Origin of the sequence: Vibrio sp. CB1-14, assembly GCF_040412085.2 — a bacterium.
GTDB classification, from domain to species: Bacteria; Pseudomonadota; Gammaproteobacteria; order Enterobacterales; family Vibrionaceae; genus Vibrio; species Vibrio chaetopteri.
The window spans coordinates 173,015-288,357 of the sequence record NZ_CP115921.1 but is presented as its reverse complement, the minus strand read 5'-3'; the positions used below and the strand labels follow the sequence as shown (position 1 = coordinate 288,357).

At 45.0% G+C, this 115,343-nt stretch carries 112 protein-coding genes and 2 pseudogenes (1 of these 114 cut by a window edge); 57 read left to right on the top strand and 57 right to left on the bottom strand.

The window, feature by feature from the left end; translation table 11 throughout:
- A protein-coding gene (locus PG915_RS17445) for a multidrug transporter (RefSeq protein WP_420884631.1) crosses the window boundary here: on the top strand, positions 1–746 show its 3' portion. It extends 157 nt beyond the left edge of the window; 746 of the gene's 903 nt are visible here — the last part of the coding sequence; its start codon lies beyond the left edge, outside the window; the stop codon is at positions 744–746.
- Between the two features lie 101 nt (positions 747–847).
- Complete coding sequence (locus PG915_RS17440; protein ID WP_353499693.1) at positions 848–1,138, top strand: hypothetical protein; 291 nt, start codon at positions 848–850, stop codon at positions 1,136–1,138.
- 73 nt (positions 1,139–1,211) lie between these two features.
- Here PG915_RS17440 and PG915_RS17435 read toward each other — a convergent pair whose 3' ends face one another.
- The 5 genes from PG915_RS17435 to PG915_RS17415 all read right to left on the bottom strand — a co-directional run bounded on the left by PG915_RS17435 (position 1,212) and on the right by PG915_RS17415 (position 4,961).
- Positions 1,212–1,661: a PTS sugar transporter subunit IIA gene (locus tag PG915_RS17435; RefSeq protein ID WP_353499692.1), complete on the bottom strand. Its 450-nt coding sequence runs from the start codon at positions 1,659–1,661 to the stop codon at positions 1,212–1,214.
- Positions 1,658–2,914, bottom strand: a complete 1,257-nt coding sequence (locus PG915_RS17430; RefSeq protein ID WP_353499691.1) for a PTS ascorbate transporter subunit IIC — start codon at positions 2,912–2,914, stop codon at positions 1,658–1,660. Before PG915_RS17430 ends, PG915_RS17435 begins: the two co-directional genes overlap by 4 nt.
- A gap of 12 nt (positions 2,915–2,926) precedes the next feature.
- On the bottom strand, positions 2,927–3,196 hold the full coding sequence (locus PG915_RS17425) for a PTS sugar transporter subunit IIB (RefSeq protein WP_353499690.1): 270 nt from the start codon (positions 3,194–3,196) through the stop codon (positions 2,927–2,929).
- A gap of 290 nt (positions 3,197–3,486) precedes the next feature.
- Positions 3,487–3,972, bottom strand: coding sequence for a hypothetical protein (locus PG915_RS17420; protein WP_353499689.1), 486 nt, complete (start codon positions 3,970–3,972; stop codon positions 3,487–3,489).
- Positions 3,973–4,049: 77 nt separating this feature from the next.
- Positions 4,050–4,961: a GlxA family transcriptional regulator gene (locus PG915_RS17415; protein WP_353499688.1), complete on the bottom strand. Its 912-nt coding sequence runs from the start codon at positions 4,959–4,961 to the stop codon at positions 4,050–4,052.
- A 115-nt stretch (positions 4,962–5,076) separates the two neighbouring features.
- Here PG915_RS17415 and PG915_RS17410 point away from each other — a divergent pair, with 115 nt between their 5' ends.
- Positions 5,077–5,631 carry a cysteine hydrolase family protein gene (locus PG915_RS17410; RefSeq protein ID WP_353499687.1) on the top strand — a complete coding sequence of 185 codons (555 nt, stop codon included), beginning with the start codon at positions 5,077–5,079 and terminating at the stop codon, positions 5,629–5,631.
- A gap of 139 nt (positions 5,632–5,770) precedes the next feature.
- On the opposite strand, the gene PG915_RS17405 is transcribed toward PG915_RS17410, so the two are convergent.
- Positions 5,771–6,718, bottom strand: coding sequence for a LysR family transcriptional regulator (locus PG915_RS17405; protein ID WP_353499686.1), 948 nt, complete (start codon positions 6,716–6,718; stop codon positions 5,771–5,773).
- Positions 6,719–6,764: 46 nt separating this feature from the next.
- Positions 6,765–7,924, bottom strand: a protein-coding gene (locus tag PG915_RS17400) for an IS3 family transposase (RefSeq protein ID WP_353499685.1) whose coding sequence is annotated in 2 segments (ribosomal slippage) — positions 6,765–7,666 and positions 7,666–7,924 — 1,161 coding nt in all. Because the reading frame shifts where the segments join, the coding sequence is not laid out codon by codon here.
- Between the two features lie 205 nt (positions 7,925–8,129).
- Here PG915_RS17400 and PG915_RS17395 point away from each other — a divergent pair.
- Entirely contained in the window at positions 8,130–8,762 is a 633-nt protein-coding gene (locus PG915_RS17395; RefSeq protein ID WP_353499684.1) for a flavin reductase family protein, read from the top strand.
- Here the strand turns inward: PG915_RS17395 and PG915_RS17390 are convergent.
- The 3 genes from PG915_RS17390 to PG915_RS17380 all read right to left on the bottom strand — a co-directional run bounded on the left by PG915_RS17390 (position 8,759) and on the right by PG915_RS17380 (position 13,114).
- Complete coding sequence (locus PG915_RS17390) at positions 8,759–9,499, bottom strand: DNA-binding transcriptional regulator YciT (RefSeq protein ID WP_353499683.1); 741 nt, start codon at positions 9,497–9,499, stop codon at positions 8,759–8,761. The genes PG915_RS17395 and PG915_RS17390 overlap by 4 nt on opposite strands.
- A gap of 280 nt (positions 9,500–9,779) precedes the next feature.
- Positions 9,780–12,203: a formate C-acetyltransferase/glycerol dehydratase family glycyl radical enzyme gene (locus tag PG915_RS17385; protein ID WP_353499682.1), complete on the bottom strand. Its 2,424-nt coding sequence runs from the start codon at positions 12,201–12,203 to the stop codon at positions 9,780–9,782.
- A 5-nt stretch (positions 12,204–12,208) separates the two neighbouring features.
- The gene (locus PG915_RS17380) at positions 12,209–13,114 is read right to left on the bottom strand and encodes a glycyl-radical enzyme activating protein (RefSeq protein ID WP_353499681.1); all 906 of its coding nucleotides are present in this window, start codon (positions 13,112–13,114) and stop codon (positions 12,209–12,211) included.
- Positions 13,115–13,285: 171 nt separating this feature from the next.
- On the opposite strand from PG915_RS17380, the gene PG915_RS17375 reads away from it, so the two are divergent.
- Positions 13,286–13,960: a fructose-6-phosphate aldolase gene (locus PG915_RS17375; protein ID WP_353500144.1), complete on the top strand. Its 675-nt coding sequence runs from the start codon at positions 13,286–13,288 to the stop codon at positions 13,958–13,960.
- A 235-nt stretch (positions 13,961–14,195) separates the two neighbouring features.
- On the opposite strand, the gene PG915_RS17370 is transcribed toward PG915_RS17375, so the two are convergent.
- Both PG915_RS17370 and PG915_RS17365 read right to left on the bottom strand, forming a co-directional pair.
- Complete coding sequence (locus PG915_RS17370) at positions 14,196–14,564, bottom strand: endonuclease domain-containing protein (protein ID WP_353499680.1); 369 nt, start codon at positions 14,562–14,564, stop codon at positions 14,196–14,198.
- 186 nt (positions 14,565–14,750) lie between these two features.
- Positions 14,751–15,281 (bottom strand): dihydrofolate reductase family protein, encoded by a 531-nt coding sequence (locus PG915_RS17365; RefSeq protein ID WP_353499679.1) that lies wholly within the window; start codon positions 15,279–15,281, stop codon positions 14,751–14,753.
- Between the two features lie 132 nt (positions 15,282–15,413).
- On the opposite strand from PG915_RS17365, the gene PG915_RS17360 reads away from it, so the two are divergent.
- The 4 genes from PG915_RS17360 (at position 15,414) to PG915_RS17345 (ending at position 19,036) form a co-directional block, all read left to right on the top strand.
- A complete protein-coding gene (locus PG915_RS17360; RefSeq protein ID WP_353499678.1) occupies positions 15,414–15,983 on the top strand; it encodes a TetR/AcrR family transcriptional regulator in 570 nt (189 codons plus the stop codon).
- A gap of 50 nt (positions 15,984–16,033) precedes the next feature.
- Positions 16,034–17,266, top strand: coding sequence for an L-2-hydroxyglutarate oxidase (gene lhgO / locus PG915_RS17355; RefSeq protein WP_353499677.1), 1,233 nt, complete (start codon positions 16,034–16,036; stop codon positions 17,264–17,266).
- A gap of 94 nt (positions 17,267–17,360) precedes the next feature.
- Entirely contained in the window at positions 17,361–17,783 is a 423-nt protein-coding gene (locus PG915_RS17350) for an N-acetyltransferase (protein ID WP_353499676.1), read from the top strand.
- 83 nt (positions 17,784–17,866) lie between these two features.
- Positions 17,867–19,036 (top strand): MalY/PatB family protein, encoded by a 1,170-nt coding sequence (locus PG915_RS17345; RefSeq protein ID WP_353499675.1) that lies wholly within the window; start codon positions 17,867–17,869, stop codon positions 19,034–19,036.
- A gap of 43 nt (positions 19,037–19,079) precedes the next feature.
- On the opposite strand, the gene PG915_RS17340 is transcribed toward PG915_RS17345, so the two are convergent.
- Positions 19,080–19,625: a TetR/AcrR family transcriptional regulator gene (locus tag PG915_RS17340; protein ID WP_353499674.1), complete on the bottom strand. Its 546-nt coding sequence runs from the start codon at positions 19,623–19,625 to the stop codon at positions 19,080–19,082.
- A gap of 141 nt (positions 19,626–19,766) precedes the next feature.
- Between PG915_RS17340 and PG915_RS17335 the strand changes: the two genes are divergently transcribed.
- The 4 genes from PG915_RS17335 to PG915_RS17320 are packed head-to-tail and all read left to right on the top strand — an operon-like array spanning position 19,767 to position 21,964.
- Entirely contained in the window at positions 19,767–20,381 is a 615-nt protein-coding gene (locus PG915_RS17335; RefSeq protein WP_353499673.1) for a hypothetical protein, read from the top strand.
- A 2-nt stretch (positions 20,382–20,383) separates the two neighbouring features.
- Positions 20,384–21,262, top strand: coding sequence for an SDR family oxidoreductase (locus PG915_RS17330; RefSeq protein ID WP_353499672.1), 879 nt, complete (start codon positions 20,384–20,386; stop codon positions 21,260–21,262).
- Between the two features lie 13 nt (positions 21,263–21,275).
- Entirely contained in the window at positions 21,276–21,449 is a 174-nt protein-coding gene (locus PG915_RS17325; RefSeq protein ID WP_353499671.1) for a DNA alkylation repair protein, read from the top strand.
- A complete protein-coding gene (locus PG915_RS17320) occupies positions 21,389–21,964 on the top strand; it encodes a DNA alkylation repair protein (protein WP_353500143.1) in 576 nt (191 codons plus the stop codon). Before PG915_RS17325 ends, PG915_RS17320 begins: the two co-directional genes overlap by 61 nt.
- A gap of 105 nt (positions 21,965–22,069) precedes the next feature.
- On the opposite strand, the gene PG915_RS17315 is transcribed toward PG915_RS17320, so the two are convergent.
- A complete protein-coding gene (locus PG915_RS17315; RefSeq protein WP_353499670.1) occupies positions 22,070–22,957 on the bottom strand; it encodes a LysR family transcriptional regulator in 888 nt (295 codons plus the stop codon).
- 426 nt (positions 22,958–23,383) lie between these two features.
- On the opposite strand from PG915_RS17315, the gene PG915_RS17310 reads away from it, so the two are divergent.
- From PG915_RS17310 to PG915_RS17300, 3 genes are all read left to right on the top strand, one after another.
- Positions 23,384–26,296 (top strand): EAL domain-containing protein, encoded by a 2,913-nt coding sequence (locus PG915_RS17310; RefSeq protein WP_353499669.1) that lies wholly within the window; start codon positions 23,384–23,386, stop codon positions 26,294–26,296.
- A gap of 113 nt (positions 26,297–26,409) precedes the next feature.
- Complete coding sequence (locus tag PG915_RS17305) at positions 26,410–27,441, top strand: metal-dependent hydrolase (protein WP_353499668.1); 1,032 nt, start codon at positions 26,410–26,412, stop codon at positions 27,439–27,441.
- Positions 27,442–27,641: 200 nt separating this feature from the next.
- A complete protein-coding gene (locus tag PG915_RS17300) occupies positions 27,642–28,613 on the top strand; it encodes a calcium/sodium antiporter (RefSeq protein WP_353499667.1) in 972 nt (323 codons plus the stop codon).
- 81 nt (positions 28,614–28,694) lie between these two features.
- Here the strand turns inward: PG915_RS17300 and PG915_RS17295 are convergent, their stop codons facing one another.
- From PG915_RS17295 to PG915_RS17280, 4 genes are all read right to left on the bottom strand, one after another.
- A complete protein-coding gene (locus PG915_RS17295; RefSeq protein ID WP_353499666.1) occupies positions 28,695–28,958 on the bottom strand; it encodes a hypothetical protein in 264 nt (87 codons plus the stop codon).
- A gap of 440 nt (positions 28,959–29,398) precedes the next feature.
- Positions 29,399–30,724, bottom strand: coding sequence for an LssY C-terminal domain-containing protein (locus PG915_RS17290; protein ID WP_353499665.1), 1,326 nt, complete (start codon positions 30,722–30,724; stop codon positions 29,399–29,401).
- A gap of 97 nt (positions 30,725–30,821) precedes the next feature.
- Positions 30,822–31,550 (bottom strand): glycosyltransferase family 2 protein, encoded by a 729-nt coding sequence (locus PG915_RS17285; protein ID WP_353500142.1) that lies wholly within the window; start codon positions 31,548–31,550, stop codon positions 30,822–30,824.
- A 208-nt stretch (positions 31,551–31,758) separates the two neighbouring features.
- The gene (locus PG915_RS17280; RefSeq protein WP_353499664.1) at positions 31,759–33,783 is read right to left on the bottom strand and encodes an acetoacetate--CoA ligase; all 2,025 of its coding nucleotides are present in this window, start codon (positions 33,781–33,783) and stop codon (positions 31,759–31,761) included.
- A 224-nt stretch (positions 33,784–34,007) separates the two neighbouring features.
- Between PG915_RS17280 and phhA the strand changes: the two genes are divergently transcribed.
- From phhA to PG915_RS17245, 7 genes are all read left to right on the top strand, one after another.
- A complete protein-coding gene (gene phhA / locus PG915_RS17275) occupies positions 34,008–34,799 on the top strand; it encodes a phenylalanine 4-monooxygenase (protein ID WP_353499663.1) in 792 nt (263 codons plus the stop codon).
- Positions 34,792–35,127 (top strand): 4a-hydroxytetrahydrobiopterin dehydratase, encoded by a 336-nt coding sequence (locus PG915_RS17270; protein ID WP_112460162.1) that lies wholly within the window; start codon positions 34,792–34,794, stop codon positions 35,125–35,127. Before phhA ends, PG915_RS17270 begins: the two co-directional genes overlap by 8 nt.
- Positions 35,128–35,380: 253 nt before the next feature.
- The gene (locus PG915_RS17265; RefSeq protein ID WP_353500141.1) at positions 35,381–36,550 is read left to right on the top strand and encodes an efflux RND transporter periplasmic adaptor subunit; all 1,170 of its coding nucleotides are present in this window, start codon (positions 35,381–35,383) and stop codon (positions 36,548–36,550) included.
- Positions 36,543–39,668 (top strand): efflux RND transporter permease subunit, encoded by a 3,126-nt coding sequence (locus PG915_RS17260; RefSeq protein ID WP_353499662.1) that lies wholly within the window; start codon positions 36,543–36,545, stop codon positions 39,666–39,668. The genes PG915_RS17265 and PG915_RS17260 overlap by 8 nt, the downstream gene beginning before the upstream one ends.
- Before the next feature lie 287 nt (positions 39,669–39,955).
- Complete coding sequence (locus PG915_RS17255; RefSeq protein WP_353499661.1) at positions 39,956–41,017, top strand: linear amide C-N hydrolase; 1,062 nt, start codon at positions 39,956–39,958, stop codon at positions 41,015–41,017.
- Positions 41,018–41,109: 92 nt separating this feature from the next.
- Positions 41,110–41,796: a hypothetical protein gene (locus PG915_RS17250; protein WP_353499660.1), complete on the top strand. Its 687-nt coding sequence runs from the start codon at positions 41,110–41,112 to the stop codon at positions 41,794–41,796.
- Positions 41,797–41,808: 12 nt separating this feature from the next.
- Positions 41,809–41,988, top strand: a complete 180-nt coding sequence (locus PG915_RS17245; RefSeq protein ID WP_353499659.1) for a hypothetical protein — start codon at positions 41,809–41,811, stop codon at positions 41,986–41,988.
- A 23-nt stretch (positions 41,989–42,011) separates the two neighbouring features.
- On the opposite strand, the gene PG915_RS17240 is transcribed toward PG915_RS17245, so the two are convergent.
- The 5 genes from PG915_RS17240 to PG915_RS17220 all read right to left on the bottom strand — a co-directional run bounded on the left by PG915_RS17240 (position 42,012) and on the right by PG915_RS17220 (position 47,311).
- Positions 42,012–42,872 (bottom strand): AraC family transcriptional regulator, encoded by an 861-nt coding sequence (locus tag PG915_RS17240; protein WP_353499657.1) that lies wholly within the window; start codon positions 42,870–42,872, stop codon positions 42,012–42,014.
- Positions 42,873–43,041: 169 nt separating this feature from the next.
- The gene (gene yiaY / locus PG915_RS17235; RefSeq protein ID WP_353499655.1) at positions 43,042–44,190 is read right to left on the bottom strand and encodes an L-threonine dehydrogenase; all 1,149 of its coding nucleotides are present in this window, start codon (positions 44,188–44,190) and stop codon (positions 43,042–43,044) included.
- Between the two features lie 240 nt (positions 44,191–44,430).
- A complete protein-coding gene (locus PG915_RS17230; protein ID WP_353499654.1) occupies positions 44,431–45,750 on the bottom strand; it encodes a BamA/TamA family outer membrane protein in 1,320 nt (439 codons plus the stop codon).
- A gap of 185 nt (positions 45,751–45,935) precedes the next feature.
- The gene (locus PG915_RS17225) at positions 45,936–46,856 is read right to left on the bottom strand and encodes a M14 family metallopeptidase (protein ID WP_353500140.1); all 921 of its coding nucleotides are present in this window, start codon (positions 46,854–46,856) and stop codon (positions 45,936–45,938) included.
- Between the two features lie 116 nt (positions 46,857–46,972).
- Positions 46,973–47,311, bottom strand: coding sequence for a cytosolic protein (locus PG915_RS17220; RefSeq protein WP_353499653.1), 339 nt, complete (start codon positions 47,309–47,311; stop codon positions 46,973–46,975).
- A gap of 473 nt (positions 47,312–47,784) precedes the next feature.
- On the opposite strand from PG915_RS17220, the gene PG915_RS17215 reads away from it, so the two are divergent.
- Positions 47,785–48,462, top strand: a complete 678-nt coding sequence (locus PG915_RS17215) for a hypothetical protein (RefSeq protein WP_353499652.1) — start codon at positions 47,785–47,787, stop codon at positions 48,460–48,462.
- A gap of 276 nt (positions 48,463–48,738) precedes the next feature.
- On the opposite strand, the gene PG915_RS17210 is transcribed toward PG915_RS17215, so the two are convergent.
- The 5 genes from PG915_RS17210 to secD form a co-directional block, all read right to left on the bottom strand.
- Entirely contained in the window at positions 48,739–49,137 is a 399-nt protein-coding gene (locus PG915_RS17210; RefSeq protein WP_353499651.1) for a magnesium transporter, read from the bottom strand.
- A 110-nt stretch (positions 49,138–49,247) separates the two neighbouring features.
- Entirely contained in the window at positions 49,248–49,862 is a 615-nt protein-coding gene (locus PG915_RS17205; protein ID WP_353499650.1) for a magnesium transporter MgtE N-terminal domain-containing protein, read from the bottom strand.
- A gap of 45 nt (positions 49,863–49,907) precedes the next feature.
- Positions 49,908–50,564: a DedA family protein gene (locus PG915_RS17200; RefSeq protein ID WP_353499649.1), complete on the bottom strand. Its 657-nt coding sequence runs from the start codon at positions 50,562–50,564 to the stop codon at positions 49,908–49,910.
- A 447-nt stretch (positions 50,565–51,011) separates the two neighbouring features.
- Complete coding sequence (secF, locus tag PG915_RS17195; protein WP_353499648.1) at positions 51,012–51,914, bottom strand: protein translocase subunit SecF; 903 nt, start codon at positions 51,912–51,914, stop codon at positions 51,012–51,014.
- Positions 51,914–53,701 (bottom strand): protein translocase subunit SecD, encoded by a 1,788-nt coding sequence (secD, locus tag PG915_RS17190; protein ID WP_353499647.1) that lies wholly within the window; start codon positions 53,699–53,701, stop codon positions 51,914–51,916. Before secD ends, secF begins: the two co-directional genes overlap by 1 nt.
- A gap of 801 nt (positions 53,702–54,502) precedes the next feature.
- Here secD and PG915_RS17185 point away from each other — a divergent pair.
- From PG915_RS17185 to PG915_RS17165, 5 genes and pseudogenes are all read left to right on the top strand, one after another.
- Entirely contained in the window at positions 54,503–55,546 is a 1,044-nt protein-coding gene (locus tag PG915_RS17185) for an alpha/beta hydrolase (protein ID WP_353499646.1), read from the top strand.
- A 79-nt stretch (positions 55,547–55,625) separates the two neighbouring features.
- Positions 55,626–57,410: a mechanosensitive ion channel family protein gene (locus PG915_RS17180; RefSeq protein WP_353499645.1), complete on the top strand. Its 1,785-nt coding sequence runs from the start codon at positions 55,626–55,628 to the stop codon at positions 57,408–57,410.
- Positions 57,411–57,573: 163 nt separating this feature from the next.
- Positions 57,574–59,277 carry an alkyl/aryl-sulfatase gene (locus PG915_RS17175; protein WP_353499644.1) on the top strand — a complete coding sequence of 568 codons (1,704 nt, stop codon included), beginning with the start codon at positions 57,574–57,576 and terminating at the stop codon, positions 59,275–59,277.
- A gap of 54 nt (positions 59,278–59,331) precedes the next feature.
- A pseudogene (locus tag PG915_RS17170) lies at positions 59,332–60,492 on the top strand (IS3 family transposase).
- Positions 60,493–60,510: 18 nt separating this feature from the next.
- On the top strand, positions 60,511–60,654 hold the full coding sequence (locus tag PG915_RS17165; protein ID WP_353499643.1) for a hypothetical protein: 144 nt from the start codon (positions 60,511–60,513) through the stop codon (positions 60,652–60,654).
- A gap of 98 nt (positions 60,655–60,752) precedes the next feature.
- On the opposite strand, the gene PG915_RS17160 is transcribed toward PG915_RS17165, so the two are convergent.
- The 12 genes and pseudogenes from PG915_RS17160 to PG915_RS17105 form a co-directional block, all read right to left on the bottom strand.
- Positions 60,753–61,679, bottom strand: a complete 927-nt coding sequence (locus PG915_RS17160; protein WP_353499642.1) for a LysR family transcriptional regulator — start codon at positions 61,677–61,679, stop codon at positions 60,753–60,755.
- 115 nt (positions 61,680–61,794) lie between these two features.
- Positions 61,795–62,736 carry a LysR family transcriptional regulator gene (locus PG915_RS17155; RefSeq protein ID WP_353499641.1) on the bottom strand — a complete coding sequence of 314 codons (942 nt, stop codon included), beginning with the start codon at positions 62,734–62,736 and terminating at the stop codon, positions 61,795–61,797.
- Between the two features lie 666 nt (positions 62,737–63,402).
- Positions 63,403–63,777 carry a hypothetical protein gene (locus PG915_RS17150; protein WP_353499640.1) on the bottom strand — a complete coding sequence of 125 codons (375 nt, stop codon included), beginning with the start codon at positions 63,775–63,777 and terminating at the stop codon, positions 63,403–63,405.
- A 59-nt stretch (positions 63,778–63,836) separates the two neighbouring features.
- Positions 63,837–64,178: a hypothetical protein gene (locus PG915_RS17145; protein WP_353499639.1), complete on the bottom strand. Its 342-nt coding sequence runs from the start codon at positions 64,176–64,178 to the stop codon at positions 63,837–63,839.
- Positions 64,179–64,257: 79 nt separating this feature from the next.
- Positions 64,258–64,917, bottom strand: a complete 660-nt coding sequence (locus PG915_RS17140) for a MarC family NAAT transporter (RefSeq protein ID WP_353499638.1) — start codon at positions 64,915–64,917, stop codon at positions 64,258–64,260.
- Positions 64,918–64,940: 23 nt separating this feature from the next.
- Positions 64,941–66,332: a magnesium transporter gene (locus tag PG915_RS17135; protein WP_353499636.1), complete on the bottom strand. Its 1,392-nt coding sequence runs from the start codon at positions 66,330–66,332 to the stop codon at positions 64,941–64,943.
- Between the two features lie 190 nt (positions 66,333–66,522).
- Positions 66,523–67,614, bottom strand: a complete 1,092-nt coding sequence (locus tag PG915_RS17130; RefSeq protein WP_353499635.1) for a calcium:proton antiporter — start codon at positions 67,612–67,614, stop codon at positions 66,523–66,525.
- 310 nt (positions 67,615–67,924) lie between these two features.
- Positions 67,925–69,511 (bottom strand): tannase/feruloyl esterase family alpha/beta hydrolase, encoded by a 1,587-nt coding sequence (locus tag PG915_RS17125; protein WP_353499633.1) that lies wholly within the window; start codon positions 69,509–69,511, stop codon positions 67,925–67,927.
- A 128-nt stretch (positions 69,512–69,639) separates the two neighbouring features.
- Positions 69,640–70,578, bottom strand: coding sequence for a hypothetical protein (locus PG915_RS17120; RefSeq protein WP_353499632.1), 939 nt, complete (start codon positions 70,576–70,578; stop codon positions 69,640–69,642).
- A 20-nt stretch (positions 70,579–70,598) separates the two neighbouring features.
- A complete protein-coding gene (locus PG915_RS17115) occupies positions 70,599–71,186 on the bottom strand; it encodes a hypothetical protein (RefSeq protein ID WP_353499631.1) in 588 nt (195 codons plus the stop codon).
- Between the two features lie 68 nt (positions 71,187–71,254).
- Entirely contained in the window at positions 71,255–71,605 is a 351-nt protein-coding gene (locus tag PG915_RS17110) for a hypothetical protein (RefSeq protein WP_353499630.1), read from the bottom strand.
- Between the two features lie 322 nt (positions 71,606–71,927).
- Positions 71,928–72,301: pseudogene (locus tag PG915_RS17105) on the bottom strand (IS1634 family transposase); the annotation flags it as partial.
- 91 nt (positions 72,302–72,392) lie between these two features.
- On the opposite strand from PG915_RS17105, the gene PG915_RS17100 reads away from it, so the two are divergent.
- Positions 72,393–72,707 carry a PTS glucose/sucrose transporter subunit IIB gene (locus PG915_RS17100; protein ID WP_353499629.1) on the top strand — a complete coding sequence of 105 codons (315 nt, stop codon included), beginning with the start codon at positions 72,393–72,395 and terminating at the stop codon, positions 72,705–72,707.
- 145 nt (positions 72,708–72,852) lie between these two features.
- On the opposite strand, the gene PG915_RS17095 is transcribed toward PG915_RS17100, so the two are convergent.
- The 3 genes from PG915_RS17095 to pyrC form a co-directional block, all read right to left on the bottom strand.
- Entirely contained in the window at positions 72,853–73,290 is a 438-nt protein-coding gene (locus PG915_RS17095) for an acyl-CoA thioesterase (RefSeq protein ID WP_353499628.1), read from the bottom strand.
- Between the two features lie 99 nt (positions 73,291–73,389).
- A complete protein-coding gene (locus PG915_RS17090) occupies positions 73,390–73,716 on the bottom strand; it encodes a DUF1289 domain-containing protein (protein ID WP_353499627.1) in 327 nt (108 codons plus the stop codon).
- 92 nt (positions 73,717–73,808) lie between these two features.
- A complete protein-coding gene (pyrC, locus tag PG915_RS17085; protein ID WP_353499626.1) occupies positions 73,809–74,837 on the bottom strand; it encodes a dihydroorotase in 1,029 nt (342 codons plus the stop codon).
- A 197-nt stretch (positions 74,838–75,034) separates the two neighbouring features.
- Here pyrC and PG915_RS17080 point away from each other — a divergent pair, with 197 nt between their 5' ends.
- Positions 75,035–76,855: a hybrid-cluster NAD(P)-dependent oxidoreductase gene (locus PG915_RS17080; RefSeq protein WP_353499625.1), complete on the top strand. Its 1,821-nt coding sequence runs from the start codon at positions 75,035–75,037 to the stop codon at positions 76,853–76,855.
- 51 nt (positions 76,856–76,906) lie between these two features.
- Here PG915_RS17080 and PG915_RS17075 read toward each other — a convergent pair whose 3' ends face one another.
- Positions 76,907–77,152: a YdcH family protein gene (locus tag PG915_RS17075; protein ID WP_112462432.1), complete on the bottom strand. Its 246-nt coding sequence runs from the start codon at positions 77,150–77,152 to the stop codon at positions 76,907–76,909.
- Positions 77,153–77,377: 225 nt separating this feature from the next.
- Positions 77,378–78,208, bottom strand: coding sequence for an ammonia-dependent NAD(+) synthetase (gene nadE / locus PG915_RS17070; protein ID WP_353499624.1), 831 nt, complete (start codon positions 78,206–78,208; stop codon positions 77,378–77,380).
- Positions 78,209–78,325: 117 nt separating this feature from the next.
- Here nadE and PG915_RS17065 point away from each other — a divergent pair, with 117 nt between their 5' ends.
- The gene (locus tag PG915_RS17065; RefSeq protein ID WP_353499623.1) at positions 78,326–78,838 is read left to right on the top strand and encodes a nicotinate-nicotinamide nucleotide adenylyltransferase; all 513 of its coding nucleotides are present in this window, start codon (positions 78,326–78,328) and stop codon (positions 78,836–78,838) included.
- A 31-nt stretch (positions 78,839–78,869) separates the two neighbouring features.
- The gene (locus PG915_RS17060) at positions 78,870–79,364 is read left to right on the top strand and encodes a hypothetical protein (RefSeq protein WP_353499622.1); all 495 of its coding nucleotides are present in this window, start codon (positions 78,870–78,872) and stop codon (positions 79,362–79,364) included.
- Positions 79,365–79,475: 111 nt separating this feature from the next.
- On the opposite strand, the gene PG915_RS17055 is transcribed toward PG915_RS17060, so the two are convergent.
- Positions 79,476–80,078, bottom strand: coding sequence for an AraC family transcriptional regulator (locus tag PG915_RS17055; protein ID WP_353499621.1), 603 nt, complete (start codon positions 80,076–80,078; stop codon positions 79,476–79,478).
- Between the two features lie 199 nt (positions 80,079–80,277).
- On the opposite strand from PG915_RS17055, the gene PG915_RS17050 reads away from it, so the two are divergent.
- On the top strand, positions 80,278–81,420 hold the full coding sequence (locus PG915_RS17050; protein WP_353499620.1) for a 1-acyl-sn-glycerol-3-phosphate acyltransferase: 1,143 nt from the start codon (positions 80,278–80,280) through the stop codon (positions 81,418–81,420).
- 86 nt (positions 81,421–81,506) lie between these two features.
- On the opposite strand, the gene PG915_RS17045 is transcribed toward PG915_RS17050, so the two are convergent.
- Both PG915_RS17045 and PG915_RS17040 read right to left on the bottom strand, forming a co-directional pair.
- A complete protein-coding gene (locus PG915_RS17045) occupies positions 81,507–82,286 on the bottom strand; it encodes a slipin family protein (protein WP_353499619.1) in 780 nt (259 codons plus the stop codon).
- A 9-nt stretch (positions 82,287–82,295) separates the two neighbouring features.
- Positions 82,296–83,663 (bottom strand): NfeD family protein, encoded by a 1,368-nt coding sequence (locus PG915_RS17040; protein ID WP_353499618.1) that lies wholly within the window; start codon positions 83,661–83,663, stop codon positions 82,296–82,298.
- A 155-nt stretch (positions 83,664–83,818) separates the two neighbouring features.
- On the opposite strand from PG915_RS17040, the gene PG915_RS17035 reads away from it, so the two are divergent.
- On the top strand, positions 83,819–84,568 hold the full coding sequence (locus PG915_RS17035) for a hypothetical protein (RefSeq protein WP_353499617.1): 750 nt from the start codon (positions 83,819–83,821) through the stop codon (positions 84,566–84,568).
- Between the two features lie 141 nt (positions 84,569–84,709).
- A complete protein-coding gene (locus PG915_RS17030) occupies positions 84,710–84,874 on the top strand; it encodes a hypothetical protein (RefSeq protein WP_353499616.1) in 165 nt (54 codons plus the stop codon).
- Between the two features lie 80 nt (positions 84,875–84,954).
- Here PG915_RS17030 and PG915_RS17025 read toward each other — a convergent pair whose 3' ends face one another.
- The 3 genes from PG915_RS17025 to PG915_RS17015 all read right to left on the bottom strand — a co-directional run bounded on the left by PG915_RS17025 (position 84,955) and on the right by PG915_RS17015 (position 87,738).
- On the bottom strand, positions 84,955–85,380 hold the full coding sequence (locus PG915_RS17025; RefSeq protein WP_353499615.1) for a DUF6515 family protein: 426 nt from the start codon (positions 85,378–85,380) through the stop codon (positions 84,955–84,957).
- 114 nt (positions 85,381–85,494) lie between these two features.
- Positions 85,495–86,184: a CatB-related O-acetyltransferase gene (locus tag PG915_RS17020; protein ID WP_353499614.1), complete on the bottom strand. Its 690-nt coding sequence runs from the start codon at positions 86,182–86,184 to the stop codon at positions 85,495–85,497.
- 177 nt (positions 86,185–86,361) lie between these two features.
- Positions 86,362–87,738, bottom strand: a complete 1,377-nt coding sequence (locus PG915_RS17015) for an MATE family efflux transporter (RefSeq protein WP_353499613.1) — start codon at positions 87,736–87,738, stop codon at positions 86,362–86,364.
- Positions 87,739–88,109: 371 nt separating this feature from the next.
- Between PG915_RS17015 and urtA the strand changes: the two genes are divergently transcribed.
- The 14 genes from urtA to PG915_RS16945 all read left to right on the top strand — a co-directional run bounded on the left by urtA (position 88,110) and on the right by PG915_RS16945 (position 100,350).
- Entirely contained in the window at positions 88,110–89,399 is a 1,290-nt protein-coding gene (gene urtA, locus PG915_RS17010) for an urea ABC transporter substrate-binding protein (RefSeq protein WP_353499612.1), read from the top strand.
- 106 nt (positions 89,400–89,505) lie between these two features.
- Positions 89,506–91,131 carry an urea ABC transporter permease subunit UrtB gene (urtB, locus tag PG915_RS17005; protein WP_353499611.1) on the top strand — a complete coding sequence of 542 codons (1,626 nt, stop codon included), beginning with the start codon at positions 89,506–89,508 and terminating at the stop codon, positions 91,129–91,131.
- A 9-nt stretch (positions 91,132–91,140) separates the two neighbouring features.
- Entirely contained in the window at positions 91,141–92,328 is a 1,188-nt protein-coding gene (gene urtC, locus PG915_RS17000) for an urea ABC transporter permease subunit UrtC (protein ID WP_353499610.1), read from the top strand.
- Positions 92,325–93,176 carry an urea ABC transporter ATP-binding protein UrtD gene (urtD, locus tag PG915_RS16995; RefSeq protein ID WP_353499609.1) on the top strand — a complete coding sequence of 284 codons (852 nt, stop codon included), beginning with the start codon at positions 92,325–92,327 and terminating at the stop codon, positions 93,174–93,176. The genes urtC and urtD overlap by 4 nt, the downstream gene beginning before the upstream one ends.
- 1 nt (position 93,177) lies before the next feature.
- On the top strand, positions 93,178–93,873 hold the full coding sequence (gene urtE / locus PG915_RS16990; protein WP_353499608.1) for an urea ABC transporter ATP-binding subunit UrtE: 696 nt from the start codon (positions 93,178–93,180) through the stop codon (positions 93,871–93,873).
- Complete coding sequence (locus tag PG915_RS16985) at positions 93,870–94,769, top strand: urease accessory protein UreD (RefSeq protein WP_353499607.1); 900 nt, start codon at positions 93,870–93,872, stop codon at positions 94,767–94,769. The genes urtE and PG915_RS16985 overlap by 4 nt, the downstream gene beginning before the upstream one ends.
- Before the next feature lie 33 nt (positions 94,770–94,802).
- Positions 94,803–95,105 (top strand): urease subunit gamma, encoded by a 303-nt coding sequence (gene ureA / locus PG915_RS16980; RefSeq protein WP_353499606.1) that lies wholly within the window; start codon positions 94,803–94,805, stop codon positions 95,103–95,105.
- 44 nt (positions 95,106–95,149) lie between these two features.
- Positions 95,150–95,485 carry an urease subunit beta gene (locus PG915_RS16975; RefSeq protein WP_353499605.1) on the top strand — a complete coding sequence of 112 codons (336 nt, stop codon included), beginning with the start codon at positions 95,150–95,152 and terminating at the stop codon, positions 95,483–95,485.
- An 87-nt stretch (positions 95,486–95,572) separates the two neighbouring features.
- Entirely contained in the window at positions 95,573–97,276 is a 1,704-nt protein-coding gene (gene ureC / locus PG915_RS16970; protein ID WP_353499604.1) for an urease subunit alpha, read from the top strand.
- A gap of 32 nt (positions 97,277–97,308) precedes the next feature.
- The gene (gene ureE, locus PG915_RS16965; protein ID WP_353499603.1) at positions 97,309–97,761 is read left to right on the top strand and encodes an urease accessory protein UreE; all 453 of its coding nucleotides are present in this window, start codon (positions 97,309–97,311) and stop codon (positions 97,759–97,761) included.
- Between the two features lie 72 nt (positions 97,762–97,833).
- Positions 97,834–98,406, top strand: a complete 573-nt coding sequence (locus tag PG915_RS16960) for a HupE/UreJ family protein (RefSeq protein ID WP_353499602.1) — start codon at positions 97,834–97,836, stop codon at positions 98,404–98,406.
- A gap of 3 nt (positions 98,407–98,409) precedes the next feature.
- A complete protein-coding gene (locus tag PG915_RS16955; protein ID WP_353499601.1) occupies positions 98,410–99,132 on the top strand; it encodes an urease accessory protein UreF in 723 nt (240 codons plus the stop codon).
- Between the two features lie 83 nt (positions 99,133–99,215).
- Positions 99,216–99,851 (top strand): urease accessory protein UreG, encoded by a 636-nt coding sequence (gene ureG, locus PG915_RS16950; RefSeq protein ID WP_338166669.1) that lies wholly within the window; start codon positions 99,216–99,218, stop codon positions 99,849–99,851.
- Positions 99,852–99,924: 73 nt separating this feature from the next.
- The gene (locus PG915_RS16945; protein WP_353499600.1) at positions 99,925–100,350 is read left to right on the top strand and encodes a DUF4345 family protein; all 426 of its coding nucleotides are present in this window, start codon (positions 99,925–99,927) and stop codon (positions 100,348–100,350) included.
- A gap of 103 nt (positions 100,351–100,453) precedes the next feature.
- Here PG915_RS16945 and PG915_RS16940 read toward each other — a convergent pair whose 3' ends face one another.
- Together PG915_RS16940 and PG915_RS16935 are read right to left on the bottom strand one after the other, a co-directional pair.
- Positions 100,454–102,070 carry a methyl-accepting chemotaxis protein gene (locus PG915_RS16940; RefSeq protein WP_353499599.1) on the bottom strand — a complete coding sequence of 539 codons (1,617 nt, stop codon included), beginning with the start codon at positions 102,068–102,070 and terminating at the stop codon, positions 100,454–100,456.
- Between the two features lie 218 nt (positions 102,071–102,288).
- Positions 102,289–102,414 (bottom strand): DUF3012 domain-containing protein, encoded by a 126-nt coding sequence (locus PG915_RS16935; RefSeq protein ID WP_081941396.1) that lies wholly within the window; start codon positions 102,412–102,414, stop codon positions 102,289–102,291.
- Positions 102,415–102,877: 463 nt separating this feature from the next.
- Here PG915_RS16935 and PG915_RS16930 point away from each other — a divergent pair, with 463 nt between their 5' ends.
- The 6 genes from PG915_RS16930 to PG915_RS16905 all read left to right on the top strand — a co-directional run bounded on the left by PG915_RS16930 (position 102,878) and on the right by PG915_RS16905 (position 111,358).
- The gene (locus PG915_RS16930) at positions 102,878–104,866 is read left to right on the top strand and encodes a methyl-accepting chemotaxis protein (RefSeq protein ID WP_353499598.1); all 1,989 of its coding nucleotides are present in this window, start codon (positions 102,878–102,880) and stop codon (positions 104,864–104,866) included.
- 117 nt (positions 104,867–104,983) lie between these two features.
- Positions 104,984–105,568, top strand: a complete 585-nt coding sequence (locus PG915_RS16925; RefSeq protein WP_353499597.1) for a TetR/AcrR family transcriptional regulator — start codon at positions 104,984–104,986, stop codon at positions 105,566–105,568.
- A 105-nt stretch (positions 105,569–105,673) separates the two neighbouring features.
- A complete protein-coding gene (locus PG915_RS16920) occupies positions 105,674–106,702 on the top strand; it encodes an NADP-dependent oxidoreductase (RefSeq protein WP_353499596.1) in 1,029 nt (342 codons plus the stop codon).
- A 339-nt stretch (positions 106,703–107,041) separates the two neighbouring features.
- Positions 107,042–108,541 (top strand): DUF1800 domain-containing protein, encoded by a 1,500-nt coding sequence (locus PG915_RS16915; protein WP_353499595.1) that lies wholly within the window; start codon positions 107,042–107,044, stop codon positions 108,539–108,541.
- A gap of 6 nt (positions 108,542–108,547) precedes the next feature.
- Positions 108,548–110,314, top strand: a complete 1,767-nt coding sequence (locus PG915_RS16910) for a DUF1501 domain-containing protein (RefSeq protein WP_353499594.1) — start codon at positions 108,548–108,550, stop codon at positions 110,312–110,314.
- Between the two features lie 231 nt (positions 110,315–110,545).
- Positions 110,546–111,358 carry a MaoC/PaaZ C-terminal domain-containing protein gene (locus tag PG915_RS16905; RefSeq protein WP_353499593.1) on the top strand — a complete coding sequence of 271 codons (813 nt, stop codon included), beginning with the start codon at positions 110,546–110,548 and terminating at the stop codon, positions 111,356–111,358.
- On the opposite strand, the gene PG915_RS16900 is transcribed toward PG915_RS16905, so the two are convergent.
- Together PG915_RS16900 and PG915_RS16895 are read right to left on the bottom strand one after the other, a co-directional pair.
- On the bottom strand, positions 111,351–111,689 hold the full coding sequence (locus tag PG915_RS16900; protein WP_353499592.1) for a DUF5329 family protein: 339 nt from the start codon (positions 111,687–111,689) through the stop codon (positions 111,351–111,353). The genes PG915_RS16905 and PG915_RS16900 overlap by 8 nt on opposite strands.
- Positions 111,686–112,702 (bottom strand): MBL fold metallo-hydrolase, encoded by a 1,017-nt coding sequence (locus PG915_RS16895; RefSeq protein WP_353499591.1) that lies wholly within the window; start codon positions 112,700–112,702, stop codon positions 111,686–111,688. The genes PG915_RS16900 and PG915_RS16895 overlap by 4 nt, the downstream gene beginning before the upstream one ends.
- A gap of 178 nt (positions 112,703–112,880) precedes the next feature.
- On the opposite strand from PG915_RS16895, the gene PG915_RS16890 reads away from it, so the two are divergent.
- Positions 112,881–113,495: a TetR/AcrR family transcriptional regulator gene (locus PG915_RS16890; protein ID WP_353499590.1), complete on the top strand. Its 615-nt coding sequence runs from the start codon at positions 112,881–112,883 to the stop codon at positions 113,493–113,495.
- 89 nt (positions 113,496–113,584) lie between these two features.
- Here PG915_RS16890 and PG915_RS16885 read toward each other — a convergent pair whose 3' ends face one another.
- Positions 113,585–114,439, bottom strand: coding sequence for an arginase family protein (locus PG915_RS16885; protein ID WP_353499589.1), 855 nt, complete (start codon positions 114,437–114,439; stop codon positions 113,585–113,587).
- A gap of 6 nt (positions 114,440–114,445) precedes the next feature.
- A complete protein-coding gene (locus PG915_RS16880) occupies positions 114,446–115,180 on the bottom strand; it encodes an IclR family transcriptional regulator (RefSeq protein ID WP_353499588.1) in 735 nt (244 codons plus the stop codon).
- Between the last annotated feature and the right edge of the window lie 163 nt (positions 115,181–115,343).

The window sequence follows — 115,343 nt, the reverse complement described above, 5'->3', positions numbered from 1 at the left end:
TTGTCCAAATAGGGTTCTCCAATGTTTCTGCTTATTTTTGGGGATTGCTTGGTTTGAGCGCTATTGGGCAGGTGATTTATTTGGTGGGGCTGCTCAACGCCTACAAGCATGGTGACATTGGTGTTATCTATCCAATTGCGCGTGCGCTGCCTGTATTGATGGTTGGCGTTGGTGCTTGGTTCATTGGTCAGTCGCTCGGGGTCAGTGCTTGGGTAGGGTTCGCGATACTCACTCTGGGGTGTTTACTGGTGCCTATTAAAACCTTTAGACAACTGACGGTAAGTGCTTATGCCAACCTTGGCGTGTTATGGGCGTTTGTGGCGGCCATTGGCACCACCATCTACTCGATTGTCGATAAAGAGGGGATTAATTGGCTGATGTTCGAGACCTCTGAACTGACTCCTCATCACATCGCTATCCTCTACCTAGGATTACAAACGGCTGGAATCTCTGTGTTACTTGTACTGTGGTTACTCGTCACCAGACAGTTTGAACAGCTATCGTTAACATGGAAATACAAGCGTCAGTCATCTATCGCTGGTGTTATGATGGGGCTGACTTATGGCATAGTCTTGTTTGCAATGACGATGGTAGAAAACGTCAGTTATGTGGTCGCGCTTCGCCAGGTCAGTATCATCTTTGGTGTGTTCATGGGGATGTGGTTTCTTAAAGAACCATGGCTCAATACGCGTATTTTGGGCGTTGTTTTAGTGAGTGCTGGTCTTGTTATTGCGCTTGCGATCTAATAACACGGCGAGAATGACATTGATCCAATCCATGTAACCAGGATGAGAACTAGTGTACACTCTGGCAGTAACTCTATGATTAAAATGGAATTGAGTAATACATGCGATTGGAACACGTTATTGAGATCATTGAACACACCGACTCAGACCTTTTTGCAGACGCGATTGAGCAGTTCAACGCACAGGGCATAGTAACCGATGGCCAGCTGCCCTTTTTGGATGTTGTGTATCAATCGGCGCCTGAAGCACTTTGTCAAAGGCTAGCGTCGGCTGGTTTCAAAGGACGACCTCAAGTGACAAGTGGCATCTTGTTCAATGGTTTTGTCATCTATAACGCGGAAATGTTCGATGAAGAACGCGCATTGCATTTCGCCGCTGAAGAAATCAAATAGCATTTCGACCTCATAAAAAAAGCCCTTGTATCTGCATACAAGGGCTTTCTATTTCAAACGTATCTTATTGAGATTAGTACTTTTTCAGAATCTCAATAATTTCAGCTTTGCTTTCCGCCGCGATGATAGCGTCAACGTCATCTTCGTTTTGGAACAGCTCAGCTAGCGCCATAATGGTTTGGATGTGGCTGTCTGAATCCATCGCCGCTAGAGTGATTGAGAAGTATACGTCACCGTTATCTTCTGACTCTAAATCCACACCGTTTTTGAACACAGTAACTTGAAGCGCTGCTTTGTTCACACCGTCTTCTGGGCGAGCGTGAGGCATTGCAATCTTAGGAGCCAGTACATAGTAAGCACCGATTTCTTTGTGCTTCTCTTTAATAGCTTCAAGGTAGCTTGCTTCAACTTTGCCTTGCTCTAGTAACTTTGAACAAGTGATGTCCAGTGCTGCGTCAACTGACAGATTTTCTTCGTTGCAGATAACGATGCCGTTATCACCAATTAGATTAAAAATACTCATTGAACAATCCAACCTAGAATTAGACCAACAACACCGAAGTCAAAGTCAGCAAACGTTGTTGCTTCTAGACCAAGACCACCTAGAACTGGTAGTAGTAGCATTGGTAGGAACGAGATACATAGACCTTGAGTGAATGCACCAAGAATCGCCCCGCGTAGACCACCCATCGCGTTACCATAAACACCTGCAGCGCCACCTACGAAGAAGTGAGGAACAACACCCGCTACGATAATCGTCCAGTCAAATGCACCTTGGATACCCATAGCGATAAGGCCGGCAGCGAACGATGATAGGAAACCAATCAATACTGCGTTAGGCGCAACAGGGAATACCATTGGACAGTCTAGTGCTGGTTTTGCACCTGGTACTAGCTTGTCAGAGATACCTTTAAATGCTGGAACGATTTCCGCAATCAACATTTTCACACCCTGAAGAACGATGTACACACCACCAGCAAACGTTAGTGATTGCATAAAGGTGAACACGACCCAGTTTTGACCGCCAGACACGCTTTCTACAAACTCGCCACCTGCAAAGATAGAAGCGAACATGAAGAAGATAGCCATAGTCGTTGCAACCGCAACAGGCGTATCACGCAAGAACATGAGGCTCTTTGGTACGTTGATATCTTCTGTTGATTTAGATGCGTCACCGAACTTGCTGCCAACGAAACCCGCAATAAGGTATGAGAACGTTGAGAAGTGACCCATCGCAAGCTGGTCTGTACCCATGACTTTTACAGTATATTTCTGTGCTAGAGCAGGCATGATAACCATTAGCGAACCAACGATAATAGAACCCATTGCCACTAACATCGCACCTTGAATTTCCGCTGTAGACAGGATTACCGCAACCAGCATAGACATAAACATGGTGTGGTGACCTGTTAGGAAAATATACTTTAGCGGAGTGAAACGTGCTAAAAGAATATTCACAAGGAATGAGAAGAACATAATAAGTGCCATTTCATAACCGAACGCTTCTTGTGCTAGAGCAACAATAGCTTCGTTATTCGGAATAACACCACTTACGCCAAAGGCTTCAGTAAATACAGTAGAGAAATTATTTAGAGCGCCAACAAGTGCACCAGCACCGAAACCTAAAATTAGGAAACCCATTACGGTTTTAATAGTGCCTTTAAGGATGGTTGAAACATCAGCTTTTTGTGCGACCAAGCCCACAAAAGCAATTAAACCAACCATGATAGCGGGCTCTTTTAACAAGCCCAGCATAAACTCGAAGAAATTTTGCATTACAACGGTTCCTTACATGATTTTTTTCAATTGTTCTTCGATAGAAGCTTTATCAAAAATATTCGCAAGGCTAACAATGTTTTCTTTACCAGCGTCAGCTAATTGGTTCGCAATATCTGTTGCTGCAACCCAAATATCAGCATTACTTGACGCTGCAGATGATAGATCTTCATGATCAACTTCTGCATCCAGACCAATTTTTCCTACTACTTCTTTAACTGCCATTTCCATCATCAGTGAAGTACCAAGACCATTTCCGCATACAACCATAATCTTTTTCATATCATCATTCTCTTTTGAGTTTATAGGAGAGGAAGGCTTTTCCTCGCTATTGGATGGTACAAATCATATCCAAATTGACCAAAACAACAATAGACCTGCGTCACAAAACCAAATTGACCTTGTGATGCAGATCTCATTAATTTGAGTTGAAGTCCGAAATAAGGAGTCCTTAACTCTTAAGTGTTATGGCTCACTGACTAGTATAGGAAAGGCTGGGGTTATTTGTGGTGTAAATGAGTGGCTATAACTTATTTAAGGCGTTATGAAAATAATGGCAGTGCAGTAAGTTATTATTTACCATAGTCGGTAAGCATTTTCTTAAGCAGTTTATTCACATCTTTAGTTTTCTTATTTCTTTTGGTGAGAGCACTCAAGGAAGTTGGAAGTTGCGGCTGTTCTTTTTCCATATCGACTTCATGACTGCGCTCACGTAGTTTTTGCACCGCAGGACGAAGCATGCGAATTTCTTCGCCTTCTTCTGTCTCTAGTAGAATAACATTCTCAGACTCAACTTGAGTGATGGTAAGTAATCCATGCTTTGGGGATAATACCGTTTCTCCAACCATCGACGATTGAATGGGAGCTGCTCGATCAGTAATTTGACCAGCACGCAGTTTGGAAGCAGTGATAGAGCGAATATTACCTGTGTTCTCAAATGCGACAATCACGGTATGCGTGTTGTAATAGTCAATGACTGTTACAAATCCGTGTGACTTTGTCTCAAATCTCGCACCTTTTTGCATATCTATCGGTGCTTCCATTTTTTTGAACTGCATGTAAAACCCAGTGCTCGTGTATCGTCAAATATTAATTAAATTATACACCTTTAAATAAACTTATAGAAGAAGTGGAATTAGGTTAGTTGACTATTTTGCCTGTTTCGAAATACGGAAGGCGAAAGTTGAGTTACTTTCTTAAAGGCACGATTGAAGTTGCTAACATCCTGATATCCTAACTCAAACGCGACTTTTTCTACGGTCATTTGTGATAGACAAAGCAGATTGCGTGCTCGCTCAATTTTAAGTTGTACGATGTAGTGTTTCGGTGATGTTCCTAGTATGGAAATGAACTTTCTATGGAGTGAACGTTCGCTAACGCCGCAGTGTTGAGCCACGGATTTAACGGATGCGTTGACGTGTGCCTCACAATACCGCTGAGCTCTGTGAACGAGCGCATCCTTATGGTTTGTGTTGGGTATGAATCTCTCATAGAAGCTTTGTAGCCTCCCAGTCATATCTAATAGCGCAAAGTCAGCGACCTGCTTCGCAAGCTCTAACCCTTCAAACCTTGCGATAAGTTGCAACACCATATCTTGATAGGCGAATAGGCCCGCAGCTGTCGTGAAAGAGCCATCTATCACCAAAATATCGCGTCGTTCCACTTGACGGATATCTGGGTAGTTTCGCTTTAGGCGTTCACATAGGTTCCAGTGTGTCGTCGCAGTTTTACCGCTCAACAAACCTGCCTCAGCAAGCCAAAACACACCTGCACAGGAGGCGGCAATCTCGACCGACTGCTGATTCATGTTTTTTAGGTAGTCGAGAGTGACTTGGCATTTGAAATCGGGTAGTGGATGAGCGCTTGATGGAGGCACGACCAAAACTTTTGGCAGTGTATGAGGTATTTCTTTATGAACAGAATACTCATGATGTATCTCGAAAAGGTCTTTCGATGCGAGTCGATTGGCTATACGGAACAGATCCTCCATTCCGTAGGCCGCTGATTTCATCACGCCTTCATAATGAAGAATGGCTATGTGCCACATGTTGATTCTCCTATTTCGTCTGAAAATGACTTAAAAAAGTCAGTTTTAGCCATTATTGCATAGCTGAGAGTGCATTAGTCTTGTTACGACTTATTTATTTGAGAGGAAACACATAGTGAGCCAATACAAATCAGCATTGATACTTATCGATATCCAAAATGATTACTTTAACGATGGAAAACTACCCTTACATCAGCCAGAAGCAGCCGCTTCAAAGGCGGCGAGTATCTTGAGTTGGTTTCGTAGCCGAGGAGAAACGGTTATCCATGTTCAGCATGAAAACACTGATACAAGTAAGCCCTTTCTGCTTGCTGGGAGCATCGGACAGAAAATTCATGATAGTGTTGCACCGAAAGATGGAGAAGTTGTTATTACTAAAGGCTACCCAAATGCTTTTTGGGAGACGGAGCTTGAAACGACCTTGAAACAATGTGGCGTTACGTCAATAGTTATTGTTGGGATGATGACTCATATGTGTGTGAGCACCACGGCGCGAGCAGCAATGGAAAGAGGCTTTACTGTTAAGGTTCTTGCTGATGCATGTGCTACGCGTTCACTTGGTTTGTTTGGGAAGGAAATATCTGCCGAATTGGTTCATACAACAGCACTTGCTGAACTCCAAATGCTTGCTGATGTTGTTAACTGCGAGTCTTACCGACTAGACGCGTAGAACAAAGCACTGACGTTAGCCAGATTCCACAGATGTGTATTTGTCACCTGCTCGGAAGTGCGTAATGGTAGGTGAACACTGTCCTTGAGTTTCTGCGGTGAATGTTGGTGTCTACGCTTCAACGCCATGAAAGTTATAGCTAAGTAGTTGAAATTTTCTCGGATAATGAATTAACGACCAGCTGCTTAAACCAGCGATGAGCAGGACTACTCTCTGTTTTTCTGTGTTCGATCAGATACAAGCTCACGTAGTACTCGTCGTGGTTAAAAGCTTTTATGATTTGTAAATCCTGATGGTTGAACAAGTCATCCGCTAATGCATGGCTTGAGATCATTAATCGATCTGTACCGATAAGTGAGTCCAAGAGCGTCGAGAGTTGCCCAGACTTTAGAGCGACGGTTCTACTTAAGCCCTGTTTTGCGAGCTTAATATCGATCGGGTTTAGGTAATTGTGGTTGGAGCGGACATCCAGTGAAAGATCGACAAACTGGTAATTGAGGCAGCTCTCGATGCTTATCTCCGTTTGTTGTGCTAGCGGATGCTCTCTAGAGCCATAGATTACCGGGTAGGTACTGCCGATTTTTTGAAACTGGTACTCATCACTTTGTGGTGGCTTTTCAACGTGGATAGAGAAGTCAACTTGCCCATCTTTTAGCAGTTGTATAGGTTCACGAGATGAAGGGTACTCTTCGAGAGTAATCCTAGGAGCGACATCTTGAAGCGCTTTAGCTAGAGGAGCGGTTAGCAAACGACTCATGAGTGGTGGAACAGATATCCGAAATGCGCGTTCGCATTCAAAAGGGGTAAAATCTAGTCCGTTTAGTAAAGTGTCTATAGAGAGCAGAATATGATCTAGCGATGTTTCGAGTTCGAGCGTTTTGGTGGTGGGTTGCAATCCATTGGACTCTCGGTAGAAAAGCGGATCATCAAATAGATCTCGCAGTCTTGCAAGGGTTCGGCTCATTGCTGGCTGAGATAAATAGAGTTTTTCCGCTGCACGAGACACGTTACGTTCTTTAATTAGCACACTTAGCGATACCAGCAGATTGAGGTCGATTCGAGACAGTTCTTGTTCGATAGTCTTCATCCGTTCACTCCATACAGACACCTATTCCCTCAAAGCATTGTAGTGGTCAACAAATTCCGGACACTAACTTAAGCCGATTTTCGGCAGTAACTGGCGATAGCCCATCATTTGCTTGATGAGGCCGTTGCCTATTGTAGTAATCCATCAAGTAATAGCTGATATCCTTCTTTGCCTGAGTTTGGGTCAGGTATCCAGTAGCTGGTATCCATTCGGTTTTTAAGCTTCTAAATAGCCTCTCCATAGGAGCATTATCCCAGCAGTTACCTCGACGACTCATGCTCTGAGTTATGCGATATCGCCAAAGCCTTTGACGGTATTTAAGGCTACTGTATTGGCTTCCTTGGTCTGAGTGGAACATCACGTTGCTAGGCCGTCCTCGTTGTTCCCAAGCCATATCCAAAGCTTTGCAAGTCAACTCTGCGTTGGGTTTGTCTGATAGCGCCCAACCCACTACTCTGCGACTAAATAAGTCGAGTACAACAGCCAGATAACTCCACTTTGAACCGGACCAGATGTAAGTAATATCGCCACACCAAACGTCATTTGGAGTGGAAACTGAGAACTCACGCTTCAATCGATTGGGGATATCTGGTCGCTCTAGCTTAGCTTGCTTATAGCGATGCGAGCCTGGTTGTTTGCTCATCAGCCCGGCTTCTTGCATAAGCTTGCGTACTTTGAAGCGTCCGACATCGAAGCCTTCAGACTGCAGCATAGAAGCAAGAGTCCGACTTCCGGCAGAGCCACGACTCATGTTAAAGAGCTGCTTAACTCGGCTGACTAACCGAATACGATTGGCATCCGGCTTTCGTTGTTTAAACTCGTAGTAGCAGGAAGAAGCTACATCGAACAGCTCACAAAGAACTTTGACCGGTTCATGCTCCCTCAACTGGTCAATTAGCGAGAACGTTCGAGTTCGTCCGACATTAAGAGAGCTGTGGCCTTTTTTAGTATGGATTTTTCTCTTTCCAAGCGATTAATCCTAGCTTCTAACTCTTGGATCTTCTGCTGTTCTGGCGTTAGAGCTTTAACCGCTGGCGTTTCTCCGCCGCGCTCAATCTTTAGTTGATCTACCCAGCGTCGTAAGGCCGTATCGCCGATATCTAAGGATCGTGCCGCCTCAGATATTGAGTAACCTTGATCAAGAACCAAGCTTGCGGCATCTACTTTGAACTCAGGAGAAAATGTACGTCGTTGTCGTTTTGTCATTGAACACCTCATTTACGGTGGAGACTTTACCACCTAATTTGGTGTCCGGGATCATTAAACCACTACACATATCACCTTATTAGTAAAGTGCGTGGTATTAATAATTTATCCCGAGTTTGCATGAGGTCAGAATTTCGGTGATCGAAACCCATCGAATATGAGTAACTTAAATCAGTCAACAGACATAACTAAGGTATCGATATCCATGCATGTTACTCATCAAGACTTACTTAACCTAGAAGACCGCTATCGTGCCAATTTCGTCAATAGCTTATCGGGCTTTAAAAGTGCCAATCTTGTAGGCACTGCCGATGATGAGGGAAATACCAATCTAGCTATCGTGAGTTCGGTCTTTCATCTGGGAGCCAATCCACCATTGATAGGGATGATTTCGAGACCGCACTCGGTTGCCCGAGATACGCTAGAGAACATTCAATCGGTGGGCGAGTACACCATTAATCATGTAAATAACGGCATCTGGAAACGGGCACATCAAACGTCGGCGCGATATCCAAGAGAGGTATCTGAATTTGATGCCGTGGGACTAACGCCACAATGGCAAGAGGGCGTCCGTGCACCTTTCGTGGCGGAGAGTCGACTTAAATACTCGCTTGCGCTCATAAGCAGTCAAACCATCGATTTGAACGGCGTGGTACTGCTGATTGGTGAGATAACGCATTTGCATGTGGAGCGAGAAGCGATAGCTGAGGGTGGTTACATTGATATTGAATCGCTAGGCAGTATCGCGGTATCAGGTTTGGATAACTATCATGTGACCGATAGCTTAGGGAGGCTCACTTATGCTAAGCCTCATACCAAACCAGAGATCTTTGGTTAGCCGACAAAGACCTCAACACCCTTCGACTTAAGGTGTTCAAGCATATCTTTTGGTGCTGCTTTGTCAGTGATAAGTACTGAGATCTCTTTTGTGCTGCCGATGGATGACGGGAAAATCTGTCCAAACTTACTTGAATCGGTCAGTACCACATTGCGACGCTTCTTGCCTAGGATGGTACTAGCGATGTCAGCTCGCATCATGTCTCGACTGGTAAAGCCGGTATCAATATCAAAGCCATCGATACCCAAGAAGGCCGTGCTGAAGTGAATGTTTTCAATACATAGTTTGGTTAATGGGCCGACCAAGCTCTCGCCTTGATGCTGATACACACCGCCCAGCAAAATGATGTTGGCAGAGGTGTGGCGAATAAGATGAGCAATATAAGCAGACGGGGTGATGATGGTAACGTCACCGCGCTCTGCTAGCGTTCGAGCTAACAAGGCATTGGCGCTGCCACCTTCAATCAGAACGGTTTCATTTGGTGCAACTAGGTCGGCGGCTTTGTTTGCCAGTTGCTGTTTGATGTCGAAGTGTACTTCTAGACGAGACTCAATGTCGTCACTTTGCAGCGAAACTGCTGCGCCATGGACGCGCTTAAGATAGCCGTTTTGTTCCAAGAAGTTGAGATCTTGACGGATAGTCACTCCGGATACTCCCGTTAGTTCCGAAAGCTCGCTGACTTGTACACGAGTTCTGTCGTTAACTAGGTTGAGGATTTCAGATTGTCTGGAGTTCATAGTCTGTCCTTGGGGTGTTTGGCTGCAACTGTTGAAACGCTTGATTTGGTGATGATGCAAGTTTATGGGTGGTGTTTACTTCACCAAGATTCCTGCCTGCGCAGGAATGACGAACGTAATGAGTCATCATGCCCAAAATGGCGTCATCCCTGCGCAGGCAGGGATCTACTCAAAGCGATCACCAAAATAAAAGAGAACCATTATAGCTCTCTTTCATTTAAGTTTCATTCGAAAGCTTAGTTCTTCACAAAAGGCCGCGAAGCGAAGTTTCTAGCCTAAATCAAAGCTCGTGCTCAGTACGCGCGATAATGTCGTCTTGTGCATCCGGTGACAGCGCAGTAAAGAACGCAGAGTAACCGGCTACACGCACGACCAAATCACGATATTGCTCAGGGTTACGTTTCGCGGCGAGCAGTGTCTCTCTCGATACGATGTTGTACTGAACGTGCCATCCTTTGTGGTGATTGAAGAAGGTACGAATCAACATAGAAAGCTTGAGCTTGTCACTTTCTGATGCAACGGCTGCTGGTGATAGTTTCTGGTTGAGTAGTACGCCACCCAAAATCTTATCGGCTTGGATTTTGCCAACAGAGTTGTACACCGCTGTTGGACCTAAACGATCCGAACCTGATGAAGGGCTCGCGCCTTCAGCAAGTGGGGTAGTCGCTTTTCGGCCATCTGGTGTCGCCATGGTAGACGCACCAAATGGTACGTTCGCAGAAATACTCGATGTACCTGCATAGTAACCACCACCAATTGGACCACGACCGTGACGGGTATTGAAGAAGTTATTCAGTTCATCGATATACACTCGGTATGCTTCAGCAAGCAATAGATCGACAGAATCATCATCGTTTCCGTATTTCGGCGCAAAGTTTAAAATGCGTTGGCGAAGCTGCTCTTGCTCAGAGCCTTCAAAGTTTTCCGCTAGTGCCTTAGCAAGCTCAGGTTGGCTGATTTTCTGCTCATCAAACACAAGATGTTTGATGGCGGTCAAACTGTTGCCAAGGTTAGCGATACCCACTTGTAGGCCAGACACCCAGTCGTATTTTGCACCGCCTTCTTTAACGGTTTTGCCGCTAGGTAAGCAATTGTCCACGAGTGATGAGCAGAAGATATCTTGAGCTTGCTGCTCCAGAACCGTATCGACGACAGTATCAATCTCAATCGACTTTCTTGCGTAGTAGCGAACTTGGTCTGCCCACGAACTCATGACTTCATCCATATTGGCAAAGTTACCCTTCGCCAACGATTTGTCATGAGGCAAGAAGCACTCGCCAGTGGTTGCGTCTTTGCCTTCGTTGAGAGCAGCCAGCAAGATACGAGCGAAGTTAATAAAGCTCATACCCGTGCAGCGATATCCCCATTTACCCGGTACAGCGGTTTCGATACAGCCGATTGACGCATAGTTGTATGCATCTTCGCGTTCGACACCTAGTTTGATGAACTCAGGAATGACAATCTCATCATTGTTGAACGCTGGCATACCAAAGCCACACTTGATGACTTCGATACAGCCCATTAAGAACTCTTGATCTAGCCCTTCATGATAGCGAACACTTAAGTTTGGTTGAGTAGAGCGAAGCTGGCCACATGACTCAAGGATTGCCCAAGATAAAGGGTTCACGGCATCCATTGGCTCACCGCTCTCATTGAGCTTCTGACCACCGATACACACGTTTTGGTACAGAGGAGAGCCTGCAGACGCTTTAGAGTGTGCCCCGGAGCGGATCTTGTTCACTTCAAGCAGTTTTAGCCAGCAGCTTTGCAGCAACTCTAGAGCGAAACCATGCTCCAATTCACCACTGTTGATATCTGCAACGTAGTAGTCGTTTAGATACTGATCCATGCGGCCAAATGACACCGAGTGTCCATTCGACTCAATTTGCAGCATGAGCTGAACAAAATAGCTTAGCTGAAGTGCTTGCCAGAAGTTTGCTGGTGCATGATAGGCAATGTGTTCACAGTTGACTGCGATAGTAACCAGTTCTTGTTTGCGAGCGGCGTCTGCTTCGGTTTTTGCCATGTTGGAAGCAAGCACAGCAAAGCGTAAAATGTGCTGCTGAATAGCACGAAGTACGATGTCTACCGATTTGTAGAACTGCTCTTTTTTCAAACCTTCATAGCTAGAGATATCATTGCTTCGGCGATATTCGTCGACTTCTGTGATCAAGCCATCTAAACCTAGAGCCAAGATCTTCTCGTTGTCGACGGCAAGGTGCGCGTCACCAGACGTCATGTTGCCTTCTGCTTTAATGATAGTGCTCGCAAGAATGGCTTCTTGTTCATCGGTGAACATGCCATAACAACGATCTTGCACCGTTTTACCGCGCCAGTATGGCGTCAGTGAGTGAATGAATTCTTTGTCTTCTTCGGTGACATGAAAACCAGCGCCGGGGCGATCGGCAAGACCGTCAATCTCAGCTTCAATCCAGCGCACTGTATACTCCGGGAAAATTGGTGCAGCGCGCAGTCTGCTCGCTTGGTTACCAATGATCAGCTCGCTGTTGTTGATCCAAATAGTGCGCGTTCTTAAATGTTCTTCTAGCGCGAGGGCACGTTGCACGATTACTGGCTTATCTTCATTCTCACGATAGACCTTAGTATACGCCTCAGCGCGTTCGGTACAGATTGGCGGAGTTACGATGTTCACCAATGCTCTCTTATGGTCTTGAATGCGCTGTGGTAAGTAGTTGATTTCCATAGTTATTAACCTCGTACGATTACGTTAATATGTGAATACTGCTTTGCGTGCTGTTGCGCGTATTCAAGCAGTTCAGGATTGTTTAGTGGTTTGTCTGTACATAAGTAAGGCATATCGAGCAGACGATATTTGTTGATGCCCAAGGTGTGGTAGGGCAGTAAGTGAATCTCTTGGCAGCTTTCAAGTGACGCTGCAAAATCAATAATGTCGGCCAGTTCGGCCTCGGTATCGTTGAAGCCCGGTACTACTGGCACTCGGATCACAATACGTTTGGCAATAGGAGCTAGCTTTTGAAAGTTCGCCTTAATGCGCTTCAAGGAGCCTTGTGCCCATTGCTGGAATTTTTCTTCGTCGGTGTGTTTGAGGTCAGCAAGCCAACAATCAATAAAAGGCACCGCTTGTTCAACGTTTTTCCATGGAACGTGCATACAGGTTTCAATAGCTGTGTTGACGTCTTGCTGTTTAAGCTCGCTGGCGATTGAAGTAACGAGAGCTGATTGCATCAGTGGCTCACCACCAGAGAAAGTGACCCCGCCACCACTTTGATCATAGAAAGGCTTATCCTTCATTAGCGTGTTGATGAGCATCTCTTCTTTCGCTTCCTCGCCACACACGCTAAGCGCTTGAGTTGGGCATACATTCCGAAGGGCGATGATCTGTGATTGATCAAGCGTTTGACGATTAATCGTAATGTCGCCACTGTTTAGTGACCTTTCAATTGAAGGACAAGCATCGCTACATGCATTGCATTCGGTCAAACAGCTACGCTCATCAAACAACAACGAGTGCTTAGGGCTACGACTTTCAGGGTTCTGACACCATGGACAAGCTAAGTTACAACCTTTTAGAAATAGGATGCTGCGGATACCGTCGCCATCGTGAGTAGAAAATCGTTGTATGTTGAAGTACATGGTTACCTCTAACTTCTCGCGTTTCATTTAAAGTAAATAATTACTTTCGTTTAGTGAAAATTAAATCTTTCATTTGAAGTTTGTTTTGATCGCAATCAAGATCTTAAACATTCGGCAGATCTATATTGTTCACAACATGAGATGGCTCAAATAAAGATCTGAGAGATGACTATGATTGAACTGTATTTAGATACCGCAGATGTAAACGAAACCGCGCGCTTTAACCAATGCTTCCCGCTAAAGGGCATCACCACCAACCCTACGATTGTTGCGAAATCGGGTGAAGGCTTAACTGACACACTAAAGTCAATGTCAGAAGTATTAGGAAAAGAGGCGCGTTTCCATGCTCAGGTGGTGAGCAAAGATGTTGCCTCAATGGTGGCAGAAGCCAAAATGCTTAACGAACTTCCTTACGATATGGTGGTGAAGGTGCCGGCGACAGAAAACGGTCTCGCTGCGATTAAGCTTATGAAAAAAGGAGGTATTCAAGTGCTGGCTACCGCTATCTACACGGCTCAGCAAGGCTTTATGGCTGCGCTTTGTGGTGCAGACTATCTCGCGCCGTACGTTAACCGCATTGATGCCATGAATGGCGATGGTGTTGCAGTGGTGCGCGATATTCAAATGCTAATTGAAAAGAATGGATTGTCGTCAAAGATCTTAGCGGCCAGCTTTAAGAATGTTCAGCAGGCGATGGATGTGATGAAGCTTGGTATCGGCGCGATTACGTTGCCGGTGGATGTGGCAGCGCAGATGTTCTCACATCCAGCGATTGAACCTGCGGTTGAGCAGTTTGATAAGGATTGGAGTGGGGCGTTTGGGGGTAAGCTTTCATTTGAAAGTTAGGGTTTGTGATTTGGTTTTCTGCACCGACTAGCTAACGTTCGTTAATTAGTAGAAAATAGGCGATGTGACGTTAGGAACGAGCAGTGTGTTCTCCCCCTTAATAAGGGGGAGCTAGAGGGGGTGTTCTTAGGCTCTTTTCATATTATTTCAATGATTTAAAAGCAAAGAGCACCCCTCCCAGCCTCCCCTTATTAAGGGGAGGAGTCACAGGCTCGCTACGCATCGCCTTATGTTTTCACCTCTTTAACTCTCTCACCATCTCACGAATCACCTCAACAACCTCATCACACACCTCCAGTACTTCCCGATTGGTAAACCGAATTACTTGAATGCCTCGTGTCTCCAAAAACTCCGCTCGCACCGAATCATGTTCCTGTCCTTCAACAGAAAAATGGCTATCACCATCAACTTCTATCGCCAGCCGCAACTCAGGCGAGTAAAAATCTAACACATAGTCCCCAACGCCATATTGACGTCGAAATTTCGCGCCAACCTTCCCACCTCTCAAAAAATACCAGAGTCGAGCTTCTGCCAAAGTAGGGTTGTTTCGCAGTTGTTTTCGAAAAGATGTTTGGTGAACGGTGTTATACAGCCGAGTTTTCATGACGTTTGCGTGTTGGAAGAATGATACGTAATAGTGAGGAAGTACCGAGCAAATGCACCAGCAGTAAAAGTGCACACTTTGCTGCAGGGCAGAATACCAAGCAATTGATATGTATGTTGAGAACGAAATTTCTCCCACTCAAGCCGTTAGCCTGAATGTGGAAACAGTGAACGTTTACTCTAGGTATTAAACCCTCACAAACCGATTCTTCACAATGCAATCCGCATATCTTTCGGCTGACTCGTGCTTAAACTTCAGCGGTTTATCTAACTCACCAAACAGAGGAATCCCTCCGCCGAGTAGAACTGGAATCGTGCTAATAATCAGTTCATCGATAAGATCTTCTTTGAGGAAACTCTGAATTGTTTTACCGCCATCGATATACAGGTCGTTGTAACCTTGAGCCGCGAGCTCGGCAATGATGGTTTTAAGCTCGCCTTTGACCAAGAAAACTTTTCCTTCAAGACCCTCCGGTACTTCTGTCATCGTATTGCTCAATACAAACACAGGTTTTGAGTATGGCCAGTCACAATCAAAGCTCAATACGATCTCTAGTGTATTGCGCCCCATAACCAGAGCGTCAACTTTGTCCATAAATTCAGCGAAGCCGAAGTCGGAACCTTCTGGGTTTGGAATATCATGTAGCCAATCAACGCCGTTGTTTTTGTCGGCGATATAACCATCAAGACTGGTGGCGATGTATACGATGTTGGCCATGTGTGGCTCCTGAAATTGTTGTCATTTAGATAGTGGAACAGTGCATGAAGCAATGTTTTTGTTCTCTGCAGTCTTGTTCTCTGCTAAAATTCTACAGTGTAGAAATTAATTGAAGTCTAGCTAGGATCACCGATGACTGTCAACTCAAAAAAACGTGGACGCCCAGAGAAAGGGGTGGATGGACTCAGCCAATCTCGTATCATCGAAGCTGCGAAAAAGATGATGCAGACTAACGGGAAAATACCCAGTATCAGAGGGTTAGCGACCGAGCTCAATATTGACGCTATGGCGATCTATCACTATTTCAAAAATAAGGATAGCTTACTCGAAGCCGTTGCTGTTTCTTTGGTGGAAGGGATTTACGAGCCCAATAATGAAACAGCTTGGCAGCAGGAGGTAATGGAACTTGGCTGGAGTTACCTTGCGCTCCTTAGCGAGTATTCCGGCTTGCTTGAAACACTATTCAAAATGCAAAGTAGTGGACCTGCTGAGGTATTCATTGCGCGCTTTAACGAGGTGGTCGAGCCTTTGAATCTAAATGATGATGACAAAACGAATGCGGTGAGTTTGCTCGCTGACTATCTGCATGGATTTGCTTTTTCGATGCAGTTTTCTGATGTTACCGCGCAAGAACAGCGCCGAATTTATGAGGGGTCGATGGCACTTTATTTGAAAGCAGTGACGCCAGTACTTCCTCAGTAGATACGTACAAGGTATGGTGAGAACATTCGAGTAGCTCACAAGGAAAAGTGATGGCAAAAGTCCATGATTTTATAGTGATTGGTGGTGGTATTGTCGGAGTGTCAACGGCTTGGCAGTTAAAACAAAAACACCCTCAAGCATCGATAGTGTTGGTCGAGAAAGAATCGAGTTTTGCCAAGCATCAAACTGGCCATAATAGCGGTGTGATTCACGCGGGTGTCTACTATCAACCCGGAAGCCTCAAAGCGGATTTTTGCAAGCGTGGCGCGGAGGCGACGAAACGTTTTTGCGCTGAGCACAACATTGCTGTGGAGAACTGCGGAAAGCTTTTAGTAGCGACAAACGCAATAGAGAAAAAGCGAATGGATGCTCTCTATCAACGCTGTATCGAAAACGGTATTGATGTTGCGCTGTTGAGCCAAGCAAAGCTCGAAGAAATCGAGCCCAACATCACTGGATTGGGGGCGATAAAGGTAGAAGCAACCAGCATTGTTGATTATCAATTGGTCACACAAACCATGGCAGAGCAATTTCAGTCGCTTGGTGGTGAAGTGTTGCTGTCGACTGAAGTCACTGCGCTAAATGAACAACAAGATTGTGTCGAAATCAATTGCAGGACCAATGGAGCGTCAACCTCTCTGCAAGCTCGTCAATTAGTCGTGTGCGGCGGGTTGATGGCGGATAGATTGGCGTCGATGATTGGTATCGATGTCGACTTTCAAATCATTCCCTACCGCGGGGAGTATTATCAGTTACCAGCCAAGCATCATGACATCATCAGTCATCTCATTTATCCCATCCCCGATCCAGAATTGCCATTTTTGGGTGTGCACTTAACCCGAATGATCGATGGCTCGCTGACCGTGGGACCTAATGCAGTGCAAGGGTTTAAACGAGAAGGCTATGGGCGCATCAACTTTAGCCTTAAAGACACGGTTGATATGCTCAAATTTTTGGGCTTTTGGCGAGTGTCACGCACTCATTGGAAGTCCGGTTTGAGAGAGTTAAAGAACTCTGTTTGGCGTCCGGGTTATCTTCAGTTGGTTCAAAAGTACTGCCCAGCCATCAAGGCGAACGAACTCCTTCCTTACCCCGCTGGTATTAGAGCCCAGGCAGTCATGTCTGATGGCAGTTTAGTGCATGACTTTTTGTTCGCTGAGACCGCTCGCAGCCTGCATGTCTGCAATGCACCATCCCCTGCGGCTACTTCGGCCATTCCTATTGGTGAATACATTTGTAGTAAAGTTGAGGCCAAACTTCAAACTTTAGAAAATATTGAATGATTTCCATTAATGATCATAATTTCCAGCTACTATTGAAGTCGTACCTCGGTACTGAGCACAATACTTTGAGCAAGCTAGGAAATGGAACACCCTCATGATCAGAGAATACAACGAAGCAGATATCGATAGCGTTTTAAAAGTTTGGCTGACTGCGTCTGTCGAGTCTCACGACTTTGTTGAGCCAAGGTTTTGGCACGACAAACTCGATGATATGCGAAACGTCTACCTTCCGAACTCAGAGGTTTATGTTTACGAGCATGCTGGGCGGGTTATTGGTTTTTATGCGTTAACAGATGATCAGCTAGCGGCGCTGTTTGTTGAGCCGCAAGCGCAAGGCGTGGGGATTGGCATGCGTTTGATTATGGATGCACGTAAGAAACGAGACTCGCTTTCTTTCTCTGTCTACAAAGACAATTGCCGAGCGATTGGTTTTTATCATCGCTGCGGTTTTACGGTTGTTGATGAATCGACAGACCCCCATACTGGGCACTTACAATTAACCATGTCTAGCCACTAGCTCTATTGAAATCAACCGTTTAAACTGGCTCTATTGTTTCAAAAATACGCTATCAAAATAGCGTGGTGAGTTAGGGATAGGGCATGTTTGACTTTGATGAGATTGTAGAGCGTAGAGGAACCCATTCAGCAAAATGGGATGAGATGGAAGCGAGCTTTGGCGTCTCTACCGATGATGGCCTTCCGATGTGGGTCGCGGATATGGACTTTAAAGCGCCACAGGCCGTAAATCAAGTGCTTATCGAAGCGGCTGAAAATGGTGTAAATGGCTACTACGGTGATGATTCGCGCTACAAAGCGTCCGTTGTGAACTGGATGAGTAAGAGGCACGACTGGCAAGTATCCCCTGACTGGGTTATCACTTGTGCAGGTCTCGTTCAAGGCACGGCACTCTGTGTTCAAGCTTACACCGAGCCTGGTGATGGCGTTATTCTGTTTACACCCGTATACCACGCGTTTTCAAAAGTCATTAAAGCAAATCAACGTGTTGTAGTCGAAAGTCCTTTGGTTCAAAACCAGGGTCGCTATGAAATGGATCTTGATGCGCTTGAGACGAGCCTAAATGGTAAAGAAAAACTTGTGGTTATGTGTTCACCGCACAACCCTGGTGGGCGCGTATGGACAAAAGAAGAAATCCAAGACCTAGCCAATTTTTGTGCGCGTCATAATCTGGTGCTTGTCGTCGATGAGATTCACCACGATCTGGTTTTCCCTCCTAACAAGCATACCGTCGCGACACTTGCTGCACCCGAACATGAGCAAAACATGGTGATTCTGGCCGCGACAACCAAAACCTTCAATATCGCTTCTGCGTTAACCGGCGCCGCTATCATCCCCAACCCTGAACTTAGAGATAAGTTTAAGTATGTTCTCAATGCAGCGGGCATAGGGCCAAACCGGATGGGAATGTTAATGGCAACTGCGGCATATGAACAAGGTGAAGCCTGGCTAGAGGCTTTGGTTGAATATCTAGATGAGAACCGTCGGATATTTGATGAAGGTATCAACTCAATCAAAAGGCTGAAATCGATGCCACTGGAAGCGACCTACTTGTCTTGGGTCGACTTTTCAGAAACAGGCTTGTCACCTAAAGAGGTCATTGAGAAGGTGCAAAGTGAAGCAAAAATCGCCGCTAACCATGGCTCAACGTTTGGCTTGGGGGGCGAAATGTTCCTTCGGTTTAATTTAGCGACACCACGCTCTAGGGTGATAGAAGCTATCGCTAGATTGCAGCATGTATTCGCTAGTGAGTGATTGATTAAGGGAGGCTTTCGCCTCCCTTTTAGTTGAGAAGACTTTAGTTAATATGCTTGTCAACTAAGTCAGATATATAGGCATCTTTGAGCTCAGAGCCTATCATCAGCTGGTGGTTTAAGAGCCCGAGCATTAAGGTATAGAGCTCGTTTGAGCTTGCAGAACACACATAGTCGCTCAATAGCGCCAAGTATTTCTGATTCGCCACATTCATACTGGGGTCACTCGACACACTTTCATGTCCTATGACGTTGATATAATCAGCGACAAGCTGCATTTCTTGAAAGAACCTTGGAGCAAGTTGCCTCAATATAGCGATGAAATTGTCTATTCGTTGCGGCCGAGAAGCGTCTTTTGCTTTGGGAAAATCGAGTAACGCATCCGAATCATAATTGACCATGGCTTCGGTTGCAGCCTTGAAGAGTTCGTCCTTGCTCTTGTAATAATGGTAAACAGCACTCTTGCTCATTCCTAATAAGTCACATAGCTGGCGCATCCCTACGTTTTTGTATCCATGCTCTAAAAACACGGTCGTCGCTTTGAGGGCTATTTCTTGACGTCTTTTGTCATGATCAACGATTTTCGGCATGTATGTCTCTAACTCTCTGAACTAATTCAATAATAGTACCACAACTTTCATTATTTAGACCAACTGGTCAAAAAAGATCTTTACTCGATCTGGTTAAAGTTATATTTTAAAAAGACCACGTGGTCTATAAAGGGTTTTGCTATGAACATCAATTGGAACTACCCAAAAGTAAGAGGCGGTTTTTGGGGCGGTATTGATAAGTTGATCGGTCCAGGTGCAACTAAAGCTGAGAAGCGAATTCAGCTTTATATTCCAGCTTTAGCTGGAGTCGCAGCCGTTATCTTTAGTAGGGAAGTAAGTTCGTCGCAGAGCTTAGGGCAAGTAATACTATTATTTTTGCTCACGATAGACATCGTGGGAGGCATTATTACCAATGCCACTTCTAGCGCCAAGCGATGGTTTCATCGTGAAGGACAGGGAGTAAGGCAGCATCTCTCGTTTGTTGCTGTTCATTTTGTGCAGTTATCACTGGTTGCTAGCATGTTTTTAGAAGGAGACTGGTTGTGGGTAGCAGTAACGGGTGGCTATATGATGATGGCGAGTTGGGTGATACTGATGACGCCGCTCTATTTGCAGCGACCTATAGCACTCATGATGTATGCAGGCGCGTTATTGTTGTCATTGTATTGGTTTGGGGCTCCAGTAGGGCTTGAGTGGTTTTTGCCACTGTTTTATCTCAAATTACTGGTGAGCCATATCTTGCGAGAAGAGCCGTATCGGCCAGAGTCCGATCAGACTACAAACGAGGAGGTATAGATATGTCACTCACTGCAAAGATATTAGTTGTGGGCGCGACCGGTTACCTTGGTCAGCACATCGTGAAAGAGTTGCGCGTGCAGGGAGCTAGCTTCAAGGCGTTAGTTCGAAATCCCAACAAGTTAGAAGCGCTGGGGTTAGATTCATCGCAGATAGTGAAAGCCCAAGTGACGGATCCCAATCAACTGATAGGTCAATTTTGCGATATTGATGTAGTGATTTCGTGTTTAGGTATCACTCGACAACGTGATGCTGTCACGTATATGGATGTTGACTATCAAGCTAATCTCAATGTGCTTGAAGCGGCAGAAAAATCAGGGGTGAAAAAGTTCATCTACATTTCTGCCTTTGGTGCTGAACGCCATCAAAACGTCAGATTACTTGCGGCAAAAGAGCGATTTGCACGCAAACTCCTAAGTTCAAATGCTTTGAAGCCTTGTGTTATTCGTCCAAATGGTTTTTTTTCTGATTTAAAAGAGATCTACAACATGACAGCCAAAGGAAAAGGGTATCTTTTTGGGCAGGATGGTGTGCGTGTGAATCCGATTCATGGCGCTGATCTGGCTCGATTTTGCATTGAGGCGATTGGTCGCACGGAATTGGAGTTAGCCGTGGGGGGACCTGAGGTACTGTCTACACGTGAGATGATTGAGTTGTCGTTTAGCGCGCAAAGAACAGAGCCAAAAATCGTTGTTCTACCGGATCTTGTTAGGAAGGTTGGGCTTGTCGTAGCGAAACGACTACCAGAAAAATGGGGAGGATCTGCTGAGTTTTTCCTTACCAAGATGGCGCAAGACGCAATCACCCCTCGTTATGGACAACAAACTCTTGGCGACTATTACGTTCGCTGTTTTAATGAGGAGCACAGCGGTAAACAATGAAGGCGGGGTTACGATGCACGATTGGAGTCTCAACGTTAAACAGGCACTGGTGCCTCTGAAAAACAATGATAACGCAATCTTTATGAAAGCGTATATGCGCGATCAATATGAGTTCTATGGGATCCAATCAGGTCCACGACGCGACGCATTGAAAGCACTGTTTTCGAAACAACATGTGCCAGCCTAGATGAGCTTGCTGATATCGTCGACGAGCTTTGGTCTTTACCCCAAAGAGAGTATCAACTCGTCGCTGTCGATCTCCTAATTAAAACAAAGAAGATGTTACCAGAGTTTTACCTCCATCATGCTGAACGTTGGATCACAACGAAATCGTGGTGGGATACGGTGGATATGTTGGCGACTCATATTGTCGCAAGCTTGTTTCAGCGGTATCCAGACGAAACGACCGCTGTGATCAACCAGTGGCGCGAAAGTGACAACATTTGGTTAAGACGTACCGCGATCCTCTATCAGTTGAAGTTTAAACAGAACACGGATCAAACTTTGCTGTTTGCCATCATTGGTGAGAACCAAGCAGACAAAGAGTTCTTTATTCAAAAAGCGATTGGGTGGAGTTTAAGGGAGTATTCGAAGACTCACGCGGCGGCTGTGTTTCAATTTATCGATGCTCAAGGCATAGAAGGCTTGGCTAAACGTGAGGGGCTGAGGTGGCTAAAGGCGCAAAACACAGTGAGTACTTAGTTCACAGCCTACAGGACACCGCCATGTTTGGGTACATAAATATTGTCGTGTCATTCAATCTAACAGATTCAATGTACACGCAATACTACTCGAAACCATAAAGAGTTACCGAGAATGATACTCAGATAGCCAATCTAAGAGTTTTGAGAAGATAGGAACGTCTTCTTTGCCAAAGCAATAAAAAGCGTTTAGCCCGAATGCCATCTGTTTATTGAGCTCCTTTAGTGATAACGCAACTAATTCGCCTCGCTCAATGTATGGTTTCATGTAGTGTTTCGGCATGACAGCCCAGCCCTGATGTTTGAGCAACTCACACAGTAGGTCATTGTTGCTTACCACATGTACTTTCGGCGTGACCTTAGTCGCAGATAGCATGGTATTAAGATCAGTAAAATTCTCAGTGAGATATTGAGTATCAAGCAGTAAGTCTTCAATTTTCAAATCATCATGGTTGGCCAAAGGTGAAGTTGGTCGAGTGAAACAACCTATTTCAATATTGCCAATTGCTTTCCAAGTGACTTCCCGTTCAGCGAAGAGTTGACCCAAATATGGCATCAAAGCGATATCTGCTTTGTCTGTGAGCAGTAAATTCATCGCTTCTTTTCGAGTTCTGTGTAACCAATGAATACTGACCTCAGGGTAATTCTTCGCTATTTCTTGCTCCAGTTGCATCATTAACTCGATAGGCGTGATTACGTCATAGCATATGGTCACTGTGTGAGTTTCAGTATCAAATAGAGTGGTGCTTTGAGCATAAAGTGAGCGGTTTTGCTTTTCTACAATCTTAGCTCGTCGATACAGTTGCGTGGCTTTTTCTGTTGGCTTCGCTTGCTTACCCACTATCTGAAAAAGCGGGTAACCCAGCATATCCTCGTACGCTTTAACATGCTCACGAACGGTGGTTCGAGATTTTGATAACTGAAGAGCCGCTTTGTTGTATGAGCCCTGTTCGAATACTGCAACAAACGCGCTAATTTGCTCAAACGTATGCATGCGGTTAGCCTCCAAAATAATGAACGTCTAACCCTAACACATATGGTTTATTAGTTATGCTTTTACGTGGGGAAATGGTGCGCAGTTCAATAAATCGTACTATCCTAGAGGCCCTATGAAAACAATCAGGTTCAGGTGCTAGAAACCATCAAAGATGGAAAGACTATCTATACATGACAGAAGTGATTTGAGGCTATAAAGGACACACACTAAAAAGTATGAATTTGTACAAGCTGATGAACGAGTGACTGGTCTTGCAGGCTAAAGGGTTAGTCAAGCGAGAAGGGCTGAGGCTACAAGGTATTGTGCTGTCAAACAAAAATAATACCAATGCGGTTCTTCTTTACTACAATTGTTCATACACTTCCCAATTTTGACTATTTTGTCAGTTAACGGAAAAGAGCATTGTATAACAGAGATGAACTGATGCAGTCAGAGTTAATTGACAAGCAGAAGCACCAGAATTCGGTATTTGGTGTTCGCTATGTTAGCGTGTTTGTAATTTACATTGTTTCGGCATTTCTTTTTTCATCATTGAGCCCTCAAAGCCAAATTGTTTCACTGTGGCCTCCGGAAGGTATTGCTCTTGCAGGCTGTATTTTGTGGCAAGCTCGTTTTGTGCCGGCTATCTTCGCAGGTTCGATCATCTTCAATGTTGGGGTGCAAGCAGTCAATGGCACTGACATTGGTGCAATGGTAATTTTGACGTCGTTTGGGATTGGGTTAGGCTCGGCAGTTCAAGCCTGGGTCAACTATCGCTGTTTAGCTTACTTTTCGGTAAATATTATCTCTTCGGCAAGCATACGCAAAGTTACTCTGTTTGTTGTATTTGCCCTTATATGTTGTCTCATCGCTAGCGTTTTAGGCTCTTTTTTCGTTGACCTGTCGCCAACTGAGGGGCTGAGGGATTACGATTGGAGCAATATGCTCATTTGGTGGTTGGGTGACTTTCTAGGCGTTATTGTGATTACACCTCTTGTTTTAGCTTTCCTGAAACCTACTGGCAGGCTGACAAACAAGTTAACTCATTATCGAGCACTGATCTTCTCACTGGTTTTAGTTTTGGTCGTATTAGTTGTTAGTCAAAAATATGGTAACAAATCTTTAGAGTTGAAGAGTCTCAACGAAATCCATATTCGTTCACAATTGATTGAGAAAAACCTTAATCACCAGGTTGAGAACTATCTTAACTCATTGTCATTACTAGCTGTGAAACTCTCTGGGAACAGTGATGTTACACAGGATGAATTTAAACGACTAACGTTGCCACTCATAGAGCAAACTCCAGGTGCACGTGGTTTCTCATGGAACCCAGTTATAGAGCAACATGAATTAGAAGAGTTTGAAAAGAGCACGAATAAGCAGAGTGATTCAAGCTTTAAGATAAGAGGTACACCGTTGAAGCTGGGTGATCCTTTAGTTGTCGTTAAGTGGATAGAACCTTTTGCTCCAAACGAACGTGCATTTGGCTTTAATGTTTTCTCGAATGGAAAACGACGAGAGGCGATGATTAGGGCGCAGAATATTAGTCGTCCAGTCGCTACTGAGACGATACAGCTTGTGCAACTTGACGCGAAGGAGCCTGGGTTTCTCATTTTTACCCCCATTAATCAAGGACCATCGCTTGGTACATCTACTCTTACTCGATCTTTTAATTTATCAGGCTTTGTCGTCGGAGTTTTTGTTGTAGGAGATATTGTTACTGAGAGTCTCAAGAATAGTGAAGTTTCTTATATGAGTGTGAAGATTCTCGATTCTAGTGCTAATGATGAAGTGATTTATCAATATGCACCTATAGGAGTCAGTTCATTTGATGAGTCGATAGAATTCTCTTTTGTTCAACAGATCGCTGAGAGGGAGTGGACTGTTGTTCTATCAGTGTCTCAGGATGTTATTTCAGCACTAAAAGCTGAAAGCTCCATTAAGTTTCTCATTTATGAATCCGCTTTTGGGGCGTTAAGTGTTTTACTCATAATTACTCTTTTCAACTCTCATACAAACTTATTGACTCAGGTGAAGATGCGAACCCGAGAATTAGAGGCATCAAGAGATACACTCAAACATTTTGCTTTCAATGACGCCCTAACAGGTTTGCCTAATCGTAGGATGTTTATAAAGCAGACGAGTCATGCATTGAACTTAGCGACTCGAAACGGCTCGATGGTAGCTATCCTCTTTTTGGATCTCGATAGGTTCAAACATGTTAATGACAGTTTAGGGCATGATTTTGGTGACAAATTGCTTGTTGAAGTCGCGACTAGGCTAACTAATAACTTGCGAAGTAGTGACGTTTTAGCTCGTTTTGGTGGTGATGAGTTTACGATTATGATCGAGAACCTTACCAATGCGGAACAAGCAGTAACGCTGTCCAGAAAGCTTATTGAGGGGTTGCGTAAGCCGATGTTGATTGAGGACGAATCCATTGCTATTTCAACCAGCATTGGCATAGCCACTTTTCCCAAAGATGGAAATAATGTAGATGATTTGATGCGAGCAGCAGACGCTGCGATGTATAAGGCGAAGGAATCATCATCCGGCTATGTCTGCTATACCAATACCTTAAGAAAACAGGCAAGGGAAAAATTGTTTATCGAGTCAGAGCTGCCCCAAGCGTTGATGGGCAACCAGCTCGAACTCTATTTTCAGCCAATTATTGACTTGCGCTCTGGTGAGCATGTCGGTTGCGAAGGGTTATTGCGTTGGAATCATCCTAAGTATGGTGTAATTCCGCCGGACGCATTCATTCCAATAGCGGAGCTTTCAAAAGAGATCCTCCCTATTGGAGCCTGGGTGCTCCGAGAAGTTTGCAAACAGATAAAGTCTTGGAAGAATATGGGGATCGACCATCAAAAAGTGTCGGTAAATGTTTCGGTTGTACAACTTATGTCAGGTCGTTTGTTGAGTGACGTGAAAGCCGCATTGGAACTGTATGAGGTGAACCCCAATATACTCGAGCTAGAGATAACAGAAAGTGTGCTTGTGCAGAATATGGCACAAGCCACGACATATATAACGGAGCTTAAAAAGTTAGGGGTAAAAATAGCTATTGATGACTATGGTACTGGTTACTCTTCACTTGGCTATTTAAAGCAGCTGCCAGTTGATAGTTTGAAAATCGATAAAATTTTCATTGCTCAACTTAAACAAGATGACAGAACCATCGTCAGTTCCACACTCCAGATGGCGAGCGAATTGGGCTTTGAAGTCATTGCAGAAGGCATCCAAACGTCCGAACAAATGAATATCTTAGTAAAACACGGTTGTCGTTGGGGGCAGGGTTTCCTATTCAGTAAAGCGCTGTCGATTGCTCACTACACAGAGTTTTGCCGAAAACAATAATTAGTATGGCGACAAAGTACATGGTTCTGCCTATATCAGGGTGTCCCTTTTTTATATACTCAACGTAAGATTAAACAGATACTTAATATACCGAGAGAGTGTAATTAGACCAAATGGATTCCGTAACTCAGGCAGCCCTCGGGGCAACCGTTGCAGGCGCAATAGCTGGCAAACAATGTAATGCAAAGGTGCTTCTCACTGGCGCTGCACTTGGTACTTTGCCGGACTTAGACGTTGTACTCGACTATGGTGATGCGGTAAGTAACACTATTAAGCACCGCGGGTTTACTCACTCGTTGCTGCTCATTCCTGTATTTTCTCTCATCGTTAGTTGGCTATATTGCAGGTTTAGACCTGATGCATTTTGGTCCTTTAATCGTGTCTTTCTTTTGGTTCTGAGTGTTCTGGTGACTCACGTTGCTATCGATGCGATGACGACCTATGGTACTCAGCTGCTGTGGCCAATTCCCGGTTACTTCGAAGTGGGGAATATCTTTATCATCGATCCTCTTTATACCTTGCCACTTCTGCTCGGTATAGGCGTTGCACTGTTTTCTCGTCACCGAGGAGGGCAGTGGTGTAAAGCGGTTGTAGTCGTGTCGAGCTTATATCTAGTTTGGGGCTATGCTGCGCAGCAAGTGGTTGCCGATAGAGTAGAGAAGAACTTGGCTGCGCAAAACATCAGTGATGAGCAGGTATTGATTACCCCCTCTCCATTTAATACGTTGCTATGGCGCGTGGTGGTGGTTGAAGGCGATCAGTACTTCGAAGGTTTGGCATCGTTACTCGATTCTGACAGCCAGATTGACTTCATCCAACGCTCGCGTGGTAAGTGGCCGCTTGAAGAAAAGCCAAAGACTCTTGAAGGCTTAGAAGCCTTCTCTCATGGATTCTTGGGTTATCGCCAAGACCAAGACAAGCTTATTGTGTCGGATTTAAGATTAGGTATGGCAGACAGCTTAGCGTTTGAATTCGTTTTTGCTAAGGAAACATCTGATGCAGGCTGGGAGCTGTTAGAAGCGCCAACCAGGTATCCTAGCGAGCGTAGCTTGGATCAAATCTCAGTACTCTGGGAGCGTATGTTAGGCAATCAAGAGATTGATGCAAACTTGCAGCAAGTGGCTTTAAACAAAACCAACGATTAACAAGAACAATGCCCAGCGTTGGGCATTTTGAAGCATGTCATAAAGACGAGTCATTTTAGGCTCGTTTTTTATCGTGGCGATTAAAATCATTATTTGACAAAGCAATTCATGTAAGTTCACTATTCCCGTCCTAAAATTGTCACTGGAGACAGTGACTTGCTTGTCAAAATTACTCATCTTTCCCTATTGAGGACACGGATATGACACTTGCCGCTCTGGCGATTCTAGTTGGTTTTATCTTATTGGTTTGGAGTGCAGATCGATTTGTTGATGGTGCGGCAGCCACCGCGAGTCACGCAGGCATGCCTCCTTTGCTTATCGGTATGGTGATTGTTGGTTTCGGTACCTCAGCACCGGAAATGGTGGTCTCTGCAATGGCTGCAGCTGAGGGCAACCCTGAGCTAGCTTTAGGGAATGCGCTTGGTTCGAACATTGTTAACACCGGACTTATTTTAGGTGTCACCGCAATCATTGCGCCAATCATGGTGCAATCTGTCATTGTGAAAAAAGAGTTGCCGCTACTATTCGCTATCAGCTTACTGCTTGGTGCACTGCTTTGGAATGGTGTACTAGGGCGCGGAGAGGCGGCGATCCTGTTGGTGGGCTTTTTCAGCCTTATCAGTTGGAGTATCTATTCGGGAATCAAGGGTAAAGGTGACCCGCTAGAGACCGACACGCAGCAAGAACTTGAAGAGAAAACCATGTCATTAGGCAAAGCAATTTTCTGGCTTGTACTAGGCCTTGTTTTGTTGGTGGTGAGTTCACGTATTCTTGTTTGGGGTGCAGTAACCATCGCTCAATCTCTTGGTATTAGTGACTTGGTGATTGGTTTGACGATTGTTGCATTAGGTACGTCTTTGCCAGAGCTGGCGGCTTCTATCGCAGCAGCGCGCAAGGGTGAGCATGATATTGCGATTGGTAACGTAGTCGGCTCGAACATGTTCAATATCCTAGCCGTAGTGGGTATTGCAGGCATGATTTCGCCAATTGCGAATGTGCCAGAGGCTGTTCTGTCTCGTGACTGGTTGGTGATGATGGCGATGACGGTAGCGCTGTTCTTTATGGCTTACGGGTTTGGTCGTCAAGGGCGCATCAACCGATTTGAAGCAGCATTGTTGCTTACAGGTTACGCTGCTTACAATATTTGGCTTGTCGTCTCTGTTACGGCTTAATTGCTAGCTGTTTTTTGAAATGAGCCCGTGATTCAATCTCCGTATTGAGTCACGGGCTTTTTAGCATCGAATGGCTAAGAATTACAATTTGTCATTTCGTTTGCTCTGCTGGCGGATGTAATCGCCAAACTCATACTTTCTTTCTTGATGTCCTACCTGATAAAGCTCGCTTTCCGTGCGCTGCTGCGAGTAACTTGACGCTTTCATAGAGCCTTTTCCGACTCTTAACATGTTATCGACAACGCGTTTAAAGAATGAATCAATGCGTCTACCGTACATTTGAAGAACGCCTAGCATGCTGCAAAAGCTCATCGCTAAAGCGACAGTCCAGTGTATTTCAATCATGCCAATCCTCCACGAAGTGAAGAAAGTGTCTTTAAAGTGCGGGTGGGAGAGGGTTGGCGAGCAAGTAAAAGAGCAGGCTCTTTCATAGAGGTTTGAGGAGACAAAGCAGCTTGGATAGGTGGCGCTGCAGGTTGTGGGCGCGTTGAGCTGCGCAGTTGGTTTGGATCGCTTGTAGATGCGAAACGGGCCAAAGTGATCATTGAGTTTTATACCTTTATTATTTGGGCTGAACTTTGCAAAAACTGAGCATGTCTTTGCTGAAAGTGAATATAAGGTATACGGCTTTGTAACATCAATGTGGCTGAAATTAGTTGATACAATCCGTCACACTGCTAAATGCTAATTAACCAGCCGTCGATGTTTGACACGGCTGATTAATCTCTTTTGTGATTGTATACAAATCTGCGGGTGACAGGATTGGATTAACGATATTGTTGGGACTAGGGAACATAGCTCATCGAGTTAAAACCAACACTCTCAGTGGGTTGTAGATTGTTTACATACGATGCATGCTCTGAGACGATTAATACTTGTCCGTCGGTAAAGTAGTCATGCTGTCGGTTTTTGGAGGTAACACTCGCTAGGGGAATGTTTTCGGCATTCCAACGGTCATTGAGTCGAAACACATCGGTTTTTAGCTGATCACGCTCAATGTCCACATTCGGTGAGACCGAATGAAGGAGCGTTAGAATGCCGCCATACGGCGTCAATGTAAGACCATCATCATAGCTTAGGGCACCGACCCAAACAGTTTGTTGGGTTTGTGAATCTATCCCAGCCTGCCACCAACGAATGTGTGAGCGATGAGTAAGGGTTCCCGGCAGTTGAAACGCTAAATGTTGTGGCTGACCATTCCAAAGTAAATCCGAAACGGGTGGTGTACTCTGTTGCAGCAACTGCACATAATCACTGAGCTCGATATCACTTCGTGAGAACGTCTTGTTTTCAATCCAGCCTAACTCACCCATTAAGTCTTTCGGGGATTCGCCCAAATAAACCACATTGACTGCTTGCGCTGAATAAACGGTGGATTGACCCGCGTACACACGATAATCAAGCTCCGATAAAGTAACTTCGGTTGGGACAGCATGCGCTAGAGGGACGACCTCGTTGTCACTCCACCAAAAAAAGTGTGAGTAATTGAGCGCCAGCATACCACCAAGAAACAAACTAGACGCCTTCAACCATGAATAGCGCCATTGTTTTTTGAAGCCAAAATAGAGAAGCGCCAACGATACTAGTGACAGACCCAAAGAGTACTTGTGCTCAGAAACAAACGTTGCGGCTTCATTCAGCATAGGTACATTGTCAACGCCAGCAGCAAGCAAATATCCCCAGGTAACAAACTGACCTACACCGAGTACTAATCCAACGAATGCGTAGGCAGAGAATTTTTTCCAGCGAATGTGATTCGCTCCTGCCATAAAAGGCACAACCCAAGCGATAGGGCCAAGCAGGCGAGCAAACGCGATAACCCAAAAGGCATTTCGGTTGATAAGAAGACGACAGCGCGCTAAAGGACGGCGAATCTTAGGCTGCCAGCGGAGCAAGGATTTTTGTGCATTGAAGCCGTAATGACGCCCGATAAAGAAGCTAAGTTGGTCGCCAATTAGGCCTCCGAGTAGTACCGCAGCGACAGCCATGTATGCGCCCGAATAGAGCTGATATCCAGCCGCTATCATAAATGGTTCACCCGGTACGACTAAGTTTGGCCCAATCAATGCGTCTAGAAGTGACCCTACAAACAGTCCTAATGTTTCAAACATACCCAATCCCTATCTACTTTATCTCCAGCGACCTGTTGTGCTGTACTTACCTTTCTTTGCTGCTCTAGCATTACTGATGTGTCTTACTGTTTTTGGCCTACTGCTTCTGATAATGGCCAAACTGGTATTCCATTTCGTTGTTGCGCATTTCACCAAATAGGAATCGGCGAACATTGGCTTTTAGGTAGGTAAAACCCATTTTGAAGAAACCATCTTGCTCGAGGCGGCGCGGATCAAACTGAAAGCTGATCGGTAGAAATCGAAAACGCCAGGTTCTGGACGCTTTTTTGACGTAGTGGCAGTCTTCACAAAGCACGATTTCTTCGTCAAACCCACCGATCTCTTGGTGAACACGTTTGGTTGAAAAAATGCATGCTCCAACAGCAGTTGGGAAGAAAAATTGCGTGGTAAACAATCCAGCATTGAATAGGCCATAGCCAACTTTGTAAGCAGGTGCTAAGTTGCGTGAACCCATATAGACACCAGCGACCTCAAGCTTCTCTTGTTCGAGTTTGTCGATGGCCTTTTGGAGGAAATCTTTGTCGAGACGAACATCAGCGTCCAAAAATAGCAAACGTTCATGTTTCGCTAGCTCCGCACCGGTGTTGCGACCTAAGCTCACGCCACGCTGAGACATTTGATGTACGGTTAGGCTCGGTAACGAAGCTTGATATTTACTGGCCACTTCACAAGTCAGGTCATCGCTATTTGAATCGACAACGATTACTTCAAAGTCTTGATAAGTTTGACAGCTAAGATCGCTGAGCAAGCGAGCGATACGTTTTTCTTCATTAAGGGTGATAACTACTACGCTAAGTGATTTCATCATTCTGTTCCTTTCGTTCAATAGTTCCATCGATAAAGGCCGCTTGGTTAGCTTGGTTAGATGGTGCGGCCAGTTGATGAAGCCAGTATCAGGGAGTGGCACTGAATGAAGAATGAGTGGAGAGTTCAGAATCGGTTCATGTAGATGAACAAGGCGCTTTACCGGCGTTGAAGCTTGGTAAAGCGTCGTGTATTCAGAGAGTTGACAGTTATACAGTGTGAGCGAACTGCGCGACCTCATCAAGGACGTGCGGGTTTGCGATCGCCCCTTTGTTCTTTATTTCTTGGCCGTGTAACACCTGTTTTACTGCTAGCTCTACCAACTTCCCAGATTTGGTTTTGGGGATCTCACTGATGGCGTAGATTTCTGATGGTACATGGCGCGGTGAGCATTGCGTTTTCAGTTGCTGTTTGATGGCATGCTGTAAATTATCATCCAGCACAGTGGACGGGGAAAGCTGCACGAATAGAACAATCTTTTCATCACTGAGATGCGTTCTGCCTACTGCGATAGAGTCTATAATGCCATCGAGCTGATTGACCTGCTGATAGATCTCAGCGGTACCAATGCGTACACCTCCTGGATTTAGTATTGCGTCACTGCGCCCAAAAAAGCGCATACCACCGTGTGAAGTCATCAAGACATCATCGCCATGACTCCAGCAGCGCGCGAAGTCTGCCCAGTAAGCGTTGTGGTAACGTTCACCATCGTCATTCCAAAAGCCAATAGGCTGGTTTGGGAAACTGTTAAGGCAAACCAGCTCACCACGCTGCTCTATGACAGATTCGCCATTGGTATTAAAGACTTGCACATCCAAGCCTAAACCAGCGGCTTGGCATTCACCGCGATAAACAGGGGATATAGGATTGCCAAGCACAAAGCAGCCGCAAATATCGGTTCCACCTGAAATAGAGGCTAAATGAAGATCTGATTTGATGGCTTGATAAACATAATCAAATTGCTCTGGATACAAAACAGAGCCTGTAGAGCAAAGGGTTCTAAGGTGGGTAAGTGCAAACTTCTCACTAGGGATAAAGCCGTTTTTTTCTATCGCTTCCAGATACTTAGCGGCAGTACCAAACAAGGTTACTGACGTGCGACTGGCCAGTTCCCATAGTACGTTTTCCGTGGGGTAAACAGGATTGCCATCATAAATAACCAAGCTTGCCCCACTTGCTAGCGCTGAAACATGCCAGTTCCACATCATCCAACCACAAGTGGTGTAATAGAACACCCGATCGTCAGCTCGTACATCACAATGTAGCTGATGTTCTTTAAGATGATTTAAGGTAATGCCGCCAACAGAATGAACAATGCACTTAGGCTTACCCGTTGTTCCGGACGAATAGAGGATGAACAAAGGAGAGTTAAACGGAACGCGATGAAAGTGAACAGGTTCACTTTGAAAGTCACCAATGACGGATTCCCATTCGATATTGATGGCATTGTCGGTATTGATTTGAGAACAGGTCGCTATTGAGGGGTCGCTCTGACCGAGGTGCTGGTATCCCACAGTGCAAACGTGGCTAACAGATTCAATTGCATTTGAGATGGCGCTGTTCTTATCTGTCATGGAGAACGATTTACCGCCAAATTGGTACCCATCCACGCAAAACAGCACCTTGGGTTTCACTTGTTCAAATCGCTCAATAACGCTTTCCGCGCCAAAATCCGGCGAGGTCGATGTCCAAATAGCACCTAGACTGGTCGCTGAGAGCATAGCAATCACGGCATAGGGAGAGTGGGGGAGATAGCCAGCCACGACATCGCCTTCTGCTACGTTGATGCTTTGAAGCCACTGCTGCATGATGGACACGTGCTCAAGGAGCAGCTTCCAAGTGTATTGCTCAACATGGCCTTGCTCGTTTTGAAATAAAATAGCGACCTTTTCAGGGTTTTTACTCCCATAATCGAGTAGATTTTCTGCATAATTCAGCTTCGCCTCAGGAAACCAGACAGTGTCTCTCGCGGGTACGACATCACTCCATACCGCCTCCCCAAGCTGGGTCGTTTGACCTTGTTTCGAGCCCACAACGCCGCAAAAATCCCATACTCGTTGCCAAAAATGCTCTGGATTATCTAGTGTCCATTGATGCAACTGTTGATAGTCAGAAATGTTTAAGGCGGGTTTGTCTGCAACGAGTTCATTGATGAATCGCTGTATATGACAGTGAGCAGCGCGAGTCGCGTTAGGTGTCCATAGAGCTTGAGAGGAAGTAGGCTTTGTTAACATTATTGATACACTCGTCCTTGATATTATTATGAGTTTAATTTTTGTTGCTTTCGGTGGGCTAGTCAAACTTAGCGGCCAAATTCAATTAATTGAATTTAAAGTTAAAAATACACATATGTAAAATTTATGTTACACGCGAAGTGCGAGTGTCATTTAGAGAGGTTATTGTCAGGCCAAAACCAAACACATAGGCTTAATGTAAAGAGTTTGTTAAGGGAAATGGCATGGCTCAGTATGTATCTAACCCTGTGAATGAGCAGGGATTAATCGATTGGAGCGAAGAAGAAAACCGCATTTGGCATGATCTTGTTGAACGCCAACTGGATTTAGTCAAAGACAGAGCGTGCAAAGAGTACTTGCGCGGACTTGAACTGCTTGATTTACCGCTGGATAGAGCGCCTCAGCTAACTGAAATTAACAGCGTGTTGCAGCGTGAGACTGGCTGGCAAGTGGAGCCTGTTCCAGCGCTGATCGACTTTGATCGCTTCTTCGAGCTGTTAGCGTCACGAAAGTTCCCTGTGGCGACGTTTTTACGTTCTCGAGAAGAGTTTGACTACCTTCAGGAGCCAGATTTTTTCCATGAAATCTTCGGGCACTGCGCTATGCTGACCGATCCTGATTTCGCCGAGTTTACCCAGCATTATGGAAAACTTGGCTATCAAGCGAGCAGCAAGCAGAGAGTCTACCTGGCGAGATTGTATTGGTTTACCGTCGAGTTTGGTCTTGTTGAGCAAAACGGCGATTTAAAAATTTACGGGGGCGGTATTTTATCATCTCCGGGTGAGACTCTGTATGCACTTGATGACGAAAGGCCGCTACGCCAAGCCTTTAGTGTCGATAACGTGTTAAGAACGCCATATCGAATCGACATTATGCAGCCGACTTACTTTGTGCTGGACGACATTCGCCAGCTGTATGAACTAAAACAACAGGACTTGAGTCAAGACGTCGCACGAGCGATGGAATCGGGCTTACTTCCTCCACTTTTTGAACCAAAGGACATGACACATGCTTAATGAACTACGCTGCGAAGCCTGCAGCAGTGATGCAATTGCACTGGGTAAGGATGAACAACAGCAGTTACTAACAGAGCTTAATGATTGGCAAATTATAGAGCGTGATGGTATCCCGCAACTTGAGAAGCATTATAAGTTTAAGAACTTTAAGCTCGCTTGGGCGTTTTCAAACCAAGTGGCGGAGCTGGCCGAAGAAGAGTTCCATCACCCAACAATCACGCTGGAGTGGGGCAAGGTGACAGTGACTTGGTGGAGTCACTCTATTAAAGGGTTGCATCAAAACGATTTTATCTGTGCAGCCAAATGTGACGGTTTTATCGCTCAGTAAACTCCATATCTTCAATACAAGATCCTCGCTTCACGCGGGGATTTTCTGTTTTTGGGGAATAGGGGCACTTTGTTTTGGGTCAGAAAGGAAATGTCACACTTTGCATGTCAATTACTGTATTGGTAAGAAGTCGATGTGAGTCAAAAAAGATGATGAAACCTTACAGTTTATATCAATTAATATGCGTACAATGGTTATAAACCTCAAGCGTACAGTTATTGAGGTACGTTGACTAAAGAACACTATAAGGGACATTATGTTCAAGCGCAGTATTAAATGGATACTCCCCTTCGCAATCTTAGGCGTGGCGGGTGGCGGTTACTTCTTAGTTCAAAAGACTGCACCAGAAGTTGAGACAGAAAAAACGCTCGACACCACACCTCGTGTCAAAACCCAAATTTTGCAAGCGCAGACTCATCAAGTGCAGATTTCGAGTTTCGGTGAAGTCGTACCTTTAGAGCGTACAGCATTGTCTACACAAGTTTCAGGTGAAGTGACCAGCTGGCACCATAACTTCCTTTCAGGCGGGGTGGTTAAACGCGGTGAAGTTCTGTTCACCATCGAGAAAGATGACTATCAAGCCGCGGTTCTGCAAGCTCAAGCAGAACTTGCCCAAGCTCAAGCTACTCTCATCGAAGAGCGTGCCAAAGCGAAAGTTGCAGAGCGCCAAGCTAAGAAAATCAAAGATACTCAAGTATCGGATCTTTATCTTCGTATCCCACAAGTATTAAGTGCAGAAGCCCGTGTGAAATCAGCGCAAGCAGGGCTGCGTCGTGCCAATCGCGACCTAGAAAATACTGAAGTTGAAGCGCCTTACGATGCATTAGTGGTGTCTCGTAATATCGGTGTTGGTCAGTACATTACCGCAGGCTCTCAGGTAGCGGAAATCAATAACATTGAACACGCAGAAGTCATGGTGCCGATCGCTGGATTCGACGCGCCATTCTTACCGAAAGACATCGTGGGCGTCAGCGCTGAGATCATTGCTAAAGGTCGTATTGAGGCGATTCGAGAAGGTCAAATTGTTCGTGACTTGGGGGTGGTAGATAGTGCTACACGCATGGTGAACATGGTGATTCGTATTGATGACCCTTATGGCCTTAAATCGAATCTGACCCCACTGCCGTTTGGCTCTTATGTTGAAGTCCAGTTTAATGGCCGAACAGTCGATAACTTATTTCAAGTGCCTCAAGAGCTTGTTATAGATGAGCGAGTGTGGGTCGTGGATCCAGAAGATAAACTGATTCCAAAGCCTGTACATGTGCTTCGTGAGGAGCAGGCCAACTTCTTTATCGATTCAGGCATTGAAAACGGTGACGAGCTGGTATTGACGGTACCAGAGTTTCCGCAGATTGGTATGACCGTCATTCGGGTCAACGACGAAGCAGATGTGTTGGCGCAGCAAGGAGAGACCAGTGAGTAACTCGACCCAGCGCGGTATAATTGCTCTGTTCGCCAACAATTCGGTGGCAGCCAACTTGTTGATGGCGTTTGTACTCATTATGGGTACGGTCAGTTACTTTCTGATCCAGCGCCAAATGTTCCCCAACTTTGAAATTAACTACATTCGTGTGACCGCGTCCTACCCGGGTGTGTCTGCGCAGGAGATCGAAGAAACCATCCTTATTAAAGTGGAAGAGTCACTCAAGGATGTCACCGAAATTAAAAAAGCAGTCACGGATGCGTATCGCGGTGGTGGTCAAGTTACGCTGGAAATCGATACTAAGGCGGATCTTCCCGAGGTACTCGACAGGGTTAAGCAGCGTGTTGACGGCATTGCCAGTTTCCCAAGGGCAATGGAGCCGATAAAAGTCACGCAAATCGAGTTTAAACAAGATGTAATTGGCATGGTGCTGTCGGGCAATACTTCGTTGACCGAACTCAAAACCATTTCTAAACAAGTCGAGAAAGAGTTACTGCAACTGAGTGATGTGTCGTTGGTCGAAGTTAGTTCGCCGCCGGATGAAATCGGCATTGAGATTCACCCTGATGAGCTTCGTACCTATGATCTCACGCTGGACGATGTGGTGTCGGCGATTCAAAAATACTCCGCCAATTTCTCAGCAGGGCAAGTGCGAACCAATACTGGCTTGGTTTCTATTCGTATTGAAAACCAGTACTACGACGGCTATGAGTTCCGCCAAATCCCTGTCAAACTCGGTGCTAATGGCTCGAAAGTGTTGCTCGGTGATATAGCCACCATCAAAGATGAGTTTACCGAAGGACAGCATTACTTTAAGTTCTCGGGTGAGAATGGTATTTATCTCACGGTAAAAGCCACCAAAACTCAGAACATGGTACCGGTAGCAGAAACGGTTCAGCGCTACATAGAAGCTCGCAACCAAACTTTGCCGCATGGGATCCAAATCCATACCTTGATGGACATGACCTATTACCTCAACGCTCGTCTTGACATGATGCTCAAGAATTTGATGCAAGGTGCGGTTTTGGTCGCGGTATTGCTCACTATATTCTTACGTTTTCGCCTAGCAATGTGGGTAATGGTCGGGTTGCCGGTTTGTTTCCTTGGTGCGGTGATGTTGATGCCGCTGTTTGGCGTAAGTATCAATATCATTACTTTGTTCGCCTTTATCATGGTGCTCGGTATCGTGGTCGATGATGCCATCGTCATAGGTGAGAGTGTGTACACCGAGGTAGAGAAGAACGGAGGCGGTGTGACTAACGTGGTGCGCGGTGCTCAGCGTGTTGCGACACCTGCTACCTTCGGTGTGTTAACCACCATCGCGGTGTTCGTTCCGTTTTTATTCTCAACCGGCCCCGAGAAAGCGTTTTTCTATGGCTTGTCGATAGTCGTTATCTTCTGTCTCATCTTTAGTTTGATTGAATCAAAGCTAATTTTGCCTGCTCACTTGGCACACACTAGATTCACACCAGTGAAAGAGAATAGCTACCGAGCTCGGTTTAACCGCGCGTTCTTTAAGTTCGTCCACGGCCCCTACAAGCGTACAGTGAGCCAATGTGTGGAATGGCGCTGGTCGGTCATGGCGGGATTCATTGCCATCTTGGTAGTGAGCGCAGCCATGGTGACGTCAGGGCATGTGAGAATGATTCCAAGCCCGAAAGTACCGTCTGATTTCCCTATGATCAGAATTGAAATGAACAGTAATGCTTCAGATGAGCAAACTATTGATGCGTTGCTGACTCTGGAGAAAGTGGTTAAAGCGGTTGATAACGACATCCAAGATGAATTTGGCATGCCGGTCATTCGCGACATGATGACCATTAATACCAGTCGAACTGAAGGCATGCTCATCTTACCGCTAGTGGATGAGGAAGTACGTCCTGTTGATGCGTTCGAGCTCTCTCGCCGCTGGCGTGAAAAGCTGCCGACCATCGTTGGACTAAAGTCCATTGTGATTAATGACAATGTGGCTGGTGGTGATGACGGTGATGAGTTTGGTTATCTGCTTTATGGACCCGATATGGAGGTGCTTAATGAAGCAGGAAGAGAACTCATTTCCAAGCTGCAATTGCAAACTGGGCTGTTTGATGTCAGCTCATCAATGGATACAGGCAGCCGAGAAGTACAGCTTTCTTTAAAACCTGTGGCCTACGATCTTGGATTGGATCTAGCCAGTGTTGCGGCGCAGGTTGGTGGTAGCTTTTATGGTGGTGAGGCACAGCGTGTGTTGAGAAACACAGAAGAAGTTCGCGTGATGGTTCGTTATCCTAAGCTGACCCGTGAAGCCTTTTCTTCACTTCGCTACGCGTTGATCACTACACCGTCGGGTAAGAAAGTAATGCTCGGCGATGTGGTGGAAATTGAGAGTAAACCGGGCATCAACCAAATCCGACGCGAAAATGGCTTTAGAACGGTTTACATCTACGGTTCTATTGACGAGACGGTTATCGAGCCAGATAAAGCGGTGAAGAACATCGAGGATAATGTCCTGCCAGAGCTCAAGGCGATGTTCCCAGAAGTGACTACCGAGCTTGGCGGTACGATTGAAGAGCAGCAAAAGCAATCGGCGGAACAAATTGTATTCTTTGTTGCGGGTATGATTACGGTTTATATCCTGCTTGCGGTGCCGCTCAAAAGTTATGCTCAACCGCTGATCATCATGTCGGTTATCCCATTTAGCCTGACCGGGGCGATCTGGGGGCACTATTTCTACGGTTTGGATATGTCGATGATGTCGACGTTCGGCCTTATCGCGGCAGCGGGGGTAGTGATCAACGACTCGTTGGTGATGACCGATTACGTCAACCAAATCAAAGCTCGCTGCGATTGCGCCAAAACCGCAGTTGTTGAGGCCGGATGTGCCAGGTTTAGGGCGATCACCCTCACGTCAATCACAACCTTCTTTGGTGTTCTGCCAATTATGTTTGAGACCAGTTTGCAAGCTGCGTTCGTCAAACCTATGGCCGTCGCGCTAGGGTTTGCGGTTATGTACGCCACGGTAGTGACCTTGATTGCCGTGCCATGCTTGTATGTGATTTTGGAAGATATTGGTGGGGTGTTCCGTAAGGTGAAAAGGCTTTACTTCCCGCTAAAACAACCTGCTGCTGAGCGCAGCTAATTCTCTTCTTGATAGGCTCGGTGGGTTCTAACTCCCGAGCCGATACCAACTTAATTCCAGATAATACCTATCAAAATACCTTGCTTACTTAGTGAGTTATTAAAATTTAACTCTTTATTTATCAATGTATTGTAAATAATTTCTTTAAGTCAAAGTTGTCCATGTATTCGATTTATAAATAGTTACTGCTTTGAGTAAGTCAGCACTAATTCATAAAGTCCCTACCGGAAAAGCGAGGACATCTTATCGTTTGATGTCTGGAGTTTGGTTAACAAAGGTGACTGACAATGAAAAAAACAGTGATTGCGCTAGGTATTGCTGCCGTAGCAAGTTCGGCTTTGGTGAGCACAGCAAGCGCTTGTTCGAGAATTACGCTAGATACACCTTATGGCGTGTCCCAAGTTCGCACCCTAGATTGGGGTGAGAAATTAGGAACGGTGGCGATTGTGACACCGAAAGGAACGAAGGTTGAGACCAAAGACGTACCTTCTTACCAAAAGGCAGCGTCGTGGACTGTGAAGTACCCAACGCTGAACCTGGAAGAGCGCGAAGTATTTGTCGATACCTCAGGTGAAGCAATCAACAGTGAAGGTCTGTCAGCGTCTACTCTCTATATGTATGATTCACAAGCTTTCATCAAAGACTATCAAGACACGGGTGCGCCTGCTGTGAACTGGGGTGACGCTGCGGCGTTTATGGCTCAGAACTTTAAGACGGTTGCTGACGCTGTGGCGGCATTTGAGGCGAATGAGTTCCAGTTTGCTTGGGCGGATGGCATTCATGGTACTCAACACGGTTTGCATATTTCTGTGCAAGATAAGTCGGGTGATATTGCTTTGTTTGAATTGAATCAAGGCGGCGAAATGGTGGTATATCACGGGTCAGTGAACGATAAGCTGCGTGTGATGGCGAATGCACCTTTGCAACAGTATCACGACCAAAATGCCGAAAAGATTGGTGATATGACGGTAGTCGAGAACGGCTTCAAGATTGGCTCTTCAATTGCGTCATCGGAGCGTATGCTGCGAGGCCTATACAACACTGCACATGTAGAGTTCTCTGATACAGCAACATGGGCACAAACTGAGGGCAAGCTGCAGTCTACTTTTGATGCGGGCAATTTGGTACCTCAAGACATTATTGATCCTACCAATGGTGAAACGTACGCCACGTGGATCCAGTACACCTATAACTTAGAGAACGGCTCATTCAAGATGCGTAACTTTGATACGTATAGTGAAATTCGTATCGATCTGAACGATTTAGCAACCATTTCTCAAGTCTCCTGCGCCGACTTGGTTGAACAAGCAGAAGTTTCTGGCACTGCAACCTTTACTCCTTGCCAATAAGGGCAACTTTGCCCTGAGGGTGCCATTACTCAGGGGGAAGTCAATCCACGGACGACCTAATTAAAGGGACTTATGTTTAATTAGGTAACTTCATGAAAAAAATACTATTCACTGTCGCGTTGTGTGCGATGACAGCAGGCGCATTCGCGTCAAATTCGACGCTTGCAGAAACTGCGGGTGAGGATATTAACTACGGCGATCCGACGGCTTCTTTTTCAACGTTTGGTGTTTCTCGCTCAGGGGATGCAACTCAGCTCAACGGTATGTTGGGGATAGGGAACAACATCTTCCAACTTGATCTAGGTATAGCGGACAAGAAAACCTCTGAGGGCAAACTTGACTATAACTATCGTGGACGCTATTTCCATGTTACCGATGGACTAGGTTTTAGCGTGGATGTTCTAGGGGATCGTAATAGCACAACTGCATTAGCAGGCATGATCTATAAGTTTCAGGTTACAGAGAATGTAATGCTTTTCCCTATGCTTTCTGTTGGTCGAACCGCTGCGGATGAAGCAGGAAAACAGACGTTTAAGTCGACGGTATATCAAGCAGGTCTCTATGGTATGTACGCTTTCGATGCTGGTCACTGGCTGTATGCTAATCCTAAATCAACTTACGTCCAACAAGCAAAAGAGTGGGTACCTCAGGTAGAAATCGGTGGTGGCTATATGGTTTCCGATGTCGTCTCAGTGGGTTTTAAAGTGGAACACACTGCAGAAACGGAATACCTAAAAAAAGACACCACAGGTTGGCTACAAGCTAACTACTACTTCTAATGAGGTGAGATCGTGGAAGACACAGTAGACATCGTCTCGATGTGTGTCATGGATGATCGCAGTTTTATTATGGCTTATTTGATTGGAGCGGCATCGATGGTGTTATGGTTTGAGTTTCGCAGGCTCGGCTCAAAGGCTAGACGCCAAGATGATGAAGCTAAGCAAGGATCAGATAAAACAACGGCTCCTTAGGGAGCCGTTGTTTTATTAATGGCTTAGTTTAGCCGAGTCATCATCGAGCGCTGAAATTGCTTAGGCGTCTGTCCAAACTCGTTTTTGAACAAACGAATAAAGTGAGAGATATTGTCATAACCTGTTTCGTAGGCAACATCGGTGACGGACATCGAGGTTAAATAGCGCTTTGCCGCCTTTAAACGCAGTTGAGTTAAATACTGCTTCGGGTTTTGTTCCGTCATCAGCTTGAACTTCTGTGAGAAGCTCGACAGCGATAATCCCACTTCTTCTGCAACCTGAGACAGCGACAATTGCATGCCCTCTTGAGAGTTCATTAATCGTATCGCGCGCTTGATTGGATGTGATTGATTGCCATTGATAATGCTGTGGCAGGCGTTGTTACGAAGAAGCTCAAACACTAACTCTTGGCCTGTTAGGTCAATCAAAAAGTCCATTCCAGTTTCTTGTTCGCGAAGGATCTCTTGCATCCTCCCATGCAGCGCATTAACTCGCTTCTCAATCGGGTTGACGATAAAACCTTGTAAATCGAATGACTGTGAGGTGTCGAACTCCAAATAGTCGGACACTCGTTGCGCGACTTTCTCAATCAGTGGTTCAGTGAACTCATATACCAATGCCTTAGTGTATTCCGGCATCTTCATATGAATGTTGGAATTTGGTGGCAACAATACGAACTCATCGCTCTGATATTTAAACGCTTCTGACTGATTCACTTTTACAGATTTAGCCCCCTCAAGGATGGTGCAAAGGCGAGGGGCTTCGTATGAACGGTATTCGTCGTGAAAGTCTTTAGGGAGGTCGTAATAGAGCAAATTGATTTGACCTGCGCTCAGGGCATACTCTCGCTCTGCGATGCGACTAAAGTTGCTTAACGTGTGCATGAGTGGTGCTTTGCTCCTATTACGGTGTTGAATTCCATAATAGACAGGAGAAAATAGCACAACATTGATCTGTGTTAGTTAATCCCTCGCCATTTATAAAACAAAACTGCAGGCAAACGTTTTACCTGCATTTTTGAGATATGACTCGAAATTAGCGCTCTAAATGGTCTTATAGAGCGGCGGCTAGAATGCCAATAATCTCGTCATGTGTTGCTTGTTTCGGGTTAGTGAAACCACATGCATCTTTCAGTGCGTTTGCAGCAAGTACGTCGAAGTCGTCGCGCTTAACACCAAGCTCTTCTAGACCTGCTGGAATGCTTACGTCTTTAGATAGCTGACGAATCGCGTCCAAACCCGCGTCTGCGGCTTGCTCATCACTCATACCCGTTGTATCAACACCCATTGCACGAGCAACGTCTGTTAGGCGCGCTGGGGCAACTTGAGCGTTGTATTGCTGAACATGTGGAAGCAGTACTGCGTTACAGACGCCGTGCGGCAGGTCGTAGAAGCCGCCCAATTGGTGTGCGATAGCATGAACATAGCCAAGAGACGCATTGTTAAACGCCATCCCCGCCATAAACTGTGCATACGCCATGTTGTCACGTGCTTCTAGGTTATCACCGTTTGCAACCGCTTCACGCAGGTTGGCCTGAATCATCTCAATGGCTTTTATCGCTGATGCGTCGGTAACCGGTGTTGCTGCGATAGAGACAAAAGCTTCGATAGCGTGGGTCAGCGCATCCATACCCGTTGCAGCCGTAAGTGAAGCTGGTTTTGCTAGCATTAGCTCAGGGTCGTTTACAGAAACAATTGGCGTGACGTTTTTGTCTACGATAGCCATCTTAATGTGACGAGCTTCATCAGTGATTATGCAGAAGCGAGTCATCTCTGATGCTGTACCAGCCGTCGTGTTAATAGCAATTAGAGGCAATTGAGGTTTTATAGATACGTCCACACCTTCGTAGTCTTTGATTTCGCCGCCGTTTGTTGCGAGTAGCGCAATACCCTTTGCACAGTCGTGCGGTGAACCGCCACCGAAAGAGATAACACAATCACAGCCGTGCTCTTTCAGTAGAGCAAGACCATCGTTTACGTTCTCGATAGTTGGGTTTGGCTTAGTTTCGTCATAAACCACAGCAGCAACTTGTGCTTCATCTAGTAGCGTTGTCAGCTTATTCACTGCACCCATTTTGTTTAGAACGCCGTCCGTCACAATTAGTGCCTTTTGAAAACCGTGGCTTTCAATCGTTTTTACTGCGTCAGCTAGGCAACCAGCACCCATTAGGTTCAAAGATGGAATATAGAATGCGTTAGACATGTTCTACCTCGTTTAACTTTCAAAAATTATCAATTTCAAACCTATGAGTAGGTCTTACTATATCTTCTGAACTCAGATTATCAGTGGTCGCAATGGGCAAACTAGCGCTGGTTTTATAGAAATAGTCGATTTTTTAAAAGTGACTGAGGATGTGAAGCTTGTCGACTCGTAAGGCTGCCAGGAAATAGAAAAAGACCTCGATGTGCGAGGTCTTTGAGTCATAGTGCGAGAGAATGTGCTCTAAAAAGGATGATCAACCATGATCCAGAAGTTGGTACTCTCTGGCGATTTTGCTAAATCCGCTCGAACAACCAAACCTGCCATCAAAGCCCGTACTGAGCCGCCGGCATCGTACTTTAGGTCGGTGAGGAGTTCATTGGCGGTATAGGCAGAGCCCACTCGACCGACTTCTACAAAGCCAACAAGCTGAATCCAGTCAACGCGTAAGAAATTGAGCCACGAAACTTCTTTAAGAGGGTTGTAAGCCAAGGTGTAGCGATACTCCGCCGCGCCGTATAACACGGCTTTATCATGGAAACGGTTGTTATCGTAGCCACGTAATCGAGTGAAGCCGCCTAACGTTGCGCCCTCATTGTATGGTGGATTACCGTTAACCACTCGATTTCCTTGCTGATCGGTATTTACTTCCCAAGTTGGAGAAAGACCGGTCCAGAAGTTGAGTGCGATGATACGCTGTGATGCCCAGTCTGACTTTCCGAGCGAAAAATACTTGCTCATATCGAGCTCGTGAAATGACCATTGCTGCTTAGATTCAAACCAGCCCCAGTCATGAGAGGTCGCTACGTATTGACGGCTACCGTATGACGGGTTTGGTGCAAAGTCCGTATTGTCATAGAGAAGACCAAACTCCATGGCATGAATAGTGCCATCAAGCGTGCTAGGGCTAAACTCGAAAGATTGATAGCGGTTAAACTGGCGAGTGACGAAGATGGTCGAGCCACTTTCCATCGGATTCCACTCTTTGCCGCCAGAAGGCTCAGAAACCAACAAGCCATTGCGTATTTCGTAGTTCACACGACCATCATTTCGGGTTGCGCCAATTGGCAGTACATACTCCATTTTTATATCAAACCAGTTGGATGCGCCGTCAGCTTGGAAAAACTGTTGGTTTGAAGAGCCGTTGCTTCCCGGAAGAGGTGATCCAGGTGGATAGGATTCGGGGCCAGTAGTATATGCTCTTTGTTGAGGGTAATAGCCAAACATGCCATAGGCGCTCAAAAATACTCGCTCTGTACCAGGAATCATATAGTTCCATACGCCGCCAGCGATAGCATGGCTAGTATCACCACCAAACACGGTGCCACCAATGGTCATTTGGTCTTGGTGAATACCTTTAATCATTCCGCCGACACCCACGTTCAAGCCCATGGTTTCGGTGCTAAACAGGTAAGGTAAGACCATAGATTCACGGACTCCATCGGGAGTCTCTTGACGGTCAATTCGTGATTTTACGCTCGTTGGCACGGCTGCTTGCGCCAAAGTGGCATTGAGAGAGCATGTCAGCGCCGTAACGAGTCCTAATAGGCGACGATAAGTCATAGATGAGCGACTTCCTTGTAATTATGATTTTTATTTGCCGTTACATAGCCTAGCGTGATTTGTTGCGCGAGAGAATAAATAACCGAGACTTTGGTGGTTTTTTGTTGCTGGTTTTACAAATATGGATTTTTTGGTGTGTATTTTTAGAAAACCCAAGCGCTAGGCTTGGGTTTTGGAGTATTGTGTTACATCGACGTTTGTAGGAAATCGAGTGCCCCCAAGACCGCGGCGACTTGAGCATCATTACATTCTTGTTCAGTCACCTTCGGGCTATCTGGGTACACTTCCGTAGTGGTTGAGTACTCGCAATCCGTCATGCCAGTGCAAAGGCTAAGCTTTTTCAATGGGTAATTGATTACGCCATGCTGCACCATGTCAGAGCCAATAATTTTGCCGTTGTCATCCGGCGGCGCAATATGAGTTACTTTTTCAACAAAGCCAATCACATGTTTTTGAAATGCTTCAGCTGGTTTTTCGGTGTTACCTACAAGATAGAAGCCGTCTGGTACATTGTCTTCAATATATTCAAGGCCATCACGTGCAGCAAGAGCAGGGCGGAACTCACTTTCATCCGTATCTGTGGTTTCATGTAGATCAATGTGAGCCCAAATATCAGTGTCTAGTGACGCCACAAACGCCATGAGATTGGCCGATTCTTCCGCTGGAGAATCCTGATAAAACGAACGGTTTGGATCTACTGCGTTAGGATTCCAGCGATTGATGGTTTCATAACCCCAAGGGCTAACACAAGGTGCGATAACGATATTGAACGCATCCTGGTAGTCAAGAGCGTTGTTCTTAGCAAATTGAAGTGCACCATGAACACCAGACGTCTCATAACCATGTACACCACCCGTCACTAGGATAGTTGGCTTTGTTGCATCCCAAGCACGCGTTTTCAGTGCAAACAGCGGGAAGCGAGCTTCATCGTAAGAAAGCGCGCCGTATTGCACCACATCTAAGCTCTCACGCAGCGCGTCGATTTTAGGAAGGACATCTTCACTATATAGACGTTTTACCGACGTGCTTTCACGCCACTGTTGGACTTCGCTATCTGTCCATTTTTTCCCCGGGGTACCGATTGGGTATTGAAAGCTATTTTGCATGGTTTCCATTCTCAATATCTAATTTGGGAGAAAGCATAGCGGTGAAGAAGCGCAGTGACAATCGAAGAGAAGTGAAGATTGTTACAAAACTGACTTGCAGACCGAATGACCGCTTTTCAATCCAAACGAGTAATAAAGGTCTTTTCATCATCCACAAACGCCACAAAGCCGCCATGATAGATAAACACTCGACCACGCCCTTCAACCAAACAGGCAAGCTGTGGGTTCAAATCTTCTTCATTGTTTGGTCTTTGCAACGTACCGGTATCCGTTACTATGCCGTCGAGTGAGGGCAGATACCCATAAGTGCGCTTAGCTTGATCGATCAGGCTCAATTCGCTGGTCGTAGAGAAGTAAGAGGGGATAGCCCCCGCATCTTCAATAAACATGGTTTTGAATTCTTCAAAAGCGGTGATCACCAGCCAGTCGATACCGTTAACATGATGGATAAACATAGAGAGTCTCTGTAATTCTGATGGGGGGATGTTATCACTATTTGAAGGCAACGTCGTTGGAGTTCAATAAAACTAAGCAACGATCATTAATTAATCATCGTTGTTTAAGTCTAAACTTCATGACAAAAACAGCTAACAGAAAAACAAAACCCTTGATGTTGTTTATTTAACTATTGAGTCTAGTAACAAAAAAGAAAAAGAAGGCTAAGTAACTTGCGAATATCATACAGGCAGGTAAATATTTCATGTTCAATCCTCATATTAGAGATTTGATTGTAAGTAGTGTCGTGAAGATGAAATAGGAATTAGAGAAATTCATAATTGGGTATGAGTTGCGAACAAATTTGAATTTCTCTAATTCCTCGTCAAGCGTCATCGAAAAACATACAGTAGTGTTATTCCAGCGACATAAAAATTTGGATTTATTACTGTTTCATGGATGAATGAAATATTGATTAATATAGAGAGTCTCAATGAAAAAAGTAGTCACTATCGCAGCAATTTTAACCACTCTATCTTCTACTTCAGTTTTAGCGAATAAAAATATCGACTTCTCAAATCCTTATGCGTCGTATAATGGTCTTTCTGTCGGTTATGGTAGTAAGGATTTTGACGTCAACGCTCAATTTACCAGTCAAGTTAACAACAGCTGGAATCTATTAGGTACCTATCATAGTGATGATAATTTTGGAAATCACGATTTAAGACTTAATGTCATTCATCACACTGGGGTAGGCTATTTTTTAGGGTATAACTATGATTCAAACTTTGATAATAGAAACATCCGATCGAACACAGGCGAGCTTGGTGTGCACGTAAACGTGCCGCTTAATAAAGATATTCGTCTGGTTCCAGAGCTAGCTTTAGGTTCGTTTGAACATCAATCAATGTTGAACACCGCTTACTATACTCAGTTATCGCTAAATATGGTCTACAATACAAGTAATAATATTTGGTTGAGTGTTACACCTGAATACACATTTAGCTTCAATGATCTACAGGAAGAAAATGGTCGTCGATCAAGTTTTAGAAATTGGGATTTGATTGCGGATGTAGGCTATACAATCAATAACAATCAGAGTTTGGTTTATACGTATCAATATGACAGAGGGGATCATCTTTCTACCATGTCATACCGAATTGGTTTCTAACATACTTTCAGCCCGCTTAATGCGGGCTTATTTAATGACGTGTCATAAACTATAGGCGTATCCCCTGTAAAGAGTCTTTATTTAATCCAAAAAATTGAGAAACTAAAAGACGGTGGCGTTCTATCCGGTTAGCCTGTTAGGAAGTTGCGCTACTGTTTTTGCCGAAGGTGAATTATAAAAGGGTAAGCCATGGTTAAAGTGAGCGTCGCTATCATTGCAACAACAGCAAGTACTGTCACAACACCTCCATAGACACTCGCCATGCTAGTGTGATTCTCATACGTTGCAATTTGAGCGGCCAAACTGATGATAACCGCTATCGAACCTGGCCCGTATAGTGAAGGAATGGTCAAGAAGTACGAGGGCGCCAATAGGGATCTCTTTTGCTACCACATACAGAAGGTCTTTGGTTGAGATTTGTCCCAAAGATAACTCGCGAATAGATACGGTTACGGATTGATTCCCCGCGGCTCCGGAAAGGTTGGCGACAAGTGGTAACACCGCCGCTAAGACAGCGATTTGCTCTATGATGGGTTCGTACATAGCAATGATTGAAATCGCAGCATAACTTAACGCAACTGAAGGCATTAAAAAGGTGAGTCGACGTAGGTTACGTTTAAGCACTAGCATGGTGCGGGATTCATCTCCCCCGAATACACCAGATTGTTCAAGCATCTGCTGCTTAGAACGTAAATATAGAGCTTCATTAAGATGTTTCTAGCCGACAATGCCAATTTGAAAACCTTGTTCGTCAACGACAGGTATGACGGGGTGCAGCGTTTTATCTAGTGTGCTTTTAATCGTATTTTAAGTCCGCCTAAATAACGGCCTTCTGTGTCGTGTAAGTATACATAGCGCCACTCTAGTCGATCCAAACCGTGTTCTTCATTACTTAATCTAGCGCTCAAGCTGTCGACGGTGGCATCTGAAGGTAGTTTAAGAGTTTCACTCCTGCAAATTCCTCCTGCGTTGTCTTGTCGGTATTTTAAGGCCGCCCGTTCTTCATCTTCCCATATTGTTGGCAGCGCCTGTTTGAGCTGTTTTGTTAGTTCAGTGGGTAGTTCGTTTAGTAGTAATCGACGGTCAGCGGAATGCAAGTATTGAAACAACTTAAGGCTCGTGGTTTCAGGTAACTGGCTGAACAGCCATAAAAGCTCAGGATCTGACAAGTGCTCGAGCAAGCTAGCTGCAAGGTTTGGGTTCACTTCGTTTAGTAGAGTCCATGTAGCGATACGTTGTGGGTAAGAGAGGTTTCTTAATACTAAAGGCAGTTCGGAATTCTCCGCCCCGAGTATTGCTTTGTTAAGCTGCTTCGCCTTTCTAGGAGTAAGGCATGCTAGTATTTCCAAATACAACTTTTCCACACTTTCTGACGAAAAAGCTAAGTTAATTGATGTCATATATGAAACCTTTGACAATGAGTGAGAATATGGTTGCAGCGTTGTCTAATAGGGTATTTTTAGTTGTCGTTTTTTGGTTGCAAGTCGCATGAAAATTGCGATAAATGCAACGATCATCAAAACCAAACTGCCCATCAAAAACCATTTTGTAATGAATTCTTGGTATTGAGAGACGAATGGGTGTCGCATGACCCACTTTCCTAGCAGCAACAAACTGAAGACCCACATAATCGAACTGGTGAAGCTGACGACAAGCGTCCTTATAAAACTGAGTTGTGCAACGCCCATCAGCATTGGGGTCAATACGCGAACGAATGGAACAAAACGAGAAATGAACAGGGATAAAAATCCAAATTGGTTTAACAGATTTTTGGCTTTGGGTAGCGATCCCGCTGGAAGTGTTTGTTCAGCTTTACGCATGAATTGAGTATTGTGCAGCCAACGCCCTTGAAGGTACGCAACAATACTGCCTAAAAATGCAGCGCTGGTCAGCAGCAGTAGGGCGCTTGAAAAATCAATCGCACCCAAACCCACCATACCTCCAATAAACAACACTAAACCGTCTCCTGGCAGCGGTAAAAAAACAAAACTCGACTCGAGAAAAAGCACGACGCCCAGTAAAAGCAATAAAACGTGCAGTGAGTTCAATTCAAGCAAAGCATCAAAATCTTGCATCCAAATCGCCGATATAATCTCTTGCATGGGAACTCCAAGTTAACATGGGTTCTTGCTGACAATACAAGTACCCTGAAAGTGTTTTAATCAAACACCAGAATGATGTAGGCGGACTGAGATAAGCCCCAGTGAGTAAGTTATCGCCGAACAATTTGAAAAATAGAACGGCAACAATGCCAAGTGGCAGTTTGTATTCTTGTTTGAGTACGTTGAGCCTTTATTGAGTTACCGAAGGCTCGCTAATGTTCTTTAACGAGAGTTAATTGGGTGAATATTGCAATTAACTCTGCAGCACGCAGTTCGTTTCAAATTAGATGTTTAAGCTTTTACCTATCAGGCGATAGGCGCAAAGCTATGCGTTTAATCAAGTTGCTAACTTAAAGTGAATAGGTGATTTAGCCCATGAATTAGAGAAATTCTTTGTTGCTATCAGACGACTAACTCTTGCCTAATCGCGTTCTAAGTAAGCAAAATCTAAGGAATGTGTTGAAGTGGTTCAGTTTCTTCCTGTTTATAGTGGATTGGTTTTAAACCCACACGAGTTGGCAATAGCGTACCGATGGAGATAGAGGACCATGTTCCACTGAAAATACCGACGCACAATGCAATGGCAAACCCTTCTAGCGCACTCCCTCCTAATAACCACAATGAAGAGACTGTGACTAAGGTGGTGCCTGATGTGACTAGTGTTCGTGATAAGGTTGACACTATGGACTGGTCGAGAAGGGTATCGGTATCACCGTCTGGCTTCGCACGAAATACCTCACGGATTCTGTCTGAAATGATGATCGAGTCATTTAGGGAGTAGCCCATGACTGCCAATAACGCAGCTAAAACGGTCAGGTTGAATTCGATGTGAGTCATCGCAAATAGTCCTAGCACAATGACAATGTCATAAACCAACGCCGCAACAGAACCTAGCGCTAATCGCCACTCAAATCGGTAGCTCAAATACAGTAAGGTCAGAACGAAACAAGCCAAAATTGCCAAGCCGCCTTGTTCGACCATTTCCAATCCAACCTGAGGGCCAATCACGCTACTGTTGGCAATATGAAAACTGCTGTCTAGGGGTAATAGTGCTTGGTTTAATGATTCGTGCAAATCTATGTCTGTATCATTGAAACGTAGCTGCCAATACCCCTCGCTGCCTGCAGCAGTTAGTTGTACGTCTTGGCTCAATGCAGAGTCGAGATGAGATTTGAGCACAACTTGAGATACGCTCGGGTTTGTTTGAATATCGGCGACTACACCTCCCGTAAAATCGAGACCCCAATTGAATCCCCTTGCGACGATAGAAGTAATGGAAAGTGTCAATAGAATCAGAGATATTATCGTCATCAATTGACGTATTTTGGTGACGTTAATTGATTTGGTCATTACAGCTTCACCTCGTGTGAGGTGTCTCTTCCCCACAAATAGTTGATAAGAATTCGAGACGCAAATACGCCGGTAAACAAGCTAGTTAATAGTCCTAACCCCAGTGTGATAGCAAAGCCTTGAATCGGACCGTTACCGATTGCATATAAAGCAATGGCGACGATCATGGTGGTGAGGTTGGCATCAAAAATCGAAGAGAATGCACTATCGAAACCTCTGTCTATGGCTTGAGCAAAGTTTCTGCCTTCTCGCATTTTGTCTTTGATGCGCTCAAAGATAAGTACGTTGGTGTCGACTGCCATCCCCACGGTGAGTACTAACCCTGCGATGCCGGGAAGCGTGAGCACTGCTCCTGGAATGAGCGCTAACAGACCAAACAGGCACACTAAGTTGATCGTCAGTGCCGTGTTCGCAACCCAACCAAGGCGTCGATACCAACAGGCGATGAACAGCAAAGTAAAACCCAGCCCCAAGGCGAGTGCCGCAAACCCATTTTTGACGTTTTCAGCGCCTAGCGTTGGCCCTATTGTTCTTTCTTCAACGATGGTGACTGGAGCTGTCAGCGAGCCAGCTCTCAATAGAAGAGCAAGTTCTTGCGCATCTTGCATCGAGCCTACGCCAGTGATTCGAAAGCGATTACCCAGCGTAGACTGAATTGTTGCAACACTGATGACTTCGCTTTGTTCAATGGAATGCCCTGTCTCTGACTGGCTGTATTCGCTGTACAGAGTCGCCATTGGATTGCCGATATTACTGCGCGAGTGATTAGTCATCAGTCGTCCACCCGTGCTATTAAGCGTAATATTAACTTCAGGTGTGCCCATTTCTCCTAGGCTGGCACGAGCATCAATAATATGTTCGCCTCCTAAGATGCTGTTTCTATGAAGAAGGACAGGCCGACCATCTTGGTCATTGACGACTTTCGTTCGTGCGCTGGCATTCGGTTCCACATGATAGAACGCTAATGATGCCGTGGCGCCGATAATGTTTTTTGCTGAAGTTGGATCTTGGACGCCCGGTAGTTCGATACGAATTCGATTTTCACCTTGGCGCTGAACGACGGCTTCCGTGATCCCTAACTCTTCGATACGGCCTCGCATGGTTTGAAGGTTTTGTGTCACGGTGAGAGTTCGAATTGAACGCCTTTCCTCCTCATTCATTGAGATTACTAAGCGCTCCCTCGATTGACTCAGAGTCCAATTAGGATGCTGTGTTCTTAAGTGAGCTCGAATATCCCCCAATTGTGCTTCGTTATATTGAGTAATATTCACTTCACCGCTTTCTACACTAGCGCGTACACGAAATTCCTGGCGAAGATCGTCGATCACCGATTGTGCGTGAGCATTAAAAACGGGGGTGAGGTCGACGTCTAAGAGAAACTGAACGCCACCACGAAGATCTAACCCTAATTTGATCGGCTGAAAACCAAGCGAGGTTAGCCAAGAAGGCGCGGCAGGTTCGAGTGTGAGGGCAACGGTCTCCGATGGTTGAATAAACTCAGACATTAATGTTTGTGCTGGAGCTTGCTGCCCACTTGAAGAAAAGGTCACGACAAACATATCGTTTGCTTCATGAACGCTGTGAACATCGATATCGTTATCCACTAAATAGCGATAGATGTTATCTGGACGTGCCGAGTGCGTATGGTTTGAAATGTGTAAAGCTTCACGTTCGCCAAATGCAGAAGGTAGGGCGCTGAGCAGCATCAGTGCGACAGACAGTGCAAGAACGATGACTTTCCATTTAGCTGAATAATTTATGGGTGCGGTTGAACGCTTTAACTTCATGTTGGTTACATCTTATTGATTAGTAAATAAATAGCGCCGAGTCTATTTGTTAAATAAACACCGTAATTCTTTACGTAAGAGTTGAACCTAAGGGTTTCGAAAGGATATCGATGGCGCTTTAGATTCTATCGATAAACCCAACTGTTGGTTGTCGAGCCATATTAGTTTCTTTATTGCTTTTCACTATGGTTTTGAGAAATTCATATTTGGTTTGTCACAAAATTTGTATATGAATTTCTATAATTCCTATCGACGAACTGAGTTGATCCAAAAGGTTAAATAGTAACTTGAAGTTTGAACAGTGAGTTCGCTCTGAACGCGGCATCAAATTTACGCCAATTAACGAGTGTCAACCAGTTGTATGCTGAGGGTGTGATCCGTCACTCATACAATAGAAATACCTGATTTCAGACAGTAAGTGCGACAATCATAAAAGTTCCACTCAAAAATTAAAAATCTTTATTTTTTAATAACTAAAGCTTGAATCCACCCTTTTTACTTCCATAAGACTCACACCTTTCACTAGAGTTACATCAACTCGTCATACGAGTAGCAAGGAAGAAGAAGAATACGAGATAGCTACTAAACGTTAATATAAGGGCTAGATACTTCATTGAATAATCTCTGTGATAAAAGATAGGTTTGTTATATCAGACCTCACGTTGAAGTTGGACGAATTTGAGAAATTCTCTTTTGGATTGAGATCAAAGGCAAAACTGAATTTCTCTAATTCGTCGCCAGAACACCAATTAATGTGAAAAATAACACTCAACAAATCAAACAAACTATATTGAGTGGAACATGATGAAAAGATACGTCACAAAAACCGTTACTACCCTATCTCTTGCTGGACTAATGACCGCATCTGCTGTTGCAAGTGTCACTATGGAAAAGCGCCAAGTTCCAACACCAGCTGGCGTCTCCAGTAGTTTTGCCGCCATTGTGGATCAGAAAGTGTATTCAATGGGCATTCCGACGCCCTCTACAACAGAAGAATGGCTTACTGCCCGTGAAATGTTTGATGCGCCACAAGCTAAAGTCGCTATTGAAGCGGCAGAAAGACTTGGTGTTAACTACGAAAGAAAATCTTTTGCTGGCGTTGATACCTACTTTGTAACCCCTAAAAATGTTGACTCTCAATATCAAGATCGCTGGCTAGTGCACATTCATGGTGGTGCATTTGTATTCGGTGGCGACGATGCAGCTTTACGCGAAGCCATTTGGATGGCTGACGGGCTAAATGCTAAGGTCATTTCTGTCAATTACCGTCAACCACCAGAGCACCCTTTCCCTGCAGCTATCGATGATGCGGTTGCGGTATGGAAGGAACTCATGAAAACTCAACCTGCAGAAAAGACCGCTATCTTTGGTACTAGTGCTGGAGGAAACCTCACACTAGCAACAACACTCAAACTCAAAGAGCTCGAGCTACCACTGCCAGGCGCTCTGTTTGCTGGCACACCGGCCACTGACCTAAAAGAGACGTCGGATTCATGGATTACGTTACAAGGCCTAGATCCATTAGGCTCTCGTGATGGACTTATTGAGGCGGCCTTTGATGTCTACGCCGGTGAAACGCCCCTAGATAACCCACTGCTATCGCCAGTCTATGGTGATGTCCATGACTTTCCACCTACTATCTTAATTTCAGGTACACGAGATCTACTGCTCAGTGACACAGTCCGAATGCACCGTACTTTGCGAGCTAACAATGTCGATGCAGAACTCCACATCTATGACGGTCAATCACATGGTGACTACATTCAGGGATTAATCCATGACTTCCCTGAGTCAGATGATGCGATGGCAGAGCTCTCGCGCTTTTTCGAAAATCACCTAAAGTAACTTAATAGCCTTGCGCTAACTGGAGCAGACCTTCCTGCTCCAGTTTTTGGGTTTTGAACGTCACTAGCAGGAACACGTTATGTCCCTTTCACCACGACTAGTTTGGATCTTGATATTACTGTTGCTTATTGGGAGTAATCAGGCTTTTGCACACAAGCACCCTGAACTTGCCAACACAGCTTCGCCCAAAGCCACTGTTGAAAGCTTTCTCTCCGCGTCCAACGAATTAATTAACTACTGGCAACAGGAAAAGTTAAGAACCAACGAGGCTGATCGTGCTCTGGCTCAAGTCATACGTACAATGGACTTGTCTATGGTGCCTAATCGAACACGACAAGTTGTTGTCATGGAGCGGATCTTATTACTAAGAGAGGTGCTAGACAGATTTAACGAAGATGTTTTCGATCAACTTCCTGACGATACTAGTAATGAATACTGGCGCTTCAAAAATACCGATATCTCATTGATTAAAATCGATTCTGGAGAGCGTGCGGGCCAATATGTATTTTCACCTATCACGATACAACAGTTACCACGTTGGTATCGAATCATGGAGCCTATCACCTACGCTTTGCCTGATAGGCCAAACTATTATCAAAGCTTCATACACTCACCAGGCCCTTTGCTTTCAAAGGCATTCATAGAGCGTTTACCTTACTCTGCTCATCAACTTTACGGCCCGATCCCCTTGTGGCAATGGGTCGCTGTGTTCTCTGTACTCATTATTTGTTTCACCGCACTGAAGTTAAGTATCTATCTCGGTAGGAAGTGGAACCAACATTGGGAGCAAAAGAACATTAAGTGGAAGGTGGGAAAACTGATTTCACTCGTCAGCTGTGGCTTCATTCTATTTATTACCCGCCAAGTTATTGATCAAGGTATATGGTTAACAGGTGGGTTCTATCAGTTTCTAACAACGTGTTTCTTTTTAGCCCAGTTCTACTTCACCTCATGGCTAATCATGGCACTGTTTAAATACTTTGCCGCCCTCTATGCATACAACAAACATAATGGGAAGAATGTTGATTCATCCCTAATTACCGTCTTATCGCGTATATTTGGTGGACTCACCATTGTCATATTGGGTATTTACGTCATCGAGTATATGGGATTTTCTATCTCACCACTTTTAGCGGGTATTGGTGTGGGTGGTTTGGCTGTCGCTTTAGCTATTCGACCTGTACTTGAAAATGTCATTAACGGTCTAACGCTCTACGCTGATGGTGGAATAAAGATTGGTGAGTTATGTCGCTACGGTGACAAATTAGGAACCATAGAAAGCATCGGCCTACGCTCGACTCGCATACGCACATTAGAGCGCTCCCTAATTACCATCCCCAACTCAGAATTTGCCAACATGGAGATTGATAACTTAGAACGACGCGATAAACGGCGTATGGAGCATACATTACGAGTGCGCCCCGAGCTCAGTCAGTCACAGCTTAAAGTTCTTATTGTTAGTATTCGACGACTGCTTCTTCAGCATCCAGAAACAGAAGAAGAACCAATACGTGTGAGATTCTGTGGCGTAGGTGAATTTGCCCTACTTATCAACCTAGTGTGCTACATCCGCTGCAGAGACAACGAAGAGTTCTTATCGATACAAGAAGATATTCTCTTCCTAGTTACGCAGCAAATTGACGCGGTTGGGGCTCAGCTCGCTTTCTCCAACCAATATCAGCTTGCTGGTAAACTCGCGGCAACAGATAGTGAACTCAAGGAGAAAGCGGAACAGACCATCAGTCAGTGGCATGACACCAACAATTACCCCTTCCCTGACTTCAGTTACGAGTATAAATACGAAATAAAGAATAGTACTGTGTTTCCTGCCAAAACTGCAGCAACCAGAAAAGATGGAGCATAAATTTGATGCATCGATGAATTTCTCTAATTCATCGATATGCTTTTCTTTGAGGATTAATCTAGCAATCAATAAAGTCCTTCTGTGCGTTCACAAACAAGAGCACCGCTCTTGATGAGTCGCAGAAGGCCTCCCTTAACAATAGAGATTACCTCAGGAGTCATCTGTGAACATAAATTCAAAATCACTAACTAAATACTTTATTGTCGGTGTGAGTTTAATCGCCCCCATTGGTGTAGTGCATGCTGCAAACTTTACTCAACCACAAGCGGTTTATAGCGGCGCCGAAATCACATTGAGCCAATATCCGAATGGAGCAATAGTCAATGCTTCCTTGTTAGATAGTGTTGCTAAAACCCAGCCATCAGAGGCATACATCAAGGAAGTAACACCTGGAGTTTGGGCTATTGTCGGATACCACTTTGGCTACAAGGCGGTGATCGAAGGTCCAAATGAGCTCATTTTATTTGATACCGGGGATGATGTAGAAGAAGCGCTAGAAGTCATCGAATTGGTTCGAAACAACATCAGTGATAAACCAATTAAAACGGTCATTTATAGTCATTCACACTATGCATTTGGTACCGAAGTAATCAAAGCAAAGTATGGTGATGACCTAAAAGTAATCGGCCATCCAGACCTGAATAAAAATATCACCCAAAGTAGTGGGCTCGGTGCTGCAATCCCAGAGTTAGCACCTTCACTCTACGCTCGCACATTGGAACAGTTCTCTGCTCTGCTTCCAGAACTAGGGCCTGATGGCCAAGCGCCGTCACCGCTTGGCCGAACCAAAGGCTTTGTTCCGGTAAATACACCCGTTGAACATGGCCAAACTATGGTCATTGATGACATTGAAATGGTGTTCTTTACTGACTTTGACAGTGACAGCAATGATCAAGTCATTGTCTATCTTCCTGAGTCACAAACTGTACTCAATAATCACCTATGGCCAACGTTCCCTAACTTTTATACGCTCCGAGGCTCTGTGTACCGTGACCCTACCGAGTGGGCGGCAGGTATTCAATTTATTCGCAGTCTAGAGCCAGAACATTTGATAAACACTCACACTATGCACATCAGTGGCAAGGAAGAGATTCAAACCGCATTGAATGGCTACTACGATGCCATCATGTACCTGTACGATCAAACGCTACGGGGTATTTTGCTCGGTAAAACTCCTGAAGAGCTGCGCTACTGGGTACAACTACCCAAGGATCTCGCTGAGTTGCCACACAATCAGATGAGCTATGGCGAGTTTTCCTACTACCCGAAATACATTTACCAATATGCTATGGGGTGGTTTGGGCGCGACGCGGAGAACTTAAATCGTGTCGCACCTGATGTGCAAGCAGGCAAGATTGTTGAAGGCTTTGGTGGTGTCGATGCAGTAAAACTGGAGCTAAGAGAAGTTCTAGCCAACCAGGAGTTTGCCTGGGCAGCAGAACTGGGTGGATACTTAGTCAAAGTCGTTCCCAACGATACAGAGGCCAATCAATTGCTAGCTGATGCCCTTCGTCAGATGGGCTATCGAACCGAAGCCACTATTCCTCGTTCTTGGTATCTGACCCGCGCTCTGCAGCTTGAAGATAAACTCCAAATACCACAAATCGCCTTTACTGGTGTGGAGTCTGTCATTGACTCACCTGCCGACACGTATGTTAACCAATATCGTGTACGCCTCGATCCTCGAGTAAGCTACGGTGAAGACCAAATGATTGCCATTACTTTCAACGATAGTGATGCGCCCACGATGGGTTTGCACGTGCGCAGCGGCGTTGCTGAATTTGTCTCCGATATCAACCAATACGCCCGAGCACCTGACACTAATCTTGCCCTAACAAAACGTGCCTGGGGGGATGTAGTGGTTTAATGATCCCGGACACCAAATTAGGTGGTAAAGTCTCCACCGTAAATGAGGTGTTCAATGACAAAACGACAACGACGTACATTTTCTCCTGAGTTCAAAGTAGATGCCGCAAGCTTGGTTCTTGATCAAGGTTACTCAATATCTGAGGCGGCACGATCCTTAGATATCGGCGATACGGCCTTACGACGCTGGGTAGATCAACTAAAGATTGAGCGCGGCGGAGAAACGCCAGCGGTTAAAGCTCTAACGCCAGAACAGCAGAAGATCCAAGAGTTAGAAGCTAGGATTAATCGCTTGGAAAGAGAAAAATCCATACTAAAAAAGGCCACAGCTCTCTTAATGTCGGACGAACTCGAACGTTCTCGCTAATTGACCAGTTGAGGGAGCATGAACCGGTCAAAGTTCTTTGTGAGCTGTTCGATGTAGCTTCTTCCTGCTACTACGAGTTTAAACAACGAAAGCCGGATGCCAATCGTATTCGGTTAGTCAGCCGAGTTAAGCAGCTCTTTAACATGAGTCGTGGCTCTGCCGGAAGTCGGACTCTTGCTTCTATGCTGCAGTCTGAAGGCTTCGATGTCGGACGCTTCAAAGTACGCAAGCTTATGCAAGAAGCCGGGCTGATGAGCAAACAACCAGGCTCGCATCGCTATAAGCAAGCTAAGCTAGAGCGACCAGATATCCCCAATCGATTGAAGCGTGAGTTCTCAGTTTCCACTCCAAATGACGTTTGGTGTGGCGATATTACTTACATCTTAGTCCGGTTCAAAGTGGAGTTATCTGGCTGTTGTACTCGACTTATTTAGTCGCAGAGTAGTGGGTTGGGCGCTATCAGACAAACCCAACGCAGAGTTGACTTGCAAAGCTTTGGATATGGCTTGGGAACAACGAGGACGGCCTAGCAACGTGATGTTCCACTCAGACCAAGGAAGCCAATACAGTAGCCTTAAATACCGTCAAAGGCTTTGGCGATATCGCATAACTCAGAGCATGAGTCGTCGAGGTAACTGCTGGGATAATGCTCCTATGGAGAGGCTATTTAGAAGCTTAAAAACCGAATGGATACCAGCTACTGGATACCTGACCCAAACTCAGGCAAAGAAGGATATCAGCTATTACTTGATGGATTACTACAATAGGCAACGGCCTCATCAAGCAAATGATGGGCTATCGCCAGTTACTGCCGAAAATCGGCTTAAGTTAGTGTCCGGAATTTGTTGACCACTACAGGAATACTTTATGGGTGAAATAAGCTTAGGCGAGTTACTTAAACACAAGGATGTAAAGACAGATGACAATAATAGAGTAAACAACTTCTTCTTGTTGTTTGATCAGGTTGCACCAAGCAAAACCCAGCTAATCCCAGCCTCTGAGGTAAACTAACTCAACTCAATATTTTAGAAGAAAGCCCTCTTTCACAGAGGGCTTTTTCATAGCGAATCATGGTTTTTCAATTATAGCGAGACAGTCGCACCCACAAGCTACTCTGGTTGCCTCACACTATCAAAATAGGTTTGCATGGCTTGATGGAGTAACTGATTTAACGGATAACCTCGTTTAGTTTGTAAATAGCCGCCGCATATATTGGCCTGCTGCATCTCTTTAGGAATTGCTGGAAGAGGGTAAGAAGCAAGTCCATCTTGCAGCTCCAGCATATAGCTGCTGCCAAACAATATTGCATCGGAATTGGCAATTTTATTAAGTAGAACTTTAACACTATGAGTTGTCATTGAAATGTTTGCCTGATACCCCTTAGCCCGATATAGATCTTCGATCGGGGCACGCTTGGTATTAATACCATCAAAAACAATTCGCACCACAGGCAGCTCATGAATCGCCTCCCAATCACTGGTAGTCGATAAAGTCGGGTGATTTTCTCTAGCGATGAGACTCAGTTTAATACGGTGCAGGTGATGTTGGTAAATTTCCTGGGGTAATGGGTACGCATCAAACTGGATCAAATAATCAATGTTGCCCTTGAGTACTTCGCCAAGTGAATCATCTTGCCAATAGATAAAGTGAAAACGCGCTTTTGGCAATGCTTCACGTAACACTTCAAAAATGCCAACACCATACGTTTCAATGAAATAGATTTGCATAGCGATCGTTACATCGCCCTCAAATTCAAGAGGGTCAAAGTTTTGATAAGACTCGACCACTTTTTCAATAGGTGAGTACATAGAATCTGCCGCTTCGGCTAGCTTCTCTGCCAGTTCAGATGGCTCTACACCATGGGCTTTACGGATAAAGAGTTGGTCACCAAACACTTCTCTTAACTTTGCAAGACCGCGGCTTACGCTGGTTTGTGATATTCCTAACTGGCTGGCTGCTGTGTGAGTGTTTTTTGTCTCAACCACAGCTTTCAATAACTTCAATAAATTGAGGTCTAAATTCTTGATATCTTTCATTCGTTCTGCAATCCATTACCAACCTACTCCATTCACTATGATTGAAATAAATGAAGGGATCAATTAAATATCAACAGAATGTTAATAACTCGATGAGTTAGCTGATTAAGACGCCTCAATGGCAAGAGGGGCACGTTGGCTGAACAACGTCTTTAAAGTAGTCCTGTATGGTTTGGTGCAACAATTTATTAAGAGGAAAGCCACGTTTTGAATGCAAGTAGCCGCCATTCACTCTGACCGTTTTGAACTCTTCAGGTGTAGAGGGTAATGAGTAGCATATCAAACTTGGATCATCATCGATCATAAAGCTACTCCCAAAGCACACTGCATCTGACTTTCGAAGCTTATCAAGCAGCACAGGTATACTATGCGTCGCTAAGGTCACGTTAGCTTCATAACCCTTCGACCGATAGAGGTCTTCTACAGGAGCTCGCATAGAATTCAAGCCATCGATGATAATGCGAGTCACAGGAAGGTGATTGATTTCAGCCCAATCATTCGTGTAGCTCAACACAGGGTGATTTTTACGAGCAATAAGACTGAGTTTGATATCTTTTAATGTATGTAAATAGACTTCTTGTGGCAGAGGCATCTCTTCAAAATGAAGTACATAGTCAACATTACCACTAAGTAGATCCAAGAGAGTGTTCTCTTGCCAATAGAGCATTTTGAATTTCGCCTTTGGTAGCACAAGTTTCAGTGCGTCAAACATACCCCCACCAAACTGGTCTAACAAAAAAACACTCATCGCCACCTTAACTTCACCAGTAAACTTGGAAGGCTCAAAGTCGTGATAGGACTCAAGCACTTTCACAATAGGCGTCAACATATCGCTTGATGCTTCCGCTAGCTTTTCAGCCAACTCTGACGGTTCTACACCGTGAGGCTTACGTACAAAGAGTTGCTCACCAAATGTCTCTTTAAGCTTTGTCACCCCTCTACTAACGGTAGTCTGAGAAATCCCTAACTGACTTGCTGCATAATGTGTATTTTGCGTTTCAACGACAGCTTTCAATATTTTAAGAAGATTGAGATCTATTTTATCAAGCTCTACCATTAAGGACCTTTTGCTTATTTAGTTGCATTGTTGTTAAGATGTTACATTAATGCAACGGCCATACTACCGAACGAGAAATATACGCAGCGATTATAATTCAATCAACCTTTATTGCAACTAATTTGGTATTAAAGAAAGCTAGGTAACTATAAGACCTTGTAATAAGCGTGGTTATATGGCGAAATCTGGCTCACTTATGTAAATTGGCAACACTCAATAAGCCAGATTTAAGCTACTGATATTTAATGTCATTATATCAAAATATAACAATTACTATAAAACGGAACATCTCGTAGACGTTCTAGGAGGTAACTGAGTATTTCCTTTAGTACTCAATGCATAAAAATTATAAACAACCACTTTTTCGTCTCCATGGTGGGTTAGGAGCCAAGTTCTCTTTGAATTATTCTCAGATCTATTTACCAGATACAATCCTGTATCTAGTTCATGGTTACTTCGTGTCACTGCCACCATTTGTTGCTCGTTAGCTCTCGATTTAACAATCATAGAGTTTTCACTGATTATAAACTGCTGTTTTCTACCATTATTATTACACTCAACAACCCCTGAAAACTCAGAATCAAATGCGAGCGCGGACGATGATATAAGAGACAGCATTACTATTAATCTTTTCATTCAACCTCTACTAGCAATATGCTTCAATTATCACTTCTCAGCCAAATTGCAAACCTGACGAACAAACCAACGAATATCCTCAATTTCGCACTCTGTATAGTCAATGAAGATAATGTCTCTTGATTTGTTTTCCATCACCGGTTTACCTAAAGTAATATGCTCAACACACATCACACCTCGACTTGGAATGACATACAACTCACATGCTGTATCTTCACTGTCTTCCTGACCCTCAACACTGTAACCATCTCGTAAAGACAAATTCATTAACGTTAAACGTTTTTTATCTTTAAATTCAACTGATCTGAGTTCCTGTTTAGAAGGTAGCCAAATAAAGTCAAAATCAACATTAGAATTGTATAGTTCAAAGGTCATTAAAGCCATAACCTTATTAAAAGAAAACATATCCCTCTCCAAAATGCGTAGTTAATAGAGAATTCATTCCACAAAAAATTAATAATTCACTAGCCGTAAAACCTATCAAAAACCTGACGATTTAATATATATCCATCTTGTTCGTAATGATAAGATAACAACATAAACTTGCCATCCTTTATACAACGTTTTCGGTCGTTAGAAATCTTGTAGGACCTGCTGCAAAATCGCTCAACATATTCAAATTGTTCAGGTAATCCTAGACCATCAAACTCTTCTTTTTTCGAGTATAAGTTATCTAGCCACATAGTTTGCTCTAACTTTGTCACTTCCCTAACAATGCGCTCTTGCTTTTTGGTTGGTGAAAAGTACGTATAAGAAGCTATTCCAAACACCAACGCTATTGAGCCAATAAAGAATATACCTTTCACTATTCTAATTACTCCTATATAAAACTTATTTTTTGATAGGGCAACACCCTCGACTGCCCTAATTATTCAATGTGTCATTTCACTGCCAAGCGAGAAGTTCATTAATTTCTAAAACGATTTCCTGAACACCAAGCGTAAAAAACTGAACTCCCATACAAATTAGTAAAAATCCCATAATCCGAGTAAAGGCATCAATCCCATTTTGTCCTAAAGCTCTAAGCAGTGGATATGCCATTGTTAAAGTAAACGTTGCTATCAGCGTTACAACACCCAGCCCGGCTACTACACCTGTATAAACGCTGACTATGCTATCGTGGTCTTCGTAACTAGCGATTTGCGCTGCCAAACTGATAACCATCGCCATCGAACCTGGCCCACAAAGTGACGGTATCGTTAAAGGGACCAATGCGATTGAGTCTTGCCCTGGACTATTCCCATCACTCTTTGCGCTTGGAAACAACATATTGAAACCAATAACCAAGATAATGATGCCACCGCCGAGTCGGAGACTTGGGATAGAAATACTAAATAACTCGAGAACTGATGCTCCAATAAAAAAAGTAATGCATAAGGCAATGAATAAGTAAACGCCGGCAGTCTTCGCCTGCGTTACCATATAATTTCGGTCTCGTCCCTTGCTTAGCCCCAAAAGAATGGTTGCCGCTGACGGTGGATTCATAATTGGCAAAAGACCCAAGACCGTTAACGTCATGTATGTAATAAAAGTTTCAATTTGCATATAAGCACCAGTTATTTCGTTGTCTATAATAAAAACATCTGAGCAAGATAAAGTACGCTGAAGAATGATATAGCATCCGTTAGCGTAGTTAGTATTGGGCTAGATAACATAGCTGGATCTAGGTTGAACCGCTTCAATATAAGGGGTAGGGAGCCACCAATCATGACAGCAAAAGTAGAGGAAAAGGAATACGCTAAACCAATAAAAAGTGGTAATCCAATAACTTCCCCACTTTGAGTTAGATAAGTGAGTAACGCAAGAACGCTGCCGATCAATATGCCATTTACAACACCTATTGGTATTTCTTTAGCAACAACATATAAAACATCCTTGGCAGAAATCTGACCTGTTGACAGCTCTCTAATGGATACGGCTACCGCTTGATTGCCAGCTGCCCCAGACAAATTGGCGACAAGTGGTAATATTGCAGCTAAAACCGCGATTTTTTCAATGATTGGCTCATAAGCTGCGATAATCGACACGGCAGCATAACTCAGCACTACTGATGGCAATAGAAAGGCCAGCCTACGTAAATTCCGCTTGATGGTAGGCATCGTTCGAAATTCATCTCCCCCTAATACACCAGACTGCTCAAGTAACTGTTGTTTTGACCGTTCATACAGTGCTTCATTGAGGTGTTTAAAGCCCACAACCCCTATTTGAAAACCAAAGTCATCGATAACAGGAATAACCGCATGCAAAGTAGTATCTAGAGTACTTTTGATCGCCGTTAAATCTGACTCAGGAGAAATCACTGGGATAGAAGGGTCAAGACTGTTTTTGAGCACGGAACCACCTGGAAGGGAAATAACATCGCGGATCTTTAAACCTCCTACATAGTTCCCTTCCTGGTCGTGCAAATAGACATAACGCCATTCCAATCGCTCTAAGTTCTGCTCTTCCGCGTTTAAAATCTCTCCTAAGGTTTCGATCGTGGCACTATCGGGCATCTTTAGGATTTCACTCTTACAAATTCCACCCGCCGAGTCCGAAGCATAATTTAAGGCCGCTCGTTCTTCATTCTTCCACGCTTGAGGTAACGAACGTTTTAGCTGTTGTTGGAGATCGTACGGCAATTCATTGATCAAAATACGGCGATCACCAGAGCGTAGGTGATGAAACATACTAAGCGTCGTCTCTACCGGTAACTGGCTAATTAGGCTTACCAACTCATTATCAGAAAAATGGTCAAGGAGATTTGCGGCCAGTGAGGCGTCGATGCCCGCTAATAGTGTCCAAACCGCAACTCGCTCACCATTGGTAAGTTTATTCACTACAGAAGAAAGCTGTATAGATTCTGCTTTGTTTAGATAACCGCATAGTTTCTTACTATTCTTAGTCGAAATACAATCAAGCACTGAATAGTACAGCTTTTCTGCTTCCTCGGTAGGAAAAGGTAAGCTTATTAATGTCATTATTATAATCCAATATACTCATGTAACAGCCCATTAGATTACATTTCTAATAATTAAGTAAAAATATAACTAAAGGCAAGCGTTCAATAATGGCAGAATTAAAATTTATCGTTAATGGCCAAGTTATCTACCCATACTGTTTCAATAGATAGTAAATGAGGAGTTACTCAGCCTTATTAACGATACTTATCTAGTCAAACATCAAAATAATATAGGCGAAAAACAGTATTAAGTGTGTTGCACCATTAAGTGAGTTAGTTCGACCACTACTAAAGCTGACGCTGGTCATCAGTAACGTCGCACCAAGTAACACTGTTTCAGCAGGAGCTAAGCCTAACCTAATAGGCTCATTCATCACGCCAGAGATGAGTAATACAGCAGGTACAGTCAGTGCGATTGTCGCTAGCACTGATCCAAAGAACAAGTTCATCGCTCTCTGCAGTTGATTGGTCACCGCTGCCTTAACGGCTCCGACAGCTTCAGGAGCAAGGATAATCAAGGCTACAATCAAGCCTCCCAATGCCGCGGGAGCACCCATCACAGTAATACCATCGTTAATTGGCATCGCGAGACTTTTTGCCAGCAAGATAACAACAAGAAGATAGCTCACTAACATGATGGTATGAAAAACATTGCTATGTAACGGACCGTGATGCTCGTGCTCATCTTCATGATCAGCATCAATAAAATAATTGGAATGACTGCGTGTTTGGACGAATAGGAATACCGCATATAAAGCAATGGAGGCAAGTACCAAAGTCCAAGTCAAGCTTATCGACATATTTCCTAAGGCGTCCATACTGGTATAGTTAGGTAGCACTAAACAAAGTAATGAAAGTGGAATAATAGCAACCAAGTACGCTTTAATGCCATCAAGGTTGTAAGTTTGAGTATGGTATTTCATACCGCCTATCAGTAGCGTAATACCCACAAAACCGTTGAGAACTGCCATGACTACAGCAAACATGGTATCTCTTGCGAGATAAGGATTTGATTCGCCTGTGAGCATTACTGAGGAGACCATTATCACTTCAAGCAAGACAACCGACAACGTTAGAATCAACGTTCCATAAGGGTCACCAAGTTTTATAGCTAATGCATCCGAATGACGTACCACTGAAAAGATGGCAACCATCACTACATAAAACAATATACCCGTTGTAATTACATAGCTTAAAGGTGCTAATCCGCCGGACAGTAATCCATCACCAACCAGCTTAAAAAATAGAACTGCGAGAATACCTATTAAAAGTTTATATTCTTGTTTTATTAAGTTAAGCATTAAGTAAAGCCCAATTTACTTTGACAAAAACTCGTTATTATCCATTAACGAAAATAAGCCATTTAGCTCTACACTCCTTCGCAGAAAATCAGATTAAATATTATGGGATACATGACACAAAAGCGATGAATTAGAGAAATTCACATTTGCAGCTCAGCAATGAACTTCGGCAATTCATTGTCACCTCTTCATTTAGTATTAAGGACGATGCTCTACCTCTACATCATGACAGCCAAGCCTAACTCAACAGCCTTGATGTTGCTTTATGCCACTCATGCCCCTCTGAAGAGGAGCATGGTTATACTAGGTCTTAGTTGGGAGATTCGCAGCGGAAGCTATTAGCACTTCTCGGGTCACCTTTACCATCCCACATCGCTACCTCAGGGTATGCACACACCTTTCGGTTCCCATCAATCCCTTTTTCAGGATCAACCCAATGTGCGACCACTTCTCTCGGTGCTACATTAGTATCAGCCCATTGATTACCTTCACCCATCCAATCAACCAACCAAGGACCGACGCCTCCGGCACAATGATCTACCCCAGGTAACAGAAACAGAGCAACGTCATTGGCAGCTGTCGGATCGTGCTTGATGACATCTTTGTAATAACTTACGGTGCTTGCTGGAGATATCGCAACGTCCTGTAAGCCGTTCCACATGATGAGTTTTCCGCCATTATCTCTAAACGCTCTTAGGTCAGGGTTAACCGCATCCAAATATTTTCCTAAGTGACTTCCGTCTTGACGCAGGTTGTCGAAATCATAACTCGCACTGTTGTACTCACCATCAAAAATGAAGTTCTTCATGATCCCGTGACCAAAAGCGTAACCGAAGTTTGGTGTCACCGGTGCCTTCAAGTCAGGATCAATGCGTACACCAGACTGGAACTCATCCATGTCGTTAACTTTAAGCCCTCCTGCAAGCCACTTATGAATCATGTCGGCTTTCGCACCAAAGTAAAAACCCTCTGCTAATGGATTGCCTTTACTGTCATAAAATCCGTTGTATACCAGTTCAAACACTTCTATCTGGTCTGAAGATAAACATGTCTCGCCTTCTTCGTCACATTGCAGTGCTTTAAAGTCAACCTCACACTTCCATGGCTCAATCAGACCACTGTTGTCTAGCCCATCTGCATTTTTGCACTGCTCTGCGATCAAGCTGTTCACCAGTTCAATTTCTTTCGTTCCAATAATAGCTTTATCAAGCTGACCTGAATTTGGGAACATTTTTTGAGCAATGGCGGAGTGGTGCCCTCCTAAACGCACTGACCAGTCATAGGCTGGCGAACCAGCAACGATAACATCATAGTCCGTCGGGTAGCGCTGAGCGGCAATAAGCCCTTGCCCACCACCACGAGAACACCCAAAAAATAGGTTTCTCTCACTTTCCTGCTCATAGTAACTTTCAATGACGACTTTTGCCGTTTGTGTTGTCAGGTGTACGGCACGCCCACCAAAGTTTTCTAGTCTTTCTTCTCTGTGTTGGTTTTGTGCCGCCCAACTAGACTCAAGGGCATGTGCTCTATGTCCTGTATCCGTTCCCGCAGTCGCATAACCGGGTCCCAGTGCCACCTCATCAATATAATCCACAACAGAACCGACGAAACCTCCACCTCCACTTTGGGCAAACATTCCATTCCAGTCATGTGGAAGTCTTACTTGGAAGTTAATCTCTTTTTCAATGACACCACTAACGACACAGTGCGTCTCATTCCGTTCTGCACTGGTATAGCGTACATTGCTTTGTGCTGGCATTGCATTAATACTGCACTCCCCTAATACGTAATCGCTCGTTGTGCTTTGAATAGTTTCTTTATTTTCAATACCTGCTATTACTGAAGCGGAAATTAGACTCATAATGAGTGGCGAAATTTGGGTTAGTCTTCTGGACATAAAAACACTCTCCTTAAGGAGTAATCAGGATATTTTCTACTAATTTTCTAGGCTACTAACCTGGAATACGACTAATTATTTACTAACCCTATTGAGCGCAACAGGAATTAGAGAAATTCAATTCTGATTTAAAAGCGCCTTCCTAGTGATAGGGTGAATTGATTCCAATTCAAAAACCCATACTCCATCATAAAACTCCACTCTTCTGCGTAACCAAAGTCATACACCATAGTCAAAGCCATATTGATCGTTTCTGCACTTTGAAGATTGACATTGTAATTTACAGACTCAATTAGACGTTCCAAATCTGTACCCTTGAAGCTATAAGAGCCCTTCATATTCTGGTCAACTCTTTGATAAGTTATTCCTACTAACCCTGCAAGTTGTCCACCTGGTACACTATATCGCTGACCAATTTTAAACGCTCCAATCGTTGTGTAGATATTGTTATCCGTCGCCGTAGTTCTCGCCACCGTATAAGCACCAACAGCAGTCATGATAAATGGATGCCAATCAAATGGATCTATTTGTCCAGCCAACACGGCACCTAGACCTACATTGGTCGCTTCATATTCTATAGGAATAGTAATGGAACCTGCCGCCTGAAGCATTCCCTCTAATAATGGCCTGCCTGGTATCTCTACATTTTCTGTATTAGCGACAATATCTTTATGACCCTTGGTATACCCCAAAAGGCCATATACATTTAGAAATGGGAATAGCCATGCATCTGCCCTTAATTGCAGGCTCTGGTCTCTTCCATCTATTCTTACATCGCCCTTGGGAATGTATATATTTGAACCTCCAAGTAAGCCTCCATTGGCCCCCAGAGAAAAGTCCGAGGTTGCCTCATATGGCATTGTTTGATCGTTGAAATACAATCCGATTCCAATAGGAGCTGGTAGCTTATACCCGAGTGCTTCTACTCGATCACCCCATATAGGTAAATGGCTCCAATGTCCCGCTGTTGTACTCGTTTCAACCACTCGTTCAATCGAGTCCTGTGCATTCGCTGTGAAAATGGTAGCGAAGAAGAATGCTACTGCAATAGTCTTTACTTGTTTCATGATTATCGGTTACTTGTTATTTACTTCTGTTCTACTAACTCAAACGGGGATATACTCGTCAGTGTTGAGGTGAATGTGACAGAGAGCCCTGAATCCAATATTAGGTATTGTTTGTAGCCCTTAGATGCAAGAATCCCACTGCCGTCGGTACTGCCATTACCACCTACATCTCCAACTTTCGCAGTTGCTTCTGCACCTAGATTAAAAATCCATTTTCCGCGCCTAAACTCTTCAAACTTACTCGCATCAGAGAAAAAGATGACTGTTCTCGAGCTTCTTATTCCCCAGCCAGCACCAATGTCTACACGGCGTGTTTTGAGATAAGTCTTTTCACCTGTCACATTGTCAACAGCGACGCCATAACCACTACCTGCGCCAAAAACCGGTACTTTTGTGACGGTACCCGTCAATACAATGTAACCAATGGCATTATCTGCTTGCTTTTCGATGTCGCTATTCTTGGCATAGAGTTCTACCAGTGTGTGTTCTATAAGTTTTTCAAATTCATTAAGTTGGCTTTGTTCAGTGCTTCCAGGCATCGTAGAACAACCTGTGGTTATCAATAGGCTGCTTAATATCACTGTCAGTGGTAACTGTATTCTTCTCATTTCTAGCTTCTACTGAATTCGGGGCAAGGGTTGCTATAATTTCCTACTTGTAGTCAAGTGCATGTCATTTAGCCCAGTAACTTCAAACGTTCTGGAATCCCACTTTTAAATTTTTCATAGATATTATTTGTCGCTCTCTCAATCACTATAGAGAATTGATCCAGCCAATATATATCCGCTAATAAGTGAATATCCTCGACGAGAACGTCAAGCTCTGACAAAGTCATCGATTCAACCGGCACATCCCAAGACTCTGAAGTATCAACCAAAATAACTCTTGAAGACGCAGAGTATTGTCGCTTATATCTTTCGTATAAATCTGAGGTTCTATCAGAGTAAAATACAACAATAGAACACTCTCCTTCACCGATATCACATATCCTATATGGTCGGTCATTCAAATATATGGTTCGCTCCATTATTAACGCACACCCTCATTACAATATTTAATGGCATCAGTAGTCAGCATTGTGTACTCACCTAGTTACATAAACTTGTCAGCTTTCAATAATGCATCAGTCGCTGAACTGTCACTATGTTTTAGAGAAATTCGTTTTTGACATTTCTTGTGGACTATAGGACACAAGAAATGAATTTCTCTAATTCATCGTCATAGAGCTTGAGGAACGATAAGTTGAAGCCATCAAAATCAGATGCACAGTAAGTGCTTAGCCACTATTAATTGTCCATCATTAATAAGAGAGTAATCATGAGAAAAGTAGCCGTCATTTCGCCGCCAATTTAGAAATAAACCGCTTGATATAGCGAACCAAGAAGTTTGAGTAGCCGCGATTGATGCTCCTGAACGCCTGTAATTAAGCTCTGACCATTGAAGTCGAGTGTGTTGATACCTTTGAGCTTTAAGAATACCTAGCGTGCTGTCAGTTTTGCTCTTGTCTTGTTTTTTACCACGTTCAGAAAGAACTCTTCGGTATTGGCGAGTTGCTCATGGATCTTGTGTTCTTAGCTAGCGCAGACAAGAAACCTAAGCGTTATAACCATTGGCAGTGCCTCTACTCGTGGAGGCTTTTTCAAGAAGATTAATTTGTTAAGAACTCTGGACTTTTTAGGTCAGTATAAGGTGTAGCAGCGATAAAGTAGTGATATCCCATTGGCTTCCTCTTCTACTCCTTTCTATGAATGTCGCACTTATTATCTGAAATAGGGGGTATAATCACACATCGCTTACCATCTGAGCTACTGAAGATGCTTCAAACCATCAAGCTACTACTAAAATCATTAACCCAAGTTAACCAGCACCTCAAACAAGATGTCGACACGGTTATTAAGGCCATTGGAGGACTTAACAACCTAGTCGAAACCGGTGCATGCGCGACTAGACTCCGACTGACTTTGAAAGACACATCCATCGTCGACCACAAGGCACTTAAGCATCACGGAGCGTATGGTGTTGTTGTACTTGATGATCACTACATACAGATTATTTACGGAGTAAAAGCCAATACCTACTCCCAAGAGATGGAAGAAAGGCGCGTTAAACATGCCTCCGAAAGCCAATGAGGATTGTTCGTTCGGGTGAATATGGTTCACTATCTCGAAGTACAAATATCGATGCTTTATTACATGTTTGATAGCAATAAAAAGACGCCTTTCGTATCAAACAACGTTGTCATCTGATACGAAAGGCGTAATTTTAACTTATCTGCTAGTCCGCTAACCCATTTCGCGTCTCTTTAATCGCCTTCATCAATTTCTCAGAAATCAACCCTTTCTTATTGGTATTAAAGTCAAACATCACGATGGTTGCGGTGCCAGTCGTCGTAACCTTACCAAGCTTGTGACTGACAATGCTGTACTCCATCGTGAATCTGTCTTCTTTGACACCGGTAATACGAGAACCCACTAGTAGAGTGTCGGGGTAGGTGACGGGGAGTTTATAGCGACAGTAAGTATCACCAAGTACGGGACCAACATTGGTGACGGACATGTCTTCCATCAAACTGATGTGGCGAAAATAGTCGAGGCGAGCGGTTTCAAAATAACGAAAGTACACCGCGTTATTGACATGATTTAAGGCGTCCATTTCCCCCCAAGCGACGGGAATTTCTGTAATGACCGGAAAACCTTCAAGCAATGATTCCATTTGTTATTTTCCTTTTTGTGTTGGGCTTTTACTCTATTTGCTTTTTAACAAGCTTGCAACAACCTAGGAGGGGTACATCAAGGATATTGACGGATATGGCTATTTCAACGGCAACTTACTCAAGCACTTACGACACAAACAGGTGGCTGATTTTTGCAAACTTGAGGTGTCACGTTTCTCTATCTCGAAACACCAGCAAGATGACTTTCCTGCTGAGATATCACAATAGGCGGGTTCACCACACTGCTGGCACTGGTGCGTGGATTGCTCCCCGGAGAGTTGCTTAACCTTGTCTTGGCGCTGCTCGTTATCCATAAAACGCCACTGCGAAAGTTCATCCATGGTTCGATGGCATCCGCTGCAGATCCCACCTTCATTTTTACAGGCAGCGCGGCATGGAGTGACGACAACAACTTCTTGGGACATGAACAGTAATCTCGGTTGGGCTTAAAAATAAGGCTCCCATTATTCATTAGGGAGCCTTACATATCCAGTGTTAGTGGGCGTTTTTTTAACGCTTATTTAACTTTCCAGTTTACTGTTTCGCCGCCACGAATTGGCACAACAATGTCGCTACCCAATGGCATAGTTTCTGGTACGTTCCACTCTGCTTTTTCAAGCGTGACAGTGTCTGTGTTACGAGGTAGACCGTAGAAGTCTGGGCCATTGTGGCTTGCGAAGCCTTCTAGGTTCTCTAGCTTGCCTTCTTGCTCAAACACTTCTGCATAAAGCTCAACCGCAGCGTGCGCTGTGTATGAACCTGCACAACCACAAGCGGCTTCTTTCTTGCCTTTTGCGTGTGGCGCTGAGTCCGTACCAAGGAAGAACTTCTTGCTGCCATTGGTTGCTGCTTCGATAAGCGCTTGCTGGTGGGTGCCGCGCTTAAGAATTGGTAGGCAGTAGAAGTGTGGTTTGATGCCGCCAACCAGCATGTGGTTGCGGTTGTAAAGAAGGTGGTGAGCCGTGATAGTCGCTGCAACGTTGTCGTTCGCGTTTTTCACAAAGTTTGCAGCATCTGCTGTCGTGATGTGCTCTAGAACAATCTTTAGGTTCGGGAAGTCATTCACGATAGGAGCAAGAACGGTGTCTAGGAACTCTTTCTCACGGTCGAAGATATCGACTTCGTGAGTGGTCACCTCACCGTGAACAAGCAGTAGCATGCCTACTTCTTCCATCGCTTCTAGTACGTGGTAGATGTTTTTAGCTGACGTTACGCCAGAGTCTGAGTTTGTGGTTGCGCCTGCTGGGTACAGTTTTGCTGCCACAACTGCGCCAGATGCTTTCGCTTTGCGGATTTCGTCTGGTGTGGTGTTGTCAGTTAGGTATAACGCCATTAGAGGTTCAAACTGCTCAGAAGGCTGCTCAGCCATAATGCGCGCTTTGTAAGCTAGCGCCATTTCTGTGTCTGTGACAGGTGGGATAGTGTTTGGCATGATCAGTGCGCGACCGTTGTAGCGGCTGATATCGCGAACAGTATCTTTAAGAACGTCGCCGTCACGAAGGTGTACGTGCCAGTCGTCAGGACGAGTAATAGTCAATGTAGTCATTTGGGCTCCCACCAAGTTAGATTCTTCTTGAAACGGAGCCTAAACGGTGGCGAAAAATGTGAATGCAATCGCTTACGTTTAGGCGACAGGATGATAGAGGAAAACGAGTAAGATTTCACTATGTTTCTGGGACTAAGGGAAAAAAGACGTTACCATTGAGCACAAAATAAGGAAGACAACAATAAAAGGGCTCAGTCGTGTCAAAATCTCCTCTGCTTTCCCAAATCAATATCTATCCCGTTAAATCCGTCGGTGGCATTTCTCTTTCTTCTTCTTGGGTCGAAAAACAAGGTTTGTGCTTTGATCGTCGATTTATGGTCGCGCTTTCCGATGGGGCTATGGTCACCGCTCGTAAATACCCAAACATGGTAAAAGTGTCGTCGAGCCTGTTGCCGACAGGGATCATTTTCACTTACCCAGGTATGGCGCCGCTAAGGCTTGAATACAGCAGTTTTAAATTACAGCAGACGCCAGCGACGGTTTGGAAAGACAACTTTGCCGCTTACACCACCACGGATGAAGCGGATGATTGGTTTAGCCAGGTGCTCGATCAGCGCGTTGAACTGTTGTTTACCGGTGAACAGTCGAACCGTGTGCGCGAAAAGTTGGGTCACAATGTGAGTTTTGCCGATGGCTATCCACTACTTATCATTAGCCAAGGCTCTTTAGATGAACTTAATCGTCGCAGTAGTGAAACACACTCAATGGAGCAGTTTCGAACCAACTTAGTGGTCGGTTCCGATGAGCCATTTGTTGAAGACTCGTGGAAGCGTATTAAAATTGGTGAAGTCGAGTTTGAAGCAGTCAAACCTTGCGAGCGCTGCATTTTGACTACGGTTGATGTGGAGAAAGGTGCATTCCGTGAAAGCAAAGAGCCGCTGAATACGTTCTCGCGTTTTCGCGAGAATGAAAGAGGTGGCGTTTTCTTTGGCCAGAACTTGGTCGCCAAAAATGAAGGTATGATCCGCACTGGTGATGAGATTGAAGTTCTTGAATACAAAGATAAAGAAGTATACGACGATCTGGACGCTCAAAAACAAGAGTTTGTTTGTGTTGAGCGCGAACGCGTTGCTCGCAACTTTGAAACGTTTTGGCTAGAGCCTCAAAAAGGCGCAATGCCTGATTACAAAGCAGGGCAGCACCTTCCAATTGAACTTAATCTTGATGGTCAAGTTGTAAAGCGTTTATACACTTTATCATCGAGCCCATCTCGTCCAGGGCGTTTAGCCATCTCAGTCAAACGTATCGATGGTGGCAGCGTATCTAATTGGCTATTCGAGCACTTCCAAGTGGGGGATACCCTAATTGCAGACAAACCAAATGGCAGCTTCCATATGGCGAATGCAGACCACGAGCCATTGTTACTCCTCTCAGCGGGTAGTGGTGTGACACCTATGATGTCGATGCTTCGTGATTTGTCAGACCGAGATGCCGTTAACAATGTGGTGTTCTTCCATCAATGTTCTACTGTTGATGATATTCCGTTTGCAGAGGAGCTTAAATCACTCGAGGCTAAGCACGAGAATCTCACCGTGATGCTGTCTTTGACTCAATCTAGTGATGATTGGCAAGGCTTAAAAGGGCGCTTTAGTTTATCCCACCTCAAACAAATTCCAGATCTTACCGCAAGGCAGGTGTTTGTTTGCGGCCCTGATGGTTTCATGCAAAAGGCTAAGAACCTGATGCTCAAAAAGGGGCTAGCGGAAGACCATTATCATCAAGAAGCCTTTGGTGTTGCGACAGCGACAGAAGACAGCGTTAAGGCGCTTCAAATCAGTATCGATGGTAACGTATTTGAAGGGGATAACCAGAAAACACTGCTGGAGCAGGCTGAAGATGCGGGAATGTCGATTGCGCATACTTGTCGTGCTGGTTTTTGTGGCGCATGCAAGGTGACGGTGGAGTCTGGCTTGGTTCATCAACCTGATGTACCTGCGATTCAAGAATCGGAAATTGCGGAAGGTAAGGTGTTAGCGTGTTGCTCAGTGCCAAGAACGGACGTGGAAATCGTGAGTTAATCGTGATTATAGGTGCCAGTGTCCAACTGGCACCGGCTTTGATTTACATGCTTATTTTGAAGCACTCACTATACGTTGATGCAACGAGTCTTTTAAAACGGCTCTATCATGTTTTAGTTGATGCATCTCGGTATCTTCGATAGGTGAACCGTTGAGTTCCAACACACGAATTTCTTTATCCAGAGCATTGTAGTTTTTAGTATCTGCAGCAAAGCCTTGATCGCTTTGTGTCAGCGCTAAAATTGTATCTTGATGTTCTGGAAATTCCTTAAGAAGAGAGTGATCTTCGCCTAACATAGCAACCCCTTTTTATTCGATGAACAATAGTTTTAGCTTGGGCATGTGCACAAGTGGGTTGATGCGCGCGAAGGCGTGTTATCACCTGTGCTCTTATAACAATGGCACAAGTTAGGAGTGATTAAAAGTTGACCGGTGGCAAGATTTGATTTCAGCGAAGTAAATCACAAGCTAGAAAAAAGCCAGCAATTTTTTTGCTGGCTTTTGGTATTTGTAAGAAGCGGATTAGTCGTAGATTGTCGGGATCGCTTCACGTTTGTGTTGTGTTGCTTTGTAAATAGCAACCAACTTGTCTGAAACGTCTTGAGAAACTGGCTTGCCCTCTAAGAAGTCATCAATCTGATCGTACGTTAGGTTTAACGCATCTTCATCGGCTTTTTGTGGATCGAGTTCTTCAAGATCTGCGGTTGGTGTTTTCTTAACAAGTAACGCTGGCGCACCAAGGGTTGCGGCTACTTCACGAACTTGACGTTTGCTAAGACCAAATAGCGGTGCCAAATCACATGCACCATCACCAAACTTAGTGTAGAAACCAGTGATGTTTTCTGCTGAGTGGTCAGTACCAAGCACTAAACCACCCACGTAACCAGCGATTTCGTACTGAGCGACCATGCGTGCACGCGCTTTTACGTTACCTTTAACAAAATCGACTTTCGCCGCGTCTGTTGGTAGCAGGCCAGTGCCTTCTAGTGCAACGTGTGAAGCAGCATGAAGACCATCCACACCAGCTTTGATGTCAACGGATACAGAGTGGGTTGGTTCGATGAAAGAGAGCGCTAGCTGTGCTTCGTCTTCGTCTTTTTGTTCACCGTAAGGTAGGCGCACTGCGATGAATTGGTAGTCGTTGCTCTCGCTCGCTTGGTTGAGCTCGTTAACTGCCAATTGTGCCAAACGGCCACAAGTTGTTGAGTCCACACCCCCACTGATACCGAGAACGATGGATTTGCATCCAGACTGTTGCAATTTACTCTTAATAAATGCAACACGGCGTTCAATTTCAAATTGTGGGTCGATAGACGGAAGCACGCGCATCTCGTCTCGAATAAGTTGTTCCATGTGGGATCCCTTTTCCTGCAAGCAAAAATGATTTCTTGTATGATACCTACGAATATCGCTGAAAAAAAGTTACAGTGGTGGCCAATCTATGCATAGATACGATTTATTGAGATACATATGACAAAAATAGCGATATTTGGCAGCGCCTTTAACCCACCGAGCCTTGGCCATAAGAGCGTGATTCAATCACTGAGCCATTTTGACAAGGTACTGCTGGTGCCGAGTATCTCTCACGCTTGGGGCAAAAGTATGTTGGATTACAGCATTCGCTGCCAACTGGTCGATATGTTTATAGACGATTTAGCCCAAAGTAATGTCGAGCGCTCAGATATCGAAGAGCACTTGTATCAGCCAAATAGTTCAGTGACCACATTTGCAGTGCTAGAAGCCCTAGAGCAGCATTACCCTGATGCCGAGCTGACTTTTGTGCTGGGGCCTGACAACCTATTTAGCTTCGAAAAATTTTATAACGCTCAGCAAATCGTTGAACGTTGGTCATTACTCGCCTGTCCCGAGAAAGTGAAAGTTCGCTCTACTACTATCCGTTACAGTTTGTCCCAAGGTTTGAATGTAGATCACTTAACAACAGTAAGTGTCGCTAAACATTTGGTCGCCCATAAGCTATATTGACCATATAACTAAAATGGATAATTTATAAAAAATGAAAGCAACATGGATTTGTATTGCTTTAGCAGTGGCCGTCAGTAGCCCTCTTGCGTATGCATTTTGTGAGAGTAATTCGAGTAAGTCTGTCGTTATTAAAGCGACGGAGGAAGAGTCTTTTTGCTCGCTAATCACCAAGCCGTTTAGCTACATCGGCAACCAAGTTGTGACACTTGGTGGTCTTATTGAACCTGAAACGCCAACTAACACTTTGCAAGACTCCTACTGGGATCAATGGTTGTTAACTCAAGAATCTGAACCTGTGTTAACTGGAAACATCGACAACAGCTTTGTTGGTATTGGTCTCTGGGCACCCGATGAAATTGCTCGTCGTAAAGATGAAATGTCGATGCAAGAGTGGTTAATGGCGCAGGGTCTGCACTTTGGTGTTGGATTTGGCGAAAAAGGCAAAGAGCCTAGGTTGCGTCTTGATTATCGTTGGCACCAGGATTACCAAGGCGACATGATGATGCAAGTTGAAGTGCCATTTTAGAGCGTTTTGGTCACTTTCACTCATTGAATAGAGCTAAGCAGAATAATAACAAAGCGAGCCTAGGCTCGCTTTGTTGCATGTGGTGAGAACATTTACCCGAAAGGGTGTCACCTATAGTTCCGTACCCAGCAGGTTTTGGGTAAGCTGCTGGAACTGTGCTTGATTACCAGCGAACAACTGCTCACAAATCGCCTCTGGTTTTTTACCAGACAGTTTAAGCTTGCGAGCTTCACGAACAAGAAGCACTAATGCCAATTCACCAGATACGGTATTTGAACCCGGTGTCCAGCGCGAGATGTTTTCACTGGTGCTGTCTAGAGTGAGTGCAGGTGACATCGCAGCAACTTCATGGCGTAGGACTTGCAGCAGATCGTTTTTAATCACGTCACTTGATGCGGTGGTGAGTCTATCTAGAATCGCACTCGTTAGTGGTGTGGTTTTGATATGGCCGGCTTGTCCCGGAAACTTATCGCGCAAACGAATTGAAAACTTCACCGTACTAAGCTTGGTATGCGGTAGTATTGTCAAGCTTGTTAGGCAGTCAAACGGCAGCCAAAAGAGTTCGCCAGCTTGGAATAGATATTCGTTTTTACCCAGTCTGACTATCACTTGACCTTCCTCGACACGAATTAGCTGGTTATGCAGCGTTTTTTTACGTGCGGTGATGGTGACAAAGTCGTAACTGTTTGATTGAAAGTCGATTGCGTGATTCATGGTGGTCTTAAGCTGTGGATCTGCGCGTAGGTTACCCCCTGAAGGGGGGAATGCCAACTAAAGATCACACTTTTATGTGGTTGTTAGTGAACAAGATGCTAAAACTGTGGTCTGACCTTAACAAAAATAGACGCAATAGGGCTGCGGTCTTTAGTCACAGGGCGTAGAATATGGCAGCTTTTAATTTGATGTAGCAAACATGACAACACAGACAGATCCTTATATTGATATTCGTCCTTACAATGATGACGAAATCCCAGCCGCGATTGATCGACTGATCAACGACGCTGAATTTATTGATGCTATTTTGCAGCACCGTTTTTCTAATCATGCGCCTTGGTTTAAAGCGCTGATGAGCCCATTGGTTAAAGTGTACCTAAAATTCAAGTGGGCTAAGCTTGATAGCGTAGAAGCGATCCAGCTAGAAGTGAAAAAGTATCTAGAGCAAACGCTAAACGCAACAACACAAGGTGTGACTTATCAAGGTCTTGATAAGCTAGATAAAAACACCTCTTACCTATTTGTGTCGAATCACCGTGATATCGCGATGGATCCGGCGCTTGTTAACTACGGCCTACACCAAAACAACCACAGAACCGTGCGTATTGCTATTGGTGATAATTTACTTAAAAAGCCCTGTGCAACTGAGCTTATGCGCCTCAACAAGAGCTTTATCGTTAAGCGCTCGCTTAAAGGCTCACGTGAGATGATGAGAGCTTTGGGCACGTTGTCTTCGTACATTAAGCACTCACTGGATACTGGAAACTCAATCTGGATTGCTCAGAAAGAAGGTCGTGCAAAAGATGGCAACGATTTCACTGACCCTGCGATTCTTAAGATGTTCCATGTTGAAGGTCGCAAGCAAAAAGTGGCATTCGCAGAGTACATTCGTTCGTTAAAAATTGTCCCAGTGTCGGTCTCTTACGAAAACGACCCTTGTGATATTGCTAAAGCAAAAGAACTTTATGAAAAAGCGACGCATGGCAACTATCAAAAAGGTGAGTTTGAAGATATCGAAAGCATCGTGCAAGGCATTGTTGGCCGCAAAGACCGCGTAAACGTGGTGTTTGGTGATGTGATTGATCAAGACTTTGAAACACCAGACGCATTGGCGCAAGAGATCGACCGCCAAATCCATGCAAACTACACTTTGTTCCCAATTAACAAGTTGGCTGCTGGTTTGGAAGATGACACCATTACTGAAGCAACGCGCACAACGCTAAAAGAGAAGTTTGATGTGCTGCCAGAGGGCGCACACCAATATTTGCTGGATAGCTATGCCAACCCGGTGAAGAACATTTTGCTAGATAAAGCAGAGATGCCAGAAGCCGCAGAAGCGTAAAGACGTTTCGAACACTATTTAGAGCATTGAAAATACCACCCTTGGACTTCTCCAAGGGTGGTATTTTTTTATGTGGTGTACTGAGCTCAGCTATCGCCAGGTTTGTCTTTTGGGATTGCTTGAGCGATGTCTGATACCGCTTCCGCTAAGTTGATTGGTAGTGGAAATACAATAGTGGAGGTCTTGTCATTGGTTATTTCGGTGAGTGTTTGCATGTACCTAAGTTGCAGTGCGTTCGGAGCTTGATTCAGGATCTCAGCAGCCTCTTTCAATTTATTCGATGCCTCGAGCTCACCAGTTGCATGAATGATTTTCGCTCGGCGGTTACGTTCGGCTTCTGCTTGCCTTGCTAAGGCTCTGACCATGCTTTCGTTTAGGTCGACATGTTTCACTTCAACAGTCGCGATTTTTATGCCCCAGTCATCGGTTTGCTGATCGAGTATGGCTTGTAGATCTTTGTTAAGACGTTCTCTTTCTGACAACAGTTCATCCAGTTCATGTTGACCTAGCACAGAGCGTAGGGTCGTTTGTGATAGTTGGCTAGTGGCATCGCTGTAACTTTCGATGTTGTTGATCGCCATTTGCGGATCAACGACGCGGAAATAGACTACGGCATTGACGCGCACTGATACATTGTCGCGGGTAATTAAGTCTTGCGTCGGCACATCAAGAACCACCGTTCTTAAATCGACACGCACCATTTGCTGAATAAAGGGAATCAAGATAATTAGGCCAGGCCCTTTTACCTCTTGAAATCGACCAAGAAAGAATACTACGCCACGCTCATATTCGCGCAGTACTTTGAAAATTTGTGTCGCCAGTGCAATCAATAAAACGGCAATGACTCCAAATGTGTAACTTAACATACGCGCCTCCTAATTGTGTGGGCGGTGATGGGATGTGATTTTAAGCTTTAGTCCTTGAATATCGACGATTGTGACTTTGTCTCCGCGCAAAGGATTGGCGCTGTCATCGGTTGTTGCGCTCCAAAGTGCACCATTTAATTGAACTCGCCCATGCCCATCGACAAAGTCATCGCTGACGACTGCGACCTTACCTGGAAAAGTTTCTGTACCCGTTGTGATGTGCTTGCGACGAATGCGAAGCAACAAACCCACGACCAGGAGAATGAGCGCCAATGAAAATATGCCTATGCCGATGATGAGTGGCAGCGCTACCTGAAAATTGGGCAGCTCACTATCCATAAGAAAAATCGAGCCCAGCACGAAGGCAACGAGCCCACCAAGCCCTAGGATGCCGAAGCTTGGGCTAAATGCTTCCGCCACCATGAGTGCGATTCCAAGCAACAAAAGAGCAAGTCCTGCGTAATTCAAAGGCATCATTTGCAGTGCGTACATGGCAAGCAACAAGCAAATACCACCAAGCACGCCAGGAAGTCCAATACCAGGGTTATAGAACTCAAGAAGAAGACCATAGATACCAATCAGCATTAAGATATAGGCGACGTTGGGATTAGTGATAACGGCCAGCATCTCTGCGCGCCAATCAGGTATGCGTTCAACAAAAATGGGAACTTCAATTGACGGTGTCACATTTTGGTTGGCGACAGTGATGGTTTTCCCATTGATGGCGTTGATCAACTCTTCAGGGGAATTGACCAAGTAATCAATGACATTGAGTTCTAACGCGTCAGTGGCATCGAGACTGGCAGCTTCGGTTACCGCTTTTTGAGCCCACTCAGCATTTCGACCATGGAGCCTAGCAAGACCTTTGATATAGGCTTTCGCATCATTAATGACCTTTTTCTCTGATGCGGTTTTAGCGGGAACTTGCTGTGAGTTGTAATCGTCGTTGACAGGTTCTTTATCATCATCTTCTCCTACCGGAGATGTTGGTGACTTACTCCCGCCCAAAGCAACGGGAGTGGCGGCGCCAAGGTTGGTGCCTTCGGCCATCGCAGCAATATGGCTGGCGAGCAAAATATACGTGCCAGCACTGGCTGCACGTGACCCAGCAGGTCCAACCCAAGTCGCGATAGGGATATTGGAAGCAGTAATAGCGTGGACAATATCTCGCATGGCACTGTCCAAACCGCCTGGAGTGTCCATTTTCAGGATAATAAGGCTTACACCCTGCGTATGCGCCAGTTCTATTTCACGTGATAGATAGTCACTGTTTGCCGGTCCAATCGCCCCGTTGACAGGTAAAATCCAAACGGTGTTTGCTAGCGCCTGACCAGCAAACAGGGTTAGTGTGATAAGTAGAAGCCACAAACGTTTCATACCATCCTCCTATTCAAGGATTTGATGCGCTTGTTGTCTTTAAAGTATAGGCGATTTCCCTCTGATAATGGCTACAACTACATAGTCCGTCTAGACTCAAGCATGATGTAAATAGAAACCATCAAAATCAGCAACCTTCATACATAGGAGCGGCTATGATCTACCCAGAACCACTGCCTCATGGCGAACTGCATCACATCATCAATGACATCTATATGGTGACAGGCTCGGTGGAGATGAAAGCGCCTCAACCTAAATATGGTCCGTTCAAAATGACGTTTAGTCGCAATATGATGGTGATTAAGCAGGGTGGTGAGCTGATTTTGGTGAACTCTGTGCGATTGAACGAAAAAGGTATCGCACAACTAGATGAACTTGGTGATGTCACTCATGTGGTGCGTCTAGCTGCATTCCATGGTTTTGATGACCCATTTTACAAAGAGACGTTTAAAGCCACGCTTTGGTCTGTAGAGGCTCCGTATGTGCGTGGCTTCGCTAAGTCTACTAAGGAAGAATATTACCGAGCAGATCGGATATTAAAGCCTGGCAGTGAACTTCCGATTAAAGGTGCGTCTTATCATGAGTTTACGACCAGTCATCCTAAAGAAGGCTTGATATTGCTGGAGCGAGAAGGCGGCATTCTGCTGGCGGGAGACAGCATGCAGAACTGGCCTAAGCCTGATAAGTACTTTAACTGGTTTGCCAAAATCATGATGAAGCGAATGGGTTTTATTGCGCCGAGCAATTTTGGCCCAGGTTGGCTAGAGCTCGCGAAACCCGAAAAAGACGAGTTGATGGAGAAAGCAAGACTTGATTACAGCGTGCTATTGCCTGCACATGGCAACCCTATTATGGCAAATGCGCAGCAAGGATTTATAAAAGCTGCTGAGCAAGCCTATTCTTAGACACTGCATTTGGATAAATAAAACTAATCCGAAACCAATATAAAATTTCGTAACTAACTTACTGAAAATATTTGACCTTGCTCACAAAATGGGTAGAATTCGTGCTGTCTTTTGAAATGTTATTACACAAGGGTGAGAACAATGAACTCAGCACTGCTATCAACATTGGACACTGAAAAATCAAACAAAGTAGAGAGCGCATCTAAGTCGTCGACGTCTACTGTGGCTGAAATTGCAACTATCGTTGCAATGTACCTTGCTACTTCAGCTGTGATTTTGTTACTAAGCCTAACTTGGGTGATGTAACCAGCTTTTCAAGGATTTGAAAGGAGCGATACTCGCTAAAGCAGCACATGTGAGTATCGCCTAAACCGCTTCTAACTTTTCTACGGTTCTACCACCACATACTTGCCATTTCCGATGGACAAGAACCAATTCCCTCTCGATACAAAGTACTGTTGGCCACGTTTATTGACTGCCGTAGCCCCTTCAGGAAGCTGTCTAATCACTTTACCCGGCCGATAGCGACGCTTTGGCGGCTTTTCGACAAACACATATTTCTCTTTTCTCTGCTGGTAATAATGTCCATCGATGAGCGCGTATGTTACGCCTGCGATGGCCAATAAAATGGCATCTTTAGGTAGGCGGTGTTTTGGATAGTGATGAACGACATGCACTTCTTTCTTTTTATGTTTGTGTTTATGTTCTTTCCAAGGTTTGTCGATAAACTTGTGCCAAGGGTCTGCAAAAACAGGGCTGGTTCCAAGCACGGTGCAGATAATGAGTGTGGAAAACAAAGATTTGTAAGTCATAAATGGCTCAATTGAAAACTTTGAGCCATTGTTCCGTTTCGTGGATGTTTGTGGGTTAGTACTTTGTCATGAACGAGTCGTGATTTGATGGGGGCTAAATGGGGTGTTCTGTAACTATTTGTGGGGTGAATTACTCAACTTGCCGCCTGTGAGCGCATCGCTACTTTGGTAAAACTCAAACAAGGCATTGATATCAGGACTGCACATGATATCCATAGCCTCTTTCAACGATGCTAGAGGCCAATCCCACCATTTCATTTGTGAAAGCTTATGGATTTCTTGCTCGGTAAAGCGCTTTTTTATGACGGTGTTATGACCGACCACCACAGTGTAAGGCGCGACGTCTTTGGTGATCACCGAACGTGCACCAATAATCGCTCCGTCGCCAATTGTTACCCCAGGCATTATCATCGCTTCAGAACCAATCCAGACATCGTTGCCGATAACAGTGTCTCCGGAGGGCAGAAAGCCATCTTGAACTTTGTCGCCAAAGGTCTCACTCGGAAAAGGAAACGTCGATATCCAGTCCATTCGGTGGCCTTGGTTGCCAGCCATCATAAAGGTCGCCCCTGATGCGATAGAGCAAAACTTACCAATGTAGAGCTTATCGATATTTGGATAGAGACCGCTTTCCCATACTTCTCGAGTCGGTGGATCGCCAAGCAGATAGCGCACGGCACACTCTTCGAAGTTTTTTCCGTGATAAAAACCTGAATAGTAGGAGTGATCGCCGACCTGAATATTAGGGTTAGTGATTGTATCTTTTATGACTTGGCCTTGAAGCCAATTGGGAAAAGGATTCATGTTGTTGCTTCTTTTTGGTAGTGACTCACAAAAACTAGCATGAGAACAGTGTAAGTCCAAATCTAGTCTTGTTTATCGGTTTTTAGGCCACTAGTTTACTAGGAAAACATGTCGGATTTAGGGAAAGGTATGAAAGGGCATCGTATTAGCCCTATTTCGACTTAAAACTGCGCTCAGCTAAGCAGCTGAGCGCTCGGTATTTTCAGTTAAATTGTTTACCCATTTATCACTGTAGACTCGCCATGCCGCGGGCAGAACCTTAATAATTTCTTCCGATGTCATCAAAAGCAGTACAGTAGTAAAAGGCAATTCAAACACGATAGCACCCATAGCAGTTACAGGAACTGCCCACATCCATTGGCAAACGAAGTCCATGTTCATACAAAATTTACTGTCCCCACCACTTCTCAGTACACCAACGATTAAAGTGATGTTGATGGTTCGCAACATGATGCTCAGCGCCATAACAGGGAAGCTCATAATCATGAGTTCTGTGACGTCATCAGATAACGCGCCATAGAGAGATAAAAGGGCACTTTGCGCGACTAATAAAATGCCCCCAAGTAACGCGCCCACAATAAAGGCAGATTGAAGCGCCCACCTGGCATATTGTGTACTGTGCTTAAATTGATTCGCGCCTAAGCTGTTGCCAATAATGATACCGGTAGCATTAGATAGGCCGAGACCTAAGGCAAGACCAACGGACTCTAGTGGCGTAATCACCGCCATCGTTGCGAGTTCGGTTTGTCCCATGCGACCAAGAATGATGTTGAATGTAAAGATACCGGCGCACCAAATCACCGTACCGACCATTATCGGGTATGTAATGGTGACGAACTTACTCACCATGCTTCGTTCACAAGCCTCGACAACGTTTTGCCAACGCAATGCCAGAACTGGAAAGTAGCGATAGATGATAACCAGTATTACGATTAGGCGTATTGAACGAGCGATAACGCTGCCGATCCCTGCACCAATAAGACCCATTGCGGGCAAACCTAAGTAGCCGAATATCAGAATGTAATTCAAAACCACATTGAGGGCGACTTCTAATATCGACACATATAGGTTTATACGGGTCTGTCCTATTGAGCGCAGCGCCGTGTCAGCGGCGATACCAAGCCCAGATAGACACATGGCAATGCCAAGAAGTTGAACATAGTCACTGGCGAGTGCCAGTACAGTTTCGCTTGGATTGAACAAACTCGGCAATAAGGTCGGCATGAAAAAGCAGAGTACGAAGCAAAAAAAGGCAAGTCCTTGAGTGACTCCTGTACCCAGCGCGAGATAGCGCTTAAGGCCTTTTTCATCGTTCGCACCCCAGTATTGGGCTAACAAGATTCCCATACCGGAGCCCAGTCCCCAAACCAAGACGATGGAAACCCAAAATATTCGAGCGCCAATGCCCGCCGCCGCGACTTCCTCTGTACCTAATTGACTGATCATTAAACTGTCGACAAAACCTAAACTGCTCATCAACAAGCTTTGCAGTGCAATTGGAATCCCTAGTATTAGGACATTTTTAACAAAGTAGCGATACGACGGTGGCTCCATAGCGTTCTCCCTGGTTGCTTAATTTTCAAGCTACTGATTTTGATCACAATATGCAACGAATTACTCTTTATGTAGTGAGAGTTACCTCGCATAATTTCCAGTGTCTTGCGCTCATAAGAGTGCCAAGTTATTAACTCGATTGCATTAAATTGGTGCTTATGCGAGTGATTTCTCTAATCTGGTGAAATTTGAACTGTAATTGCACCAAGATGCAGCGCACCAAATTGAACTAACCGTATCCAAGTTGTGCACAAAAAATAAAACTATTATATATTCAAGACGTTATGTCGCTATTAACAATGTTGTCCAAATTGGCACTCTTCTTGAAGTAATAGATTTGAATAACTATTCATAACAAGGAGATATCCAACATGAACATGACGTTCAAATTAAAGCTTACAGCGATGGGCGCGTCACTGGCTTTTGCATCTGGCATGGCGATGGCTGAAGAGGAAACGATCAAAGTTGGCGTTCTACACTCACTATCAGGTACGATGGCAATCAGTGAGACGACACTGAAAGACACCATTTTGATGTTGGTGGAAGAGCAAAATAAGAAAGGCGGCCTATTGGGCAAAAAGCTTGAAGCTGTTGTGGTAGACCCTGCGTCAAACTGGCCTCTATTTGCCGAGAAAGCACGTGAGCTGATTGAGAAGGAGAAGGTTGATGTGGTATTCGGTGGTTGGACGTCCGTATCTCGCAAATCGATGCTTCCTGTGTTTGAAGAGTTAAACAGTATTCTTTTCTACCCAGTGCAGTATGAGGGTGAAGAGTCATCGAAGAATGTGTTTTACACCGGCGCTGCGCCAAACCAACAAGCAGTTCCTGCGGTTGACTACCTAACGGATGAATTGGAAGTAGAACGTTGGGTGTTAGCTGGTACGGATTACGTTTATCCGCGCACGACCAACAAGATCTTAGAGTCTTACCTGAAATCGAAAGGGGTGAGCGAATCAGACATCATGATTAGCTACACGCCGTTTGGTCATTCTGACTGGCAGTCGATTGTTTCTGACATCAAGAAATTTGGTTCTGAAGGCAAGAAAACTGCCGTTGTATCAACCATCAACGGTGACGCAAACGTACCATTTTACAAAGAGCTAGGAGCACAAGGCGTCTCATCTGAAGACATCCCTGTTGTGGCATTCTCGGTTGGTGAAGAAGAACTATCAGGTATGGATACTTCCGCGTTGGTGGGTCACTTAGCGGCATGGAACTATTTCATGAGCGTGGATACTGATGCGAATGAAGAGTTCGTTGAAACGTGGCAGAAGTTCATTGCAAGCGAAAAACGTGTCACCAACGATCCGATGGAAGCACACTACATTGGCTTCAATATGTGGACACAAGCGGTGACGAACGCAGGTACGACAGATGCTGAAAAAGTACAGGACGCATTGATCGGCGTGTCGGTACCAAACCTATCAGGTGGCTACTCAACCATGCTACCAAACCACCACATCACAAAACCGGTTCTAATCGGTGAAATCCAAGATGACGGTCAGTTTGACGTTGTTTGGGAAACCACTGGTCTAGTAGCAGGTGACGCATGGTCTAACTACCTACCCGAATCAGCGAAGCTTTACTCTAGCTGGGCGAAGCCATTCTCATGTGGCGCATTCAACGTAGAGACAGGCAAGTGTTCAGGTAGCGCGCAATAAATCCTCGATATTCGGTACCTCTCCCGTTCCTTCCTTAAAGGGCTGAGGTACCTTTTTATTTCGCTGGAGTTCACGTCAGGCTCTGGCAGCCAAAAGGACGCATTTCATGAGAACCATAATTCACATATTGAAAGTCGTGGTGTTCTTTGTTTTGAGTACGCACTTCGCGTTGGCTAGCGTAAGTGACAGGGAGACGTTTGCCCAAGCACTCATCGGAAAAAACAACCCTCTAAAAGAGTCAGCAATGACTTGGATTGTTGAGAATGAATCTTCAGCAGTCGCAAAATCGGTATTAACCGCTTGGCTTGAAGGTGACCTCTATTATGTCAAAGACAAAAAGAGTGAGCAGTTTCAGGCTTTGTACATTTCAGACAACATCAAAAAGTCTCCCACTGCAAAAAGCGCTTGGGATGATACGACGTTGGCCATCGAATCCTCTCGTCAGTTTAAGAAAGTTCGAGTAAACAACAAATTACGCGGCATGATTCGCCTAGAAATCGCATCGCTTGGTTTGTCGAACTCCGAACCTTCGATTCGGTTAAGTGCGGTAACCGCCTTTTTAGGCAAAACGGATGACGCCGTTATGGCGAAGCTGAAGCAAAGAAAGGAGATTGAGCACGATGCTGATGTGCTCAACATTCTTAACTTGGCACTGGCGATTGACCAATCGCTAACAGGGGACACGAACACAGACAAAATCACTGCGATAGAAACCCTATCTGGTTACAAACAATCGGTTGTCTTGCAGACCTTGAACCAGGTTATCGACAAAGAAAAAGACGAGCTTGTCGTTGCTGCGGCCGAGCGTGCGCTTGATAGCTATCAGCAGAGTCAGAAGTTCTACTCAGGTGTCGAAACCGTCTTTTTTGGTTTGAGTCTAGGTTCAGTATTAGTACTGGCAGGCATCGGTCTTGCCATTACCTTTGGTGTGATGGGCGTTATCAACATGGCTCATGGCGAGCTTATTATGATTGGCGCGTACACCACGTATGTGATGCAGCAGCTTATGCCAAACAGTATCGGTATGGCGCTTATCCTTTCAATTCCGATGGCGTTTGTTGTCTCTGGTTTGGTCGGTATTGCGATAGAGCGCAGTGTTATCCGTCACCTCTATGGCCGACCTTTAGAAACCTTACTGGCAACATTTGGTATCAGCTTGATCTTGCAGCAAGCGGTTCGTTCTATTTTCTCTCCTCTTAACCGTTCTGTGAGCACGCCAGACTGGATGTCTGGTGCTTTGAATATCAACCCAATGTTGTCTCTGACTTATAACCGCTTATACATCATTCTGTTCTGCATCATGGTGTTTGTGGGCTTGGTGATGGTGTTAAAGAAAACACCGCTCGGCCTTCAGGTTCGCGCAGTGTCTCAAAACAGAGCAATGGCACGAGCGATGGGTATTCGCTCAGAGCGAGTCGATGCCATGACGTTTGGACTGGGCTCGGGTGTTGCGGGTGTCGCCGGTGTGGCGTTATCTCAGCTTACCAACGTAGGGCCTAACATGGGACAAGCCTACATCATAGACTCCTTCATGGTGGTGGTGTTTGGTGGTGTTGGAAATCTATGGGGAACCTTAGTTGCGGGACTGAGCCTTGGCCTATTTAACAAGATCCTTGAACCATGGGCAGGTGCCGTTCTTGCCAAGATCTTGGTATTGGTATTCATCATCTTGTTCATTCAAAAACGCCCTCGTGGACTCTTCCCACAACGTGGTCGTGCGGCAGAAGGTTAAGGAAAACATATGCAATCAACAATTCAATCTTCTGGACAGCCGACAGGCTCTGCGTCTAAGTCGTTTGTACTCGCGGCAATGCGTGGTGATAAAGGTGGACAGCTGACAATCTTAGCTATCTTAGCCACCGTTATTTTTATTCCGCTAGCGAACACACTATTGCCATCGGGTCATCCGCTTCACGTTGAGACGTTTACTATTTCACTGATGGGCAAGTATCTGAGCTATGCCATGCTGGCTTTGGCGGTCGATTTGGTTTGGGGTTATCTCGGGATCCTCAGTTTAGGGCATGGCGCCTTCTTTGCGCTTGGTGGTTATGCCATGGGGATGTACTTGATGCGCCAGATTGGCGATAGGGGAGTGTATGGCAACCCGATATTGCCTGACTTTATGGTGTTCCTAAATTGGCAAGAACTTCCTTGGTTTTGGCACGGTTTTGACCAGTTTTGGTTTGCTTGCCTGATGGTTGTGCTTGTGCCCGGGGCATTGGCGTACGTGTTCGGTTATCTGGCGTTTCGCTCTCGCGTTTCTGGGGTTTATCTCTCCATTATGACTCAGGCTCTGACCTATGCTTTGATGTTGGCTTTTTTCCGCAATGAAATGGGTTTTGGCGGCAATAATGGCCTGACCGATTTCAAAGATATCCTAGGGTTTAGTCTGCAGCAGGATTCCACCAAAATTGCTCTGTTCGTGGTAACGGGGATTGCACTCGTTGTCAGCTACATTGTTTGCCGAACAGTGATCGGTAGTCGCCTTGGGCGCGTTTCTATGGCAATCCGCGATACGGAGTCGAGAACGCGCTTCATGGGGTATGACGTCGATGGCATCAAGCTATGGATATTCGTCCTATCAGCGGTCATCGCTGGTATCGCGGGTGCGCTTTATGTTCCTCAAGTTGGCATCATCAACCCAGGTGAATTTGCTCCACTCAACTCTATTGAAATAGTCGTGTGGGTGGCGCTTGGTGGTCGAGCCACTTTGTTTGGAGCCATTGTCGGTGCGCTGGTTATCAACTACGCCAAGAGCTGGTTTACAGTTGAGTTTCCTGAAGTGTGGCTCTTTGCCCTCGGGGGGCTGTTCGTTTTGTCGACCATGTACTTCCCGAAAGGTTTGATTGGTTTTATTTCAGACAAAATAGCTTTAATGAAGAAGCGATCTACGCCCGCTCAGGAGTCTGACAAGGAGGTAACAGTATGACGACGTTACACAGAGCCCAGCAGTTCAAAACCTCGGTACAAGAGATCACCAAACGCGATGAAGTGTTCTCATTTTTAAAGCCTGAGCAACACCCGCTTGTCGACACTCGCCACAATATTCTTTTGTATGTAGAAGGTGTGAACAAGAGCTTTGATGGCTTTAAAGCGATTAATGACTTAAACCTCTATATCAAGGAAGGGGAACTGCGCTGCATCATTGGGCCTAATGGCGCAGGCAAAACCACTATGATGGACATCATTACCGGAAAAACCAAACCCGACACGGGCGAGGTTTGGCTCGGTTCAAACATCAACTTGCTTAAGATGAATGAATCTGACATTGCCAACGCAGGGGTTGGCCGCAAGTTTCAAAAACCGACTGTGATTGAATGTCTGACGGTTTGGCAGAACTTAGAGCTTGCCATGTCGGGCGTTCGTGGTGTGTGGGGAACTTACACCGCTTCTCTGTCTGGTGAGCAGCAAGACAAGTTGGAATCGGTACTTGAGCTTATCCACTTAAAAGACAACGCCACTCTAAATGCAGGGAACCTTTCTCACGGACAAAAGCAGTGGCTTGAGATCGGCATGCTACTGATGCAAAACCCCAAGCTATTACTGGTCGATGAGCCGGTGGCAGGGATGACGCACCAAGAAATGGACAGAACTTCAGAGCTGCTTAACTCGCTCGCCGGTAAACATTCAGTGGTGGTGGTTGAGCACGACATGGACTTTGTTCGTTCTATCGCAAGCCATGTGACGGTGCTACACCAAGGTCATGTACTGGCTGAGGGAACCATGGATCAGGTTCAGTCTCATCCGGAAGTTAAACAGGTTTATCTAGGGGAATAGCATGTTACAGATTCAATCACTTAATCAGTTTTATGGTGAAAGCCACACCTTGTGGGATCTTGATATGTCGATTCCTGAAGGTAAATGTACCGTGCTTATGGGACGTAATGGTGTCGGTAAAACCACACTACTTCAGTGCATTATGGGGTTGGTAAAAGTCAAGAGTGGCGAGATTCAGCTCCATGGTGAGTCCTTGTTGAAGCACGATGCTGAGTCACGCCCACGAATGGGCATCGGCTATGTGCCTCAAGGCAGGCAGATTTTCCCAATGCTAACGGTGCAGGAGAATCTAGAAGTGGGTCTTCCGATTCGTGATAAGGGCGACCGTAAGATCCCAGAGTTTATTTTCGACCTGTTCCCTGTACTAAAAGAGATGCTTCATCGCCGTGGCGGTGATTTATCGGGTGGTCAGCAGCAGCAATTGGCGATTGGCCGTGCGCTGGTGGTGAACCCGAAACTGTTGATTCTCGATGAGCCAACCGAAGGCATTCAGCCAAACATTGTTCAGGAAATAGGTGACATCATTCGAATGCTCAATGAGAAGCTGGGTCTGACGGTGTTATTGGTGGAGCAGAAACTTCCCTTTGCGAGAAAAGTGGGCGATCAATTCTGCATTCTCGACCGAGGTCGCCAAGTCGCTGAAGGGGAAATGTCGGCACTGAATGATGGATTAATTAAGGAGTATTTGACGGTATGACGGCAGCTGCACAAACACATGTTGAGCCGCATCTAGGCCTTGGACAGGTTATTGATGCACAAACCGAGTTTGGCTGGAAAGCGACACTCGATCTTGGTTTTGTTAACCGAGGTGACAAAACAGTGCTTAAGCACCGTTCACAAAAAGGGCCGCTCGCCATTCAGCGGCCGCTCTATCCCGAGGGGAGTCCATGTCATACCTATCTACTCCATCCACCGGGTGGCGTGGTTGGCGGTGATACATTACAGATCAAGGCGATAGCAGAGCGTGGAGCGCAGGTGCTTATTACGACGCCCGGTGCCACCAAGTTCTATCGCTCAGAGACCAAGTACGCCAAACAGCGTCAGATCCTTAAGGTTGAGAAGGACTCTCGGCTTGAATGGCTGCCTCAAGAAAACATCTTTTTCCCGGATGCTCATGTACGTATGGATACCGAGGTGCATTTAGAAACCGGTGCACAATTTTTGGGCTGGGAGATGCACTGTTTTGGTCGTCCTGCACTAAATGAGGGATTTAGCTCTGGGCATTTGGTAGGGAAAACAGAGATTTACCTTGATGGAAAGCGACTTTTGACAGAAGGGTTGAATGTTAGAGGGCAAGATAACCTTCTGAAAAATAAAGGACTACTTGGCTACCAAATGATGGGAACCTTGTATATTTCAATTGATGACGATGATTTTTGCCAGTTGGTACAGAGCTTGCTCATTAACATGCAGCAAGACAACAAAAAAGGTGCAGTGGTTATCGCTGCGAGCCAGTTAGAAAATTTGCTTGTAATTCGTGCGTTAGGTAACTGGAGCGAAGTGATCTTAGATTGCTTCCAACAAGTTTGGCAGGCGGCGAGAGAGCATTGGACAGGCGAATGTCCTTACCCACCTAGGATTTGGGCAACCTGAACTAACAAATAGAATCGACAATAAGGCTTATCAATGGAATTGACCCCAAGAGAGAAGGACAAACTTCTGATCTTTTGCGCTGGCATGCTCGCCAAGCAGCGTAAAGACAAAGGCTTAAAACTGAATTACCCAGAATCCGTTGCTTTGATCTCTAGCGCCATTTTAGAGGGTGCTAGAGAAGGCAAGACCGTTTCGGAACTCATGGATTTTGGCCGCACATTGCTTACCACCGAAGATGTCATGGACGGCGTGCCCTCTATGATCCCCGATGTTCAAGTTGAAGCCACCTTTCCCGACGGCACCAAATTGGTGACTGTCCATGAACCTATTGTTTAAGAAACTGATGTTTAAAAACGCGTTTAACAGAATTAGGAGGTGACATGGCAGGTTCTTCAAAACAATACACAGGCTTTGTACCAGGGCAGGTTGAAACCGCCAAAGGCGATATTGAACTCAATGTTGGTAGGGAAACAGTGTCTGTGAAGGTAGAAAATCTCGGTGATCGCCCAGTGCAAATTGGATCGCATTACCACTTCTTCGAGGTCAATAACGCCTTGAACTTTGACCGAGAACTCACTCGCGGATTCCGTTTGAACATTCCAGCAGGTACCGCCACACGTTTTGAACCGGGACAGTCTCGCACCGTGGAACTGGTGGCGTTTGCAGGTAAACGCGAAGTCTACGGCTTCCAAGGCAAGGTTATGGGAACGCTTTAACATCCGGTACTGACGTTAGGCAAGCATTGCGGTAGGTAATGTCGCTTTGCAAACAAAACGCCAAATTAAAAACAACAAGGAAGAAAAATGGCGAAGATATCCAGACAGGCATACGCCGAGATGTTTGGTCCCACGGTAGGGGATCGAGTTCGCTTGGCCGATACAGAACTTTGGTTAGAAGTTGAGAAAGATCTGACCGTTTATGGTGACGAAGTTAAATTTGGTGGTGGTAAGGTCATTCGTGACGGGATGGGACAAAGTCAGCGTCCAAGCGCGGAAACACCAGACCTTGTTATTACCAACGCATTGATTCTTGATTACTGGGGCATTATTAAAGCAGACGTCGCAGTAAAAAATGGGCGTATTCAAGCACTAGGCAAAGCGGGAAACCCGGACATACAACCGGGTGTTGATATCATTGTTGGTCCCGGTACCGAAGTGTTAGCGGGTGAAGGTTCAATACTGACCGCTGGTGGCATTGACTCCCACATTCACTTTATTTGCCCGCAACAAATTGAAGAAGCGTTGGCATCTGGCGTCACAACGATGATTGGTGGTGGCACGGGACCAAATACGGGCACCAATGCGACAACGTGTACACCGGCTCCTTGGAACATGCACCGCATGCTTGAATCTTTGGATCAATTTCCCATGAACTTTGGTTTGCTCGGTAAAGGTAATGCCAGCCAACCCGAGGCATTGCGTGAACAGATAGCGGCAGGTGCGGTGGGTCTCAAACTGCATGAAGATTGGGGTACGACACCGGCTTCCATTGATACCTGTTTAACCGTTGCTGATGAAATGGATGTGCAGGTCGCGATTCATACCGATACGCTCAACGAATCTGGTTTTGTTGAATCGACACTGGGCGCTATTGGCGACCGCGTCATTCACACCTACCACACCGAAGGTGCAGGCGGGGGTCATGCTCCAGATATTATCAAAGCGGCTGGTGAATCGAATGTGCTGCCATCCTCTACGAACCCAACGAGGCCATACACGGTTAACACAGTCGATGAACATCTCGACATGTTGATGGTGTGCCACCACTTATCACCATCGATTGCAGAAGATGTGGCTTTTGCTGAGTCACGTATTAGACGCGAAACCATCGCCGCAGAAGACATCCTTCATGACCTAGGCGCGTTTTCCATGATTGCCTCTGACTCGCAAGCGATGGGGCGTGTTGGAGAGGTAATTACCCGCACTTGGCAAACCGCCCACAAGATGAAAGTGCAGCGCGGTAGCCTCAAACAGGACTCTAGCTATAGCGATAATTTCCGTCTCAAGCGTTATGTCGCCAAGTACACCATCAACCCAGCGATTACTCATGGCATGGCACATGAAGTCGGCTCGATTGAAGTCGGGAAGTTGGCCGATTTAGTGCTCTGGAAACCCGCTTTCTTTGGCGTAAAACCGAGTGTTGTGCTGAAAGGTGGCATGATCGCGATGGCGCCAATGGGCGATCCCAATGCATCGATCCCCACACCACAGCCTGTGCATTACCGCTCCATGTTTGGCAGCTATGGCAAGGCATCGCAAAACACATCAATGTTGTTCGTATCGCAAGCAGCCGCGGACGCAGATATCGCTTCTCAGCTTGGTCTGGGCAGTTTGATTGGTGTCGCCAAGCAGTGTCGAACTATCAGCAAAGCGGATATGAAGCTCAATGATTGGCAGCCCAACATTGAGGTGGACTCTCAAACTTATCAAGTCCGTGCGGACGGAGAGTTGCTGGTGTGTGAACCTGCAGAAGTGCTGCCAATGGCTCAGCGTTACTTCTTGTTTTAGTGAAGGTATAGAAAGTTTTTGAGGACAACATAGTGATTGAATTAATAGAAATAACCAAAGAGTTAGCGCCACAGCCTCACGCATTTTTAAGTTTGCCAATCGATAGCCGCATTAAAAGCCGCCTTAAGGTCATGCTTGATGATGGGCGCGATGCAGGACTGTTTTTACCAAGGGGGCACATCTTACGAGGCGGAGAGCAGCTCAAAAGTAAATGTGGGTTAGTGATTGAAGTGAAAGCCGCGCCAGAGCAAGTATCTTCCGTCTATTGCAGCGATCTGCATCTGTTGACGCGCGTTGCCTATCACCTAGGTAACCGTCATGTGCCCCTTCAAGTCGAGTTCGGCTGGGTTCGCTATCAGCATGACCATGTATTGGATGAGATGGTTGAGGGACTCGGTGCAACAGTCACCTCAGAAATAGCACCTTTTGAGCCAGAAGGCGGTGCCTATGGTGGCAAGAGTGGTGGCCATCACCATCATCATTAATTCGCTGCAGCAAAATTAAGACGACATCAAAACGTCAAATTACTAAAAAAACAAAATGAAAAGGAAATTTCAATGAAAACAACATTCCTCAAACTCGCAACACTTGGCTCTCTTGTATTGGCGCCTATGACGGCTCTGGCTCACCCAGGTCATGAATCTACAGCGTTTTCTAGCGGCTTATTGCACCCAGTGACTGGCGTGGACCACCTAATCATGTTGCTCGCTTTTGGCCTTTTAGTAGGCTGTCTGAGCGCAACAACAGCGCAGAAAATTGGTTTGGTTGCTGGCGCCCTTATCACTCTAATGTTGGGACTGCTTGTAGGCAGTACATTTGGTCTTGTAAGTGGGGTTGAAACGGCGATCGTTGCGTCTCTATTTGTAGTTAGCGCAGCTATCTGGCATGCATTTAGCGCGTCGCAGAAAATGGTAAAACTCGCGGTCGGACTTTGTATTGGAATGATGTTCTTTCATGGTTACGCGCACGGCGTTGAAGCTGAAGGCACGCTAGGTCAGTTTTCGATGGGTATGGCCGTTGGCGCCTCGACACTAATGCTTCTAGGCACACAAATTGGCAGCCGAGTAGCATCTCGTTGGATGTCGGTTGGTGTTGCGGCAGCAAGCTCACTGTTTCTACTGGCAGCTTAGCCTATGACATCACGAGCCAATACCGCTCTTGATAGTGCCCTAGAGCCCACTACCAACAACGATGTGTCTAGCTATCGGCTATTTCAACTTATTAGCCCTTCTCTTCCTATTGGTGGTTTTACCTACTCCCAAGGACTTGAATGGGCGGTTGAGGCGGGTTGGGTGAAAAACCGCGCTTCGATGGAAGAGTGGCTGGCGAACATGTTGTTTAGCAGTGTTGCCACGTTGGAGCTGCCGATAATTGACCGGCTGTATCGAGCGATTCAAACGTGTGACACGGCGACAATCCACGATCTCTGTGAGCGGCTTTTTAGTAGTCGAGAAACGAAAGAGTTACGCGCTGAGGAAAAGCAGCGTGGTCTTGCACTCAACACGCTACTGGGCCGCTTAGACATTCGAGTCGATGGTATTGAGCTTGATGACTATCTGCCCAATCAGCTGCTCGGTCTATGTGTGGCTGCTGTGCATTGGCAAATTAATGTCAACGAGTTGAAGAAAGGGTATCTGTGGAGCTGGGCTGAGAATTTGGTGATGGCCGGTGTAAAGCTGGTGCCGCTAGGGCAAACCGATGGGCAGTTGGCGTTAATTCATCTCTCGGATCAGTTTTCAAAAGCATTAGAGATGGAACAGCAGACGGAAGATTGGATGATTGGCAGTTTCACACCTTCGGTGTCCATTGCTAGTAGCCTTCACGAAACACAGTACACAAGACTATTCCGCTCTTAGCTTAATGACGAGGCAGTAGATGATGAGCTGTCTCTTCAACGCTAAGGGGCTAAGAGTGAAAAAACAAAGGAAGAAATAGAATCATGACAAATACAACGGACAGTTATAAACAGCCATTACGCATTGGTATTGGTGGCCCAGTAGGCTCTGGTAAAACCGCTCTGCTTGAGGTGTTGTGTAAAGCGATTCGAGACAAGCTCCATATCGCGGTAGTTACTAACGATATTTACACCCAAGAGGATGCAAAAATCCTTACAAGAGCAGAAGCGCTTGAGCCGGATCGCATCATAGGCGTTGAGACCGGTGGCTGCCCACATACGGCGATTCGTGAAGATGCCTCTATGAACTTGGCTGCGGTTGAAGAGCTGGCTAAACGCCACAAAAATCTCGATGTGGTGTTTGTTGAAAGTGGCGGCGATAACCTAAGTGCGACTTTTAGCCCAGAGCTTGCGGATCTTACTATCTATGTGATTGATGTAGCCGAAGGGGAGAAGATCCCCCGTAAAGGTGGCCCTGGTATTACTCGTTCTGACTTGCTGGTTATTAACAAGATAGACCTTGCTCCTTATGTGGGTGCGTCATTAGAGGTTATGGAGCAAGATACACAGCGTATGCGACCAACCAAGCCGTTTGTGTTTACCAACCTTAAGGAGAGCAAAGGTCTCGATACGATCATCGATTTCATCTTAACAGAAGGTATGTTGGAGTTTCATAGTTAAGAATTTGAGGCTTCGCTTCTAATTACGCTGTCAAAGTTACACATAAGTGACGGTTCTGGCTTACACTTTTGCTATGACACGCGATACGCAGAACCTTTATGTTTCAAGCAAAATTGATGGTTTGGATAACGGCACTGGTATTTTTTGGTTACGGCGTTCTGTTTTCCCTTTCTCGAGTACCTTGTTTGAAAGGGTGACAGACAGTGCGCTGTTTTCCTATTCGGCGGCCATTGACGTGAGAGCAACCTACGGCGGTATGATGGCCGCTGTGGGGATCACACTTGTGCTTTTGGTGCTAAAACAAGAGACTCTAAAACTCTCTGTCATTTCGGCCACTTTGCTGGCGGGGTTGATGGCGGTGACTCGTACAATGGGCATCATCGCTGAAACGCAGCCCAATGATACCATGCAGATCTACTTGATCACCGAAGCGTTTTTCACCCTTTGGGGACTGTTTATCTTATGGAAGTTTCCCAAGCGGCGAATGTACTTTAAGTAGCGAGTTACGATGCCGGCCTCTAATTTTAGAGGTCGGCATTTTTCTGTCGTTCAAACTCGTTCACTTTCTGGGTCACAGATAGGTTTACGCGAGTCTAAAATAATTAGGCGAGTCTAAAATAGGTCAGCTGCTGTTTTAGCTCTTCGGCAGCTACAGCCATCTCTTGTGTCTGCGAGGCAAGCTGATTACTGGCTTGATTGATCTCTCGTGCGGATAAGTGAATGGTGGTGACATTTTCACTCATTTCGTTAGAGACCATACTTTGTTGCTCAGCGGCTGCGGCTATCTGCGCGACCATGTCATTCGCCCCATTGAGGTCATCAACCATGGATTCTAAGGTAGTCTTGGTATCACTTGCCGCCGACACGCTCGCACTGATGCTAGCGTTATTTTGCTCCATCACACCTACCACTTCTCCGGTTTTTTCCAGAAGCTCATTGATGGTGGTTTGCACTTGATTGGTAGATTGTTGCGTTCGACTTGCCAAACTACGCACTTCGTCCGCGACGACGGCAAATCCACGGCCTTGTTCGCCCGCTCTTGCGGCTTCAATAGCGGCGTTAAGTGCCAATAGGTTAGTTTGTTCCGAGACTTCTTGTATAACCTCCACAACATCACCAATGTTGTCGACACCTAGCTTTAAATCCGCCATCAAATGTGTGCTTTGTTCAATAGCGATGGATATAGCGGATACTTCTTCAAGAGTGGAGTCCATGCTCGCACTGCTGGTGGTTGCGTGTTGGGCTGCACCACTGGTTTTCTCAGCACTTTGCTCCGCATTGTTTGCGACATCATTGATGGTGGCAGACATTTCATTCATCGCGGTAGAGAGCTGTTCGAGCTGAGCATTTTGCGAGTCTAAGCTTTGTGCCGTCTCTTCACTTGTCGATGCAATACTTTCTGAAAGACGACTCGCCGTGTTGGCCGTGAGTGTTGCCGCTGATAGCGTATCGCGTATCGTGCTTTGCATATCACTTAGGCCATGACTTAACTGCCCAATTTCATCTTTGCGGACTTGAGACAGATCCGCCGTTAAATCGCCATTGGCCATGCGTTTAAGATCGCTTAACAGTCGCTGTATCGGGTTAACGATGTTGTTGCCGATAACAAAGCTCGCAATCATCAGTATTAAGACACAGCCTAATGTAAATGCTATTTGCTTAATCACCTGCGTGATGAAGTCTTCTTTAATATCAGAAACAAACAGCCCAGACCCTACGATCCAATCCCACTGAGGGATGTGCGCGACATACGAGATTTTGTCTTTGAGCTCGCCCTGTGGAGATAACCAAGTGTAGTCGAGAAACCCCGCACTTTGTGTATTGGCAATCGAGGACATTTCACGCCAGTGATGCTTGCCAGCGCCATCGACGATATTGCTCATATCATTGCCGATAGATTTGGTTCTGAGAGGATGCAGCAGCAGTTTGTTTTGACTGTTGGTAATCCAAAAATAATTGCTCTTATCATAACGTATAGCATTGATTGCTTGTTTGGCGGCGGTCTGTGCTTGTTCTTGACTGAGAGTAGGTTGATTGCGGTAGTAATTGACAAGAGATACGGCTGCATCTACCTGAGCCCTGAGTTTATTTTCGCGTTCAGCAAGTTGCTGACTTTGCTGAAGGTAAACATTAAAAATACCTAATGAGAGCATTAGAAATGCGGAGAGGATGACAAGGAACTGGAGTTTGGTTTTTATACTTATATTGTTGAGCTTCATAACTAGCCTATATGACATGACGTTCATAAAGGTTAATGCTATCGCATCATAGCGGTCGGTTTTAGTGCTCCTAGCCTAAAAAGATAGCCCGCGCGTGGTTGGTAGTAAAAAATGTAGGAACGATCGAGTTATGAAGGAAAAAATGCGAGAAAGTTATGATTGAAGAGTGAGAAAAGTGAGGCATATCAAACTACTAGTTGGACATGCCTCGCAAAAGCCTATTTGAAAATACAGTGCTTAGCGTAGTCGCTAGCTTCGTTTGCAGTCCAATCGCCTTTCGGTTTTTCCTGCATATCTTGGCACCATGCTTCGCTGCCAACTTCAGTACATGCAGCCAATGCCATCACGCCGAGCGCAACGACCGCCCAACGACTGAGTAATGTAATCATGATCTTATCCTTTGAGGTGACGTCCGTTTTATCTTGCGACTATGCCAATCATGGCGACTAAAAGCAACGTTCAAGCCCAATAAGTCAACTTGATCTCATGCTTGAGAGTGATTGTTTTGATGTTAGAAACGGGTTTTTGATAACAAATAGTGCTCAAATATTAAAAAATGATTAAATATCGTCCTAGTAAGCGTACGGTAATTAATTTTGGTTAAGTTACTGTCGCAAATTAAAAACCATTAAGTCTATTTCAACGATAAATATATAGAATGATATGTTTATTAATAGTAAGAAAACTAATCCATACGGTAAAAAAATTACTTTTATAAACTACTTGTCTTATGTGTTTGCTACCTTAATATCAAAAATATTAATATGATCTGTGGCCTGTTTGCTACGCTGTATTTTAGGGAATGGAATGTTGTTCAAGTTTAGAAAAAAAAACATAGATGCTCGTCAATCGATGAATGAAGAAGTGGTAAAGGTCATTAATCTTGATGTGGCTTCACTGTCATCGTTTGAATCATCAGAACTATTGTTTGACGGAAGCAAGCCAGCATTGGGAATTGGATTTGTGCCGCATGGTCACGATCTCAATCATATTCATCGTTTGCTAAGCAGGGTAGTCGATGGACCGTTGATATTGACCTCTACCGCAGGCGAGCTTTCTTCCACCCATGACAATCTCTATCTCGCGACCGGCCAAACCCAAACCATGGTGTTGCAGGTTTTCTCTCGAGAACTCATCAGTGATGTTGATACTCACACTGTGCCACTTCCTTGTGAGGATATTCAGAGCGGTATGAGCCAAATTCAGCCCTCAAGTCGTGTTCATGAGATTGAAAAACAATTGGAAAACATAAGGCTGGCTTTCTCGCTAGATCCAACAGACTGCTTTTCTATGACACTGGTCAATGGATTAACAAACAGTGAAAACTGGCTGATGGAAGCGGTCTATCAATCGGGTAGGTTTCCGGTTCCGTTTGTTGGCGGTACCTCGGCGGGAAGTTTGAATTTTGATAGTGCACCGTTTCATGATGGCACATCAGTACGTCATCAGCATGCGCTGTTGTGTTTTATCAAACTCAATTCTGCCTATCAATTTCAGCTGTTTAAAACGCAAAACTTTGAACCGGCAGGACGATCTTGGCTCATTGGCGATGCCAACCCATCACTTCGTTATGTCAAAGGTGTGTTGTCGCCATCAACGATGGAGATAAAGAGCTTTCTTGATGAATTAGCGAGTCATTTTCGTTGTAGTTTAGAACAAGTAGAGCAACGGTTAACAGGTTATACCTTTGCGGTGAAAGTGAAAGGCGAATATTTTGTTCGCTCGGTAGCGAGTATTAATATTTCTGAAGGCAAAGTGTATTTCTATTGTGATACGCCTTTAGGAACAGAGCTGCACTTAATGCGTAAAACGCCATTTGTCGAGCAAACAGATAGAGACTTTGTTCGTCAGTTGGTTAATGAAGACAAATTGGTTGGCGGTATTTTATTTGATTGCATCTTAAGACGATTAAATAACAGCCAAGAACTGAATAAACTAAGTAATTTTTCCGAACTACCAGTGGCGGGTTTCTCTACCTTTGGCGAGCTTTTTGGCGTCAATATTAATGAGACATTGAGTGCTATCTTCTTTAGTCGACGTGGAGAAGGTTTAGAACAAGCTCATGGTAAATTTGTGGCTGACTATGCATCTTATGCCAACTACTTTTCTCAACTTAAGTTGCGTTCAAATGAGCTGATGATGCGTATTCAAGATCGATCACTAACTGACTCCATTGAAGCCATGAGTGTCGCCCACAAATCCAGTGAACTTACTCAGAACTCAATCAGCTACATTGATCATATAGGTAATAACTCATCTGCGTTGTCTGCTGATACCAATCAGTTTAGTGGTACGGTCCGCTCATTGGAAAGTGAGGTCTTTGCTCTGCAGCAAAATATCAGTTCCGTAGAAAAAGAAGCGGAGAGTCTGCGAAGTGTGTTGTCGATCATTGATAAGATTGCAGAACAAACCAACTTGCTCGCTCTAAATGCCAGTATCGAAGCTGCGAGGGCTGGTGAGTACGGTCGCGGTTTTGCGGTGGTGGCCGATGAAGTACGCAATCTGGCGAAAAGTACCCAGCAGTCGCTCGATAACTCTCGAACCAGCGTCAGTGCTTTGTTTGAACAGATGGACACCATCGCTGATGTAGTTAAAACCGTCGGCAAGCACATGCATGATGCGACAGCAAGAACCGAGTCGATAGCGACGGCAATTCAAGACATCGACAGTTTGGCGCGCGATACCAATCGACTATTGGAAAATAGCCACAATATCGCTACCGAACTGCAAAGCATGGAGGCAAAGGCGCAGCAGCATCAGCAAGATGTTGAAACCATACGTAGTCAGGTGAGCTAAGCGCTATTTTAATTGAGCTAGCGGGTGAGGATATCTGCTAGCTTGTTTTTCAAAGATGAAAACGGAGTTTGAAAAGGAACTAGACGACTGGTCTATTTGTGTGTCATGATGCCTGCCATGAATGCAAAGACCAATGAAACCCGCCAACACATTTTGGATGTCGGGTACGAACTGATTTTATCAAAAGGCTTTACGGCGGTTGGACTGTCTGAACTTCTCAAGACAGCGGATGTGCCCAAAGGCTCATTTTATCACTACTTCAAATCCAAGGAGCACTTTGGAGAAGTATTGATTGCCAATTACTTTGAAGGCTACTTAGAGCGATTGAACGACTTTTTGTCTGATAAGCAGCTAAGTGGCTATGAGCGTTTAATGGGTTATTTTGCACGCTGGCTGGATGTAGAAAATGGCCGATGTAACGCTCATAAATGCTTGGTGGTAAAACTGGGCGCGGAAGTCTCAGATTTATCAGAACCAATGCGCGCAGCGTTGCACCTCGGTGCGCAGCAGATCGTGAGCAGTATTGCTGACTCCATTGAACGAGGTATTGCTGATGGCTCTATTACCAAACAAGATAGCCTCAGCACCGCGAGCATTGTCTATCAGCAATGGCTCGGGGCGAGTTTAGTAAGTAAGCTCAGCCAAAATACGCAACAACTTGAATTAGCTCTGGTAGCGACACAGTCACTGCTTAAGCGATAAACAAAAACACCTGCTTAAATTCTGGCTATGCTAAAGCAACAGGAAGCAGGTTTTTTTAGAAATGATTACTAGACGACTGGTCTAATATTAAAAAAGGGAATCCCTATGTCACAGAACAACAGAAGAATTGTTTTAGCCTCTCGCCCTATCGGCGCACCGACACAAGAAAACTTTCGCCTAGAGCAAGTTGATATTCCACAGCCTCAGGAAGGCGAAATGCTACTCAAGGCTATCTATCTTTCATTGGACCCTTACATGCGTGGCCGAATGAGCGATAGCGAATCGTACGCAGAACCGGTAGCGATCGATGAAGTTATGGTGGGTGCGACCGTATGTCGTGTAGAGCAATCTAACCATGCTCAGTTTGAAGAAGGCGAATGGGTACTCGCTTACACGGGTTGGCAAGACTACGGGATCTCAAACGGTGAAGGCCTAGTTAAACTCGGTAAAACGCCGATGAATGCATCATACGCTCTGGGTATCATGGGTATGCCTGGCTTTACCGCTTACATGGGTCTTTTAGATATTGGCGCACCAAAAGCGGGTGATACCGTTGTCGTGGCTGCAGCAACAGGACCTGTAGGCGCAACCGTGGGTCAAATCGCGAAGCTTAAAGGCTGTAAAGTAGTCGGCGTTGCAGGCGGAGAAGAGAAATGTCGCCACGCGGTAGAAGTATTGGGCTTTGATGTTTGTCTTGACCACAAAGCGGATGACTTTTCCGCTCAACTAGCTAACGCGTGTGACCAAGGCATCGATGTTTATTTTGAAAACGTCGGCGGCAAGGTATTTGATGCGGTAATGCCACTGCTTAACACTGGAGCACGTATCCCAGTGTGTGGACTTATCTCCCAGTACAACGCAACCAGCTTGCCAGAAGGACCAGATCGCATGTCGGCGTTGGTGGCAACTTTGCTAGTCAAACGTATTAAGATGCAAGGTTTCATTATCTTTGACGACTACGCCCACCGCTATGACGAGTTTGCCGCGCAAATGAGTCAGTGGCTAATGGAAGGCAAGATGCAATACAAAGAGCACCTAGTGAAAGGGATGGATCTGACAGTGGATTCGTTCATTGGTCTGCTAGAAGGTAAAAACTTCGGTAAGCTGGTGATTCAGCTTAATGATGTGGAATAGGCTCTTGTTGTTATAATAGTGAAGCGCTCAACTTAGTTGGGCGCTTTTTATTTGGTTCATTAATAGCTTTATTATCAATATAACAGTTACTATTGCAATTATTGCATTCCGTGTTGTTATCTATATTAATAAATTAATTGTTCTGATTTTTAAGGTTCTATATATCAACCAAAATGGATTGTTTGTTATTTGATATATATAAGTCGCTGTTACTTTTCCTTGTAGTCCTTATGTGTCTTTGTTTTTTAATGGTTTTTACTTAAATCTGTTTTTTAGTTTGAAAAGTAAATCATAAAAACTAAGTTTATAAATGTCAGTTAGCACAATAAGGAACACGCTATGGATGGTTTATCATATAAACAGGCGTCTAAGTTTCTCGACGCCAGTACAATGGGAATTAAGAAAGGAGATATTGAGGAATTTATATCTACTAATGATCGTAATGCTTGGTTGGATGAACAAATCGGCACTCAATGTGCTCCACACGTAGAACAAACGCTATATCAACAGCAACAACGTGGAGAGAGCTCTGTTACACAAGAGATGCGAGTGTGTGCCTGGTTTGATTTGGCTCTTTGGGACGATGCTCAGCTCCGGCAACGAATGGCGTTTGCTCTGAGTCAAATATTGGTTGTTGGTGACCGAGATGCCCAGTTGGCGCCTTATCCACTGGAGCTGGCACACTACTACGATTTGTTGAGTCAATATGCATTTGAAGATTACAAAACACTTCTTTATCACATAACCCGCTCGCCCATTATGGGGCACTTCCTTACCATGGTTGGAAACTTGCCCACCTCTGAAACCGGCGTCAATCCAGACCAAAATTATGCACGCGAGCTCATGCAGCTATTCACAATAGGTCTTAACAAAGTGAATGAAGATGGCACGCTTGCTGTTGCTCCAGATGGCAATCCAATAGCGAACTATGATGACGCGGATGTTGAAAATATGGCTCGAGTGTTTACTGGTTGGTTTATGTCGAATGGTAGTATGTCTGAACCGATGGTAGCCAATGATGTGTATCATGATAGCGATGCCAAATCGATATTAGGTCAGGAGTTTCCCGCGGGAGTAAGTGCTGAGCAAGAGCTAGATAGTGTATTGAATTTATTAGTTAACCACCCCTGTACCGCTCCTAATATTTCAACTCTGTTGATTAAGCGATTTGTCACCTCTAATCCCGAGCCGGCCTATGTTCAGCGGGTAGCAAGAGTCTTTAAACAGACAGGCGGAAACCTTGGGCAAGTGATTAAAGCAATATTGCTGGATGATGTCGTATTAAATGAATCCTCGCTATATCGTGCCAAACTAAGAGAGCCGATATTGGCGATGACTTACCTATATCGTGCTTTGGACTGTCGACCTGGAGGTGGAGCCGATGTTACCCCAAATGCCATGCTTTACCAGGAAAGCTTTGGGCAATACCCCCTAGGATCTCCGTCGGTGTTTAACTTCTATTCCCCAGACTTTATACCTTCTGGTGAACTAGGGGAATTAGGCCTTTTTGCACCCGAGCTAGAAATTATAGATTGGAATCAAACGGTAAAAATGAGCAATATCGCTTGGAAGCTAGTTACTGAAAATGGCTACAAAACGAGTTCAAATAGTTCTGCCGAACTCTATCCGGATGTGTCTGATTTTGTTAGCGTCGCAAGCGATTATCCTCAATTGATATCACTAATTGCAAATCGCTTTTTTGATGGTGATATTCCCCCAGATATAGCGCCGAGGTTTGAAGGGCTATGGAATGCAAAAAGTAATAACAATAAGCCTTATGCAATATCGGCAATGTTGTATTTTTCCTTTGTTTCGCACCACTTTATGGTAGAGGAGTAATGGGTTATGAAAATATCGAGAAGGAACTTTCTAAAAAGTGGTGTTTATAGTACGGCAGCGACTTCTATTCCATTATCTCTTTCACTCCCTTCGTCTGCATTGGCGAATGAAAATTCAGATTACAAAGCGTTGGTATGTTTGTTTCTATATGGAGGCAATGACTCATTTAATATGATAGTCCCGCAGTCTGGAAATAATCTCCTCAATTATCAGGCTGCTAGGCCAGATATACAACTTTGGCCACATGAACTAGCGAGTAACGGTTTTGTTGCTGATGACGCCCAGCAGCCGCTTATCTTAAATGGGTCAATGCCGAAAATAGCTCAGCTATTTGAAGACAAACTTGCCACAAGTGTTGTTAATGTTGGCACGCTGATTGAACCAACGACAAAGGCAAATTATTCAACTGTAAAAAAATCGCCTAACCTAGGTGCTCATAACAAGCAGCAACTTGCGTGGCAGCGAGGGTGGGAGACAAGCCAGTATCATCCTTATGGTTGGGCTGGGATGATGATGGACATTCTAGCATCCGGTGCGGAGACGGTATCACCCAACCTATCGTTTGGTGGAAATGAGTTGATGAACGGCCAAGGAACACAAGATCTGAGAGTGAGTACATCGGGTATTCGGGCCATGTCATCTCTTGCTGTGAATTCAGTCAACAATAATCTGACTAAGTACCTGGCGGACAACACTGCGTCACCATTTGGTAAAGCTTATTTACAACGCTTTCAGGAGATCTATGACTTTCAATCTACGTTAGGTGATTTGTTGGATCAGTACCCGGAAGATCCATCAATTCCTTCAAGTTATCTGGGCTCTCAATTCAAAATGGTTAAAAGGCTGATTCAGGCAAGTAGCGGTTTAAACCAGTCGAGACAAATCTATTTTGTATCGCTCGGCTGTTTCGACAATCACAGTAATCAAAGAGGCAAACATGACAATCTGTTGGCTTCAATTGACGATGCTGTTTCCGCATTTTATGCGTCACTGCAGTCAGATGGATTAGAGAACAATGTTGTGACATTTACGATGTCTGACTTTGGCAGGACAATCGAAAACAACGGCAATCGCGGAACAGATCATGGTTGGGGAAGTAATCATTTGGTCGTAGGAGGTTCCATTCTTGGAGGGAAAGCTTATGGTCGCTATCCTGAATTTGTGAAAGACGGCTCCGATGCAATTGGAAATAAATTTATCCCGACGACCTCGTCAGAGCAGTATGCCGCTACTTTGTGTCGCTGGTTTGGGTTGTCTGACACCGGGGTAGACTATATTTTTCCCTCATTGTCTCCCGACAACGATAATGCATTTTCTAGCCGCTATCTTGGCTTCTTAGGCAGTGATGTCGTCGCGAGCCAACCGCTTCCAATTGTTTCTGTTAGCGCGTCAAAGACTCGAGTTGACCATACGCCCCAAATGGCCATTGATGGTGACCTTACTACCAAATGGACAGCGAAGGGCTATGGGGTCACATTTGATGTGGAGCTTTCATCACTCTCAAGTTTGGAAACATTGCGAGTATCGCAGGCAAAAGGAGACGTACGACAATATTTCTTTGATATCTTGGTAAGCAGTGACGGTACCAACTATACCCTATTGCAGCAGTATCAATCTCCAGGCGATACCACCGCGTATGTTGACATTTCGCTTGGTAGTCAGCAAGCAAAGTACTTACGCTTGGTCTGCAATGGCAATAACGACTCAGCTAATGAAAAATTGGTTGCCTGGAATAACTTCCAGGAACTCGAAGTGTGGGGAAGGTCTATTTAAATTCGTAGATAACTTACCTTAAGGGGGCTCGAAGCGCACTGCAAACTCGTTGATTTGACTTTGTAATGCGCTCAAAACCGACTCGGCCATAGAAGCTTGGATCGCCGTAGGTAAACGCAAGGGGTACGCCTTGTGCTATTTACTGGTGTGACAGTAAACTACAGCTAAGGTTTTGCTAGGAAAAAGATAATGCACATTGTCGCCTCTAACAGCGTTCGATATCGTTCACTATTGCTTAAAGCACTATTAAAAAGACCAAAACATGGAGTACTGTCGCAATCATCCGTCAAAGCGACTCTATTCAATTCTTCCTTTACGGTTAATGCCGATGCGCTTCGTTGTTATTGCAAACACTATGGTTTTGATGATTCGAGCGTACCCGCCACCTATTTGTTTGTAGCAACGCAGAGTGAATTGCTACAACTTTTCGTTCATCCTGATACACCAATACGTCCATTGGGGTTGGTGCATACGTTTGTTGGGTTTGAACTGATTGAGAAGCTAGAAGTAGGGCAGAACTATCAATTTACAGTAAAGCTTGAAATGAAAGAAAAAACGGAGAGAGGTCAAAGGTTTGAGACACTTGGAGAGTTCTCGTTGGATGGAAAAACGCTGGCACGTTATCGCAGCGGATATTTGATGCCAGTTAAAAGTTCGAAGCTAAAACGTGGGGGCGTAGCGTTGGCAGACGATATAACTGCCTATCAGCATCAAACCAACCTACAGACATCAAAAGCGAACACTAGAGCCTATGCGAGCGTGTCGGGTGACTATAATCCGATTCATCTAAGTGGTTTTATGGCGAAGCTATTTGGATTCAAGGCGCCCATTGTTCATGGCATGGATATGGCTGGGAGACTATTGAGTGTTAATAGTCAACAAGTTGGCAATAACCAGAGAGTGAACCAGTGCCATTTTAGCTTCAAACGCCCAATATTTGTCTCACAATTGCTGGACGTTTTTAGTGATGGTAATCAGGTTTTGCTGGTAAATGAAGAGGGGAAAACGTGTGTGATGATGAGTGTTTCACAGAGCATTAGTTAGGCTTTGATAGCAGTTTCTGGCTTAGCCACTCCGCACTGCTCGTCGATTGTCCATCACAGACTACCTGATACGCTCTGCCGGTAAACCAGCTTTTCGATGCCACTTCATCGATAAACACTTGAGTTGAGGTGACATCGTCTTTGGCATAATCCCACTTTCTGCGTAGGTGTGCCGCTGCTTCTTGGCCGTTATGTTCATCGCCATTGCGAATAAAGGTGCAAGGGGAGCTGTTCATCTGCTCGATGAGGTAGAGCACATCGCTTTCTGTGCTTGCCAGCACACTATGGCTGGCAAGACTTAGAAATAAAGCGGTGATCGGCAGCTTTCTCATTGCTGCCACCATTTAGTGACTGGCATTGGGTTAGCAATGTCGAGTCGCTGGCCAATTTCTGGTGAAACCATAGTCACGCCACGTTCTTCGCTGATTTCTAGCGCTCTATTCATAGGTTCGTACCAATCGTGCATAGCAAGATCGAAGGTGCTGTTGTGGATTGGCATCATGATTTTACCTTTTACATCTATGTGTGCTTGCACGCTTTGCTCTGGGAACATGTGGATCTGTGACCAGAGTTCATTGTATGCACCGGTTTCGATCATCGTAAAGTCAAACGGGCCATATTTTTCGCCAATTTTGGCAAAACCACCAAAGTAGCCAGAATCACCGCTAAAGAATACCTTCGACTCTTTACTGTCAATGATCCAACTGCCCCAGAGTGTTGAATCCCTATCGGTTAGACCACGACCAGAAAAATGCTGTGTTGGCGCGAGTGTAAACTCAACACCATTTACGCTATGCGATTCCCACCAAGCTAGTTCGGTTACTTTCTCTGATGGCACTCCCCATTTGATGAGGTAATCACCTACTTTTAGCGGCACGATAAAGTGGTCAACTTTGCCGGCGAGAGCTTTTACTGACGCTTTATCGAGGTGATCGTAGTGATCATGGCTAATGATCACGACATCGATATTCGGTAGCGCTTCTAAAGTAATCGGTGTTTGGTGGAAACGTTTTGGTCCGGCCCATTGCACGGGTGATGCACGGTCACTAAACACGGGATCGGCCATCACTAACTGACCATCAAGTTTCATGACGACACTTGAGTGCCCAAGGCGATAAACCACGTCGCTTTGCTCATCTATTAATTGCTCAGCAGTAATAGCGTGCACTGGTAACTCAAAAGTTGGAGTTGGCTCAGCGCGTTCGGTTGTGAAATAGGATTTCATCACATCAACGATGTCACCAAAGCTCGATTTGTATTCCATTTCTGTGTTGACATACTTGTCTGGGTAACGCTCAGTGTCTTTTTCGGTGTTAGTGCAAGCAGCAAGTGTGGCAATACTCATAGATAGAACTCCTAGTGTCGCGAATAGTGACTTATTCATCGTGTTGAACTCATATCATGGGCTAATGCCCATCTTTTAATTTATGTAAACTACACTGAGTAGTTTACTTTTGTGTGGTGAAAAGTAAACTGATTAGTGTAAAATAATCGAAGAAATTTTCGTCCCTCTGGTTAACGTAATGATTGAAAAGAAAAAAACACGAAGCGAGCTAAAGCGAGAAGCAATCATTAATGCTGCTAAAGAAGCGTTTAATGAATTTGGCGTGCAAAATACCAGCATGGATAAGCTGGCAGCAATGGCGGGTGTGTCTAAGCGAACTGTCTACAATCATTTTGAATCAAAAGAAGAGCTAGTGATTTTGCTGCTATCTGAGTTGTGGAAGCAATCTATGGCAGATGTGGACTTGAGTCCTCTAAAATCGAAAACAATTGAGCAGCAGTTGCAATATCTACTCGAGCACGAGATCCGAATTCTAAACCAAGCGTCGTACATTGATTTAGCCAAGGTGGCCTTCGGTCATTATTTCTATCGCCCGGAAGAGCTTCAGCAGCAAGCTGCGCAAATGTCTAAGCAAGAAACCGCACTATACAAATGGCTTGAACAGCAACATGCCGATAAAGTGATGGTTATTGATGATATTGAGACGGCAAGTATTCAGTTGCACAGCCTTATCAAAGGTAGCTGTTTTTGGCCACAACTGATGGGGCTGAGTAAGACTTTAACTGAAGAAGGTATCACCCAACTGTCTCAGTCAACCGCTGATCTATTTTTGGCTCGTTATATGGCGCGTTAGTTTTATTACTTTATTTTGTCTCGGCAGTATGGTGTCGGCTCATACTGCCTTAGAGCAATCTATGAAACAACCAAATTTAATGAAGTGGTCTACTCACAGAAATGTCCCAACTCTTGCACCAAAAGCTGTGTTGCTTTGGAATAAATATGGCGCTCTTCTGATCCCACTAACTGCGCCAGAAGCACCTTGTTCGAAGCCAAACATTGGCGAAGCACACGCAGTACCATATTGATGTCCAGCTTATGCTTCTCGCTACTGGAGTTGTGCTTTGAAATCGAGGGAAGGTCGATAGTTAACACCAACTTGTCGCAGTGGCTTATAAAACGAGCGAGCTGCTCTTTAACCATAGTACGACCGCGGTAATTCATTTCATCCGCCAGCAGCCAGTTACAACCCATATCCTCAGCATACTCAAGCTGTTTTCTGTCGCAACGATTGCGATCAATACCGACATGAAATGCACGGCATTCATTAAAGCGGTTTAGCGCGAAATGGAGCATAGAACCCATCGTCAAATCCAAACACTGATCCATGAGTAAATGCGCGTTGATATTAATAATGCCCATATCCTCTTGATCAATGATAAGGCTTGGCAGAACATCGAGCAGAGTTTCATGGCAGTTGGTGATCACCAGCGGCATTGCACCGACAGTCAGCTGTTCAATCAGTTTGTCGTTGAAATTCAAACTTGTTGTTGGATTCTCGAAATACGGCGGCTTGGTATGAGCGACCTTGAGGACAGGGAAATGCCCAATATTTCTCATTAAATGAGAATTATGTTGCGCACTCAGCCAATCGTAGGCGGTATCGAGTAAAGATTCAGCGTCTTCAACTTGAGCGTTGTTAAGAGGTTTAATCGTTTCACAGACGGTCAGTATAGACAGTTTGTTTTCCAGGACTGGATGATAACGACGTTTCCATAACTGTTTGAAGACGCTGAGCATGATGAATTACCTTTCTGGTGGCAGCGCTCTGGCTGCTTGTAATACATGTAGAATAAATCTGTCCTTGTTTGCCTCTACGCGGTGGGCAGGGGCCATAATGGAAACCGCACCGATCAGCTTTGTACCTTTGGTAACGGGGGCACTGATGCCTGTTACGCCAGGATCAAACTCAGAAGTGCTAATAGCAAAGCCTTGACGACGGATCTGTTCTAACTCGCTTTGCCATATCTCTGCGTTCGCGTCTTCGCCAAAGTGACGCAGGATCTTTTCGCGGCGAGCCTCAGGCAAATACGCCAACATCACTTTCGAAGATGCGCCTCGAAGTAAGGGCTGGCTTTGACCACGAACATAACTGCAGCGAAGCGCCTGTACACTTTCTTGTAAGCTAACACAGAGAGCTCTGTAGCCCACTGGCACCATGTAGGCTGCCATTTCACCCGTCTGTTTTTGTAAGCGGAACAAGATGCTTTCAATCGTTTCCAGATTGTGTGGACTGGATTGGTAGCTGTGCATAAGCAATAGAGCGGCTGGACCAACAATCAGCGTTTTATCGTGAGCGCTCTCTTCAATTAGGTTCCATTCTTTGAGCAGTTTTATATGTCGATACAGACTACTTAAAGGGACACCAAGTTGTTGGCTTAATGCTTTGGCAGAGACGGGCTCATCCGATACGGCAACTTGCATGAGCAGTTGCAATGGCTTTTCGTTGACCTGAGTCGAGGGTTGCTGTGCGTTTCCCATAATTGGTTATCTATCATCAATAAGGACTACGCAATTTATATTCCTGTCAGATAAGAAAGGGAACAAAATTCATCGATACCTTTCTCACTAGATGAAAAATACGCAAATTCTGACATTTTATGAATCTTGCGATGCATCAATGCAATTAGGTGAGTATCTAATT

Excerpts from the sequence above, each read along its gene's own strand:
- PG915_RS17130 (WP_353499635.1), bottom strand. The coding sequence starts at position 67,614 with ATGCTTAACTTAATAAAACAAGAATATAAACTTTTAATAGGTATTCTC.
- PG915_RS17395 (WP_353499684.1), top strand. The coding sequence starts at position 8,130 with ATGCATGTTACTCATCAAGACTTACTTAACCTAGAAGACCGCTATCGT.
- PG915_RS16940 (WP_353499599.1), bottom strand. The coding sequence starts at position 102,070 with ATGAAGCTCAACAATATAAGTATAAAAACCAAACTCCAGTTCCTTGTC.
- PG915_RS17060 (WP_353499622.1), top strand. The coding sequence starts at position 78,870 with ATGAAAGCAACATGGATTTGTATTGCTTTAGCAGTGGCCGTCAGTAGC.
- secD (WP_353499647.1), bottom strand. The coding sequence starts at position 53,701 with ATGAAGTTAAAGCGTTCAACCGCACCCATAAATTATTCAGCTAAATGG.
- PG915_RS17365 (WP_353499679.1), bottom strand. The coding sequence starts at position 15,281 with ATGGCCAACATCGTATACATCGCCACCAGTCTTGATGGTTATATCGCC.
- yiaY (WP_353499655.1), bottom strand. The coding sequence starts at position 44,190 with ATGTCTAACGCATTCTATATTCCATCTTTGAACCTAATGGGTGCTGGT.
- PG915_RS17215 (WP_353499652.1), top strand. The coding sequence starts at position 47,785 with ATGAAAAAAGTAGTCACTATCGCAGCAATTTTAACCACTCTATCTTCT.
- pyrC (WP_353499626.1), bottom strand. The coding sequence starts at position 74,837 with ATGACTACATTGACTATTACTCGTCCTGACGACTGGCACGTACACCTT.
- PG915_RS17335 (WP_353499673.1), top strand. The coding sequence starts at position 19,767 with ATGAACATCAATTGGAACTACCCAAAAGTAAGAGGCGGTTTTTGGGGC.
- PG915_RS17210 (WP_353499651.1), bottom strand. The coding sequence starts at position 49,137 with ATGCTTGAACAATCTGGTGTATTCGGGGGAGATGAATCCCGCACCATG.
- PG915_RS17115 (WP_353499631.1), bottom strand. The coding sequence starts at position 71,186 with ATGAGAAGAATACAGTTACCACTGACAGTGATATTAAGCAGCCTATTG.
- PG915_RS17160 (WP_353499642.1), bottom strand. The coding sequence starts at position 61,679 with ATGAAAGATATCAAGAATTTAGACCTCAATTTATTGAAGTTATTGAAA.
- PG915_RS16985 (WP_353499607.1), top strand. The coding sequence starts at position 93,870 with ATGACGGCAGCTGCACAAACACATGTTGAGCCGCATCTAGGCCTTGGA.
- PG915_RS17415 (WP_353499688.1), bottom strand. The coding sequence starts at position 4,961 with ATGTGGCACATAGCCATTCTTCATTATGAAGGCGTGATGAAATCAGCG.
- PG915_RS17285 (WP_353500142.1), bottom strand. The coding sequence starts at position 31,550 with ATGAAATCACTTAGCGTAGTAGTTATCACCCTTAATGAAGAAAAACGT.
- urtD (WP_353499609.1), top strand. The coding sequence starts at position 92,325 with ATGACGACGTTACACAGAGCCCAGCAGTTCAAAACCTCGGTACAAGAG.
- urtA (WP_353499612.1), top strand. The coding sequence starts at position 88,110 with ATGAACATGACGTTCAAATTAAAGCTTACAGCGATGGGCGCGTCACTG.
- PG915_RS17120 (WP_353499632.1), bottom strand. The coding sequence starts at position 70,578 with ATGAAACAAGTAAAGACTATTGCAGTAGCATTCTTCTTCGCTACCATT.
- PG915_RS17180 (WP_353499645.1), top strand. The coding sequence starts at position 55,626 with ATGTCCCTTTCACCACGACTAGTTTGGATCTTGATATTACTGTTGCTT.
- PG915_RS17420 (WP_353499689.1), bottom strand. The coding sequence starts at position 3,972 with ATGCAGTTCAAAAAAATGGAAGCACCGATAGATATGCAAAAAGGTGCG.
- urtB (WP_353499611.1), top strand. The coding sequence starts at position 89,506 with ATGAGAACCATAATTCACATATTGAAAGTCGTGGTGTTCTTTGTTTTG.
- PG915_RS17405 (WP_353499686.1), bottom strand. The coding sequence starts at position 6,718 with ATGAAGACTATCGAACAAGAACTGTCTCGAATCGACCTCAATCTGCTG.
- PG915_RS17430 (WP_353499691.1), bottom strand. The coding sequence starts at position 2,914 with ATGCAAAATTTCTTCGAGTTTATGCTGGGCTTGTTAAAAGAGCCCGCT.
- PG915_RS17325 (WP_353499671.1), top strand. The coding sequence starts at position 21,276 with ATGCACGATTGGAGTCTCAACGTTAAACAGGCACTGGTGCCTCTGAAA.
- PG915_RS17440 (WP_353499693.1), top strand. The coding sequence starts at position 848 with ATGCGATTGGAACACGTTATTGAGATCATTGAACACACCGACTCAGAC.
- PG915_RS17165 (WP_353499643.1), top strand. The coding sequence starts at position 60,511 with ATGGGTGAAATAAGCTTAGGCGAGTTACTTAAACACAAGGATGTAAAG.
- phhA (WP_353499663.1), top strand. The coding sequence starts at position 34,008 with ATGGCTCAGTATGTATCTAACCCTGTGAATGAGCAGGGATTAATCGAT.
- PG915_RS17380 (WP_353499681.1), bottom strand. The coding sequence starts at position 13,114 with ATGTACTTCAACATACAACGATTTTCTACTCACGATGGCGACGGTATC.
- PG915_RS17290 (WP_353499665.1), bottom strand. The coding sequence starts at position 30,724 with ATGTTTGAAACATTAGGACTGTTTGTAGGGTCACTTCTAGACGCATTG.
- PG915_RS17280 (WP_353499664.1), bottom strand. The coding sequence starts at position 33,783 with ATGTTAACAAAGCCTACTTCCTCTCAAGCTCTATGGACACCTAACGCG.
- PG915_RS17345 (WP_353499675.1), top strand. The coding sequence starts at position 17,867 with ATGTTTGACTTTGATGAGATTGTAGAGCGTAGAGGAACCCATTCAGCA.
- PG915_RS17225 (WP_353500140.1), bottom strand. The coding sequence starts at position 46,856 with ATGCAAAATAGCTTTCAATACCCAATCGGTACCCCGGGGAAAAAATGG.
- PG915_RS17055 (WP_353499621.1), bottom strand. The coding sequence starts at position 80,078 with ATGAATCACGCAATCGACTTTCAATCAAACAGTTACGACTTTGTCACC.
- ureG (WP_338166669.1), top strand. The coding sequence starts at position 99,216 with ATGACAAATACAACGGACAGTTATAAACAGCCATTACGCATTGGTATT.
- PG915_RS17220 (WP_353499653.1), bottom strand. The coding sequence starts at position 47,311 with ATGTTTATCCATCATGTTAACGGTATCGACTGGCTGGTGATCACCGCT.
- PG915_RS17315 (WP_353499670.1), bottom strand. The coding sequence starts at position 22,957 with ATGCATACGTTTGAGCAAATTAGCGCGTTTGTTGCAGTATTCGAACAG.
- PG915_RS17375 (WP_353500144.1), top strand. The coding sequence starts at position 13,286 with ATGATTGAACTGTATTTAGATACCGCAGATGTAAACGAAACCGCGCGC.
- PG915_RS16955 (WP_353499601.1), top strand. The coding sequence starts at position 98,410 with ATGACATCACGAGCCAATACCGCTCTTGATAGTGCCCTAGAGCCCACT.
- PG915_RS17040 (WP_353499618.1), bottom strand. The coding sequence starts at position 83,663 with ATGAAACGTTTGTGGCTTCTACTTATCACACTAACCCTGTTTGCTGGT.
- PG915_RS16930 (WP_353499598.1), top strand. The coding sequence starts at position 102,878 with ATGTTGTTCAAGTTTAGAAAAAAAAACATAGATGCTCGTCAATCGATG.
- PG915_RS17155 (WP_353499641.1), bottom strand. The coding sequence starts at position 62,736 with ATGGTAGAGCTTGATAAAATAGATCTCAATCTTCTTAAAATATTGAAA.
- PG915_RS17230 (WP_353499654.1), bottom strand. The coding sequence starts at position 45,750 with ATGACTTATCGTCGCCTATTAGGACTCGTTACGGCGCTGACATGCTCT.
- PG915_RS17015 (WP_353499613.1), bottom strand. The coding sequence starts at position 87,738 with ATGGAGCCACCGTCGTATCGCTACTTTGTTAAAAATGTCCTAATACTA.
- PG915_RS17020 (WP_353499614.1), bottom strand. The coding sequence starts at position 86,184 with ATGAATCCTTTTCCCAATTGGCTTCAAGGCCAAGTCATAAAAGATACA.
- PG915_RS17150 (WP_353499640.1), bottom strand. The coding sequence starts at position 63,777 with ATGTTTTCTTTTAATAAGGTTATGGCTTTAATGACCTTTGAACTATAC.
- PG915_RS17135 (WP_353499636.1), bottom strand. The coding sequence starts at position 66,332 with ATGACATTAATAAGCTTACCTTTTCCTACCGAGGAAGCAGAAAAGCTG.
- PG915_RS17050 (WP_353499620.1), top strand. The coding sequence starts at position 80,278 with ATGACAACACAGACAGATCCTTATATTGATATTCGTCCTTACAATGAT.
- PG915_RS17350 (WP_353499676.1), top strand. The coding sequence starts at position 17,361 with ATGATCAGAGAATACAACGAAGCAGATATCGATAGCGTTTTAAAAGTT.
- PG915_RS17330 (WP_353499672.1), top strand. The coding sequence starts at position 20,384 with ATGTCACTCACTGCAAAGATATTAGTTGTGGGCGCGACCGGTTACCTT.
- PG915_RS17250 (WP_353499660.1), top strand. The coding sequence starts at position 41,110 with ATGAAAAAAATACTATTCACTGTCGCGTTGTGTGCGATGACAGCAGGC.
- PG915_RS16900 (WP_353499592.1), bottom strand. The coding sequence starts at position 111,689 with ATGAGAAAGCTGCCGATCACCGCTTTATTTCTAAGTCTTGCCAGCCAT.
- PG915_RS17025 (WP_353499615.1), bottom strand. The coding sequence starts at position 85,380 with ATGACTTACAAATCTTTGTTTTCCACACTCATTATCTGCACCGTGCTT.
- PG915_RS16910 (WP_353499594.1), top strand. The coding sequence starts at position 108,548 with ATGAAAATATCGAGAAGGAACTTTCTAAAAAGTGGTGTTTATAGTACG.
- PG915_RS17255 (WP_353499661.1), top strand. The coding sequence starts at position 39,956 with ATGAAAAAAACAGTGATTGCGCTAGGTATTGCTGCCGTAGCAAGTTCG.
- PG915_RS16945 (WP_353499600.1), top strand. The coding sequence starts at position 99,925 with ATGACACGCGATACGCAGAACCTTTATGTTTCAAGCAAAATTGATGGT.
- PG915_RS17075 (WP_112462432.1), bottom strand. The coding sequence starts at position 77,152 with ATGTTAGGCGAAGATCACTCTCTTCTTAAGGAATTTCCAGAACATCAA.
- PG915_RS16915 (WP_353499595.1), top strand. The coding sequence starts at position 107,042 with ATGGATGGTTTATCATATAAACAGGCGTCTAAGTTTCTCGACGCCAGT.
- urtC (WP_353499610.1), top strand. The coding sequence starts at position 91,141 with ATGCAATCAACAATTCAATCTTCTGGACAGCCGACAGGCTCTGCGTCT.
- PG915_RS17035 (WP_353499617.1), top strand. The coding sequence starts at position 83,819 with ATGATCTACCCAGAACCACTGCCTCATGGCGAACTGCATCACATCATC.
- PG915_RS16975 (WP_353499605.1), top strand. The coding sequence starts at position 95,150 with ATGGCAGGTTCTTCAAAACAATACACAGGCTTTGTACCAGGGCAGGTT.
- PG915_RS17295 (WP_353499666.1), bottom strand. The coding sequence starts at position 28,958 with ATGATTGAAATACACTGGACTGTCGCTTTAGCGATGAGCTTTTGCAGC.
- PG915_RS16960 (WP_353499602.1), top strand. The coding sequence starts at position 97,834 with ATGAAAACAACATTCCTCAAACTCGCAACACTTGGCTCTCTTGTATTG.
- PG915_RS17310 (WP_353499669.1), top strand. The coding sequence starts at position 23,384 with ATGCAGTCAGAGTTAATTGACAAGCAGAAGCACCAGAATTCGGTATTT.
- lhgO (WP_353499677.1), top strand. The coding sequence starts at position 16,034 with ATGGCAAAAGTCCATGATTTTATAGTGATTGGTGGTGGTATTGTCGGA.
- PG915_RS17200 (WP_353499649.1), bottom strand. The coding sequence starts at position 50,564 with ATGCAAGAGATTATATCGGCGATTTGGATGCAAGATTTTGATGCTTTG.
- PG915_RS17065 (WP_353499623.1), top strand. The coding sequence starts at position 78,326 with ATGACAAAAATAGCGATATTTGGCAGCGCCTTTAACCCACCGAGCCTT.
- PG915_RS16895 (WP_353499591.1), bottom strand. The coding sequence starts at position 112,702 with ATGAGTATTGCCACACTTGCTGCTTGCACTAACACCGAAAAAGACACT.
- PG915_RS16920 (WP_353499596.1), top strand. The coding sequence starts at position 105,674 with ATGTCACAGAACAACAGAAGAATTGTTTTAGCCTCTCGCCCTATCGGC.
- PG915_RS17090 (WP_353499627.1), bottom strand. The coding sequence starts at position 73,716 with ATGTCCCAAGAAGTTGTTGTCGTCACTCCATGCCGCGCTGCCTGTAAA.
- PG915_RS17185 (WP_353499646.1), top strand. The coding sequence starts at position 54,503 with ATGATGAAAAGATACGTCACAAAAACCGTTACTACCCTATCTCTTGCT.
- PG915_RS17205 (WP_353499650.1), bottom strand. The coding sequence starts at position 49,862 with ATGACATCAATTAACTTAGCTTTTTCGTCAGAAAGTGTGGAAAAGTTG.
- PG915_RS17100 (WP_353499629.1), top strand. The coding sequence starts at position 72,393 with ATGCTTCAAACCATCAAGCTACTACTAAAATCATTAACCCAAGTTAAC.
- PG915_RS17340 (WP_353499674.1), bottom strand. The coding sequence starts at position 19,625 with ATGCCGAAAATCGTTGATCATGACAAAAGACGTCAAGAAATAGCCCTC.
- PG915_RS17140 (WP_353499638.1), bottom strand. The coding sequence starts at position 64,917 with ATGCAAATTGAAACTTTTATTACATACATGACGTTAACGGTCTTGGGT.
- PG915_RS17125 (WP_353499633.1), bottom strand. The coding sequence starts at position 69,511 with ATGTCCAGAAGACTAACCCAAATTTCGCCACTCATTATGAGTCTAATT.
- PG915_RS16880 (WP_353499588.1), bottom strand. The coding sequence starts at position 115,180 with ATGGGAAACGCACAGCAACCCTCGACTCAGGTCAACGAAAAGCCATTG.
- PG915_RS17030 (WP_353499616.1), top strand. The coding sequence starts at position 84,710 with ATGAACTCAGCACTGCTATCAACATTGGACACTGAAAAATCAAACAAA.
- PG915_RS16885 (WP_353499589.1), bottom strand. The coding sequence starts at position 114,439 with ATGCTCAGCGTCTTCAAACAGTTATGGAAACGTCGTTATCATCCAGTC.
- PG915_RS17370 (WP_353499680.1), bottom strand. The coding sequence starts at position 14,564 with ATGAAAACTCGGCTGTATAACACCGTTCACCAAACATCTTTTCGAAAA.
- ureA (WP_353499606.1), top strand. The coding sequence starts at position 94,803 with ATGGAATTGACCCCAAGAGAGAAGGACAAACTTCTGATCTTTTGCGCT.
- PG915_RS16925 (WP_353499597.1), top strand. The coding sequence starts at position 104,984 with ATGAATGCAAAGACCAATGAAACCCGCCAACACATTTTGGATGTCGGG.
- PG915_RS17390 (WP_353499683.1), bottom strand. The coding sequence starts at position 9,499 with ATGAACTCCAGACAATCTGAAATCCTCAACCTAGTTAACGACAGAACT.
- PG915_RS17110 (WP_353499630.1), bottom strand. The coding sequence starts at position 71,605 with ATGGAGCGAACCATATATTTGAATGACCGACCATATAGGATATGTGAT.
- PG915_RS17045 (WP_353499619.1), bottom strand. The coding sequence starts at position 82,286 with ATGTTAAGTTACACATTTGGAGTCATTGCCGTTTTATTGATTGCACTG.
- PG915_RS17385 (WP_353499682.1), bottom strand. The coding sequence starts at position 12,203 with ATGGAAATCAACTACTTACCACAGCGCATTCAAGACCATAAGAGAGCA.
- ureC (WP_353499604.1), top strand. The coding sequence starts at position 95,573 with ATGGCGAAGATATCCAGACAGGCATACGCCGAGATGTTTGGTCCCACG.
- PG915_RS17360 (WP_353499678.1), top strand. The coding sequence starts at position 15,414 with ATGACTGTCAACTCAAAAAAACGTGGACGCCCAGAGAAAGGGGTGGAT.
- PG915_RS17305 (WP_353499668.1), top strand. The coding sequence starts at position 26,410 with ATGGATTCCGTAACTCAGGCAGCCCTCGGGGCAACCGTTGCAGGCGCA.
- nadE (WP_353499624.1), bottom strand. The coding sequence starts at position 78,208 with ATGGAACAACTTATTCGAGACGAGATGCGCGTGCTTCCGTCTATCGAC.
- PG915_RS16890 (WP_353499590.1), top strand. The coding sequence starts at position 112,881 with ATGATTGAAAAGAAAAAAACACGAAGCGAGCTAAAGCGAGAAGCAATC.
- PG915_RS17095 (WP_353499628.1), bottom strand. The coding sequence starts at position 73,290 with ATGGAATCATTGCTTGAAGGTTTTCCGGTCATTACAGAAATTCCCGTC.
- PG915_RS17240 (WP_353499657.1), bottom strand. The coding sequence starts at position 42,872 with ATGCACACGTTAAGCAACTTTAGTCGCATCGCAGAGCGAGAGTATGCC.
- PG915_RS16935 (WP_081941396.1), bottom strand. The coding sequence starts at position 102,414 with ATGGCATTGGCTGCATGTACTGAAGTTGGCAGCGAAGCATGGTGCCAA.
- PG915_RS17300 (WP_353499667.1), top strand. The coding sequence starts at position 27,642 with ATGACACTTGCCGCTCTGGCGATTCTAGTTGGTTTTATCTTATTGGTT.
- urtE (WP_353499608.1), top strand. The coding sequence starts at position 93,178 with ATGTTACAGATTCAATCACTTAATCAGTTTTATGGTGAAAGCCACACC.
- PG915_RS17425 (WP_353499690.1), bottom strand. The coding sequence starts at position 3,196 with ATGAAAAAGATTATGGTTGTATGCGGAAATGGTCTTGGTACTTCACTG.
- secF (WP_353499648.1), bottom strand. The coding sequence starts at position 51,914 with ATGACCAAATCAATTAACGTCACCAAAATACGTCAATTGATGACGATA.
- PG915_RS17435 (WP_353499692.1), bottom strand. The coding sequence starts at position 1,661 with ATGAGTATTTTTAATCTAATTGGTGATAACGGCATCGTTATCTGCAAC.
- PG915_RS17270 (WP_112460162.1), top strand. The coding sequence starts at position 34,792 with ATGCTTAATGAACTACGCTGCGAAGCCTGCAGCAGTGATGCAATTGCA.